This window comes from Mycoplasma sp. 4404, assembly GCF_034863325.1.
Lineage (GTDB): Bacteria > Bacillota_I > Bacilli_A > Mycoplasmatales > Metamycoplasmataceae > Mycoplasmopsis.
Map to the genome: position 1 here is coordinate 1 of NZ_JAYFFE010000001.1, position 115,343 is coordinate 115,343.

83 protein-coding genes, 7 tRNA genes, 1 pseudogene and 2 riboswitches (1 of these 93 running past the window's edge) are annotated in these 115,343 nt (G+C 28.9%); of the genes and pseudogenes, 70 read left to right on the plus strand and 21 right to left on the minus strand.

The genetic code is table 4. From position 1 onward, the window contains the following. Positions 1-95: 95 nt before the first annotated feature. Positions 96-1,478: a putative cysteine peptidase gene (locus tag VBN07_RS00005; RefSeq protein ID WP_323177306.1), complete on the minus strand. Its 1,383-nt coding sequence runs from the start codon at positions 1,476-1,478 to the stop codon at positions 96-98. A 231-nt stretch (positions 1,479-1,709) separates the two neighbouring features. Here VBN07_RS00005 and VBN07_RS00010 point away from each other — a divergent pair, with 231 nt between their 5' ends. Next, a complete protein-coding gene (locus VBN07_RS00010; protein WP_323177307.1) occupies positions 1,710-2,999 on the plus strand; it encodes an MFS transporter in 1,290 nt (429 codons plus the stop codon). Positions 3,000-3,389: 390 nt separating this feature from the next. Here the strand turns inward: VBN07_RS00010 and VBN07_RS00015 are convergent, their stop codons facing one another. The 3 genes from VBN07_RS00015 to VBN07_RS00025 all read right to left on the minus strand — a co-directional run bounded on the left by VBN07_RS00015 (position 3,390) and on the right by VBN07_RS00025 (position 6,914). Then, entirely contained in the window at positions 3,390-4,718 is a 1,329-nt protein-coding gene (locus tag VBN07_RS00015) for an AAA family ATPase (RefSeq protein ID WP_323177308.1), read from the minus strand. A gap of 328 nt (positions 4,719-5,046) precedes the next feature. Further along, positions 5,047-6,117 (minus strand): phosphatidate cytidylyltransferase, encoded by a 1,071-nt coding sequence (locus VBN07_RS00020; RefSeq protein WP_323177309.1) that lies wholly within the window; start codon positions 6,115-6,117, stop codon positions 5,047-5,049. Positions 6,118-6,128: 11 nt separating this feature from the next. After that, positions 6,129-6,914 carry a hypothetical protein gene (locus VBN07_RS00025; RefSeq protein ID WP_323177310.1) on the minus strand — a complete coding sequence of 262 codons (786 nt, stop codon included), beginning with the start codon at positions 6,912-6,914 and terminating at the stop codon, positions 6,129-6,131. Positions 6,915-6,965: 51 nt separating this feature from the next. On the opposite strand from VBN07_RS00025, the gene VBN07_RS00030 reads away from it, so the two are divergent. From VBN07_RS00030 to VBN07_RS00055, 6 genes are all read left to right on the plus strand, one after another. Then, on the plus strand, positions 6,966-7,712 hold the full coding sequence (locus tag VBN07_RS00030; protein ID WP_323177311.1) for a phosphotransferase: 747 nt from the start codon (positions 6,966-6,968) through the stop codon (positions 7,710-7,712). Between the two features lie 360 nt (positions 7,713-8,072). Continuing rightward, positions 8,073-12,488, plus strand: a complete 4,416-nt coding sequence (locus VBN07_RS00035) for a PolC-type DNA polymerase III (protein ID WP_323177312.1) — start codon at positions 8,073-8,075, stop codon at positions 12,486-12,488. Between the two features lie 105 nt (positions 12,489-12,593). Further along, positions 12,594-13,934 (plus strand): BMP family ABC transporter substrate-binding protein, encoded by a 1,341-nt coding sequence (locus VBN07_RS00040; protein WP_323177313.1) that lies wholly within the window; start codon positions 12,594-12,596, stop codon positions 13,932-13,934. A gap of 195 nt (positions 13,935-14,129) precedes the next feature. Beyond that, positions 14,130-16,382 carry an ATP-binding cassette domain-containing protein gene (locus tag VBN07_RS00045; protein WP_323177314.1) on the plus strand — a complete coding sequence of 751 codons (2,253 nt, stop codon included), beginning with the start codon at positions 14,130-14,132 and terminating at the stop codon, positions 16,380-16,382. Further along, positions 16,382-18,520 carry an ABC transporter permease gene (locus tag VBN07_RS00050; protein ID WP_323177315.1) on the plus strand — a complete coding sequence of 713 codons (2,139 nt, stop codon included), beginning with the start codon at positions 16,382-16,384 and terminating at the stop codon, positions 18,518-18,520. The genes VBN07_RS00045 and VBN07_RS00050 overlap by 1 nt, the downstream gene beginning before the upstream one ends. 2 nt (positions 18,521-18,522) lie before the next feature. Next, a complete protein-coding gene (locus VBN07_RS00055; protein ID WP_323177316.1) occupies positions 18,523-19,470 on the plus strand; it encodes an ABC transporter permease in 948 nt (315 codons plus the stop codon). A gap of 89 nt (positions 19,471-19,559) precedes the next feature. Here VBN07_RS00055 and VBN07_RS00060 read toward each other — a convergent pair whose 3' ends face one another. Next, positions 19,560-20,324, minus strand: a complete 765-nt coding sequence (locus VBN07_RS00060) for a hypothetical protein (RefSeq protein ID WP_323177317.1) — start codon at positions 20,322-20,324, stop codon at positions 19,560-19,562. Positions 20,325-20,729: 405 nt separating this feature from the next. Here VBN07_RS00060 and VBN07_RS00065 point away from each other — a divergent pair, with 405 nt between their 5' ends. The 19 genes and pseudogenes from VBN07_RS00065 to VBN07_RS00155 all read left to right on the plus strand — a co-directional run bounded on the left by VBN07_RS00065 (position 20,730) and on the right by VBN07_RS00155 (position 43,814). Further along, positions 20,730-21,968, plus strand: a complete 1,239-nt coding sequence (locus VBN07_RS00065; RefSeq protein ID WP_323177318.1) for a potassium channel family protein — start codon at positions 20,730-20,732, stop codon at positions 21,966-21,968. Then, on the plus strand, positions 21,961-22,788 hold the full coding sequence (locus VBN07_RS00070) for a deoxyribonuclease IV (protein WP_323177319.1): 828 nt from the start codon (positions 21,961-21,963) through the stop codon (positions 22,786-22,788). Before VBN07_RS00065 ends, VBN07_RS00070 begins: the two co-directional genes overlap by 8 nt. Before the next feature lie 126 nt (positions 22,789-22,914). Beyond that, positions 22,915-23,067 (plus strand): 50S ribosomal protein L33, encoded by a 153-nt coding sequence (gene rpmG / locus VBN07_RS00075; protein ID WP_257088959.1) that lies wholly within the window; start codon positions 22,915-22,917, stop codon positions 23,065-23,067. 109 nt (positions 23,068-23,176) lie between these two features. Beyond that, the gene (locus VBN07_RS00080) at positions 23,177-24,223 is read left to right on the plus strand and encodes a M24 family metallopeptidase (protein ID WP_257088957.1); all 1,047 of its coding nucleotides are present in this window, start codon (positions 23,177-23,179) and stop codon (positions 24,221-24,223) included. Next, positions 24,213-25,154: a prolyl aminopeptidase gene (gene pip / locus VBN07_RS00085; RefSeq protein ID WP_323177320.1), complete on the plus strand. Its 942-nt coding sequence runs from the start codon at positions 24,213-24,215 to the stop codon at positions 25,152-25,154. The genes VBN07_RS00080 and pip overlap by 11 nt, the downstream gene beginning before the upstream one ends. A 159-nt stretch (positions 25,155-25,313) precedes the next feature. Next, positions 25,314-25,388, plus strand: a tRNA-Asn gene (locus tag VBN07_RS00090). A gap of 5 nt (positions 25,389-25,393) precedes the next feature. After that, a tRNA-Glu gene (locus VBN07_RS00095) sits at positions 25,394-25,469 on the plus strand. 5 nt (positions 25,470-25,474) lie between these two features. Next, a tRNA-Val gene (locus tag VBN07_RS00100) sits at positions 25,475-25,550 on the plus strand. A gap of 2 nt (positions 25,551-25,552) precedes the next feature. Continuing rightward, a tRNA-Thr gene (locus tag VBN07_RS00105) sits at positions 25,553-25,628 on the plus strand. 42 nt (positions 25,629-25,670) lie between these two features. Next, positions 25,671-25,755 (plus strand) — tRNA-Leu (locus VBN07_RS00110). Between the two features lie 369 nt (positions 25,756-26,124). Further along, on the plus strand, positions 26,125-27,447 hold the full coding sequence (locus tag VBN07_RS00115) for an aldehyde dehydrogenase family protein (RefSeq protein ID WP_323177321.1): 1,323 nt from the start codon (positions 26,125-26,127) through the stop codon (positions 27,445-27,447). 108 nt (positions 27,448-27,555) lie between these two features. After that, the gene (locus tag VBN07_RS00120; RefSeq protein ID WP_323177322.1) at positions 27,556-28,533 is read left to right on the plus strand and encodes an ECF transporter S component; all 978 of its coding nucleotides are present in this window, start codon (positions 27,556-27,558) and stop codon (positions 28,531-28,533) included. After that, positions 28,533-31,031 carry an MAG1360 family OppF-related protein gene (locus VBN07_RS00125; protein WP_323177323.1) on the plus strand — a complete coding sequence of 833 codons (2,499 nt, stop codon included), beginning with the start codon at positions 28,533-28,535 and terminating at the stop codon, positions 31,029-31,031. Before VBN07_RS00120 ends, VBN07_RS00125 begins: the two co-directional genes overlap by 1 nt. Before the next feature lie 37 nt (positions 31,032-31,068). After that, positions 31,069-31,174: riboswitch (TPP riboswitch) on the plus strand. A gap of 34 nt (positions 31,175-31,208) precedes the next feature. Beyond that, entirely contained in the window at positions 31,209-32,393 is a 1,185-nt protein-coding gene (cypl, locus tag VBN07_RS00130; RefSeq protein ID WP_323177324.1) for an ABC transporter thiamine pyrophosphate-binding lipoprotein p37/Cypl, read from the plus strand. A 2-nt stretch (positions 32,394-32,395) separates the two neighbouring features. After that, on the plus strand, positions 32,396-33,154 hold the full coding sequence (locus VBN07_RS00135; protein WP_323177325.1) for an ATP-binding cassette domain-containing protein: 759 nt from the start codon (positions 32,396-32,398) through the stop codon (positions 33,152-33,154). Between the two features lie 58 nt (positions 33,155-33,212). After that, positions 33,213-34,820, plus strand: a complete 1,608-nt coding sequence (locus VBN07_RS00140; protein WP_323177326.1) for a hypothetical protein — start codon at positions 33,213-33,215, stop codon at positions 34,818-34,820. A gap of 222 nt (positions 34,821-35,042) precedes the next feature. Then, the gene (locus VBN07_RS00145) at positions 35,043-38,705 is read left to right on the plus strand and encodes a DNA-directed RNA polymerase subunit beta (RefSeq protein ID WP_323177327.1); all 3,663 of its coding nucleotides are present in this window, start codon (positions 35,043-35,045) and stop codon (positions 38,703-38,705) included. Continuing rightward, positions 38,698-42,652, plus strand: a pseudogene (locus VBN07_RS00150) (DNA-directed RNA polymerase subunit beta'); the annotation flags it as partial. The gene VBN07_RS00145 and the pseudogene VBN07_RS00150, both read left to right, overlap by 8 nt. A gap of 664 nt (positions 42,653-43,316) precedes the next feature. After that, complete coding sequence (locus VBN07_RS00155) at positions 43,317-43,814, plus strand: dUTP diphosphatase (protein ID WP_257088930.1); 498 nt, start codon at positions 43,317-43,319, stop codon at positions 43,812-43,814. A 24-nt stretch (positions 43,815-43,838) separates the two neighbouring features. Here the strand turns inward: VBN07_RS00155 and VBN07_RS00160 are convergent, their stop codons facing one another. Genes VBN07_RS00160 through VBN07_RS00175 form a run of 4 tightly spaced genes read right to left on the minus strand, consistent with a single transcriptional unit; the run spans position 43,839 to position 51,043 of the window. After that, complete coding sequence (locus tag VBN07_RS00160; protein ID WP_323177329.1) at positions 43,839-45,329, minus strand: APC family permease; 1,491 nt, start codon at positions 45,327-45,329, stop codon at positions 43,839-43,841. Positions 45,330-45,335: 6 nt separating this feature from the next. Further along, positions 45,336-47,981: an endopeptidase La gene (gene lon, locus VBN07_RS00165; RefSeq protein WP_323177330.1), complete on the minus strand. Its 2,646-nt coding sequence runs from the start codon at positions 47,979-47,981 to the stop codon at positions 45,336-45,338. 10 nt (positions 47,982-47,991) lie between these two features. Then, positions 47,992-50,319: a leucine--tRNA ligase gene (locus tag VBN07_RS00170; RefSeq protein ID WP_323177331.1), complete on the minus strand. Its 2,328-nt coding sequence runs from the start codon at positions 50,317-50,319 to the stop codon at positions 47,992-47,994. A 10-nt stretch (positions 50,320-50,329) separates the two neighbouring features. After that, on the minus strand, positions 50,330-51,043 hold the full coding sequence (locus tag VBN07_RS00175) for an MPN527 family putative ECF transporter permease subunit (protein WP_323177332.1): 714 nt from the start codon (positions 51,041-51,043) through the stop codon (positions 50,330-50,332). Between the two features lie 291 nt (positions 51,044-51,334). On the opposite strand from VBN07_RS00175, the gene nadE reads away from it, so the two are divergent. The 17 genes from nadE to VBN07_RS00260 all read left to right on the plus strand — a co-directional run bounded on the left by nadE (position 51,335) and on the right by VBN07_RS00260 (position 74,745). Next, positions 51,335-52,123, plus strand: coding sequence for an NAD(+) synthase (gene nadE / locus VBN07_RS00180; RefSeq protein ID WP_323177333.1), 789 nt, complete (start codon positions 51,335-51,337; stop codon positions 52,121-52,123). A gap of 12 nt (positions 52,124-52,135) precedes the next feature. Next, positions 52,136-52,864, plus strand: coding sequence for a YebC/PmpR family DNA-binding transcriptional regulator (locus VBN07_RS00185; RefSeq protein WP_257088921.1), 729 nt, complete (start codon positions 52,136-52,138; stop codon positions 52,862-52,864). Continuing rightward, entirely contained in the window at positions 52,864-54,006 is a 1,143-nt protein-coding gene (locus VBN07_RS00190) for a ZIP family metal transporter (RefSeq protein WP_323177334.1), read from the plus strand. The genes VBN07_RS00185 and VBN07_RS00190 overlap by 1 nt, the downstream gene beginning before the upstream one ends. A 140-nt stretch (positions 54,007-54,146) precedes the next feature. Continuing rightward, on the plus strand, positions 54,147-56,186 hold the full coding sequence (locus VBN07_RS00195; protein ID WP_323177335.1) for a DHH family phosphoesterase: 2,040 nt from the start codon (positions 54,147-54,149) through the stop codon (positions 56,184-56,186). Beyond that, positions 56,167-56,628 (plus strand): 50S ribosomal protein L9, encoded by a 462-nt coding sequence (rplI, locus tag VBN07_RS00200; RefSeq protein ID WP_323177336.1) that lies wholly within the window; start codon positions 56,167-56,169, stop codon positions 56,626-56,628. Before VBN07_RS00195 ends, rplI begins: the two co-directional genes overlap by 20 nt. After that, positions 56,615-58,102 carry a DnaB-like helicase C-terminal domain-containing protein gene (locus tag VBN07_RS00205; RefSeq protein ID WP_323177337.1) on the plus strand — a complete coding sequence of 496 codons (1,488 nt, stop codon included), beginning with the start codon at positions 56,615-56,617 and terminating at the stop codon, positions 58,100-58,102. The genes rplI and VBN07_RS00205 overlap by 14 nt, the downstream gene beginning before the upstream one ends. 51 nt (positions 58,103-58,153) lie before the next feature. Then, positions 58,154-59,395 carry a CNNM domain-containing protein gene (locus tag VBN07_RS00210; protein ID WP_323177338.1) on the plus strand — a complete coding sequence of 414 codons (1,242 nt, stop codon included), beginning with the start codon at positions 58,154-58,156 and terminating at the stop codon, positions 59,393-59,395. Positions 59,396-59,624: 229 nt separating this feature from the next. Next, a riboswitch (Lysine riboswitch) is annotated at positions 59,625-59,792 on the plus strand. A 97-nt stretch (positions 59,793-59,889) separates the two neighbouring features. Continuing rightward, a complete protein-coding gene (gene pepF / locus VBN07_RS00215) occupies positions 59,890-61,740 on the plus strand; it encodes an oligoendopeptidase F (RefSeq protein ID WP_323177339.1) in 1,851 nt (616 codons plus the stop codon). Between the two features lie 10 nt (positions 61,741-61,750). Beyond that, positions 61,751-65,620, plus strand: a complete 3,870-nt coding sequence (locus VBN07_RS00220; protein WP_323177340.1) for an OppA family ABC transporter substrate-binding lipoprotein — start codon at positions 61,751-61,753, stop codon at positions 65,618-65,620. A 14-nt stretch (positions 65,621-65,634) separates the two neighbouring features. Then, complete coding sequence (locus tag VBN07_RS00225; RefSeq protein ID WP_323177341.1) at positions 65,635-66,795, plus strand: ABC transporter permease; 1,161 nt, start codon at positions 65,635-65,637, stop codon at positions 66,793-66,795. A gap of 12 nt (positions 66,796-66,807) precedes the next feature. After that, positions 66,808-68,157: an ABC transporter permease gene (locus VBN07_RS00230; protein WP_323177342.1), complete on the plus strand. Its 1,350-nt coding sequence runs from the start codon at positions 66,808-66,810 to the stop codon at positions 68,155-68,157. An 11-nt stretch (positions 68,158-68,168) separates the two neighbouring features. Continuing rightward, positions 68,169-69,221: an ABC transporter ATP-binding protein gene (locus tag VBN07_RS00235; protein WP_323177343.1), complete on the plus strand. Its 1,053-nt coding sequence runs from the start codon at positions 68,169-68,171 to the stop codon at positions 69,219-69,221. Continuing rightward, entirely contained in the window at positions 69,214-71,592 is a 2,379-nt protein-coding gene (locus VBN07_RS00240; protein WP_323177344.1) for an ATP-binding cassette domain-containing protein, read from the plus strand. Before VBN07_RS00235 ends, VBN07_RS00240 begins: the two co-directional genes overlap by 8 nt. Beyond that, positions 71,592-72,071 carry a DUF3899 domain-containing protein gene (locus tag VBN07_RS00245; protein WP_323177345.1) on the plus strand — a complete coding sequence of 160 codons (480 nt, stop codon included), beginning with the start codon at positions 71,592-71,594 and terminating at the stop codon, positions 72,069-72,071. The genes VBN07_RS00240 and VBN07_RS00245 overlap by 1 nt, the downstream gene beginning before the upstream one ends. Positions 72,072-72,406: 335 nt before the next feature. Then, positions 72,407-72,490, plus strand: a tRNA-Leu gene (locus VBN07_RS00250). A 121-nt stretch (positions 72,491-72,611) separates the two neighbouring features. Then, the gene (gene holA / locus VBN07_RS00255; protein WP_323177346.1) at positions 72,612-73,565 is read left to right on the plus strand and encodes a DNA polymerase III subunit delta; all 954 of its coding nucleotides are present in this window, start codon (positions 72,612-72,614) and stop codon (positions 73,563-73,565) included. Then, the gene (locus VBN07_RS00260) at positions 73,516-74,745 is read left to right on the plus strand and encodes a hypothetical protein (protein WP_323177347.1); all 1,230 of its coding nucleotides are present in this window, start codon (positions 73,516-73,518) and stop codon (positions 74,743-74,745) included. Before holA ends, VBN07_RS00260 begins: the two co-directional genes overlap by 50 nt. A 1-nt stretch (position 74,746) precedes the next feature. Here the strand turns inward: VBN07_RS00260 and VBN07_RS00265 are convergent, their stop codons facing one another. Then, positions 74,747-75,682: a nucleotidyltransferase gene (locus tag VBN07_RS00265; protein WP_323177348.1), complete on the minus strand. Its 936-nt coding sequence runs from the start codon at positions 75,680-75,682 to the stop codon at positions 74,747-74,749. Between the two features lie 121 nt (positions 75,683-75,803). On the opposite strand from VBN07_RS00265, the gene VBN07_RS00270 reads away from it, so the two are divergent. From VBN07_RS00270 to rplA, 10 genes are all read left to right on the plus strand, one after another. Continuing rightward, positions 75,804-76,283 (plus strand): hypothetical protein, encoded by a 480-nt coding sequence (locus VBN07_RS00270; protein WP_323177349.1) that lies wholly within the window; start codon positions 75,804-75,806, stop codon positions 76,281-76,283. Positions 76,284-76,421: 138 nt separating this feature from the next. After that, positions 76,422-76,622, plus strand: a complete 201-nt coding sequence (gene rpmF / locus VBN07_RS00275; protein ID WP_257088893.1) for a 50S ribosomal protein L32 — start codon at positions 76,422-76,424, stop codon at positions 76,620-76,622. Between the two features lie 90 nt (positions 76,623-76,712). Beyond that, a complete protein-coding gene (gene ruvA / locus VBN07_RS00280) occupies positions 76,713-77,315 on the plus strand; it encodes a Holliday junction branch migration protein RuvA (protein ID WP_257088892.1) in 603 nt (200 codons plus the stop codon). Continuing rightward, the gene (gene ruvB / locus VBN07_RS00285) at positions 77,287-78,243 is read left to right on the plus strand and encodes a Holliday junction branch migration DNA helicase RuvB (RefSeq protein ID WP_323177350.1); all 957 of its coding nucleotides are present in this window, start codon (positions 77,287-77,289) and stop codon (positions 78,241-78,243) included. The genes ruvA and ruvB overlap by 29 nt, the downstream gene beginning before the upstream one ends. Before the next feature lie 65 nt (positions 78,244-78,308). After that, positions 78,309-80,906 carry a protein translocase subunit SecDF gene (gene secDF, locus VBN07_RS00290; protein ID WP_323177351.1) on the plus strand — a complete coding sequence of 866 codons (2,598 nt, stop codon included), beginning with the start codon at positions 78,309-78,311 and terminating at the stop codon, positions 80,904-80,906. A gap of 122 nt (positions 80,907-81,028) precedes the next feature. Next, positions 81,029-82,294 (plus strand): GTPase ObgE, encoded by a 1,266-nt coding sequence (obgE, locus tag VBN07_RS00295; protein WP_323177352.1) that lies wholly within the window; start codon positions 81,029-81,031, stop codon positions 82,292-82,294. A gap of 68 nt (positions 82,295-82,362) precedes the next feature. After that, the gene (gene tpiA, locus VBN07_RS00300) at positions 82,363-83,100 is read left to right on the plus strand and encodes a triose-phosphate isomerase (RefSeq protein ID WP_323177353.1); all 738 of its coding nucleotides are present in this window, start codon (positions 82,363-82,365) and stop codon (positions 83,098-83,100) included. 2 nt (positions 83,101-83,102) lie between these two features. Beyond that, the gene (locus VBN07_RS00305) at positions 83,103-84,128 is read left to right on the plus strand and encodes a hypothetical protein (RefSeq protein WP_323177354.1); all 1,026 of its coding nucleotides are present in this window, start codon (positions 83,103-83,105) and stop codon (positions 84,126-84,128) included. 165 nt (positions 84,129-84,293) lie between these two features. Next, positions 84,294-84,884, plus strand: coding sequence for a 50S ribosomal protein L11 (gene rplK, locus VBN07_RS00310; protein ID WP_323176510.1), 591 nt, complete (start codon positions 84,294-84,296; stop codon positions 84,882-84,884). Positions 84,885-84,886: 2 nt separating this feature from the next. Further along, the gene (gene rplA, locus VBN07_RS00315) at positions 84,887-85,582 is read left to right on the plus strand and encodes a 50S ribosomal protein L1 (protein WP_257088879.1); all 696 of its coding nucleotides are present in this window, start codon (positions 84,887-84,889) and stop codon (positions 85,580-85,582) included. A gap of 103 nt (positions 85,583-85,685) precedes the next feature. Here rplA and VBN07_RS00320 read toward each other — a convergent pair whose 3' ends face one another. From VBN07_RS00320 to VBN07_RS00330, 3 genes are read right to left on the minus strand one after another with little or no spacing between them, the layout of a single operon-like run. Then, complete coding sequence (locus VBN07_RS00320) at positions 85,686-86,099, minus strand: hypothetical protein (protein ID WP_323177355.1); 414 nt, start codon at positions 86,097-86,099, stop codon at positions 85,686-85,688. Next, on the minus strand, positions 86,080-86,586 hold the full coding sequence (locus tag VBN07_RS00325) for a hypothetical protein (RefSeq protein ID WP_323177356.1): 507 nt from the start codon (positions 86,584-86,586) through the stop codon (positions 86,080-86,082). The genes VBN07_RS00320 and VBN07_RS00325 overlap by 20 nt, the downstream gene beginning before the upstream one ends. Continuing rightward, the gene (locus VBN07_RS00330; protein ID WP_323177357.1) at positions 86,586-87,068 is read right to left on the minus strand and encodes a hypothetical protein; all 483 of its coding nucleotides are present in this window, start codon (positions 87,066-87,068) and stop codon (positions 86,586-86,588) included. Before VBN07_RS00330 ends, VBN07_RS00325 begins: the two co-directional genes overlap by 1 nt. 66 nt (positions 87,069-87,134) lie before the next feature. On the opposite strand from VBN07_RS00330, the gene VBN07_RS00335 reads away from it, so the two are divergent. Beyond that, positions 87,135-88,004, plus strand: coding sequence for a Cof-type HAD-IIB family hydrolase (locus tag VBN07_RS00335; protein WP_323177358.1), 870 nt, complete (start codon positions 87,135-87,137; stop codon positions 88,002-88,004). Positions 88,005-88,092: 88 nt separating this feature from the next. Here VBN07_RS00335 and rpsT read toward each other — a convergent pair whose 3' ends face one another. After that, positions 88,093-88,353: a 30S ribosomal protein S20 gene (rpsT, locus tag VBN07_RS00340; protein ID WP_257088867.1), complete on the minus strand. Its 261-nt coding sequence runs from the start codon at positions 88,351-88,353 to the stop codon at positions 88,093-88,095. A gap of 55 nt (positions 88,354-88,408) precedes the next feature. Beyond that, the gene (locus tag VBN07_RS00345) at positions 88,409-90,193 is read right to left on the minus strand and encodes a hypothetical protein (RefSeq protein WP_323177359.1); all 1,785 of its coding nucleotides are present in this window, start codon (positions 90,191-90,193) and stop codon (positions 88,409-88,411) included. 137 nt (positions 90,194-90,330) lie between these two features. On the opposite strand from VBN07_RS00345, the gene VBN07_RS00350 reads away from it, so the two are divergent. Further along, a complete protein-coding gene (locus VBN07_RS00350; RefSeq protein ID WP_323177360.1) occupies positions 90,331-91,848 on the plus strand; it encodes a phospholipase D-like domain-containing protein in 1,518 nt (505 codons plus the stop codon). 106 nt (positions 91,849-91,954) lie between these two features. Further along, a complete protein-coding gene (locus tag VBN07_RS00355) occupies positions 91,955-92,218 on the plus strand; it encodes an HPr family phosphocarrier protein (protein WP_257088861.1) in 264 nt (87 codons plus the stop codon). Positions 92,219-92,309: 91 nt separating this feature from the next. On the opposite strand, the gene VBN07_RS00360 is transcribed toward VBN07_RS00355, so the two are convergent. Continuing rightward, a tRNA-Leu gene (locus VBN07_RS00360) sits at positions 92,310-92,394 on the minus strand. A 104-nt stretch (positions 92,395-92,498) separates the two neighbouring features. Between VBN07_RS00360 and VBN07_RS00365 the strand changes: the two genes are divergently transcribed. The 13 genes from VBN07_RS00365 (at position 92,499) to VBN07_RS00425 (ending at position 109,861) form a co-directional block, all read left to right on the plus strand. After that, positions 92,499-93,578, plus strand: coding sequence for a M42 family peptidase (locus tag VBN07_RS00365; RefSeq protein ID WP_323177361.1), 1,080 nt, complete (start codon positions 92,499-92,501; stop codon positions 93,576-93,578). Positions 93,579-93,625: 47 nt separating this feature from the next. After that, positions 93,626-93,871, plus strand: coding sequence for a YneF family protein (locus VBN07_RS00370; protein ID WP_323177362.1), 246 nt, complete (start codon positions 93,626-93,628; stop codon positions 93,869-93,871). An 81-nt stretch (positions 93,872-93,952) separates the two neighbouring features. Further along, positions 93,953-95,650, plus strand: a complete 1,698-nt coding sequence (locus VBN07_RS00375; protein ID WP_323177363.1) for a potassium transporter TrkG — start codon at positions 93,953-93,955, stop codon at positions 95,648-95,650. 14 nt (positions 95,651-95,664) lie between these two features. Then, complete coding sequence (locus VBN07_RS00380) at positions 95,665-96,342, plus strand: TrkA family potassium uptake protein (RefSeq protein ID WP_323177364.1); 678 nt, start codon at positions 95,665-95,667, stop codon at positions 96,340-96,342. A gap of 311 nt (positions 96,343-96,653) precedes the next feature. After that, entirely contained in the window at positions 96,654-99,059 is a 2,406-nt protein-coding gene (locus tag VBN07_RS00385) for a P68 family surface lipoprotein (protein WP_323177365.1), read from the plus strand. 87 nt (positions 99,060-99,146) lie between these two features. Continuing rightward, positions 99,147-100,562: a hypothetical protein gene (locus VBN07_RS00390; RefSeq protein WP_323177366.1), complete on the plus strand. Its 1,416-nt coding sequence runs from the start codon at positions 99,147-99,149 to the stop codon at positions 100,560-100,562. A gap of 70 nt (positions 100,563-100,632) precedes the next feature. Then, on the plus strand, positions 100,633-102,711 hold the full coding sequence (locus VBN07_RS00395) for an ATP-binding cassette domain-containing protein (RefSeq protein ID WP_323177367.1): 2,079 nt from the start codon (positions 100,633-100,635) through the stop codon (positions 102,709-102,711). Then, positions 102,695-103,762, plus strand: a complete 1,068-nt coding sequence (locus VBN07_RS00400) for a sugar ABC transporter permease (RefSeq protein ID WP_323176521.1) — start codon at positions 102,695-102,697, stop codon at positions 103,760-103,762. The genes VBN07_RS00395 and VBN07_RS00400 overlap by 17 nt, the downstream gene beginning before the upstream one ends. After that, positions 103,719-104,708 (plus strand): carbohydrate ABC transporter permease, encoded by a 990-nt coding sequence (locus tag VBN07_RS00405; RefSeq protein ID WP_323176522.1) that lies wholly within the window; start codon positions 103,719-103,721, stop codon positions 104,706-104,708. The genes VBN07_RS00400 and VBN07_RS00405 overlap by 44 nt, the downstream gene beginning before the upstream one ends. A 3-nt stretch (positions 104,709-104,711) precedes the next feature. After that, positions 104,712-104,984: a hypothetical protein gene (locus VBN07_RS00410; protein WP_323177368.1), complete on the plus strand. Its 273-nt coding sequence runs from the start codon at positions 104,712-104,714 to the stop codon at positions 104,982-104,984. Positions 104,985-104,990: 6 nt separating this feature from the next. Further along, complete coding sequence (locus tag VBN07_RS00415; protein WP_323177369.1) at positions 104,991-107,033, plus strand: hypothetical protein; 2,043 nt, start codon at positions 104,991-104,993, stop codon at positions 107,031-107,033. Positions 107,034-107,208: 175 nt separating this feature from the next. After that, positions 107,209-109,011 carry a hypothetical protein gene (locus tag VBN07_RS00420; protein ID WP_323177370.1) on the plus strand — a complete coding sequence of 601 codons (1,803 nt, stop codon included), beginning with the start codon at positions 107,209-107,211 and terminating at the stop codon, positions 109,009-109,011. A 106-nt stretch (positions 109,012-109,117) separates the two neighbouring features. Continuing rightward, positions 109,118-109,861 (plus strand): hypothetical protein, encoded by a 744-nt coding sequence (locus VBN07_RS00425; RefSeq protein ID WP_323177371.1) that lies wholly within the window; start codon positions 109,118-109,120, stop codon positions 109,859-109,861. 42 nt (positions 109,862-109,903) lie between these two features. Here VBN07_RS00425 and VBN07_RS00430 read toward each other — a convergent pair whose 3' ends face one another. The 5 genes from VBN07_RS00430 to gap all read right to left on the minus strand — a co-directional run bounded on the left by VBN07_RS00430 (position 109,904) and on the right by gap (position 114,605). Then, the gene (locus tag VBN07_RS00430; protein ID WP_323177372.1) at positions 109,904-110,674 is read right to left on the minus strand and encodes a hypothetical protein; all 771 of its coding nucleotides are present in this window, start codon (positions 110,672-110,674) and stop codon (positions 109,904-109,906) included. Positions 110,675-110,749: 75 nt separating this feature from the next. After that, positions 110,750-112,105: an asparagine--tRNA ligase gene (gene asnS, locus VBN07_RS00435; RefSeq protein ID WP_323177373.1), complete on the minus strand. Its 1,356-nt coding sequence runs from the start codon at positions 112,103-112,105 to the stop codon at positions 110,750-110,752. Between the two features lie 13 nt (positions 112,106-112,118). Then, entirely contained in the window at positions 112,119-112,580 is a 462-nt protein-coding gene (locus VBN07_RS00440) for a YhcH/YjgK/YiaL family protein (protein WP_323177374.1), read from the minus strand. A 154-nt stretch (positions 112,581-112,734) separates the two neighbouring features. Beyond that, the gene (locus VBN07_RS00445; protein ID WP_323177375.1) at positions 112,735-113,505 is read right to left on the minus strand and encodes a hypothetical protein; all 771 of its coding nucleotides are present in this window, start codon (positions 113,503-113,505) and stop codon (positions 112,735-112,737) included. 98 nt (positions 113,506-113,603) lie between these two features. Then, positions 113,604-114,605: a type I glyceraldehyde-3-phosphate dehydrogenase gene (gene gap, locus VBN07_RS00450; protein ID WP_323177598.1), complete on the minus strand. Its 1,002-nt coding sequence runs from the start codon at positions 114,603-114,605 to the stop codon at positions 113,604-113,606. Between the two features lie 197 nt (positions 114,606-114,802). Here gap and VBN07_RS00455 point away from each other — a divergent pair, with 197 nt between their 5' ends. After that, positions 114,803-115,343, plus strand: partial view of a class I SAM-dependent methyltransferase gene (locus VBN07_RS00455; protein ID WP_323177376.1) — the 5' portion only. The gene runs 236 nt beyond the window's last position; 541 of the gene's 777 nt are visible here — the first part of the coding sequence; its start codon is at positions 114,803-114,805; its stop codon lies beyond the right edge, outside the window.

Below are 115,343 nucleotides of genomic sequence, written 5' to 3' on the forward strand. Positions count from 1 at the left end.
GTCTACAGCATAAATAGGTAAAGCGACCACAAGAGAAAATAAGAAAATTAAATATACACTTAAAGTTGAAAATTTTAATCAGTTTTTTCTTAACATTATTTTAAAGGTTCTTTCTTTAAAATTAAATTATTAATTTCTTCACCAGTATATAATTTATCTTTATATTTAAACAGTCTTGGTTGTTTCCTTGCATTTTTTGGTTTCAAACTTCCTATAGTGAAATAATAAGAACCTCAAGCACCATTATAGTATGAATATAAAATTGTATTTCTTTTTTCTTGTCCTCAACACATAGAACCTAAAAACATATCTGAATTATCATCATAACCATACATTAAATATGCATGGTCCGGTCAACCGTTGGAATAAGTGCAAGGTGCTATCCCTAAAATGACAGGTATACCTTTTTTAACATTTTCTCAAGCTCTATAGTATCCACCATACTTTCCGTAATTGTCTCATGAGCTTCTTTCATTTTTATTAAATCTATCAAAAGCAAGTCGGTAGTAATTAGGTGTTTTTAAATTTATTTGTCCATCAGCAAGTTGATATAAATGGTAGGTTAAAGATTTTTTATAGTCTTTATATTGAACATTATCTTCGTGATGATAAGAGTATTTATATTTAAACACTGGAGAAGTGTGCTCTCAATGTATGATATTATTTTGAGGAGCTTCTTTGATAAATTTATTATACTGGTCCTGTGTAAAAACAGTTCCATCAACAAATAAATGATTGTAGAGTAGTAATTGGCTCAATGCAACATATTCACATAAACCTCTTCTACCACGAGGAGCTCCTTCAGGTTTTAAATCTACGTATCCAGCAGATTCGTAATTGTTTCTTGTTGCAAATCATCATGCATATGGCACTGTGGAACTTACCTTAAAATGACCATCATAATTATAGTTAGTTCTATTCAAATCATAATCTACTCAAGGTTCGGTTTTTGTTTTGTATTTTGAGTATCTAATTTCTTTTTCCCGTTTCAATAATTGATTCTGTTTAAATTCTTCTATTTCACGTAGTTCATCTTCCTTATAGGTGCTTAATAAATCACTTTTTAAGATTTTACTTTCGTTATATAGACTTTTATATGTGTTTTCATCTTCTAATTTGAGCAATCCAAATCAACGATCATATATTATTTCTGAATTTAATCATTCATCTTTTATTGTTTCATAATGAATTTCGTTTGATGTATAAATATTTGCATTTACAACTGAAAACATTTCATCTGTAGCGATAAGTAAAAAGCTATTATTTTGAATGTCTTTTATTTCCTTAACAATTTTAAATTTTTGAGTTTTACCACTTAATCTAGATAAACGTGCAATTTCAGAATCTACTAAAAATTGCTTCATTTCATTTTCGTCTTTTTGTTTTGGATCAACATTATTATTTATAGATGCCGAAACAGTTGGTAGCGCTATAACTCCTGTAGTGAAGATGCTTAAAATTAATTTTGTATTTTTCATAATATATCTCCTTATTTTTATTATATTCTTTTTAAGTAAAATAAAACAAATTATTCAAAAATATTTAACTTATTTTTGATGCTTATTATAGAAATGTAACTAAAATGGTTTTAGTATTTGTTTTGCTTTTTTGAGCTTAAATTTCTTTGAATATCAGATACAAGATCCTTTTTTCATCCCTAATGCATAAATGAATGTATAATTAAATACCATACATTAATGAGGGGTATTATGTCACTATTTAGAAGCTTGAATGCTAACTTATGAAAATATATAAGTAGTATTTCATTATCATCAATCGGGTCAGAAGCATTTAAATTAACTTCTAGTTTATATATTTACAAAATAACTGGTGATTTCTGATTAGTTACATTGTTGTACTTATTAGTACAATTACCATCATTAATCATTTATGCAATCTCATCAAAACTTGTTAAGTTACTACCTGATAGAGTTGCTCTTCTTATTTGTGATATTGCTAGTTCAATATTGTTGATAATACCTTTAGGAACTTATTTTGCATTTATCAATAATTTATCTACACATACGTTTTCAATTATTTTAATTGTGACAAGTACACTTTTAGGAACTGTCCATTCCTATAGATTTATACACATTAAGAATATTCTTTACTTTTTAGCAAAAGATAAAAATGAGTTAAATAAATTCAACATCGGTAACTCATTTGCCATATCAATTGGATTAGTTTTATCTCCAATATTGTCACTTCTGCTTTATAAGTATTTACCCTTTTATTCTTTAGTTATTTTTAATATGTTAACTTACATATTATCTGGTTTACTTTATTGAAGTTTAAAAACTAAATCAGAAATGACTATTTTTGTGGATAAAGCAAAAGCAAATGATAAATCATATAAGATTTTAAGTTCTAAATTTAAGTTATTTTCATGAATATTCATATTATCTTCATCCTTAGTAATTGGAATATTCTTATTTCCTAAACAATCAGGAGTTATTCAATTTTTCAAATGAGTTGGTGATTATAAATATGAGGATTGAAGTTTTTATTTCTCAATGGTTTTAGCTCTATTAAGTCTAACTGGTGTGATTGTTGTTTTCTTATTAAACAAATACAAAGTAAAAATTGATCTTAGATGAATAATTTTCGGGATGTTTGCATTGAGCATCATTTGAATTTCATTATCATTCGTTTCAAATAAACAATTTATTTTAATTAGTTACTTTTCGATTAATGCGCTGCAACAATTGGTATTCAGTATGTTCTTACCAGGATTTTATAGCAAGTCATATCAATTATTTGAAAAAGATAAGTTCCACTTACAAAATGGGTTATCGATAGTGTTTAGAATTATAATGTCTTCATTATTAATAATTGCACTTACAGCAATTAACAATTTAGCTGGATACTCATGAACTTACATTGCATATTCAGTAATAGTTATAGTTTGTGGAGTAATTGCTATATTTTCATACACCAGAATTAATAAGTTGTATAAGCTCCCTACTATTAAGAAACTTGATAATTTATGAGTTTTATAATTAGACAGCTAAGCTGTCTTTTTTTATGGTTAAATGAGATAAATTGCATAAAATTTTAAGATTATTTAGAATAGTTAAATCCTGAATTTTGAATATTTATGAAATCAAAAATTATTCGACACAAATATCTTCCGATATAGTAAATTATACCTGGTCATATTTGATGTTAATTTAGTTTGTATTAATTATTCTTCACTTAATTATTTTATGAAATTCAATTTACTTTAATGAATAAAAAAATAAGTTGTTGATTATTGTGAGTAAATTCTCTTCATATTAAAAAAGAAATGAAGACTTATTACATACTCAAAGTATAGTTCTTCATTTCAAATTTAATTTGTATTAGAATATCTAAATGTCAATTTTAAACAATCAAGAAAGACAAACTTCTTAGTCAGTCATGAAGTTTATTATTTGTTCTTCAATTGCTTCGACTTGATTTTCTATATCCTTTTTTGTGGAGTTTCGTTTTATTCAATCGAGAGTAAATATAAAATTACTATTTCTATCAATTTTCTCTCTTTTAAAGTTCTTTAAAGTTATTGCTCCAGAATTTGTGTCTATGTATTCAACATTATCTTTTTTCACTATATCAAATAGCGCTCTTTCTAAGTCAGGTTTGTTTATAACGGATGATACATATTCTCTTTCTTCATCTCTAATCTGAATAATTCCTTCAGTATTTTCATCCCTATCTAAGTCGTAAAATAGACAAATTCTGTAATATCTAATTATTGATAAATCTCTAACTATATTTAGCATTTTATCAATTTGTTTCTTCCCATTGCAATCAATTATAGTATATGGCTTCTCTAAATCGTTTTTGCTTATAATGTCATTGATTATGCTATTGTCAATTAAACCTTCAATAAAGAAACATCTTGATGAAAATAGGAAATCAGCTAACCAGGCTGTTATTCTGGAATTGTTTTCAACTAAAGTTTCGGTAATTATATCTTTATCCAGAGTCACAATTGTAGATTCTTGTTTATTATCATCATATTCCGTAAAAAGAAGATATTCGATGTTGCAAGTTGATTCATTAATGAATTTCTTTCTATGTCCAGCAAATATTTTTTCTAAAAACAATGGGGAATGTGTTGTTACTATAACATCAAGCTTTTCTGAAATTTCTATAATCATATTTGCTATTTTGTGAACTAATTCTGGGTGCAAGAATTTTTCGACTTCATCGATTATTAATGTGAATTCCTTATTAGGCATTATTTGACCATCAGATATCATTTCATATAGCAATTTAATTAATGAATAATTCAAGCTACCGGAACTACCCATTTTTCTTTTGTTATTATTTAAAAATTCTAAAACCATAAAGTTGTATTCGAATTCTTGTTCCAAACCTCTCGTGTTAAAACAATTTTTAAAATATGATTCAAAAAATGGATCATGAATATCTTTCATTTTATCTCGAAATCTATCTGCATTTTTTTTGAATGAGTTAATTTTTTCATAATCTTCATCATTACTTATTCTTACTTTAAATGGTTTTGCAAATTGTGTGTTCAGAAAATCAAAAACCTTTTTATGTGGAGAAACTACTTCATTTTTTCCTGTGCCACCTGTATTTCCCTTAAGAATTCCTTCAAGGTCAATTTCAGCTTCAATGAATAAATTATTAGCATTTGTTTTTGGATATCTACTTTCTAAATATTTTGTTTTACCAGTTTTATTTTTTCCGAAAATAATTTTTAAACTCATAAGACTCCTTGTGTTTTTTATTATATATTTGAATTATATGTCCTTCAAGAATAGTTCATAGTTTTTTAATGATTTTTTTAATTTTATAGGATAAAGCTGATTCACTAGTGTTAAAGTTTGAGAAGTGACTAAATTTTAAAAGCAATATGTAGGTATCCAAATAAATTTTGCTAAGATTAAAGAAATTTAGGGAAGAAAAATACAAATGATATTTTTATGTATTAAGTGATAAAGAACTTAATTATAAAAAAGAATGAGCTATAGAAACTCATTCATTTAAAACGTTTAAACTATTAAAATGTTTAACTTATAGCTGTAGGCTAATTTACTATATTATCGCGAACATTGATAGCGTGATAAATAAAATAAATACAAAAGAGATTGAATCTAATCTATCTAAAATACCACCATGTTCTCTTAATATGTTTGAGAAATCCTTAATTTCATTTCTTCTTTTTATGAGTGAAAATGCTAAGTCACCACAGATTGCAAACATAGGTGCAAGGAAGATGAATAACATTAAATACACAAACATCATATTTAAGCTATTAGCCGCTGCATTTCATGGTGTAATCATTATGTGCATTAATGTTTGATTTTTGTCTGACGCTATTCCATAAGCTATCCCCATATATGCTAATGTAACTGCGATTGCAACAATAATTCCGACAATAGCACCTTCAATTGTCTTTTTAGGACTAATAGCTGGAGCAAGTTTTTGTTTGAAAAACTTGTGCCCTAAAAATCTTCCACCAAAGTATCCTCCAATGTCGCAAGACATTGCAATGAATACAATTAATAAAATAACTTCAATTGCATAAGTTTGTGCAAGTAGCACCATAAATGATTTTAAGAAGTATGTTAAGAATGAAAAGATGAAAAAGAATGATAAAGCTTTAATTGCTAAATATTTGAGATTAATGTTTTTAACAGTTAAAAATCTAATTAATACAAAAATTAATGTAATTGTTAAAGGTCATATTGCATCAAAGAAACTAAATGCACCATAAGTAGCATCTGTAAAGACTGAACCAATTTGTAATATATTTTTATTAACTAAACTACTTTCTGAGAGTGTTATCCGAGTTGTTAAGAACTTAAGGAAGTTTGGATAAGCAAACAGCAACCCAACTGCTAAAGCAGGTAAAACTCATTTAAATATTTTATGGTTTTGTAGATATGCTTTTGAAAGTTCATAATAAATTCAAAAAGCAAATCCTACAAAAATCAAAATAGACAATGTTCTTAAAAATCAAAAAACTCCATCATTAAATTTTTTATATAAATTAAAATCAAAAGAGAATTTTGATACTGTTAAAAATATAACAAGAACAAGTCCGATAATTAGAGCAGGAATAACTCTATTTATTCAAAAAGATTTTTGTTCTTCTTTTTTCATTATTTCCTTTCTTAATCTTCAAATTCTTGAAGAAATTGAAGATACATATGCAAGTACCCTTCAGCTACAATGAACTTTTCAATATTAAATAAATTTTTATCAAAATATCTAGATCAACCACCAGAAATTATTGAGTTTTCTGGTTTATCAAATGAAGATACATAACCTGATAATAAAGAGCTTAAACCATTTAACATAGCTGTTTTTGTAGTTGTTCCTACTTTAGTTTCAGGTACTCTTAATTCATTTTCAATTATTCCAGGAGCTACAAATGGCATATCAAAAAAGTCCACTATTCTAGCTATTGAAACACTTTTAAGAATTAAGTTTTCCATTTTTAAATTAACTCAATATGTTCCTAATAAGTTAATTGAATCTTTTTTATATTTAATTGAGTTTATAAGTAATGCTGATAAGATATCAAAACCAATAGAACCTTTGTGTTTTATTTTTTTATCAATTAAGTGTGACATCCTTTTAATAATTACTTTTTTCTCATCGTTTAAGTAAACTAAATCGTTAGACATAAAATCCAACTTACTTGCCATGGCGAAGATAATGGTTTTGCATAAATCCTCATCTGTATTAGTTGCAGCTACAAGGATTCTCGTGTCTTCAAGATCTTTAAGTATTTTAGCGAGCTCTTCGGTAAAAGCCAAGTAGTCAATAATTTTTGCCTTACCTTGTTTAATTTCATTTGTTCTTAAGTCAACTTTGTAATTAACTATTTTGATGAATGTGTTACCCAAATCCATAACAATATATTTTGATAATTTTTTCATAGTTATTAATTTCATTTTATAATTCTTAATTATATACTTTTAAAAAATAAAATTGTGGAGGTACATATGAAAAAACCGATAAATATTGGACATACAAATAAGACATATATGACTGAAAATTCAATCTATCAAGAAAAGGTTTTAAATAAATTCAATCATAAGTTAGATTACGCATTACTTGAGAAATTTGATTTTGTACCTCGTTTAATTAAAGAAACAGAAAATTCTGTTGAATGAGAGTATATTCAGACAAAACCGTTGGTGTTTACAGAAGATGTTTTAACTCAAATTGCGAATAATTTTAAGACATTACACGATTCAAAGCTACAGTTCCCTAAAACAAATGTAGCTTCAAGAGTAAAAGAGTATAGAAGAATTCTGAATGAAAGAGGAATAAAAATTGATGTTCTTAATGATTACTATAAGAGAATTAATTTAATATTAAAAAACTCTGAATCAAACAGACCATTACATAATGATTTATACTTAAACAATATTCTCCTAGACTCAAACGACAAAGTTTACTTTATCGATTGAGAGTATGGTTCAATGGGTGACAAGCATTTTGATTTAGCCTACTTTATCTGTGGTTCATACTTAAATAAAGAGCAAGAAGAGTTTTTCTTAAATGTTTATGACACATATTGAGAAGAATATTTAATTCAACAAAAAATATTAGTTTATTACTTAACAATTCTTTGAGTTAATGCTCAAGAAATAAAACCATTTGATGATGCAGGTTTAATTGTGAAATTAAAAGACACTGTTAAAGAATATGAATATAAAAAATCGACTAATACCTTTAGGAGATAGGGATAAAAGTTTCGATAAACAGAATAGATTGTTATATTAGCAATTATAAGAGTTTATTAAATTACTAATTTTTAAAACTAAGATAAGAAAAGTAGATAGTGGTTAAAAACTGTCTACTTTTCTTATCAGATTTTGCAATTCACGGCTTTTTACCATAATTCAATTTGCTAATTGTATTAAAACTATAATTTGAAATATAAAGAGTAATATGTTAATAAAACTGCATTTTTATGTGGTGTTTCATTAGTTTTGTAGGCCATTGTTTTTCTCTCAATATTTAAATTTTTAAAAGATAGTTAATAAAAAATACTATATATTAAATATAATAATATTTAATAACTTATACAAGGTGGTGAAGTAATGGAAGGATACAAAAATCAAAAATTTAATTTACTAGCTAACAAATTAAATTTACCTTATATCGCATCATTTTCGGATGCTAAAATAGATAGCAACAGCATTAAAGTTGTTAAAAATTCAAATACAAATGAAGAAAGATTAGAGGTTACTTTAACTCTTTTAACAATTCCATCGCTTGAAGATTTAAGAACTTTAACAGTTGCAGCTATAAAAGAAAGAGTTAATTTCAAATTTAAATACGATAATAACGAATATTTATCAAGTCCATTAGTTCTTAATTATTTAGAATATGTAGTTAAGAAAACTCTTCCAGATAATAGTGGGATTGCAAGAGCATTAAGATTTCAAAATGTTAATTATGATGAACAAACAGGAAAATATTTAGCACATATCTTTGATTATCAAAATACTCCTGAATTTCAAGAAGAACTTAAGGTAGTTAATAAGTATATGAAAGAACTTTTTGGTTTTGATGCATTTGAATTAACTGTTAAAGTCAATACATTTGATTTAAAAGAACAAATCAACAATAACATCCTTCAAAATTATGACAAAATCAAAAATCAATTTAGCGATCACGAGACAACCTCAACTTCATTTAAAAAAGGTTCAATCAGCTATGATAAAGGAAGTTGAGGAAGAAGGCGTTCACCATCTAGTTATACAAAATACACAATTCAGGAAGTTCACGAACTTCCTTATGAAGATGAAACTACAAATGTTTCTGTAACTGGTTATGTTTATAAAACTGATGTTAGAGACACTAATAAAGGGTTAAAAATTCATAACATTTCAATTACTGATTATAATGATGCTATTAGTACAGTTTTCTTCGAGAGAGAAAATACTAAAGATGTTTATGTTCCAAAAATTGGAGATACAGTTGAAGCTATGGGTAGAGTTTCTAATCCATATGGTTCAACTTACAATGGTGTAGACAAGTACAATAAACAAATCACAGTTAACTCTTTTAGCAAAGTTGATCCACTTACAGAAGAGCAAGAAGATTTAGCTTATGAAAAAAGAGTTGAGCTTAGCACAAGAACAAAAATGTCAACTATGGATGGACTTTTAAATGCTGAAGATATTGTTTCTATAGCTAAACAATATGGGCATTCAGCAGTTGCTATAGTTGATTCAAATGGTGTGCAAAGTTATCCGACTTTCGAAAAAGCTGCTAAAAAAGCTGGTATTAAACCAATTTATGGAGTTAGTTTTGATGTTATTTCAAAAAATCATAATTTCTTATTAAATTATTCGCCTGACAAAAATGCAGTTTTAGAGCAAACTGAATTTGTTGTGCTTGATATCGAAACAACACACTTATCAGCGCAAACAGGAGAATTAATTGAATTTGGTGCTCAAATTGTTAAAGAACATAATGCTTTTAATCATAAAGACTTACAGTTCTTTATTAAGGCACAAAAACCTCTTAGTGCTAAAACAATGAGCTTAACTAACATTACACAAAAAATGTTGGATGAAGAAGGAATTGAGTTAAATGAAGCTCTTGACAAAATTTATGATTTATTAAATAATAAAGTTTGTGTAGCTCATAATGCTAACTTTGACTTTAACTTTATTATCCAAAAGTTCATTGAGCAAGGTAAAAAAGTTCCAAACACATTCTTTGTAGACACACTTAACATTTCAAGATTGCTATTCCCTGAAAAACGTTCACATACGTTAGGTAACTACTGTTCATATTTACAAGTTAGTTATGATTCAGCAGTAGCTCACCGTGCTGACTATGATGCCGGTGTTCTTGCTAGTGCTTGAATTAAGTCGATTCAAATGTTAAAAGAGAAAGGTATTTTAACATTTGATGATTTATATAAAACTTATGAACCAAATGTTTACTCACATGTTAGATCAAATCAAATTTCTGTTCTTGCTAAAAACCAACAAGGAATTAAAGAAATTTCTAAATTAATCACACTTTCATTAACCGAAAGATTCTTTAAGTCTCCTAAATTATTTATGGAGGACATCAAGAAGACTGAAAACATTTTAATAGGGTCAGGTGGACTTAAAAGTAGATTTATAGACAATATTTTTTATTCATCAGATGTTGAAATTCAAAAGTCAGCGGAATTTGCTGATTACATTGAAATACCACATCCTAATGCACTAAAACATTACTTAGAACCACAGGAAAAATTTACTCAAGAAGAAATTTATGATGGTATTAAAAGAATGATTAATTGAGCAAATAAGCTTAACAAAATTCCTGTTGCAATTGGGGATGTTAGATATAAAAGTAAATTAGATAAGGAAGTCTTCAGATGCCTTGTTTATTCAAAAGGTATTGGTAACTCTTCACACTTCTTATTTGACCATAGAAAAGTTGAATTTGAAGGAAGAAACTTCTTATTACCTGATTTAGAGTTTTATACAACTGATCAAATGCTTGAGTCATTTAAATTCCTAAATGATGAGCAATTAATTAATGATTTAGTTATAGTGAATACAAACAAGATTGCTAATTTAATTGATTCAGAAATTAAAATTGTTCACGACAAACTTTACACACCTAAATTTGATGATTCAGCAGTTAAATTAAAAGAATTAGTTTATAAAACAGCGCATGAAAGGTATGGAGAAGTACTTCCTCAAATGATTGAAGAAAGACTTCAAAAGGAAATCACACCTATTCTGAAATATGGATTTGATGTTATTTACTGAATTTCGCATATCTTGGTTAAAAAATCATTGGAAAGTGGATATCTTGTAGGTAGCCGTGGAAGTGTTGGTTCATCTTTAGTTGCTACATTTGCAGGTATCACAGAAGTTAATCCATTACCAGCTCACTACATTTGTTCAAATTGTAAAAACTTTGTTTTAAATGAAGATTCTAATATAACTTCAGGATTTGACTTAGATGATAAAAATTGTGATAAATGTGGAACACTTATGAATAAAGATGGACACACCATTCCTTTCGAAACATTCTTAGGATTTGATGCTGATAAGGTTCCGGACATAGACTTAAACTTTGCTGGTGACTTCCAACCAATTATTCATAATGAAGTTAAGAAACTTTTTGGTGACAGTCATACTCTAAGAGCTGGAACTATTTCTACAATTCAAAGCAAAACTGCCTTTGGTTATGTTAAGAAAGCTAATGAAGAATATAACTTGGGTTATTCAAATGCTTTTGTTGATTATTTATCTTCAAAACTTGAAGACATTAAGCGTACAACAGGACAACACCCTGGAGGTATCTTAATTATTCCCAAAGAATTCGATGTTGAAGATTTTACACCTGTTAACTATCCTGCTGATGATACTTCAATCGATTGAAAAACAACTCACTTTGATTATAGAGCTATCCATGACAATGTCCTTAAGTTAGACTTGCTTGGACACATTGACCCAATGGCAATTAGAATGCTTGAAAAATTAACTGGTTTAGATGTTAAGAAAGACATACCTAAAAAAGATAAAAGAGTTATGTCGCTTTTCTCAACTACTAAAGAATTAAATATCACGCCTGAACAAATTGGTGGCGAACCAACAGGTGCTTTAGGTATCCCTGAATTTGGTACATCATTTGTTAGAAAGATGTTGATTGAAGCACAACCTGAATCATTTGCTGACTTAATTTCAATTTCAGGTCTTTCTCATGGGACTGATGTTTGAACAGGAAATGCTCAATCACTTATTAAAGATATGGGACTATCATTAAAAGATGTTATTTCCTGTCGTGATGATATGATGGAATACTTAATGAAGAAAAATATTGAGTCTAAATTAGCTTTCAAGGTTATGGAACAAGTACGTAAAGGTAAAGGTGTAACAGAAGAACAAGTTGCAATATTAAAGAAAAACAATGTACCATCTTGATACATTGATTCAATGCAAAAAATTAAATATATGTTCCCTAAAGCTCACGCTACTGCTTATGTTCTTATGGCTTGAAGAATTGCTTGATTTAAACTTTATAAGCCTTTAGAATACTATGCAACATTTTTCACAACTAGAGCAACTGAATTCGATTTACATGTAATGATGAACGACTTTAAGATTGAAAAAATTAATAAAAAAATTAAGGAAATAACCTTAATGAATGATAGAAAAGTTAAAGACGATCAGTTATTACAAACCTTAGAACTCGCAAGAGAAATGTATGCACGTGGATTAAGTATTTCAAACATCAGCTTAACTAAATCATTAGCAACTGAATGAGTAATAGATTATGAACATAATGCTCTTATACCTCCATTTACAGTTGTAGGTGGACTTGGAGAAGCTGTAGCAAATGAAATTGTTAATGCTAGAAATGAAAGTGAATTTGTTTCAAAAGAGGACTTTAGAAAACGTGGAAGAGTAAATCAAACTCTTTACAAGATATTGAATGAAGAATTTAAGGTTCTTGATGAGTTAAACGAAACAAATCAGTTGACACTATTTTAAAAATTAAAAAATAACTTTGATAAATAAAAGTTTTATAATATTAATGAGGATATTTTTATAGTATCCTCATTTTCTTTAAATAATTATTTAAACAAAAGGACAAAAATGAAAAAAATTAAATCATTATTATTAGCTGTTGCAGGGATCACAACAGCTATAGCACCAGTTGCTGCAATCTCTTGTGGAAGAACAGACAGAACAACTTCAGGAGTAAGAGCTAATATCACTCCAATTGCAGATATTACGAGAAATACAGCTTTAACAGCTGAAACTATTCAAGGCAAAACTCCACTTTCTGTTGTTGTTGTAACAGACTCTGGTCACGTAACTGACTTATCATTTAACCAATCATCATATGAAGGAATGATGAGATATGTTGATGACATTAAAGAGCTTACAGGTTCAGAACCTAAATTTGCTTACTCAGAACCAGAAAGTAATAGTTATGAAAATACTTACAATAGTTTATTAGGGAAATATAACATTTGAATTCTTTCAGGGTTCACACATGGAGATGCAATTAAAGCATACATCCAACAAAATAAGGATAGATTAATTAAGAACAATGTAAAAATCATAGGTACAGACTTCACAATAGATCCAAATGAACTTCAAGGTTATGGAGACTTTTATGGTTTAGATTTTAAAGTTGCTGAATCAGCATATATCGTTGGACAAGCAGTTGCTGAATTAATGGCAACAGAAGAGTCATATGCAAACAAAAGAAAAGTAACAGCATTTGGAGGTATGCCTTTCCATGGAGTTGTTGATTTTATTAAAGGTTACTACAGAGGTATTCTTGATATAAATAAAACTCAATCAGATGCTAATAAAAAAGTTAGACCAACACAAGGTAAAGGTCTTGCAAATGACTTTTCAAGTGTAGCACTTAATACTGCTTTTGAATCAGGTAAACCAATGGATAGTGCAATCGCAAATGCAATTGCTTCAAATCCAACAGTTATTTTACCAGTTGCTGGACCAGCGACAGGGTTCACATTAGATGAACTTGAGAAAAAAGCAAATACAGATCACATTGGTGTAATCGGAGTGGATACTGATCAAGCAAAATCAAGATCAAAAGACTCAGGAAAATTCTATACATCAATTACAAAAAATATTGCACAAGCTGTTTACGATACAATCCTATACATCACATATGGTATTGATAGCAAAAATATTTATAGTACAAAAACAGCAGAGAGATCATTCTCAATTAGAGGAAGTTTCAAACAAGGGTGAGTTGGTTATGCACAAAGTACACTCAAAGATGAAGCAATGAAAACAAAAATGAATCAATTATTAGCAAAATATGATGCTAAATTTAAAGAATTATCTGAAGAGGACATAGATTTTATTTCATCAGATAAATTAAATAAAACAGATTCTGCAACTTTATCACTTCCTGACTTAATTCAAGAATTAACTGGCGAAATGTTAAAATAATTTTTCAACAAACTTAATTTTTTAAAGGGTACCTAATTTTGGTATCCTTTTTATTTTTATACCTACCTCCTTGTAATAAAAGAGAAAACACTAAATCATAAAATTAAGAATAAAAAATATATAATTAAAATGTAAATAATAGACATTAAATTCTATTATTTATTTTTTTAATATATTAAAAACACAAGGAAAGATATGAAACAAAACTTTTATGCAATAGAGTTTGATAATATTTCTAAATCTTTCGGTTCTATTAAGGCTAACCAGAATATTAGCTTTAAAGTAGAAAAAGGTACAGTTCACGCTTTAATTGGTGAAAATGGTGCCGGAAAAAGTACTTTAATGTCTATATTATTCGGGTTGTATGAACCTGATGAAGGAATTATCAAAGTAAATGAAAAAGAAGTTTTAATCAAAGGTCCTAATGATGCTAATAGATTAGGTATTGGTATGGTGCACCAACACTTTAAACTTGTTGATGTATATACAAACCTTGAAAACATTGTTTTAGGAGCTGAGGATAGAAATAAATTTACTAGAGTTATTGATTTCAAACCTGCTATTGAAAAAATCAAAACAATTCAAGAAATGTTTGATTTGCATTTTGATTTAAACAGGTTAACTGGTAAAGAAACAGTTGCAACTCAACAAAAAGTTGAAATTATGAAAATGTTATATCGTGATTCAGATATTTTAATTTTTGATGAACCAACTGCTGTTTTAACAGACCAAGAAATTCAAGGTCTATTGAATACATTCAAATTATTCAGGGAACAAGGTAAAACAATTTTATTTATTTCTCACAAACTTGCCGAAATTAAGGAAGTTGCTGATAATGCGACAGTTTTAAGACACGGTAAGGTTGTAGGAAACTTCAAAGTAGCAGATGTTTCTATTGAGGAAATGGCTAACCGTATGGTTGGTGGTGATGTCGAAATTGTTAGAAATGAATATTCAGATACATCACAAAATGAAGTTGTTTTCAAATTAGATAACGTTTCTACAGATGGTGAAAAACCATTGAAAAATGTTAATTTAGAAATTAGAAGTGGTGAAATTGTTGCTATTGCCGGAGTTGAAGGTAATGGACAAACTGACTTAGAAAAAGTTGTTAGTGGAATGATAAAACCGACAACAGGTCAAGTTCTTTATAAAAAGACACCACTTGTTAAAGAAAGAATGCGATTAATCCAAAAATCAAAAACAAGAAAAAATATAATTATGTTATTGATTTCATTATTTGTATTCTTATACTCAGGTTTAGGTTTATTAGCTGCAGCTAATTACCAATCTGATTCAACAAAAGCTATTATGAATATCGGTGGAGGATTAGCGATTTCTTTCAGCATAATCCTTCTTATGTTGATTTTATTTTCAATATATGGACCAAAATTTAAAGAAAAAACTATTTTTGCAAAAACTAGTTTTCAAAAGCAAATGAGCAAAAGACAGCTGTTAGTTTTTAAAATACTATTCCTAGTATTAGGTTTAGTTTCTGGCTTCGCTGTGCTATTTGCTGCATTAGTGTTTACATCAACAAATACATCAATAGTAGTAGCATTAGCTTCTTCAATTATTGTATTATGTTTAAGCATTATCACTACTGTTTTATTGAAAGTGAATAAATTATTAAAGTTTGAAAATGAGCATGCTAAATTAATCAAACGTAATAAATTATTTGTTATTTTAATATCATTTGGTATTGCTTCTGCTTCAGCATTAGCAATCACATCATTAATTTCATTGTTAGCTACTGTTCCACTTGTAGCACTAGGACTAATGATTATGTTTAGTGTATTGATGTTTGCATTTATAGTGAGTGGATTACTTACATATTTCTACTTATCAGATACAAATGAGAAAAAAGTTATTAATGATGATTACTTTGTCATAAATGAATTATCAGTTTATGATATTTCAAAATTAGGTCTTTCATTCATACCGAGTGATAGACATAAACACGGTTTAGTTCTTGACTATAACATTAAAAATAATTCAATTTTACGTAGACTTTGAGATAAAAAATACAGCAAAGCTGGACTTTTAAACAATAGAGCTATGCAAAGAGAAACTGAAGACATTATTGAAAAATTTGATGTTCGTGGTGCAAGAAATGGATACTCAATGTCAAGATCTCTTTCAGGAGGGAATCAACAAAAATTCATTGTTGGTCGTGAAATGAACTCACCACATGATTTCATTTTAATATTACAACCAACACGTGGATTAGACGTTGGAGCTATCAAAAATATTCATGAAAGAATATTAAAAGAAAAAGCTGAAGGTAAAGCTATCTTATTAATCTCATATGAATTAGATGAAGTTTTATCATTGGCAGATAAAATTGCAGTTATTAACACTGGTGAAATTTTAGCTGTGAAACCTGCAAAAGAACTTACAAGAACAGAAATTGGAGTTTATATGGCTCACAAGAAAGGAGGTGAATAATGTTCACATTAACAGCAAATAAAATTAAAGAAAATTTAATGCTTGAAGATAAAAAATCATCTAGAAGAAAACTTTATTCATCTCTTTGAGCAGTTTTAATTGGTTTATTATTTGCTTCAGTAATTTACTGATTAAAAGGTATTGCTGATGGAACAGAAACAACAATTTTCACTTTTGTGCAAAATATTTTCGAGTTTGCTTTTAGTGAATATATTCTTAACGATACATTATTATTATTCATCTTCTTTGCACTAGCGAGTTTTTCTGTAGCAATTGGATTTAAATCTGGATTATTCAACATTGGTGTTTCAGGGCAGATGTTGCTACCTGGTGTATTATTCTTTGCTATTTTAGCTGGTACAAGAGTTGATTTAAAGAATTTATCATTAAGCTTTTTATTAGGAATGATGTTCATTAGTGTCATTGTCGGTGCTATGGTTGGTGCGATTCCGGGTATTTTAAAAGCATACTTTAATGTTCATGAAGTTATTTCAACAATTTTTCTTAACTGAATTGTTACATTTTTAGGTATTTGACTTTTCACATTCTCAAATGATGTATTTATACCTCAATCAGATCCTAATTATATAAATTGAATCGGTCTGGAACCAGGTACTACTGCTAAGTTAGTTTTCACTAACTTAAGTAGAGACTTAGGGATTGATGTTCAAAGATTATTTATTTACATTGGTATTACACTTGTTTGTGTAATTGCAGTAGCGATTTGATTTGTTTATTCAAAAACAACACTTGGGTACAAAATTAAAATGGTTGGGTTAAATAAAACAAACTCAAAATATGTTGGAATAAATGAAAAGGCAGTAACTGTTTGTGTAATGGCAATAGCAGGAGCTCTTGCTGGTTTAGGTGGGTTCTTCTACATTGTTGTATACACAAGACAAGTGGCTATTAAACCACAAGCTCCTTTAGCTATTGGTTTTGAATCCATAGCAATTGCTCTTGTTGCTCTTAATAATCCATTTGGTGTTCTTGCTACTGGTTTCCTATATGGAATGATACGAAGTGGACAAGCTTCATTCTCAGTTACAGAGATAGGACCAAAAGTATCAAAAGATTTCTTCCCAATTATCACAGGGATAATTATATTTATGTCAGCATTATCTATTATGTTCTATAAATTTAGACCAATGCGTTATGTATGAAAACAAATTATTCTAATGTGTCATAGAGAATACTGACAAAACTTTTCTATTTATCATAATTTAAGATCAAGATCTCATATTAAAAAATCTTGAAATAAAGCAAGAGCTTTATATGCAGAAAATTTAATTTCTTCGGATCCTGATATGACAAAAGAAGAAATTGATGAAAAATGCAAATCATATTATTCAGAATGACTATTACAATATCAACAAATGGTTAAAGAAACAAAAGCTCAAATTGCAGAATTATCTGTTAAATTAAAAGAATACAAAAAAACACAAAAACAAAAATTACAAGACACACTTTCAAGCTTTACATTTGCTAAATTCTATGAAAAACAAATAGATAAATTCTATGAATACTGATCAATAAATGAACATGTAAAAGAATTAGATGAAACTTCAAAAGCGTATTTATGAGCTTTATACTTAGCTAAAGAAAAAGCAAATGCTGATTGAAGATTATATGCTAAAAATGAGTATGATGGTCAGCTAAGAGTTAATAAATTAAAAATATCTGAAGAAACTGCGAATGAAGTTAAGAAGTTAGAATTTGAAATTCTAGAATTAAAATCAAAAATTTACAACACATCAATTAAGGATGAAATCAAGATTTTACGTAGATATTCAAAAGAAAAACTCCAAGTATTTGCAAGATATGAAAAGGCTTATGAAGCGAGAGTTGCGAGTTTAATTCTTACTTTAAAAGGTCAATCAGTCGAGTCAAAAATGACTATTTATGATGAAATTTCAAAAGAGAAATTTGCATTACAAAAAGCTAGAACTGATTTAGGTGTTGATGAGTATCAATCTTATGTTCAAAAATCAAAAGCTCTTAAACGTTCAAGAAAATTAGTTTATAGAGAAATTAGAGAGAAAATTTATAATGATTTTGTAAATAAATACATTACAAAACCATGAGACAATAGAGTTTTAAGAATTCAAGAATCAAAATCAATGGAAGGAGCTAAATAATTATGGAATTAATTGTTTCATATGCAGTATTCTTCTTTTGCATTCTTTTATTAGGTTCTATTTCAGGAATTTTCTCAGAAAGAGCAGGGATCGTCAACATTGCAATTAATGGTTTCATGATATTTGGGGCCATAATGTATGTTATGTTTAGTGTTATATTAACAGATTTTATTTTCCACAAAGAGCAAACATCAATGCTTTGACAAATTCCTTTAACATTATTATCTGTAGGTGCATCAGCATTATTTGCATTATTATTTGGTTTAGCTACAATTAAATTAAAATCAGACCAAACAATTTCAGGGTTTGCTATGGGATTATTAGCAACAGGTATTGCATGTATTTTAATGTTATTTATTCTTGATATACAAAAAGAAGGACAAACTGCAACTTATTATGGTAGATCTGAGTTAGCTTTAAGTTCATCTTTAGGTGAGTATCAAAATATAGTATCATTCAAAACATTCGCAACTCTAATCATCGCATTTGCTTCTTGATTTGCCTTAAGAAAAACTAAATGAGGTTTAAGATTTAGAGCAATTGGTGAAAACCCACAAGCAGCTGATGTTGCTGGTATCAATGTTAATAAAATTAAATGACAAGCAGTTATTTTAGCTGGAATGGTTGCAGGTTTAGCTGGAACATTTTATGCTCAAAGTTTCCAAGGACCTTTCTCAATTACAAAAGATGTTGAAGGTTTAGGATTCTTAGCATTGGCTATTATGATTGTGTCAAGATGAAGAATATCAATCGCTGTAGTTATATCACTTCTATTTTCAATTATGATTTCAGTATCATCATTTGGTGTAAGTTATATTAAAGCAGAGAAATATTCAGAATTAGTTAAAGCAGTACCATATGTGATTACTCTATTTGTTATGATATTTATATCAAAATCATCATCAGGTCCAGCTGCTGCTGGTATCCCATATGATAAATCAAAAAGATAGATCAATATCAAAAAATAAAATTGTAAAAATAGTGAACAGTTTAATTTGCTTGTTCACTATTTTTTTATTTCATATTTAGCTAATTAATATTATCTATCCTCCTCCTCCTCTTCTTCATCATATTCATATTCATATTCATCATCTAAATACTCTGTGTTTGCCTTGTCATTCTCTCCTGCTATAACTACCCTTATTTTCATTAAGTATAATGCTATTCATAAACCTTTTTCATATTTATATTTTTCTAACGCTTTATGAGGTGTTTTAAGTTTTCCAATTAGTTGTACATAAAACTTTTTATTATTAGCAACTATATGATCAGGTATTTTGACTGTTTCGATATTCGTGTCAATTCCTTTACTTGTATTTCACTCGTGATTTGAGACTCACTGATTATTATATTGTTCATTTTCACTTAATAGAACTTTCATATCAAAGAAATCAGTTAAGAACAATCTAATATCCTCAATATCCATTCCAGTTTCTTTAACAAATTGATTTAATTCATCTCTATTTAATCCACAACCATAGTCCACGGCTGGTCATTCAAGAGATACTTTAAGATTATGAGTAATTTTTGTTTTTGAAATGTCAAATGCAAGAAGGATTCCTGATTGATTATCATTTCTTTTTAAAAACTGTGGAAATCTATTGTGCTTACTATAATCATAATTTTTTGCAGGATTTACTAAATTAATAGTAACTGATTTAGAATCGCTTGGAAAAACATAAGTTTTATATTTATCATCATGTATTGGTATAGTTAGGTGTTGTATATTTTTCGTAGTCTCAACAAGAGCGGTGTAATTTATTTTTCCAAATCCAGTAATTGTTCCAGAGTTATTTGCATGCAAATATTCTTCGCCTGTGTCATTGGTTGATAGTCAAGTATCTTCGCTACTTAAAAATGCATTATAATCAATTTTTTTTAACTTTTGTTTTTAACGGTATTGCAGTTGCTGCGATTGCTGATACACCACCAACAGATGCTGTTGCTATTGTGGAAACCATAATATAGGAAAAAATATTTTTTTTAATTCATTTTTTAAACATAAGATAACCTTTCTAAAAAATATTATTTTCGATTTATTTAATATACCCTGCTTATATACCTTATCAAGATTATGTATCACTTTTTAATAAGAAAATATTTTATTTTTTTCACATTCGTGAAAACTTAAAAAAAGTTACTTGTATGTTTAAATATCCGGCTAACTAATATGTTTAAATTTGTAAAAAACTATATAAAATATTAAATTATGTTTAAGATAAGAAATTTAAGTAAAAATACGTGAAAAGGACTGGCTCATATTATTTGATCTAACTCAAATTATGATAATAATTTATCTCCATATTCTAAGAGAATTAAACTTTTTTCATACATTTATGCAGCTATAATAACATTTGCTTGTTTAGTTTCTTTCTTTTCACTGATTACAGTGAAAGAAGGACCTAATAAAGCTCATTTTGATCGTTTTTTAGTTGTTGTCCAAGTCGTCACATTCTTTATATTTATAGTAGATTACTTTCTACATTTTATTACTTACAAGTATTTATATACAGATGGAAAGACTAAAGTCTGAAAAATCGTACTTAAGTATATTTTTTCATTCAATGGAATTTGTATTTTATTCTGTATTTTAGCTTCACTCTATGCAATCAGTTTTCTTATGCCTACATCAGAGGAAATTGCATATAACAAAAATGAAACAGCAAAAGTTTTCCATTTATTTAAATCATTTAACGTATTTAAAATTATCCGTTTCTTCTTTGTTTTAACATTATTTGCACCATTCCAAATTATTATTAATGTGTTTAAAAAACAAAGACAGATATTAACTTACATTTTTATATTAATCCTTATTTTAATTTTCTTATTCGCTTTATTAATTTGAAACAATGAAAAAAACCACTTAAAACAATCTCAAATTCAATACATCATTGATCACAAATGAGATCAAACATTTAATTTAGAGTATTTCAAAGAAATTAATAATCAAGAATACATTCAAAGAATACAAGATGCAACAACATCTCATGATAAAGCTGTGGTTATATTTGATTATTTATCATCAGTAAGTTATGCAGATTTACCAAATGACAATATTATTGGTTATATGGATGGATTTTTAGGTCTAGAATCAGGTTACGTAACTACATTTGGTTCATCTTTATACTATGTAACAATTACACTAACAACAATTGGTTATGGTGATTTTACACCTCATGCATCTATAACAAGAGGAATTATTTCATTCTTATCATTAATGTCTGTTGCAATTATTGCTATTCCATCAGGTCTTATTGCCGGGGCATTTTTAGTAGAAATGCAAAAACATATTTCAACTACAGGTAACAAAAAATCAAGATTTGGATTTAGAAAAAAATCAGATGATGCTGATAATCAAACAAATCAATCAGAATCTGATGAACCTGCAACAACTTCAGTAGAAAACTCACAAAATACACAAGAAACTCGGAAGGAACAAAATGATTAAATTAGGATCACACATTGGATTTAAAGCCCCAAATTATTTATATGCATCAGGTCAGGAAGCTATCAGTTATGGCGCTAATACTTTTATGATTTATTTAGGAGCACCCCAAAACACAAACAGGGTTGATGTATCTAAATACAATTTAGAAAAATATGAAGAAGAGTTTTCTTCAATTATCCCTAAAGAAGATATTATTGTTCATGCACCATATATTGTTAATCCTGCCAATCCAGAAAAATCAACTTTTGCTAAAGATTTCTTAATTCAAGAAGTTCAAAGAATGGAAAAAGCAGGATTCAAATATTTAGTTCTACACCCTGGCGCAGCAGTTGGACACCCAACTGAAGAAGCGCTAGACACATTAATTGACACTTTAAATGAAATAATTAAAAATACAAATAATGTTGTTATTTGTATTGAAACAATGTCTGGAAAAGGTACTGAAATTGGTGTTGATTTTGAACAAATTGCTTATGTTCTTAAATGAGTTAACTCAGATAGAGTTCAAGTTTGTTTAGATACTTGTCATATGTGAGATGCAGGTTATGATCTTCAAGAATATGAAGAATTTAAAAAAGAATTGCTCAAATGAGATTTACTCAAGAGAGTTAAGGTTATCCATTTAAATGATTCGAAACATGAAATTGCTTCGCATAAAGATAGGCACGCAAATATTGGCAAAGGAGCAATTGGATATGAAACATTAAAACAATTTGTTCATGATCCTGATTTTGATAATATCCCAATTATCCTTGAAACACCAGTTCCAGAAACTGGACCAATTTATAAAGAAGAAATTGCTTGATTATTAGAAAAGTAATAATTTAAAGTTAATAAATAACACTTAATTATTGGACTTAAATACTTTTTGTATTTTTCAGTTATAGTTTATAATATATAAAAATATTTATAAATATTAATTTTCATTCAATGTAAAGGAGAAAAAATGGCTAGAGAAGGTTTCACATTAGTGTGTGTTGAATGTAAAATGGAAAACTACATTTCAAAGAAAAACAAAAAAACACACCCTGAAAAAATTGAGTTACTTAAATTTTGCGCAAAATGTAACGCTCACAAAACACACAGAGAAAAGAAATAGTCACATTTTTCTCTATAATAATTTCCAATCTAGCAGATGCTAGATTTTTATTTAAAATGCGTAAAAGTTTTATAATTATTAAATCATTAACAATCATTAGGAGGAAACTATGGATAGAAGAAGACTAGATCAAATGTTTGAACAAACAGGAGCTGAAGTTTTAATTTCAGAAGCGCCTCAAACAAGATTATGATATGCACACGTTCAAACATCAGATGGATATATTGCGATTGAAAAAGATAAAGCAACATTATTTGTTGATGGAAGATACATTGAATACGCAACAAAGCACGCTAAAAACGTTGATATTGTTTTAATCAAAGGAAACTCAATGAAAGAGTGATTTGATAAAAGAAACTTCAAGAAAATTGTGTTGGAAAAAAACTACTTAACAAAAGAAGTTCAAGACAGAATTGTATCAATGGTGCAACCTGAAGAAATTTCATGAGTTGATGCTCAAGATTTAAGAATTGTTAAATCAGCTGAAGAACTTAAATTAATGCAAAAAGTAATTGATATTTCTCTATCAGCACTTGAAGAATTTAAACAATGAGTTAAACCAGGTATTTCTGAAAAAGAAGCTGGAGCTTATTTAAATTATTTACTTAAGAAACACGGTGGAGATAAAGAAGGATTTGATGAAATAGTTGCAACAGCTTCATCGTCAGCCGAACCACACCACCATACAACTGATAAACTTCTAGAGGAAGGTGAATTACTTAAAGTTGACTTCGGTGCTAAATATAAGGGATATACAGCAGACATTACAAGAACATGAGTTTTAGGAGGAGAAGATAAAGTTAAAAATCCTAAAGCACTTGAAATCTTAAACATTGTTAAAGAAGCTGCTGCAGCAGGTAGAAAAGCTGTAAGACCTGGTATTAAAGCTTGTGAAGTTGATAAAGTATGTAGAGATTACATTGCTTCAAAAGGATATGCAGATTACTTCTTACATTCAACAGGACACGGATTAGGAATTGATGTTCACGAATGACCATCAGTTTCGCCTCATTCACAAACTGTTTTAGAACCTGGAATGATTATTACAGTTGAACCTGGAATTTACATTGAAGGTTTAGGTGGAGCTAGAATCGAAGATGATGTTCTAGTTACTGAAAATGGTCACTATGTATTTTCAAGACCAAATGAACAATAATAACAATAATTCACAAATAAATCATGATGGATATTTGCAAGTAGATTCTATCCATCAAATTTATTTCAGTGTTAGCGGTAATCCAGATGGATTACCTGTTTTTATAATACATGGTGGACCAGGTGGTCAAAGTTCACTTAAATCACTTGAATTCTTTGATCTAAATTTCTATAAAGTTATTATGTTCGATCAAAGAGGTTGTGGTAAATCAAAACCTAGATTTGAACTTCGGAAAAATAATACTAATCAATTAGTTGAAGATATAAGAAAACTCAAAGAGCACTTAAACATAGATAAAATAGTGCTATTCGGTGGCAGTTGAGGAACAACTTTATCTCTATCTTATGCAATTAAATATCCGGAAGATATATTACATTTGGTTTTACGTGGAATTTTCTTAGCTAGACAAGAAGATGTTGATTTTCTTTATGAAAAAGGTGCTTCATTTTTCTATCCAGAAAAACATAATGAATTTGCTTCCTATGTACAAAATGTAAATGGAAATAGCATTTTAGAAAAATACTATTCGCTATTAACTAGTGATGATTTAGAAAAAAAATATAAAGCAGGTAGGGCTTTTGCAAAATGAGAAGAATCAATTGTTTCCATAAATCCTAAATTATTTGAATCAACTGATGAAGATGATTATCAAATTTCACTAATGGAATCACATTATTTTGTAAATAAATCATTTTTACCATCGGATAACTATATATTAGAGAATGCACACAAAATAAAACACATTCCAACAGATATAGTTCACGGAAGAAATGATATTGATACAAGACCTATTGGTGCCTATTTACTATCTAAAGAATTAGACAATTGCAACTTGTATTTCATAGAACAAGCCGGGCACACACAGTGGGATATAAACAATAAAAATAAATTAATTCAAATATTTAATGAACTTAAAGAGGCGTATAAATAATTAAAAATCCAAGATGCATGTCTTGGATTTTTAATAATTTTTATTTGCTTTATTAAAATGTGTTATAATAGTTTCGAACCAAATAAATACCGAAATAAAAAATATAAAAATAATTTTGAAAAAATAATTTTTATGTATAATATATTAGCAAATCAAAATGCCGATTTAGCTCAGCGGTAGAGCAGCTGGCTGTTAACCAGTTGGTCGTTGGTTCAATCCCAATAATCGGCGCCATTTATGGTCTGTTGGTGAAGCGGTTAACACACATGGTTTTCATCCATGCATACACGGGTTCGATCCCCGTACAGACTGCCATTTTTGGAAGATTAGCTCAGCTGGGAGAGCGTCGCCCTTACAAGGCGAATGTCATGGGTTCGAGTCCCTTATCTTCCACCATTGCCGTCTTAGCTCAGTTGGTAGAGCAACTGACTTGTAATCAGTAGGTCGTAGGTTCGAGTCCTATAGACGGCACCAAGCATGGTGCTTTTTTTATGCCTTTCAGCAATAAAAATATGCGCGCGAATGGTGAAATTGGCAGACACGCTAGATTTAGGCTCTAGTGCCTTACGGTATGAGGGTTCGAGTCCCTCTTCGCGCACCATTAAAATATTGTTTTAATATAAAATAGTCGAATAAGTCATCACGCAACAAAATGTGTGATTTTTTTATTTCATTTAAATATGAGAATTAAAACACAATATGGTCACTATGATGGTTTTAATATTCATGTGATCGATGCGAAAAGAGGTATCAACTCAAAATCAGATCGTAGAGGTATAGTTTAAGAAGTAATTATCACAAATTATGATATTTAATTAGTAAGATTATTTTCTAAATAAACAAAATGAAAAATATTTGCTTTTCTAATTTAGTTCAACCACTTTACTGAAGTGACTTTTTAATTTTTTACATCTTGTACACTATGTAAAAGGTGTTTATTATGATCATAAAATAAAGTAAAATAATAGTTATGTATAAACACGAAATTAAGGAAATAAAATCAAATTTAAAAAAGCTTAAAGAAGAAATATTAAACAACAGAGAACTAATTTATGAGGCTCTCAAAAAAGATTTAAATAAAAATCCCTTAGAAGCTGAAGCTACTGAAGTAGGTCAAGTTTTAAATGAACTTAATTTATATATTAGAAAGCTAAAAAGATGATGAAAAAATAAAAGAGTAACAAACTCAATTCAGACTTTTTACAGCAAGACATACATAAAAAGTGAACCATACGGGAATGTTCTAATTGTATGTCCTTGAAATTATCCATTCAATTTATCTCTTGTTCCTGTTATTAATGCAATAGGAGCAGGTAATAATGTAATATTGAAATTATCTGAATTATGTCCTAACACGAATCAAGTTGTCAAAAAGATTTTAACAAGTGTTTTCAATAGTGCACAAGTTAAAATCTATGAAGGAGACAAGGAAATAGTTGAGCAAATTTACTCTGAAAATAAGATTGATTTTATTTTCTTTACAGGTTCAGAAAAAGTTGGACAAATTTATTACAAAAAAGCTGCTGAATTATTAATTCCATGTGTATTGGAATTGGGTGGAAAATCACCTCTTATTGTTGGATACACAGCAGATATGGAAGAAGCGGCTAACAAATTGGTTTTAGGAAAATTGCTTAATGCAGGTCAAACATGCATTGCACCCGATTATGTATTAGTGCATAAAGAGAAAAAAGAAGAGTTAATTCGGGAAATTAACAATTCATACCATTCCATTTTTAAAGAAAAAAATGCGATGAATGAGAATATTGCAAGAATTGTAAATAAGGAACATTATGATAGATTAGTTAAATTAGCACCACAAGCTAAAAGGAATGAAGAAACATTACAATTTGATTTAAATATCTTAGAATTATCAGATAACACAACTCAGAAAGTTATGTCTGAAGAAATTTTTGGACCATTGTTGCCTATTATTACTTTTAATGAGTTAGATGATGCAGTTAAATTTGTAAATTCAAAATCTGAACCATTAACAGCTTACTTGTTCACGAGAAATAGTTATGAAATTAATAAAGTAACTAATGAAATTAAAGCTGGATCAATAGTAATAAACGACATACTTTTACAACTACAAAATAGACGTTTAGCATTTGGAGGTAGAGGTAAAAGTGGAATTGGTAAGTATAGAGGTAAAGCTGGTTTTAATACATTCACACACAAAAAACCTATAATTTATAAAACACAAGTCTATAAAGAAAAGAGAACTTTAAAGATATTGCAAAATAAACCAAAAATACTCAAGCTACTTCAATTTTTCAATAAATGATATTAGACATTTAGACCTACTAGATAGGTCTTTTTTATTTATTAAATTAATAATTTAATAAATAGGAATTATTATAAAATTAATAATATGAAAACAAAGGTAACAGCTAAGCTTATGTCGTCATTATCGGAGTGAGGACTATTACGTAAATGAACTATTAAGAATATGGTTTTTATAGCCATCTTGATTGCTATATCAGTTAGCTTTACCGTTGTTGCAGCTCAGTTAATGCCTATTGTTAATATTCCATCATTCAAATTTTCATTTATAGGATTACCTGTAAAAATCACAGGTTTTGTTTTTGGACCTGTCATTGGAGTTTTTGTTGGTGTTGTGTCAGATTTATTATCGTTACTTTTTGTTCCACCTGTTGGTTATAACCCAATGTACACTCTAGCAACAGCTATTAATGGTCTTATTTCAGGTATTTTTGGACTTTACTTTGTGTCGTTTTTACAATATGCTTTCAGTAAGGAATATAGACTTGAAAGAATTTCAATTAAAATTACTTTATTAGCTCAAAAATATAGAAAGCTTTCTAAAAATGAAGCTACTATGGAAAAAGCTATTAAAGTTGGAGATAAGTTAATTAAACTTAATTCGAAAAGAGCATTCATTAGAGATGATAATTCAAAAGACATCTTAAAGAATGTTTATACCACTGCAGCAGTCTTTTTAATATCATTGGTAATTATTATAATAACTTACTATGTAGGTTTTTGAGTTCCAGATAAATATATTGAAAAAGGTTTAATTCCAAATCGTTGAGGATTACTTGCTTTAATGATCACAGGGATGTCGTTATTACTTATTTTCATAATTGTCGCAAGATTCAAAATGAGGGTTGAGCGTTTCTTAATATTTGTCCCGATCATAGTGTTCTCTGCCTTCTTGGAACTTATTAATATACCAATTTTATCTCTTGGGGATAATATGAGTTTAGGAAATGGAGAAACAAAAGATATTTTCTTATGAATAACCCAACATATTATTTCCAGTCCTGTTAAGATTTGATTTAACGTTTTTGTTATTTACTATTCATATTCAATCATTATTAAGTTGATTAAGAAAAATTCAAAATTAGGATACTAATGAAAAATAAAGATCTTCAATTAACAATTTCAAATATCTTTATAAAAAAGAGTGAGGAGCAAGATAAATGGCCTTACTCTTCTATTTCTATTCCTGAAATTAAAATCTATTCTAATTCAAAAACAGCCTTCTATATTTCTAAAGATAACAAAAATTTAACTTATAAAAAAGTTAGAAACTTTGAACTTAAGGACAAGAATTCATTTTTAACCCTATATAACTACAATAAATTAATTGATGAAGCAGATAGATACGATAATACTAATGATTTCACAAATAGAAAGAAAGATTTAGATTATATTAGTGACTATTTTGACCTTCTTGATATTAGTGATGACGATGATAACAACATTCCTTTAGTAGATATTTGACTTAGTTGTTTATCAGTTGTTAAGAATAAAGATAAGCTTTTAAAAGAACAAAAAGTTTATGAGCAATTTGCTCACCCACTAAAAAACCTAACATATGGACACATAAGTGATTTCATTAGTCACTTTAGCGAACTTTCAGATAACTTCAACGGTGACTTATCACACTTTTTCGATGCTGCTAAAGGAGCGCTTCTAAAAAAGGATAAAGAAAACAAAGATGTTCAATTAGGAAACATATTTTTCATTGCAAATGAGTTTAATAAAAACTTATTTAAAATCTTTATTGATTTATTTAAATTAGTTTCAAAAGAATTTATAGATGTCTTAAACAACGTTGAAAATAATGCATTAAGTGATAAAAAAACTAAAATTCAAGAAAGTGAATACAAACTTGAATTTATTGAAAAGATTAACAGCACAAGCATTGCAAAAGTAGAAAACGATCTCAAAATTAGAGACTTAAAGTTTGAGATTGCATTTTACAAAGAATATAAAGAACAACTCAAAGCTTATTCTCGGAAATACATTTTTTCAACTATTAAACAAATTAAAAAACAAATTAATGTTTTTGAAATTCAATCAAGAATTGCGGTCTTTAAAAGTCCTGAATATTTTGATTGTATAAAAGATATTTTAATTAAAAAACAAGAGCTAAAACTTTGAGAACAGAATTATTGAAATCTTAGATTCTTGAAGAAAGAAGATTTAGAACACCTTAAATCACAAATTGAGTCTGAAGTCAATATTTTCATCAATAAAAACTTTGGTGATATCAGAAATAAATATAAAAATACAACCGTAAGTAGGATTAAGAGTTTTATTTATAGGGAATTTGATATCAATATCAATAGATTTATTAGTAAATCAAAAAGTAATTTTGAGTTTATTAAAAATCAAATTAGTAGCAATAAAGCAATAATTAAAACTATTCAATCTAAACGTTTTAACTATATATCAAGTTATAAAAATGAAGTTATGGTTCATGATTTTAGTCAAACGATTCAACTTGCAAATGCTGAATTAGAGTGAGAAACAAATACTCAAGAAAGATTGTTTAAGAATCTTATTAAAAATAAAGACAGGAAGCTCCAAGAATTTAATGCAAGTTATAAAAAGATTGAAAAAATGTTAGACAAAACAGCATCTGAACTTTCTGTTGAATTTAAAAATGATAATTCGGAAAACTTAACAAAAGTATTAAATAGTTTTGCTAATATTAAATTTTTAATGAAAAACACTTGAGTTTCTAAGATGCTATCAGATTTAATTGATTTTTCTAAAACGACCACAGCACCTAAGTTTGAGTTTGTTAAAGATTTAAGTGCAATGTTTAAATTTGTTGAAACATTTGAAAACTCAGCAATTACACACCACAAGTATTTAGATAAATACAAGACTCTAGACACATTGGATAAAATCAAACTTAAAATTACAAAATTTGCATTGGATGAAATCAAGTTTTTATTCATCTCTGATGACATAAAAACAATTGCTCCTGAAGCTAGAAATGAATTCTATAGAGTTCTTTTCAAATTTGCTAATGCAAATAATATGAATATTATTATCATCACAGATGATCTTCAATTTATCAAAAATAATTGTGATTATGTTTACTTCTTTGATGATACTCAAGTTCTTGAGTGAGGAAGGGTTTCTAAAGTATTTAACAAAACAGTTTCGCCACTTGTTAAAATGCTTATTGAAGGCAAAATTCAATCACTTAACTCTCAAACAAACTCAAGTTATGTTGAGTCATTTGTTAAAAGAAACTCATTCTCAATTGATGATAATTTAGATCATTATGTTTACTGTACTCTTAAAGAATTTCAAACCTGAACTCATGTTATTCAAACAGTTAATGTAGAAAGTTCAATTGATTTAGGAGAAACTCAGACTCATACTTCATTAGTTAATCCAGATTTAGTAAGTGTATTTAATGAATCGCAAGCTTTACTTACATCGCATGGAGTAAGTGTTAGAGAGAAAAAAGACAATCCAATTTTGGAAGACTTAACTCTCTATAATGAACTTATTAATAATAAAAATTTAGCCTCAATTTCGAATACTGATGATGATGAAAATAATGAAGAATTAACCTTTAGTTATGACGAGGGAACAAAATTGTAAAAACAACTTTGTATTTTGATTTTTAAAGTAAAATATTAAGCAAGGACAGAGGTACTTGCTTTTATTTTTTAATCGCAGGTTGAGAAATACTCTTATTAGCTGAACTGGGTAATGCCAGCGTAGCGAGTCTTTCTTTTTCGATGTCCTTTCATTCAAAAGAAAGGATTTTTTATTTCTATGAAAATAAAATCAAAAAGCTTACTATTTGGTGCAAGTTTACTTGCCCTAACAACGTTACCAGCTGTTGCTGGTCAATGTTCTTCTGCAAGAGAAGATGAAAAAGTGACTACTTATACACTTTCTTTAATCAAACCTTATGGTATTGAAAATGCAGACACTTACAAAACTGAGTTAAATAATTTATTTAATTCAGAAATTCAAAAGATTGATAAATCAATCAAACTTAACATTAAGTTAGTTGAAGATGATTCATATAATGTTGCAAAAGATGAATTATTAAAAGGTGAAACTGATTTAGCTTTCATTAATTCAGGAACATTATTAAGCAAAAAAGATGAATTCATTTCAGAAAACTTATCAGTTGCACTTCAAACATTAACAAAGCAATTTAAAGGTGACATTAAAGATGCAACTTATTCAAAAGATTCAGGTGCATCTTTAATGAAGATTGCAGATGCTGAAAGCATATACTTCAAACAAAAAGACTGAGGTAATGGTTGAAATGAACCTAAGGGAGAATGAGCTGAAAGCTACTACCCTAGATTTTATTCAAATGAATTAGTACCATACCAAAGAGGATTAATTGCAATCGTTGCAACTCGTACTATGGCTGATGAAATTATTAAAGCTTGAAAAACTAAAGATTTAGAAAAATTTGTTTCATATGGAATAGGTATTGGTAAAAGTTCATCAGGAAGCAAATACCTATTACCAGAAGCATTATTTGCTAAAAACTTTAATACAGAAACAAACAAACCATTTGTTTCACTTGATCAATTAAGAGTTACATACTCAGATAAAATAAAGCAGGCTAAATTAACTGAAGCTTCAACACAAGCTAATGCTAATATTCACATTTTCTTTGATAATGAAGGTTCTTATTCATATACAAAATATAAAGATAGTAAAGAGTTTTCATACAAGGTTAATACAGAAGTTAGACCGGGTGAAGGGGGTCAACAACAAGATATTTACTTCTTGACTGTAACAGACCCATTACCATACAATGTAGGAGTTTATAGTTCAAGAGTTACTGACAAAGCTAAAAAAGCTATTAACTCAGTGTTTAAATCATTATCAGAACAAAATAAAGATATCTGAGGACCTAAAAATGGCTTCTATGGATACAAGTCAATTGATAATGAACAAACAGAATATTGAAATAAATTAAGTGAGATTTAAGAATGATAAAGTTTAAAGATGTAGTAATTAAATATAAAGATAATGGAAATTTTGATCTAAAAGATCTTAATTTTACTATTCCAAAAGGCCAATTAGTTGGTCTAATCGGAAAATCAGGAGCAGGAAAATCAACAATCCTTAAATCCTTTTATGACCTAGAAACCATAGCAAACGGTTCAGTCATTGTAGATGATTTAGATATTAAAAATTTAACGAAAAACCAAAAAAGAAAATATAAAAACCAAATCGAGTATGTTGATCCTGATGGTTTAAATTTAGTTAATTACTCAACTTTTGATAATCTGAAATTTAATTACAAGCACTACAAAAACTTTATTTATAAGTTCTTTAAATTTATTGATAAGGAAACAAGAGATAAAATTTGAAATCTTGCTGAAAGATTACAAATTTCTAACTTGCTCCTTGCACCAATAAATAAGTTATCTAGTGGTCAAAAACAAAGAGCTCAATTATTAATCAGTTTGATTAATGAACCAAAAATTTTACTAGGAGACGAGCTCACAAGTAATTTAGATAACCAAAATTCACATAATGTTATGAAACTTTTAAAAGAGTTTTCTAAAGATAGATATACGATTATCGCAATTCATGATTTAAATTTAGCAGTCCAATACTGTGATAAGTTAATATCGCTTAAAAGTGGAAAAGTGGATAAAGTATTTATTAAAGATGAATTTGATAAAAAACAAATAGAAAGTTATTTTGATGAACCAAACCAAGTTAAGAAAATATCAAAATAAGTCCCTTTTCAAAAAGTGAATATTAATATTAGTGGCATTTATTTTATTAATAATCTCAATGTATTATTTAGGTTTCTTTTCTCCGGTCTTGAATCCAGGTTGAAAAAGAGCTGCTAAAAATTTCACAAATATGTTTTCATTTGAGCCATATAACAAAAACTTAACTGAAAACTTATGAGAATTAAACTTTAAATACTTTATCCAGACAGTCAAAACAATAACTTGTGGTAGCATTTTAGGTTTTCTAGCAGCTTTATTTACAGGTTTTTTTGCTTCAACGAATATTCATAAACACAAATCAATACCTTTAATTATTAAAATAATTCTCTTATTGCTAAGAGCTTTCCCTGTAATTGTGTTTTTATTGTTATTTAGAATTTCCTTTGACACTTATTTAGCTGCATTTACTATTTATTTCTGATTTACTTGATTATGATTGCACAAGTACATTAATGATTTAATAGAAGCAGCTGATACTAAAAAATATTGAAATGATATTGCAAAAGGATCTTCAAAATTAAAGTCATTCTATACAAATATTGTATTAGTACTCAAAAATAAATTTTGAGTCAACTTCTTCTTATCTTATGAATCAAACATAAGATGAGTTTCAGTTTTAGGTATTGTTGGAATAAATGGATTAGGGTTCTTTTTCGGTGATTTAAGTAAATACCAAAAAAATATAGGGATAACCTTATTCTTTATATTCTTTTTTATATTAATCAACGAAGGATTATTATTCTTCTTTAATAAAGTTTTATTTGTTAAACCTAACATTACAATTAATTCAAAAGCAGACTTAAATAAATTCAAATATAACTGAAGAAAGTATGCTTTCTGATTTATTTTGGCTATTTACTTTGGGATATTTATTTGAAGTTTAACAGGCTTATTCCATAGTAAGGTAGACGTAAAAACATTCTCACTATTCTTTAAATCGCTATTTATTTGAGACTTCAGCGATGTTGTGAAAACTGACATTTATAAAGATTATTTATACATTTTTATGTGTGCTTATGTGGCTGTTGCTCTTGCATTTATTTTCGCAATAGCTTACTCATTTATATTGTCAGAGAACTTATTTAATTCATATCTTGTGTGATTTAACAAAACGATTTTGATAATTATCAAAATCATACCTGCAGTAATTTGATTTTATATGTTTAATCCACTGATGAAAAGTCAAGTTGCGATAACTTCAGCAATCTTAATTTCGTCATTTAGACATATGTGCAAGCAGTTTGCTGAATCAATTAACTCAATTGATAGAAGAAAAATTTCAAATATGCAAGCTCAGGGTAATTCGAAATGATTTATTTACAGAAACTTTATAATTCCACAAATTAAAAATCAAATAATTTCAACTAACTTATTTGAATATGAAAAATCATTTAGAAATGCAATTATTTATGGAGCATTTGCGAATATCAGTATTTATAAAACTATTAATAAATATCAAGAGACTCAAGAGTATTCAAAAATTGTTCCATTAATATTGCCTGCTTATGTGTTTTTAATTATGTTGGAACTTGCGTATTTAATCTTCAAAAACAAAGATAAACTCAAGTTTTATATCAATAGTTCAAAGTTTTGAAATTCATTCAAAAAGCAACAAAATTTTATTCAAAAATCGCAAGATTTACTATTCTTCAAAAAAGATTTTTAACAAAATTTTTTTAGGAAATTTTACAAAATAAATTTTTAAGCCTAGCACATAGGTTTAAAAATACTAAAAAATATCTTATGATTTCACTTAAAATGCTTTAAAATACACCTTTAAAAATTACATTTTTAATGTAAAATTTATATACCTTTTATATAAATTGTACATAGAGGTGTATTTTTTTATTCTTATTGAAGGTTTATCTGCAAGAAAGGAATGACAAATATGGAACAACACAATTACAAATTACGTAAATTTGGTCCAAAAACTTGAAGAAGAGATTACTCAGTCACAAAGACTACTCTTCCACTTTTTGATATTCTTGAAACAAGTAAAGAAAGTTTCGAACTTTTTATGAGCAAAAAGATCCAAGAATGTCTTTTAGAAATTTACCCTATTGAAGCTGCTAACAGAGAAGTTAAGCTTGAATACAAAAAGGGTTCTGTTAGATTAGAATTACCTTTCAAAAAAATCACTAGTGAAAGTGAAGAAATCAAAAAAGCTAAAGCGAAGGGAATGAACTTTAGTGCAAAAGTTTTCGTTACTTTAAAAAGTGAAGTTAAAAACTCAGGTGAAATTAAAGAAGATGAAGTTTTACTTGGGGAAATTCCATACATGACAAGTGGTGGAAGTTTTATTATCAACGGTTCTGAAAAAGTTATCGTTAGTCAGTTAATTCGTTCACCAGGAGCATACTTCGGATTAGGTGTGCGTAACAAACAATCTGATGACCTTTTCAACAAATTAGAAATCTTACCTAGAATTGGTTCTTGACTTGAAGTTTCTCACAAAGTTACATCATCAACATTAGATGCAGTTAAGATTAAAATTGACAAAAACAAAAATGTTAACTTAGCTACATTCTTAGGAGCATTTGGTTTTTCACAAAAAACAATTAGAGAGTTATTTGGTGAAAACAATGAATTACTTGATGAAACACTTAAGAAAGACAAACTTATCTTAAACTCAGAATTCACATCTGAAGAATTACTTGACGCGTGTCAAGAAGAACTTTTCAGAGGTTTAAGAAAAGGTGACCGTATTTCTGAAGAAGCTAAACGTTCATTATTACCAGGAATGCTTTTTGATAAGAAACGTTACAACTTATCTGTAACAGGTCGTCATATGTTGAATGAAAAACTTTCTTTAGTTGACAGAATTACAAATACATACTTAGCTAAAGATATTTACCTTAAAGGTGCAGATGAACCTGCATTTACAAAAGGAACATTTATCGACATCAGAAAAGCTAAAGAAATTCAAAACTTATTTAACGAAGGAAAAATTTCATACGAAAGAATTCCTGGAATTGATCCAGAAATTGTTTACCACCACGTTATTAAGAACAGCAAGGTGTTAGCAAAGAGAACACACATTGTTAAAGTTTGAGTTTACCCAACTAGAAAATGAATGGAAGAAAAACCGGAACAACCTGTTTTAGTAATCGGTAACGATCCAAAATCAGTTGAGCCACACTTATTAATTTCAGATATAGTTGCTGCAATTAACTACTACTTCAATTTAACAGATGGAATTGGTAAAGACGATGATCCAGATTCATTAACAAACAAACGTATCGTTTCAGTTGGTGAATTATTAGAAGGTCAATTATCAGTTGCTTTAACAAAACTTGAAAAAGCAACTCGTGAGCGTATGGGGGCTAAAGAAGCTGACAAGGTTACACCTAAAAACGTTACAAACAACAAACTTGTAACAAACCAAATGAAACAATTCTTTAACTCATCAAAACTTTCACAATTTATGGATCAAATTAACCCATTATCAGAAGTTTCAAACAAACGTCGTGTTACATCACTTGGACCTGGAGGTCTTAACCGTGATACAGCTCAATTCGAAGTTCGTGACGTTCACGCAACTCACTACGGAAGAATTTGTGCTATTGAAACACCTGAAGGACCAAACATCGGTCTTATCTTAAACTATGCAACATATGCAAAAGTTAATGATTTAGGGTTCTTAAAAACTCCATACTACAAAGTTAACAATGGGGTTGTAGATTACAACGACATTAGATATTTAACAGCTGCTGAAGAAATTGGATACTCATTTGCTCAATCATCAGTTCACGTTGATGAAGACAACAATATTACAGATGACTTATTAACAATTAGACGTGATTACAGCTATATCATTGGTAAACCACATGAAATTGATTTCATTGAGGTTTCATCAAAACAAATTGTTTCTATAGCTGCCGCTGCTATTCCATTCTTAGAAAACGATGATGCCAACCGTGCACTTATGGGATCAAACATGCAACGTCAAGCAGTTCCATTAATCCAAGCAGAAGCTCCATATGTTGGAACAGGTATTGAGGCAGATATTGCTAAATACTCATCATACAACTTAAGAGCTAAAGGTGATGGGGTTGTTGATTTTGTTGATGGATCAAAAATCCACGTAAAACACTTTAAAGAAGTAAAAGATCCTAAAACAGGAGAAATTACAACAAAAGAAAGCTTTGATAAATATACACTTAGAAACTTCGAAAGAAGTAACCAAGGTACATTAATTCAACAAAAACCAATTGTTGAAGTTGGACAAGAAATTAAAGCTGGCGACTTATTAGTTGATGGTTCTTCATTCAAAGATGGAGAAATGGCTCTTGGTAAAAACGTTCTTGTTGGATTTACAACTTGAAACGGATACAACTTTGAGGATGCTGTTATCATCAACGAAAGATTAGTTAAAGATGATGTTTATACATCAATTCACATTGAAGAACAAACAATTCAATTCAGATCATCACGTGCTGGTGACGATATCTTGACAAACGACATTCCAAACGTTTCTAAATACTCATTAAGAAACTTAGATGAAAACGGTATTGTTAAAGTTGGATCAGAAGTTTTAGCTGGTGACGTTTTAGTTGGTAGATTATCACCTAAAGGAGAAGAAAACCCATCTCAAGAAGAAAAACTTTTAATGGCTATTCTTCAACAACGTCCACAAACATCAAAAGATACATCTCTTAAAGTTAAAAACGGTCACAATGGTACTGTAATTCACGTTGAAGTTCTTTCTAGAGAAAAAGGTGATGTTTTAGAAGAAGGAATTGACAAGATTGTTAAGGTTTCTATTGCTCAAAAACGTAAAATCAAAGTCGGGGATAAGATGGCTGGTCGTCACGGAAACAAAGGGGTTATCTCAATCGTGCTTCCTGAAGAAGATATGCCATACTTAGAAGATGGAACACCACTTGACATTATGCTTAACCCTCAAGGGGTTCCTTCACGTATGAACATTGGTCAAGTTCTTGAGCTTCACTTAGGAATGGCTGCTAGAAAATTAAATGTTAAATTCGTTACTCCATCATTCGATGGTATTAAGAAGTCAGACATTGAAGCTTGTTTAGAAGAAGCTGGATTAAACAAGAGTGGAAAACAAATTTTAATCAACCCTATTACAGGTAGAAAATTTGATAAACCTATTTCTGTTGGTGTTATGTATATGCTTAAACTTAACCATATGGTTGATGACAAGATGCACGCTCGTTCAGTTGGTCCATACTCACTTATTACACAACAACCTCTTGGAGGTAAATCTCAAAACGGGGGACAAAGATTCGGGGAAATGGAAACATGAGCTATCGAATCCTATGGAGCAACAAACGTTCTTCAAGAAATCCTTACATATAAATCAGATGACATCGCCGGACGTAATGCGTTATATAGTGCATTAGTATCAGGGAAACAATTACCTACACCAGGTATTCCAGAATCATTTAACGTTCTTTCATATGAACTTAAAGGTCTTGGAATGAAACTTGAAACAACTGAAGTAGAAAACTACGACAATGATTACGATGATAGTGAACAATATCACTATGTAGATTCACATGAAACAGGGGGAGATTGATATGAATAATTCAAATTTCGATGCTAAATCAGTAGAAGATAAAATCAATAAAATTACTCTCTCACTTGCAACAGATGAAGACATTTTAAAATGATCTCACGGTGAAGTTACAAAACCTGAAACAATTAACTATAAATCATATAAACCAGAAAAAGATGGTTTATTTGATGAACTTATTTTTGGACCTACAACAGACTACAAATGTCCTGTTTGTGGTACAAAATACAAAAAAAGTGATGAAAACTCAGTATGTACTAGAACACCTGCTTGTGAAAAATACAAACCAGTTATTTTACCTAAAATAACACGTAGAAGCAGAATGGGACACATCAAATTACACAACCCTGTTGTCCACTTCTGATTCTTCAAAATCGATCACTCAATTATTGCTAAATTACTTGGACTTAGAGTTGCTGACTCTTCAAAACAAGTAACAAAAGCAGACTTAGAAAAATTAATTTACTACAAATCACACATCGTTTTAGAAGATGGTGGTTTAGAGTCATTAAAGAAAAACACAATCATTGACATTAACGAAGCTGCAAACATTTATGAAGCTGCATTAATGGAAATGTTAAAAATGTATGATAAAGATACAGATGAATACGAAGACATCGCTACAGCTTTAGATGAACTGAGAACATATGCTGAATCTAAAATTGGTAAAGACTTCGGTATTGACTTCTATCAATATAACGAAATCATTCACGAATATTCAGATGCTAAAATTGACACAGGTTCAAAAGCAATTGAATATTTATTAACTCACATCGATTTAGAAGAAGAAGCTAAAAAAGTTCAAGCTGAAATTGATTTAATTAACCAAGAAGCTGACGAGAATGGAAATCTTTCTTCAACAAAAGAACAAGAAAGAGGAAAACTTTACAAACGTTTAACGATCATCAACTCATTTATTAAATCAGGTCAACACCCAAAAAATATGTTGATTTACAACTTACCAGTTATTCCAGCCGACTTACGTCCATTAGTTCAACTTGATGGTGGAAGACACTCAACAAGTGATGTTAACGAACTTTACCGTCGTATCATTATCAGAAACAACCGTTTAGCTAAATGAAACGAAGCTGATGCTCCTATGTTAATTAAACAAAACGAGTATCGTATGATTCAAGAAGCTGTTGATGCTTTAATTGACAACAACAGAAAAAAACCTACACCAGTTACATCAAAAGATGGACACCCTCTTAAATCTATCTCTGATGCACTTGTTGGTAAAAAAGGTCGTTTCAGACAAAACCTTTTAGGAAAACGTGTTGACTATTCAGGTCGTTCAGTTATCGTTGTAGGACCAACTCTTAAAATGCACGAAGTTGGTATCCCAAGAGATATGGCTGCTAAATTATTCGAACCTTGAATTATCAAAGAATTATTAGAGAATGAAACTTCAATCACATCTGTTAAATCAGCTAAGAAAATGATTGACTCATTAAACCCAATCATCTGACCATATGTTGAAAAAGCTATTGATGGAAGACCGGTTCTTTTAAACCGTGCTCCTACATTGCACCGTTTATCAATTCAAGCATTCCAACCTGTTTTAATTAGAGGAAAAGCTATTAAATTACACCCATTAGTAACAACAGCGTTCAACGCCGACTTCGATGGGGACCAAATGGCTGTTCACGTTCCTATTTCAGATCAAGCTGTTAGAGAAGCTCGTGAATTAATGTTAGCTTCTAAAAACATCCTTGGACCAAAAGATGGAGAACCTATCATTAACCCTTCACAGGATATGATTTTAGGTCTTTACTATTTAACTATTGAAAAAGCAGGACAACCTAATGAAGGTAAAATCTTTGCTAACTATGAAGAAATGATGTTAGCTTATGAAAATGGTATTGTTAACTTACATACAAGAGTTGTGTTACCAGTTTCTGAATTAGATAAAAATTCAGTTAAATTACATACATCAAATCCTTACATTTTCTCAACAGTAGGTAAATTCATCTTAAACAAAGTATTCCCATCAGACTTTGAATTTATCTTTGGTAAATCAATAGTAAGAAAAGAAACAGTTAATGCAGATGGTTCAATTTCAGTTTCTGAAAAAGAAAGATTAGACACATCAGAAAATGCATTAGACAAATACACAATGCCTTATGGAACAAACTTTGCTGAATATCTTAAAGATATCCCTGTTAACTTGGGATTAAACAAAAAAGACATTGCAAAAATCGTTCTTAATGTGTACAAAAAATATGTTGCTGTTGTAACAATGGAAGACATTGCAGGTGTTATTGATTCTACAGATGTAAACAACTTTGAAGGTCGTTTCAATGACTGTGCTGCATTAATTGACTATGCAGGTGAACGTATTCCTACAATTCACGCAACAAATATTTCAAACTTCATTAAAGAAGAATTTGAAAGAATCAACTTCATCATTGGTACAGATGAAGAAACACACAAACTTAAGAGACAATGAAACATTAATGACTACACATTAGTGTTAGAAAGAGTTTGATTCAGATATACAAACTATGTTGCTTCTATTCTTGACAATATCAAAGAATTAGGGTTCAAATATTCAACAATATCAGGAACAACTATTTCAATGAATGATATTACAACATTAGATACAACAGCTCAAAAGATCAAAGAAGGAGAAGAATACACAGACCAATTAAAACAATTCTTCCTTGAAGGTTACTTAACAGACGATGAGCGTTACAGCTTAACAATTCAAAAATGATCACAAGTTAAAGAATCTATTGAAAAAGATCTTAAAGAAGTTACAAAATCAGATATTGATAACCCATTATTTATGATGTTCACTTCAGGGGCTCGTGGAAACTCATCTAACTTTACACAGTTAGCTGGTATGCGTGGACTTATGAGTAACAACACCAAAGTTCTTAAAGCCGATGCTGAAAACGACCGTGTTGTTCGTTCAACAATTGAAGTTCCTGTTAAATCATCATTCCTTAGTGGACTTAGTGCTTATGAATTCTATTCATCAACTCACGGGGCTCGTAAGGGACTTACAGATACAGCTCTTAACACAGCTAAATCAGGGTACTTAACACGTAGACTTGTTGACGTTGCTCAAAGTATTGTTGTTAAAGAAGTTGATTGTGGTTCAGACTTTGGATTTGTTGTAAAAGACATTAGAGATACAAAAACAAACACAGTTATTGAGTCATTACAAGAAAGAATCGAAGGAAGATTCACAAACAAACCAATTATTGATGCAAATGGTCATATTATTGTTGATGCAAACACATTAATTTCAGCAGAAATGGCTGACAAAATTGTTAACTTATACAACATTGACCAAGTTGAAATTCGTTCAGTATTATCTTGTCATACAAGAAATGGAGTTTGTGTTCACTGTTATGGAAAAGACCTTGCAACAAACCGTTTAGTTAACATCGGTGAAGCTGTTGGGGTTGTTGCTGCACAAAGTATCGGGGAACCTGGTACACAGCTTACAATGCGTACATTCCACACCGGAGGGGTTGCTGGGGTTGAAGATATTACAGGAGGATTTGGACGTCTTCTTGAACTTATCGATGCCTACGAAAAACCTTGAGGAAAACCTGCTGTTATCTCACCTGTAACTGGAACAGTTGTTTCAATTGCACCAGCTAGAGATAAAAACGGAAAAGAAAATGACATTATGCTTGTTGAAATTGAAACAACAAGACCAAATGGACAAAAAGAAATCGTTACAACATCAGGTAGAGTTTCTCAAAAATTACGTGTTAAAGTTGGACAAACACTTAGACCAGGGCAAAAAATCTTTGAAGGACCAATTATTATTAATGACCTTCTTGAAGTTGCTGACACACGTGCAGTTCAAAACTACTTATTAAAAGAAATTCAAAGACTTTACCGTTTACAAGGTATTACAATTTCAGATAAGTACATTGAAATCATTATTAGACAAATGCTTTCAAAAATTATGATTACAGACCCAGGAGATTCAAAATTCTTCACAGGAAGCTTAGTGGATACATTCATCTACCAAAAAGAAAACGGAAGATTAATTGCTCAAGGACTTAAACCAGCTTATGGTCAAGTTAAAATCCGTGGAGCAAAACAAACTCCTTTATTAAGTGACTCATTCTTATCAGCTGCATCATACCAAGAAACAGCTAAGATTCTTGTTAACTCATCAATCGCAGAAAGAGTTGATAATTTAGATGGTCTTAAAGAAAACATTATTTTAGGTCACAAAATTCCTGCTGGAACAAACTCAAATTACCAACTTAAAGGTAAATATGACATTCGTGACCCACGTTCTTACTTCACAAACAAAGTTATCTTAGATGATACACTTGAAGATGAAAATGGTAATGTATATATTTCAGAAGACTTTAACAAGTACACATCAGACTTATTAAAAGAATCTGAAAAAATGGGTGACTTAGACGAAGTTTTAAGTGACTTAGCACAAGAAAACGAAGAATTACAAAACTCATTTGAAGATTCATATGCATCTGATGATGATTATGAAGAAGACTTCGTAAACGAATAATTTGAAAATCAGAGATTCAGTTCTCTGATTTTTTATTTAACTTCTAAAAAACTAAAAGCATGGTCTGCAAGCTGTAAAAGTTTAAATATAGAAACATTTATTTGTAATATAATTACAATATGAATTTAATAAAGATATTTGAGATGCAAAAAGAATTGGATAATAAAATCAGAGAAAAAAGTTTAAGTCTTAATCCAACATTTAACAAAGAAGATTTTATAGTTCAAAAAACTTTAGCGCTTTTAATAGAAGCTGCTGAATATGTAAATGAAGTTCAAAGTTTTAAATATTGAAAATCACAAAAGAATGTAAATAAATTAGCTGTAACTGAAGAATTTGCTGATTTAATCCATTTCTTAGTTAATTTTGCTTATAAATTTGATGTCCTACCTGAAATAGAACCGAAAATAATTAACCAGGATATAAACATTCAATTCCAACATTTATTTATTTCATTAGCAAACATAATGAAAAAAGTTAATAAATCAAATATCGAACACGCGTTTCAAGTTGCATTGGGTTCATTTGTAATGTTAGGGTTTACATATGAAGATTTATATGATGCATATGTTCTTAAAAATCAAAAGAACTACGACCGTATTAAAAATAATTATTAAAAAATAACCAGCTACAGAAGTTGGTTATTTATTTTTTATAAAAATTAAATTATCAAATTGCTTATTGTGCTTAGCAACTCATTTATTGTAAATTTTGAATTTGTGTTTATATTTATTAAGAAGTTTTAGTGCAAAACCAACCCCAATAAATACTATATAAATAATAATTGATACTGTATTTTTAAATTCTCATTGACCACCCAAAATTCAAGGGAAGAATGTGATTAATAAGATAACTGACATTATACAAATATCAATAATGTAAATGGCTTTTTCTCAAACAGGTATTTTTGAAATTCTTTTCTTTGCAGCTAATCTGAATGCTATAAAGAACGTGATTAAGTCTTCAATTAATAATGCAATTGAGCTAGTTATAATTGTTGCTTTAAAGAACTCATCACTATATTCTTTATCTAAGAATATAGTAGGAACAAGTCATAATGTAATCATTGAAATCATTATTATAACTGTAGAAAAAACGATTGCGTTTTTAAATTCACCCTTTTTATTTTTATGATGCAATGAATTGAATAAGTAACCATCTTCAGAAAGAGGAACAAGTTTTCTAGCAGTCGCAACTGTTTGAAAAATCCTAAATCCTAAATCATTGCATAATAATCCAATAATGAAGATAGAGACTCCAAATGCACCTAATCCATAGGTGTAGATTTTTGAAATCTCGTTTGAACCATCTCCAGTAGTTACTTTTAATGAGTTTGGTAAGAATAAATAGAGTGAAAAGAATATTAGATAAAATCCAAATATGAAAGCTAATGATGTTAATAATATTTTTCTAAAACTCTTGAATTTAACATCTTTAGCCATAGCAGCAACATCTTCAGTTCCTGCAAAAGCATACATAAATAAAAGAACATCAGCGATAATTAATTGAGGTGTAACTTTTTTATATGTAGCTGAGTCAGGTAATGTAGCTTCCTTTGAAACAGCGACTAACATTACAAAGATGGCTAAGATAAGTATTATTCATTTAAATAATGAGGCAATGAAAATAATTTTCTTATTTGTTTTTAATCCAATTGTTGAAATAGCAATTATGGAAATGAATAGTAAGATCGAAATCCCTCTAACTATTCACATAACTAAGCTGTGTTGAGGAAATTCTTCTGGTTTAGGTAGTATGATTTCAACAACATCAGCTAGGAATAAAGGTGCAATCGCTGATAAAAGTGGTGTTTGAATAAATTGGTTTCATCCGATGAAGAAAACAAGATTTCTAAGACCGCGTTTCTTTGGTTTTGTTAATTTACCATCAACAACATCATCATCTAAATGTCTTGCGTAAGCATACGAACCACCGTAGTGATCATTGTATTGATTTGATAATCTAGAGAATACCAACATTATTCCAAAGCATATAAATGCTGAGAGTATCATTACAAGATACCCTCAGTAAGATATGTTCATAATTGTTGATATTGTAGTTATAAAACCTATACCAACGACAAAATTAATTGTAAAAAATGTAAAACTTTTCTGTGTGAACTGCTTTTGCATTTTTTATTATTTTGCTTTTATTTCGTTAGAAGGTTTTTGACCATTGAAAATTACATTGTAAATTTCATCATATGTTTTAACAGGTACATATGTTAAGTTTTCTTTAATTTCAAAAGGAATGTCTTTTAAGTTTTTGATATTGTTTTCAGGTATGAAAATCATTTCAAGTCCTTTTTGACTAGCTGCAAATGATTTTTCTTTTAATCCACCAATTTCAAGCACTTTTCCTCTTAATGTAATTTCACCAGTCATTCCAATTGTGTTAGGAACAGGTCTTTTTGAAAGAGCAGAAATAATTGCAGTTGTAAATGTTACACCAGCACTTGGTCCATCCTTAGGAACTGCTCCTTCAGGTACGTGAATATGAATTGTATTGTTTTCAAAATCAAACTCATCAACACCAAATTTTTCAGCGTTTGCTCTAACGAAAGTTAAAGCAATTTGAGCTGATTCTTGCATAACTTCTTTAAGTGAACCAGTTAACTTAATTTCTGATTTACCAGGGTATGTAGTTACCTCAATCGGCAATGTTGAACCACCAAATGATGTGTAAGCTAATCCTGTTACTAAACCTGGAACAACATCTTCTTCTTTTTCTTCTTGTTTGAATTTAATTACACCAAGTAATTCTTCAATTTTATCAAGTGTAATTACATATTCTTTTAATGATGGATCATCAAAAGTCTTAACAACTATTTTTCTAGCAATCTTATCTAATGTACGTTTAAGACCTCTGACTCCAGCTTCAAGTGTGTAATGTTGAATGATGTATTTAAGCACATCATCTGAAATTTGGAAGTATTTTTCAGCTAAAGTAGCTTGCTCAAGCACTTTTGGTATTAAGTGCTCTCTAGCAATGTTTAATTTCTCACTCAATGTGTATGAAGATAATTCAATAACTTCGACCCTGTCAATTAATGCAGGTGGTATGTTTTCATAGTAGTTAGCTGTAGCAATGAAAATACATTTTGATAAGTCGTATTCGTGTTCTAAGTAGTGATCTTGGAATCTTGTGTTTTGCTCTGGGTCTAAAACTTCAAGCATTGCACTTGCTGGATCACCTTTCATATCAGCTGCCATTTTATCAATCTCATCAAGAAGAACAACAGGGTTTGAAACTCCTGCGTACATCATTCCTTTGATGATTTTTCCAGGCATAGCTCCTACGTAAGTTCTTCTGTGTCCTCTAATTTCGCTTTCGTCGTGAACTCCTCCAAGTGAAACTTTAACGAATTTTCTATTTAAAGCACTTGCGATAGCTTTTGAAAGTGATGTTTTCCCTGTTCCCGGAGGACCGACAAGGGTTAAGATAGGAACATTGTTAAATGTATTTGTTTCTTCATTGTTTTGAAATAATGAAAGGTCAATTTCAAATTTATCATCAATCTTGATTTTGTTTTCATCAAGTTTTTTAACTTGGTTGTTTTTAATAATAACAGCTAAGTATTCAATAATTCTTTGCTTAATTTCATTTAGACCATAGTGGTGTTTATCTAAAACTTCTCTGACTCTGTTGATGTCTAATAATTCGTGTTGAACTTTTCTTCAAGGGAGTTTCTTAAGAGTATTAATGTATGATTTGATGATTGAAGCTTCAGGAGAAACAGGAACCATTTCTTCTGATTTTTTAGTTTCAGCATCAATAAGCTTAATAACACTTTCAGGGAAGATGTCTTTGAATTTTGAATTGATGATTTGTGCATATTCATCATCAGATGCAGTTGGGTTAAGTTCTTTAATTTGTTCTTGAAGAGCTTTTAATTTTTCTCTAAGTAAGAATTCTGTTTGTTGCTTACTTAATTTTTGTGTCATCTTACCTTTTAATTCTGTTTCTGCTTGAAGAATTTCATTAATTTTTGCAGTAGCTTGAATTAAGTAAGTTTGGTATCAAAATCTGTTGTATGGTTCTTTGAAAATTTCAAGTCTTTCTGGAACAACTACAGGTGAAATGTGGTTTAAGAAAGTAGCGATTAATGCACTTGCATAATCTTCAGAGAATCTATCAGTTCTACCTTCAAAGTATCTGTTTGTTAAATCAACAATACTTGTGAATGTAAAGTGTCTTCCTGATAAAGGTTCAGTTTTAAATAAGCCAATAAAATCAGAATCAGCAAATTGTTGTGGTTTATCTTCTTCAATGTCAATTCCGACACCTGCAAAAATTGAGAAAGTTTGCAAGTAGTCATAAACTTCCCTTAATTCTTTTTTAGATAATGTAGCAGGTAAGTCAACAAATGCTCCACCTTCTCCAGTTTCTGAGCCTATGAAACCTTTATATTCAACGTGTGATTGAACTCCTTCAGGAAGAGTTTCAAGCATTTTAAATCCATTAGGTAAATAGAATTGTGAAATTACTTTATAAACTACGATAAATGAATCTGTTGTAGCTTTGTAAATTACTTCAAGTGGTTTTACATAGTTACCATAAACAATTTCATCTGTTGATTCAGGTTTTGCATATAAAACAACTGCTCTTCCTGATTCTTTAAGTAATTCTTCACGGTTCTTTTTAAGATCTTCAACAAGAACTTTTTCTGTAACCTCAGTTTCCATAAAACCACCAGGAATTGAATAAAAATCTGGTGTTTCAAAGAATGTTATATAGCCTGATTTATCAGCTTTCGCTTTTTTAATATATTCATTAAAAGTCATCATTCTCCTTCTATTTGTCTTTTACAACAATGTTAACGATTTTTCCTGGTACAAAGATTTCTTTGACGATTTCTTTACCTTCTAATCATTTTGTTACTTGTTCTTTTGCTTTTTCTAAAACTTCTTCTTTTTGTGCTGTTTTTGAAACTGTTAATTCAGCTCTGACTTTTCCATTGACTGTAATTCCATAAGTTACTTCATCCATTTCTAATGCAGAATTATCTATAGCAAAGTCATATAGGTTTTTTGAGTCAAAGTATTTACTTGATAATTCTCAAACAACGTGTGGAATGAATGGTTCAAGAATGTTTAATAAAACGTAGAACATTTCTGTGATTAATTCAGGTTTAGTGATTGAATCATATTCATTCATAATTTCCATAGTTCAAGAAACTAAAGTGTTAAATGAGAATGAATTATCATCACTTTCAAATGTGTTCTTTTGTTTTTGCATTCCTTGGTAAAGTTTAAGTCTTGCAATTTTTTCTTGAGCACTTAAGGTTGATTTGTCAATGTTTTTAAAGTTTGAATTTACATCAATTTCAGAACTTCTATCGTAAATTCTATTGATGAATTTAAAACATCCAATAACACCTGAATCACTTCATTCAAGTTCTTTTTGAGGAGGAGCTGCAAATAAGATAAATAATCTAGTTGTATCAGCACCATAGGTGTTAATCATTTCTCCAGGTTCAACTGTATTACCTTTTGATTTAGACATCTTAGCACCATCTTTAAGCACCATACCTTGAGTTAATAAATTAGCAAATGGTTCTCTAAAGTTTACTAAACCTAAGTCAGATAATGCTTTGGTGAAGAATCTTGCATAAAGTAAGTGTAAGATAGCATGTTCAATTCCACCGATGTATAAGTCAACTGAATTTCAGTAATCTAAGTTTTCTTTCTTGAAAATAACTTCGTCACGTAAGTTTGATGGTGTAGTATATCTTAAGAAATATCAACTTGATTCAAAGAATGTGTCCAATGTATCAGTTTCTCTTGTTGCTTTTGAACCACAAAGATGACAAGTTGTATTCATTCATTCTTCATTAGTTAAAAGTGGATTACCTTGACCTGTGAACTTAACTTCTTCAGGTAATAAAACAGGTAATTGGTCAAGTGAAACAGGAACTGTTCCACATTTTTCACAGTGCACAAGAGGAATTGGTGTTCCTCAATATCTTTGTCTTGAGATACCTCAGTCACGTAAGTTGTATTTAACTTCTTTAGTTAATTTAGTTTCTTCAACTTGAACTAAATTATTGTCTAAAAAGTCTAAATGGTTAACTTCCATAAAAGTGGTGTGTGTTTGATTATTTGATGAAACAATTGTTGCATCTTTGTTTGGATTATTTGATGCAAAATCAGTAATGATAACTTGAACTAAGCTACCATCAAAAGGATTTTTAACAGTGTAAGGTGTTTTGATAAAAATTTTCTTTGAAAATTCTTTTTTAACAAAGTTTAAATTGATTTCTTCAAGTAAGTCTAAAGCTTCTTGATTAAAGTAGTTTGCTTCTTTTAAGGCGTCAACTAATTGATGTTTATTTGAGATAGCAACATAATCAATTTTTGAAATGTAATCTAAATTTGATTCATAGACATTAAGTGTGTTTTGAATGTTATCTGCAAATTCAAATGTTAATTTGTAATCTTCAGTTCTACCAATTCAATTTTTTTGCATCGTAAGAACTTGTTGAGGTCAGTGTGTTTCAAGAGATTTCAGGTCTTCAAGTAATTCATCAGCATACTCGGTAATTTTTAAGTAGTAAGTATCCATTTCTTTTTGAATAACTTGATTTCCACATCTTCAACATTTGTTATCTTCAACTTGTTCGTTAGCTAAAACTGTTTGGTCAAATTCACATCAGTTTAATGAGCTTTTCTTTTTGTAAATTAAACCTTTTTCTCAAAGTTTGATGAAAATGTATTGTTCTCATTTTGTGTATGAAGCATCACAAGTGATTGTTTCATAATCTCAAGCAAAAGAAATTCCCAATCTTTTAATTTCATCATCCATTGATGCAATATTTTGATATGTTCAGCTTTTTGGATGTGTTCCGTTTTTGATTGCTGCATTTTCAGCAGGTAAACCAAAAGCATCTCAACCAAATGGGTGAAGAACATTGAAACCTTTTCTTCTAAAGTATCTAGCTACAGCATCACCGATTGAGTAATTACGAACGTGTCCCATATGCAATTTCCCACTTGGGTAAGGGAACATACTTAAAACATATTTTTTAGGTAAACTAAAATCATCTTTTGGCTCAAAAGCATTAGTTTCTGCTCAGATTTTTCTTCACTTTGAATCAATTTCTTTAAAGTTAAATTTTGACATAAACACCTTTCTATGAATCACACTTATTCACTGTGAAATTATTTAGGATGTTATCTAAAAACTTAGTTTTAGATAAGGTAAAAATAAATATATAAATTATAAAATAATTTATTGCAATATTGCTCAAATTAAATGATAAATATAAAGCTACAGAACCTGCAAAGTAATTTGGGATACCAAAGAAGAAAATTTTGAATTTTTTATCATAGTTAGCAAGCAGTTCATTAAGCGAAACAGCATCTAGTTGCTTGAATAATTTGAAATAAATTAAGTTAAATAAAAACGTATTCAAAAATGTTATTATTGCAATTGTTACTAATGAACTTATTGCTAAGATTACAAGGATTGACAGTTCTTTTTTAAGCTTAGATTTTCATAATAATTTTCCAAATAAATAAGAACTGAAAACGAAGATACTTTGCATTAATAAAAGAATAAAGTTTCCTAGAAATGCAATGTCTAATGTAGTTGATTTAATTGTTATAAAAGGACTTATCAAAAAATTTGAAATAAGCATTATTAATGAATATTGAATATCGATAATAAAAGCAGTTAAAAAAGCTGAAATTAAAAGGAAATTGAAAGATAAAAATGAATTAAATGGAATAAAACTTCCGATAATACTAAAAACAATAGAAACAGCCAACATCAAGCCTGTGAAAGCTATTTTGAAAATAACATTCATATTTTTGTGATTTCAAACTAAAAATTGTTTTTTTAGCATTATTTTCCTCCTTTTTTACACTTTTTTTCTTTTGCATGATATAAAAATATATTCATAAATAATATCATTATTTCATCTTATTAGTAAAAAAATCCAAAAAAGAACAAATTATGAACTAGAGACTGAATTTGTTCATTTTGCATATGAACATAAAAGACAAGTGTGTTTAATTTTAAACAATTAAAAAGTAATATATTCAGTTTATTTTTTAGATTGTTATGGTAAAATTAAGTATATTTTTACAATTAATATTTTGATAAAAATATTCAATTTAGTTAATAAAGAGGCGATATGGGTAAGATTACATTTTACAAAGATAACAAACCATATTATGACAAAGAAAATGGATTAGCTTATGTTGAAGTTATTAAAGACTTTTTAGTAACAAAAGCAAAAGAAGCTAATTGCAATGGTTTTATTGTAGGTATCAGTGGAGGGATTGATTCTTCACTTGTGTATGCAATAGCAAAACAGCTTCCTTTAAAAGTTAAGGGAGTTGTGATGTCAGTCAATGGAATGTTACAAAGTGATTTAGAACATATTAAAAAACTTGAAGAAAAGTTTGATGATAAATTTGAGTACATTGATTTAACTGATGCTTTTAACGCTTTAAGTAAGCAAGTTAGTGTTAAAAATCAATTAGCAGTTGCTAACATTAAACCACGTTTAAGAATGACAACTTTATATGCTCTAGCTCAAGAAAATAATTTACTTGTGTTAGGAACAGATAATAAAGATGAAACATTCATTGGTTACTTCACAAAGTATGGTGATGGAGGAGTTGATTTACTTCCGATTTGTCATCTTACAAAAGGTGAAGTTAGATTTTTAGCTTCACTTATAAATGTACCAAGTGAAATTATTGACAAAGCACCATCAGCAGGATTATGAGAAAATCAAACTGATGAAGATGAATTAGGTTTCTCATATGCTCAACTTGATTTTTATTTAGATCACTTAAATGAATATGAACAAATCAAATCAGTATTACCAGAAGAAGTTATTAAGAAAATTGAATATAAACATAAAATCTCACAACACAAAAGAGATTCAATTTATAAACCAAATGATATAGATTAGGAGAAATAAATTATGGCAGGACATTCACACGCAGCGAATATAGCACATAGAAAAGGCGCACAAGATGCAGCAAGAGGAAAAATTTTTCAAAAATTATCTAAAGAAATTTTTGTTGCAGCAAGATTAGGAGCAGATCCTGATACTAACCCAGCTTTAAAATTAGCAATTGCTAAAGCTAAATCAAAAAATATGCCAAAAGACAACATTGAAAGAGCAATTGCTAAAGCAGCTGGAGATAAAAATGCAAACGCATTTATCGAAACTGTTTTTAACGCTACTGTAGGTGGAGGAGCAACATTTATCGTTGTTACATTATCAGACAACCTTAACAGAGTTAAATCAAATATTCAGTCATACTTTAACAAACAAAATGCTACATTAGGTAAAACAGGTCAAATTCCATATCCATTCAGAAAATTAGGAATCATTGAAATTGCTAAAGAATTAGTTAATGAAGATGATTTAATGGAAGTTGCACTTGAAAATGGTTCAGAAGATGTTGAAACATATGATGAATCATTTGTATTAACTACATTACCTGAAAACTTCACAGATTTAAAAAATGCAATTGAAGATAAATTCGGTCAAATTGACTTCATCCAATGTGAAGTAACATATGTACCAGATATGTATGTAGAATATGATCAAGAAAAGAAAGACAAATTATTAGAATTTGCAGACAAATTAAAAGAGGATGATGACGTTCAAGATGTTTACCATAACATCGAAACTGAAGAATAATGCAAATAATTAGAGATTTTTTCGAAACCCTCAAATTAAGCACAGGTAATGAAGGGTTATCTTACTTCATTCTAATACTTGTCACATTACTTTGCTTATTAGCTATACCAACTATTCTTTCATTCATTTTCCCACTTATTAAATTAAGTAAGAATGGTTGAAAAAATCTGTCATTTTATTTATACTCATTTTCAACAGGTTTTTTCTTAGTATTAGCTACATTTGGTTTTTTAAGAGAATCGCTTGAATTAGCGAATCAAGGTGCAATGACAGACAATGTAAACGTCTATGGGTATAGCATTTTAGTCGTAGTTGTCGGTCTTGCTGTAGGTATCTTATTTTCATTCACGCTTAAGTATGCAATTACTTATCAAATTAATAAAAAACTTAAAAAATCAAATAATAGAAAGTTAAACGCATTTGTTCACGACCACGATCACGGTGATGAACACGAGCACGATGATTTTGATTTCTCACACCCACATTCAGAACATTTTTACGAAGTTAAGAAATATAATAAAAATCAAAATATATTTTTAAGACAAAGTAAAAATTATAATAACTCAAAACACGTTCATTATCATCCTGATTACATCTTTTCAAATGATGAGTCAATTATTAAAGCTGAACAAGAAGCAATTAATTCAGCTTCAAATAAATTAAAAGTTATTGCTTTGTTACTACTTTTAACTCACAGAATTCCAGAAGGATTATTATTAGGATACAACTTAAATTTAGCAGCAAACGGTCACGAAAACTCACTTACTATGGCTTATTTTGCTTCTTTAGTTTTACACTTAATCCCTGAAGAAACAATCTTCTATTTCAGACTTAGAGAAGCAGGATACTCAAGAATTCAATCATTGTTATTATCATTTTTAGGACTTTCATTATTTTTACCATTTATGTTAATTGGTTGCTATGCAGGAGCAGCAATTGAAAAAAACTGAATACTAAAAGGAATGATGATGTCAGCAATCGCAGGAATTTTCATTTTCACTACTTTAATTGAATTTATTCCTGAGTTTTATCATTCACATATGTCGAAGAAAAAATGATATTTCATCCTTGCATTCTTATTTATTGGTGTAATCTTTGCTGCATTAATTCTTTCATTCCATACACACAATCACTCACATTAATTGTGAGTTTTTGTTTTATTTGTCATATTCCTGTAGATATTTTTAGTGTAATAAAACATATTGATAACAATTTCTGCAAAACTTATATAATTTAAATATTAAATATTTAAATTTTTACAACACAAACAAAAAGGATTTGAATGAAAACAAAATACAAAATAAGCTTACTTTCGTGTTTATGTGTAGTTTTTGTAATTCTGTTTATTTTGCTAACTGCAATTTTAGTAAAAAATAACGAAACAACTGCATTAACTTGAGAAATTGGTTTAGTTACTGTCGCAATGATTTTAGTTTTTGCATCACTAGCAATTACACTAGTTTGAATTACAAAGATTTTTGCAAGGTCAAGAAACATTGTTAAAAACTCTTTTGATTCATTTACTGAAGATATTATGTCAAGTAATAACATCGGATTTGTTATTTACAATGCTGAACATAAAATCATTTGAGCAAGTAACTTTATCAAAAACAAGTTTCACAAAGATTTTATTGATATTCACATTAAGATATTCTTTACAACAATTTCAGATAACAAAGAATTTTTAGAGCTTGATATGAATCAAACTAAAATTGAGTTTGAAAATAATAAAAACATTTATGAAGCTCAATTCTGACCATTATCAAACATCATAATTATTCGTGATATTACAACTGAAACTTTATTTAAAAATGAAGTTCATGATCAAAAAACTGTTATTGGTGAAATTGAAATTGATAACTACCAAATGTATCAATCAATCTTATCTGAAGAGCAACTTTACTTAGTTAATAAAACAATTATTGATACATTCAATGAATATTCAAAAGAATACAACTTAATTTATAGACAATATACAAATGGTAAGTTCATTGTTATTACGGACCAGGTTTCACTTTACAATATGTCTAAAGATAAGTTTTCTTTATTCACAAATATTCAAAAGAATGTTCCGGACACATCAATTGGTAAACTTTCGCTTAGTGTTGGGTTTGCTAGAGGATGAAGCTCGCTTAAAGAAAAATTAGAGCAAGCTAAAAAAGCTTTAGTTCAAGCTCAAAACCGTGGAGGAGACCAGGTTGCGATTTTTAGTGATACCGAGACTGCGATTTATTATGGCTCAAGTATCGAAATTGTGTCTAACAATAATATGACTAAAATTAAGAAAATTTCAGATGAGTTCCTTAAAAAACTCGATAGTGACCAAATTACAAAAGTTATTGTTTATGGACACAAATCAGCTGATATGGACTCATTAGGTTCATCATATGGAATTGCATATTTAGCTCATCAAAGAGGTAAGAAAGCTTACATATGTGCTGAATCATTTGATATGACTACAACATACTTTAGAAATGAACTTAGTTACAAAAACAATGTTTATGAAGATACAGATTTAAACTTAGAAAAAATTATAATAAGCGCAAATAAAGCATCAAAATTAACAGACTTAAACACATTAGTTGTGTTTGTAGATAATTCAGATCCAGGCCGTACAGATAATAAGGATGCTATTTTAAATGCAGACAGGGAAAATATTTTCGTATTTGACCACCACAGAGTTGGAAAGCAAATCGATTATTGTCCTGTTACAAATATTTATGTTGAAACAACAGCTTCTTCAGCTTCAGAAATTGTTACTGAAATTTTTATGCTCACAGATAGGGAATGAAAATTCTCGCCATTATGTGCTCAATTACTTTTAGGTGGTATTTTAGTTGATACAGTACAATTTACAAAATCAGTCTCAGCTAGAACATTCCAAGCAAGTGCTTGGTTGCAATCGAAAGGTGCAAATGTAGTTGAAGGAAGCGAAATTCTTAAAATTGATGAAACAACAAAAGAACAAATTAATACTATTTTAGAAAATGCACAAGAAGTTAAAAAAGGTTACTACTTAGCATATTCTCCAATCGAAGTTGAAGCTGACGTTATTTCAATGGCTGCTAATGAACTTCTTAAAACAAAAGGTAGAGTTGCTTCCTTCGTTATTGCAAGACTTAAGGGGACAAACTTATACAAACTTAGTGCTAGAGGTATAAATACAAATGTTCAGATTATTACTGAGCAAGTTGGTGGAGGTGGGCACTTTGGAACAGCTGCTGCTATTTCAAATGAGGAATTAGAAACATTTGTTAACAATGTGCACCACGCAATAACAACAACAGAAAGAGAGTTAAAAGATGAAAGTTATACTAATTAAAGATTGTAAAGATGGAAAAGCTAACACAGTTATCGAAGTATCAAATGGTTATGGTTCAAACTACTTAGTTAAAAACGGTTTCGGAGTTCCATACAATGAACAAACTGCAAGACAATTACAAAGAAGATTAGATGATTTATCAGCTGATGAACATGAAAAAAGAACAGCTGCTTTAAGACTTAAAGAGAAATTAGAAGAGTTAAGATTAGAATTTACTTTAGAAGCTAATATCGATGGAAATTCTAATTTAAATGTACACGGTTCAGTATCTACAAAAGATGTTGATAAAAAATTAACTTCATTAGGGTACAAGTTACCAAAACATTCAATACAAAAAGTGCATTTAGTTTCAGAAGGATTGCACGATGTTGAAATTGTTTTATACAAAGATATAAAAGCAACTTTAAGAGTGGAAATTAAAATTAAAAATGTTAAGAAATAATAGAAACAATCAAAACTCTTTATACAAGTGAGTTGAAACAATAATTCGTCCTTTAGCAAATACTTTGTGCAAAGAAGAAAAAATCGAAAGACAAGTTTTAAGTACAATAATTAATGATACTGAAAAACAATCTCTTGGTTTAGACTACCTTGTCCCTGAAGCATTTTTCAACCTTGAATACTCTACATTATTTAGATTTTTAAAAACTAGAAAAGCAAGTGAACCTAATCAAAATTACATTTTTGATTACAACACACTTTTAAACGAAATACCTAAATTCAAAGCTCAAAACCCAAGTCTTGAATGAGCTGCTTTATCAATTGAAACATTAAACAAAGTTGTTTCAACACTTTCTTCAGATGAAAACTTTTTACCAAATGTTGAAAAGTTAATTGAACTTCACAAAAGAAGACAAGCAGAAGCTTTCTTTAGTAATTATTTAGCTGTATTAGGGCAAAATCCTAAAATCACTTGAGAAGACATTGTTACTGATGTTGAAAACTTCATTATTAGCAGTAATAATTTATCAATCAAAAATAGTGAGTTTATTTCACTTGAAAGCGCTCTTGAGAAATACTTTAGTCGCCTTAAGAATGATGAAAATGAAGAAAAAGCTCTTCTTACAGAATTTAATGCAATTGATAAATATGTTAAAGGATTTAAACCTGGTCAGTTAATTATTTTAGCTGCTCGTCCAGGGGTTGGAAAAACCGCGCTTGCATTAAACATTGCAAGAAACATTATCGAAAAAGGAATGAAAGATGGTAAACCAAAAAATGTAGCTTTTATTTCTCTTGAGATGCCTACATCAGAACTTACAACTAGATATTTGGCGACTTCTACACTAATAGATATGTACAAATTGCAAAATATCAAACTCTTAAAAAACAATTATGAAGATTTAATGAAAATTCATCACGTTGTTTCAAGTATGCAAAGAACACCTGATGAAAATCAAATTTGATTTGATGATGATCCTAAATCAAAAATTAATGAAATCATTTTCAAAATTAAACATTTAATTAAAAACACAAACAAAGTTGACTTAATTGTAATTGACTATTTACAATTGATTTCAGGAGGAAATCAAGCAACAGGAAATAGACAAAACGAAGTTGCAATGATTTCACGTTCACTAAAAACACTTGCTCTAGAGCTTAAAATTCCAATTATTGCTCTATCACAGTTATCTAGAAGTGTTGAAAATCGTGAAGACAAGCGTCCACAATTAAGTGACCTTAGAGAATCCGGATCAATTGAGCAAGATGCTGACATTGTTATTTTCTTAAGTAGAAAGAAACTTAAAAAATCAGCACACAGCGATGATGACGAAGTTAAAAAATTCGAATCAATCCCTGTGACCCTATCAGTTGCTAAAAACCGTAATGGTGAACCTGGTCAAGCAACTTTAATTTATACAGGTAAATATGTACAATTTTTAGACGATATGACGAATGAAAGAGGTGGATTTTAATGGACTCCAGTTATTATAGGAACCACAAAAATAATTCTTTAGAGGTGTACTATGGATAGTAAAACAGTAATTACAATTGTTTTATGCATAGTTATGCTTATATTATTTATTTTAAGTAGTATCTTTAGTGGAAGTGAAACTGCTTACTCGACAGTTTCACCTGCTAAAGTTTATGAATTAGTTGAAAACGAACATAGATTTGGAAAGTTAATTGACAAGCAAGTTAAGAAATACAATCAAATTCTAAGTACCATTTTAATTGGTAATAACTTAGTTAACGTAGCTTCATCAGCTACAATGTCTTATGTTTTATCAAAATATCTTTCTGATAATGACTCACTTGTTGTTGTTATCTCAACAGTGGTAGTTACTCCAATCTTAGTATTATTTGGCGAAATAACACCTAAATTAATTGCTAAAAATAATCCAATTAGATACTTAAAAGTTTTCTGTTTATTCAATGAACTAATGTTCTGAATATTCTTCCCGATCACTTTCTTTATTAGCAAACTTAGCAAAAATGTTTATGTTACAAACTCAGAAAGTGACATTAAATCAATGCTAGCACTCGCTAATGAAGAAGGGGTGCTGCAAACCGGGGAAAGTATTTTAGCTCAAAATGCTTTAGATTTAGATTCAACAAAAGTTGCACAACACTACATTAGATTAAAAGATGTAACTTACATTTCTTATAAAGCTAGTGTAGCAGAAGCGATTGAAATATTCAAGGATACAAACTATTCAAGATTACCAATTGAAAAAGATGGACAACTTATTGGAATTGTTTTATTAAAAGATATATTCTCACTTAAAAAAGGTAAAGTGATTAATTATATGAAACAAGTTCCAAGCATTTCAGCTAACTCAATTCTTTCAAGTGCTCTTGAGAAGATGAGAGCAGCAAGAGCTCAAATGGCTTTTGTTGTTGAAAACAACAACTCTACAGATGTTTTAGGTATCATTACAATTGAAGACATCATTGAAGAAATCATTGGAGAAATCTATGATGAATACGATGATGATGAGCAAATTTATGAAATTTCACTTGAAAGAGCTAAAGCTCATTCAAACGTTAAAATGTCTGATCTAATTAAGCAACTTGAGATTGATGAAGAACTTATAAGCGATGATGAAAAAGCTATGGACTTAAAAACTTATTTATTAACTAATACAAATTCAACTAAACTACTTAAATCGACAAAATTCACTATCGAAGATGAAATTAGCTTCAAGGTTATTGAGTTAGTTAAAAATAAAAAATATTCAGCAATCATCGAAGTTAACAAATTATAAAAAGTAGCAGTAATGCTATTTTTTATTTATCCCTTACTCACATATATAAAAATATTTTAATTTTTAAAAATAAATCAATATTATGGTTTATAATAAAAAAATGAAAATGCAGAAAAACAGAATTATTAATATCACCAATATTCGTTGATTTCATATTAACGTTTAATTTGGTGTATTCTGTTAACAAAAACATAACAGATTACATTAAAACTGAAATCTGTTATGTAATAAATACTATAGAGGAGCTTTTAATAAAAGTAAATATTCTAGCAGGCATGCAAAAATGAATATTGAAAGGATATAAAAGCCGAAATATAGAGGTTGGCAAACTTCTATATTGGTAGAAAAGCATAAAAGATTTCTACTCTTTGGTTTAACCATTGGTGCTATAGATTTACATCCTTTTAATAACATTAATTTATTTTAAATTTTGTATTAAAGTTTTGTAGATTTATAGTTCTACAAAACTTTTTATTTAATTATTTGGAGTTATTATGAAAGCAAAACAATACAAAAAATATGAAGATGTACCTAAAAAATATCGTTGAGATTTAGAAGACATTTTACAAGGTAAAAAATTAGATGACTGAATCGATGAGTATGTAGCACTATACAAAGAAAGAATTAAAAATAAAGATTCAAAATATGACTCAATTGAAGCGTATTTAGAAGATTTAAAAGTTAGTGAGCAATTAACACTTATTAGTAACAAGGTTTCTAATTATTTAAGTAACAAGCAAAATGTTAATTTAATTGATCCTGAAATTATCAAAAAATCACAAGATGTTGAATTTTTAGATAATCAACTTGAAACTGAATTTGGTTCTGAAATTAATAGATTTTATGCAAACTTGGACAAAATGAAAGTTTGAAAAGATGATCCAAGATTAGCAGATTACAAAATGCAAATTGAAGAAACAATTGAACAACATAAACATAAATTAAGTGATGATGTTGAAGAATACATTTTGCAAACATCATATGGAGAACCTGATCCACACAACATTTTCTCAATTATTACTAATTCAGAATTAGATTATGGATATGTTGAGTTATCAGACAAAAAGAAAATTAAATTAAATAAAACAAATAGAAATCAATTACTTAAATCAGATAAAAAAGAAGTTAGAAAGCAAGCTTTTGAAAAGTTCTGAGATGCTTACTACAAACACAAAGATTCGTTAGCAGAAACTTTATTCCAACACTTTAAGAGCTTAACCGTAGCTGCAAAAGTTAGAAAATACCCATCAGCAGTTATGATGTTAACTAATTCAGATAAAGTTACCGATGAAATCTTACAAACATTATTTGATCAAGTTGCTTCAAACATTAAAGTATTAGCTAAATATTCAGAAGCATACAAAAAATTCTATAAAGCTAAATATAAGTCAAAAATGGAAAAATGAGATACATTAAGAGAACTTGTAAATGTTAAAACCTCATACACAGTTGAAGAAGCGGTTGATTTAGTTAATGAAGCTGTAAAACCGTTTGGCGAAGAATACGCAAACGAAGCTAACAAAGCATTAACAGAAAATTGAGTTGATTTTATGAGTGTCCAAAACAAACGTTCAGGAGCTTACAGTATCGGTGGAACTTATGGAATTGATAAGAAGTACATTTTAATGAACTTTGATGGTCAATTAGATTCAGTAGAAACTTTAGCTCACGAATTAGGTCACTCAATGCATTCATATTTTGCAACTAAATATCAACCATTACCACTTAGCTCATATCCAATTTTCTTGGCTGAAATTGCATCAATTTTCAACGAGTCAATGTTATATGACTACTTACTTAAAACATCTAAAAACGACTTATTTAAATTTGAAATCTTATCAAAAATTATTCAAGGGTTTATTGGTACAGTAGTAAGACAAGTTGAATGAGCTTCATATGAATACAACTTGTACAAAGGTATAGAAGAAGGAAGTGTTGCAGGAAGCTATGAAGCAATTTCAAAACTTTACCACGAAAATTCACTTAAATTTAAATACAAATCTAAAAAGGGTAAAAAAGCTAAATATGTAGCTAAAGAAAACTTGGGCTCAATTTATGTACCTCACTATTACTATGGTTTTTATGTATATAAATATGCAGTTGGACAATTAACAGCAAATTACTTCTTTGCTCAATATAAAGAAAAAGGTAAAGAAGAATTAGATAACTACATTGACAATTTCTTAAAAGCCGGTGGAAGTGATTATCCACTTGAAATTCTTAAAAAAGTTGGAGTTGATTTACTTGATAAAAACTTCTATAAACAAAGCTTTGATTACTTATCAGATTTAGTAAATCAATGAATTAAATTAGGAAACAAAATTTTCAAATTAGATAAAAAATAAGGAGGTATCCGTGAAAAAATACAAAAAATTATTATTAGGTGCTATATCCGGTTTGTCCATAATATCACCATTAGTAATTGCTTCGTGTTCGAATACAGGTGATAAACCGGAAAAACCACCTTTGAGCAGTGCAGAGAGAGCAAATTATCAAAGATTATCTGTCCAAGAAACAAATCTTGCTAATGAAGCTTGAGCAAAATATCAAGAGTATTATGCTAAAAAAGAAGCTCTTTATGCACAATTACACGATACTGAAACTGAATATAGAGCTGCTAAAAATGAAAATACAAATTCATTTAGAAAATTGGTTTCATTGCAAGCAGAAAGAAACTTTTATAGCTTAGTGTCTAGCTCAAATGATTTAGCTGGGTTAATTTTAGCAGTTGATAATTTACCTAAAAACAATGATGTTAACTTAGAAGTTTTAGATATATTAGGGAGCTACTCAAATAAATCTTATAAAGTTATTTTAGAAGAAGGTTCAACACCTAAATCAGAACAATATAACGCAACACTTTCTAATATTGAAAAATTAAAGCAAGAGTTAGAAAACCAAAATATTAATCTTGATATTAATAAAAAATCTTTTGCAGAAAAAACTGCTGAATATGAGAAGTTAGAAGATAAAGATTCAGAAGAGGCGCAAAAATTCAAATCATCAATTAGTCAGCTAGAACAAAATATTCAAGATTTAAACGAGCAAATTGGAGATATTAAATCTAAACAAGAAATTGCCAAACGTACATTAGATAAATTAACACAGTTAATTAATGAAGATGTCTTAATGGGTTCAAGTTTCGCAGAACAAAGACAACAAAAGCTAAACGAATTAACAGAACAAATAAAATCTGCAGGAGCTGAATACAACAAAACCAATGAAAAATTCAATGCTGCTGATAATGCCTACAGAGCAAAACTTGTCGAAATCGAAAGTCAATTCAATTCCCAATATGCAGAACAAATGAAAGTTGAATTAGAAAAATTCAATCTTCATAATAAATTAGCTAGAAATTATCAAGCTCAATTAATTGAAGATGATTTAGCTTCATATGGCCAAGATTATGTTGATGAAAATGCTGGTAAAAATAACTTTTTAACAAGTGAACAAGTTAAAAACATTCTTTATCCTAATATTGCATTCAATAAATCTAAAGTTAGTGATAGATTCTCTCAAAAACAAATTTATCAAGAAGTATATAACTCAGTTTATTCATCAAGCACATATCCGTGAGATGCAAGTGCTGGATATGGTAATCCAGTTGACCCATTACTTTGAACAACTTATTCATCTCTTATTTCCTTAGAAAGTTCAGGTAAGGCAAAATTTATTAACAATGAAAAATCATCACTTTCTGAAACTGGAATTACAAACAAGAAAACAGAGCTTATCTTACAACCTACATTACAAAGATTTAAATTAGATTTAGCTGATGCAATCATTCTATATGTTCAAAAAGAAGAAAACGGAACTAAATTAGTTGACCCAAATGGTAAGCCAATTTTAGAAGCTATTGTTTTTGATCAAGATGACGCTGGATTAGTTCCTGCGCCAACTGAACACGATGATGTGCTTAATGTAGATTACTACACAACAAGTATTGTTAAAAGAACTTCATCTAATCCACGTTCTATTAACTCAGCTAACTTCTTCGAAAAAGTTGGTTTAGCTCACAGAATGGAATTTAGAATTAGAAATGGTGTATTTTGAGTTGATTCAAACGGTAATAAAACACAATATCCTGTTGTTGCAGATGACTTTTACATTTCAATTCTAAGAACAAAAATGAATGACACACTATTTAGAAGGCAAAATGGTGGAAGCAAAACAGCAGATGATGATATTAGATCGATGTTATCTGAACCAAATAAACTTTTTGATGATAGACAACAATATACAAACTCTTATTTATTCGATTTATTTAATGTAAGCTTAGACAAAATATTAGATCGTTCAAATTCAGTTGTTAACAAAGATGGACACTCATATTTCGGGCTTGAACGTCTTAACGAAAACGCAACTGCATCATTTGTAAATATTTTAGATATGATTACTAAATCATATGAATTTGCTGCAGCTCCATCTGAATTTATTAAAGATAAAAACAGAAGAAATGATCAGGACATAACTCCACAAACTAAAGAAGATCAAGGTAATGAAGTCAAAATTAACAAAATTAGACAATCAGTTCAATCGATTGATGGACTTGCAAAAGATTCAGGTATCTACTGATATGGATTTTCACAGGACAAAACTTTATTTGCCGGAAAATACTATGGTTCTAAATTTAATTCAGACACATTAACTCAATCAACATTTAAAAATATGCATTATTGAGATTCAGAGTTTGTTAATAACCCAACAACAATTAATCAGTTCTCTTCAAGATTTCAAAACTATTTAGTTGATGCTGCAATTTTTGATGATTCATCATATAACCAATATTTATTTGGTCAAAAAGCATCATATCCATTCACAGCCTTAACTCAAAAAAGAAGAGATGCAGTGTTGCAAGATCCAAATGACTATGGACTTAACTCAGTTAAGTTATCAAATAAAGGTTCATTAACAAAAAACTTTATTTGATCACTTTTACCAAAAGAAGGTTCATCAACAACTTACTTTAATGATGCTTATTCATATGTAATGTGAAATATGTCAACTGCCGAAGCAATTTCTCAATCTTCTAAAAATGCAATTAAATCAGTATCTGTAGGTACAGGAGCTGAATTTAAAACAATTTTATCAGCTGCAATTGACTGAAACACAATAGGTATGATGCAAAGAAAACCACAACCTGCAGTTGGGTGAGTAAGTTACCTTGCGCCTGATAATGATATTAATTCAAACGCTTTAGATAACTCGACTACAAATAGTTTAAGAAGCAATAGTGATATTGTTAATGCATTTTTTGTAGTAGATTCACAAACAGGACAAAGAGTTGATTTCGGTGCAATTGGAAACTTAATTAATCCGAGCGATACTCAAAACATTAATACAACAGCTGATGATTCAGTTAAGAGTGTTGTTTATGAGCAACTTAAAGCAAGAATGAAAGACTTACTCGATAGAGTTTATGCTCAAAACCCTACTCTCCTAGGTAAAACAGTAGATATTAGTATCTTTTATAGATTCTTCAACTATCCAACTTTAGCAGTTAATGCACTTGATTTACTTATTAAAGCTTGAAATGGTTTAGATCCTAGATTAAACATTAAATTAATCAAACCAATAGATAAAGACGAGTGAAGAGGATTCTGAACTACAACACCATCTCCGGTAGACTTAATGGGATGAGGATACGACTACAACGGAATTGGTTCAGGTATTACAGGAATCGCACAAAGAGCTCATATAACTACTGCAATGCTTGCAATTTTAGCTGACCCTGAATATGCACAAAAAATGCAAGCTTTATATCCTCAGCTTTATAAAGCGGCACAAAGACTTGGTGAATTTATCAAAATCGATGGAAATAAATTATCAATTACACCAGAGCAAGTTACATTTAATTTAACAAACAGTCAAGTTCAACATCTTTCAAACATTATGGGTATGTACAAATGGGATGGTGAAAAATTAATCAGAATGGATGAATCAGATAACTTAAGTTCATATACATCTTGAGATAACTTAAATGCAAACTTCTGATTAGATTACACACAAAATCCAGATCCAGTTACTGGTGAAATGGTCTCAAAATTAGATTTAGTTCATTTAGCACAAGAAATTGGGAACTTTGTTGGAGCAGTACCAAGTGCATTCTCATATATGAGTACATCAATACTTGCTAAAACACTCAAAAACCCTAACTATTTAATTCCTGAATTTGAAACAGAAATTCCATATTGAGTAGATATTAGAACAGTTAATGGAAAATAATTGAAAGGAGAAAAATGCTTAAATACTTATTTAAACGTATAGGCTTTGCTATCGTTACTTTGTTTATCATTATAATGGTAGTTTACCTTATGGTTGCTCATTTTTCAGATAACCCATTTGCTAAAAAAGCACTTGAGCAAGCTGGTGAAAATAATTCTTCAGCAGTTAATGCAGGTGAGATGAAAAGGTTGTTTGAAAACTCAGTTAAGTACCATTTAATACCTGATAATTTGATTTATGAGAATGTTAAAACAGAATGATTTAATATGAAACTAAATCCGGTTATCAGATTTGGTTACTGAGTTGGAGATTTATTTAGCAACCCATCAAACCCATTCGGATATCCATTCAATAATTCACTTTTAGAAAATGCAGACGTTAAAACAATTCCTGAATATTTCTTTAAGTACCTTAAATACTCTATTATCATCACATTACCTGCTTTCTTAATTTCTTCTCTTATCGGAATTACTTTAGGAATAGTTTCAGGATACAAACGTGGAACAGTTGCTGATGCATCAATTAACTTCTTTGCACTTGTCTTTATAGCGCTTCCATCATTTGTTATCGCACCTATTATTATTTCAATCTTGTTCTCAATGAACTTTCCACCAAATTTCATTAACTTTAATAACCCTGCTGAAGTTGAAGCCTATGGTGTAGGCAAAATGATATTAAGTTGACTTCCACCAATATTAGTTATCGTGCTTGGTTCACTATCAGGGTACATTACTTACACAAGAAACCAAGTTATTACAGTTCTTACATCAAACTACATTTTAATTGCTAAATCTAAAGGTTTAAGCAAAAGAGAAATTTTCTTTAAATATGTTTTAAGAAATATTTCAATCCCACTTGCTGCAATTTTAATTCCATCTTACATTCCTCTTTTAAGTGGTGGAATTGTTATTGAAACTTACTGAGGAGTACCTGGTACATCACAAGTTATTACGCAAGCATTCCCTAATGGTGAAATTAACATCATTATGTTCTCAACAGTGTTCTTCACATCACTTAGTTTATTTACAACAATACTTGTAGATATATCATTTGCTTTCTTAGATCCTAGAATTAAATACTCTGCATCTAACCCATATAGTGTTACAAGATTTATAAGAAACTACTTCTTAAGAAATAAACAATTTAAAGAAAATGAAAAATTAAAACAATCATAGAAAGGAGCGAATATGAACGCAAGAGAATTTGAAAAAAAATATAAATTATCTTTAGATAGCATTCGTCCAGCAATTTCACAATTTGCTCCTAAAGATGATAGTTCGCTTAATTCAATCGCTGGTAAACCTAAAAAACTTTTAGTTGAAATAATTAAGCGTTTCTTTACAAACTGAGTTGCAGTTGCCGCATTATTTGTATTTATAACTATCTTAGTAATTTCAATTTTTGTAACTGAAACTGCAAAGTATTCAGCTACAAAACCACTTTATAATTCAGTTGGAATTTGAACAATTGACCCACAAACAATGCAAGTTGGCAAATACATTGATTCATCAACAAGTAACATCATAGGGCTACCACCAATGAGCAGTCCTTGATATCCTGCTCAAGGTCACATTGATAACTATGAGACATTAATTAATACTTGAGCAAGTAGAGATTATTATGGTGGAGTTTTATGAAGAGACTTTATTTACTTTGGTGAAAATAATCCTGCTAATGCAATTAAAATTGTTGATATCTCAGATTCAACAAACAAAGTTTTAGTTAATGCTTACGTGTTCAACAAAGTTCAAAATATTGGTATTGCTTTAGAAAAATCACAAATTGACCCATCAGTTTCAGCTGAAAAAGCTAGAGAATACATTCAGGCTATCTTAAATCACAATCCACAATTTTCATTATCTACTTACTTAGGAACAAACCAAGCTGGAGTTGATATATGAACACAGTCTTGAGTTGGAACTTGAGAAGCAATTAAATTAGCTTTAATAGTTGCTACAATTCAAACAATTATTGGGGTTGCGATTGGTGCTTATTTAGGTTTCCATGTAGGAACTTGAATTGACACAACAATAATGAGACTTATTGATATTTTTATGGCACCACCAACAATGATTTGATTATTAATCTTTGCTGCTACATTTGGTACATCAAACTTAACTTTAGGAATAGCACTTGTATTTATTGGTTGAGTTAGATCGGTTGGAAGTACAAGAATGTTCATAATTACTGTTAAAGATCAAGAATACATTACAGCTTCACAATCAATCGGTGCATCAAAAGCTAGATTAATTTACAAACATGCATTGCCTGCAATCATTGGAAAAATTTCAACAAGCTTCGTTGCATCTATTCCATCAATTATTATGCAAATTTCATCACTTGCATTCTTAGGATTCTTTAAATCAGATAGTGCTAACTTAGGAACGATTTTATCTAACGCAGCATCACAAGCAGGAGATAACGCATTTATCTTAATCTTACCTGCATCAATCTTATTATTAATTTCAGTTTCACTTCACTTTGTTGCATTAGGAGTTCACGATGCTCTTGATCCAAAAGTTATTAAAACAAGATAGGAGGTAAATTTATGGAAAACAAAGATTTATTATTAGATGTTAAAAACCTTAAAGTCTCATTTAAATTAAGAAGAAATAAATTTATTACTATCGTACGTGGTGTTGATTTAAAAATCAAAAAAGGTGAAATCATAGGTATTGTAGGTGAATCTGGTTCAGGGAAATCAGTTACATCCAAATCATTACTCAACATAAATGAGAACTCATTTATTACAGCTGATAAAATGGAAATTGATGGAATTAACTTACTCAGTAGCGAAAAAGATAAATTCTGAGAGACAATTAGAGGACATAAAATCGGTTATATTCCTCAAGACCCACTTACATCACTTAACCCAACTAGAAAAATTGGTAAACAATTATTAGATGCACTTAACAAAAATCCTGAATGAAAAAAATCAACATACTTAGAAAAAAGAGAATACTTAATTTCGCTACTTAAGCGTTTTGGAATTCGTCAAGCTGAAGCTGTTTTTGATATGTATCCACACACACTTAGTGGTGGTATGAAACAACGTGTTGTTATTACAATGGTTGTTGCACTTAAACCAAGTTTAATTATTGCTGATGAACCTACAACAGCACTTGACCCTACAGTTCAAGCTTCCGTGTTATCATTATTTGAAAATATTAGACAAGAATTCAATATTACAATTATCTTAATCTCACACAACATTTCAGTTGTTGCTAAATTCTGTGACTACATTTATGTAATGTACGCAGGAAAAATAGTTGAGAAAGGAACAAAAAAGGATGTTTTCACAGAACCAAAACACCCTTACACGTGAGCTTTAATTTCAGCTATTCCTGAAAATAGAGAAGATAGATTATATTCAATCAGTGGAACGCCACCTGATATGAATAACTTACCTTTAGGAGATGCATTTGCACCAAGAAACCAATATGCATTAGAAATTGATTTTCTTAAAGAACCTCCTTTATTCGAAGTTTCACCAACACATTGAGCAGCTACTTGATTATTGCATCCAGATGCTCCAAAAGTTGAATTATCAAAAGAATTACAAGCTAGATTAGAAAGTTTTAAGAAGGTGTTTAATGAGTAAAAAAACAATATTAGAAATTATTAATCTTAAAAAATACTTTGTTAACAAAAACAATGTTAACAAAGCTGTTGATGATGTTTCTTTTGATTTAAAAGAAGGTGAAATAGTAGGTCTCATAGGTGAATCAGGTTCAGGTAAGACAACGATCGGACGTTCATTATTACGTTTATATAATGACTACAACGGTTTTGTTAGATTAGATGGAAAAATCATTTCAGGAAAAAGAATTTCTAAAAAACGTAAGAAATTTATGCACAAAAACATCCAAATGATTTTCCAAGACCCAATGGCATCGCTTAATGGACAAAATACAATTTTCAGTATTTTAAAAGAACCATTAATTGTTAATGGAATAATTAAAAATAAAATTAAAAACATTAAAAAAGATTGAAAAGATGTCACAAATAACTTCAGATACACATTTTTAGAACGAGAGTTATTGTTAAGACTCGAAAACTTAAAAATAATTAACAAACTTCACATCCCATTAATTAAAAAATGAGAAAAGTTATCTGAAAACATTCAATTTGATATTGAAAACAATATTGATGATCAATTTAACTCATATTTTGCATATTTAGAAGAGAGAACAAAAATTAACTCTCAAGTTATTAACAACCTTTATAAAAATAATGAGAAGTTAATTCAATTATTTGAGCAAAAAGAATCTGACTTTAGACATAGAAAAATCGACTTAGATGAAATTGATCTTGAGGAAGCTAAACTTAAATACAAAAAAGTTAAACAGCTTGCAAGTTTTAGCCCAGAGTACTTTGAAGTAAAAGATTTATACAATGACCAAAAAGCCTACTACAAAGAGCAAAAAGTGAATTTCAAGGATACTGTGTCAATTTCAAAAACATCAATTAAAAACTTTTTAGCAGAAGTTAAAAACGAATACACAATGCACAAAAATGATGCAAGAAGCACAACATTTTTAGACTTATATTTTCACGAATACAAACTTTATTTAATTAACTATAGCTTATATAGACAGTTAAAACAAAATTATCGTTTGCTTAAATTTTTATCATTTGAAGATTTAGTTGAGCTCTCAGATGAGTTTAGAGCTTACTCACAGGACTTTTATACAAAATTAAATGTGGATACAAGATTTAAATCATCAATCAAAGAACTTCAAAACATAGTTTCAAAAGAATACAATTTTGATCTTTCAAAATTCATTCAAAGATCACAGCATTTAGGTTCTAAGTTACGTCAAAACTATAAAGAAGCTAAAAAAACAAAAAATAAAACATTCTTTAGAATGTTTGTAGACTTCTTTAAAGATCCTCAAGATGTAAGTGATCAAATCGAAGTTGCAAAAGAAGAGCTTAAACAAAAACAAGAAGTGTTTAATTTTGAACTTGCAAAATACTTACAAGAATACTCAAATAGAATTTATGACATTAGAGCAGAAATTGATGAAGCATTAAAATTCCAACAAGAGTTAAGAAGTAAAGATAATGTGATTTTCGAAAACTTCAAGAAAAATCACGCTAACTTTATCAAGTTTTACAAAGAAAACTTAATTGAACCACTACTCAAAGAACCTAAAGCATCTAGAAATAATGCTTTAATTAAACAAAGACAAATTGATTTAAATATCTATAAAACAAATGTTTCAGATAGATTAAATGGAATTGAATCGTTCAAAATTGAAACAAAATATTTAAATGCAAACTTAAGTGATATTAGATTGCTTATGGGAATTTCAAGTTTAGATATGTGACTTCAAAACAGATGATGTGCTAATTTTGTTAAATTCTTAATTGCTCCATATCGTTTCTTAAGAGTAGGTAACTTATATGTAAGAAATATAATTTACAAATCTTTAGAAGATGTTGGGTTGCTAAAACAATTTGCTTACCGTTATCCACACGAGTTTAGTGGTGGTCAAAGACAAAGAATAGTTATAGCAAGAGCATTAATTACAGAACCTAAAGTAATTGTTGCAGATGAACCGATTGCTTCACTTGATATTTCTATCCAAGCTCAAGTTGTGAACCTTTTAAAAGATTTATGTAAACAAAAAAATATTGCTATGATTTTTATAGCACACGATTTATCAATGATTGAATATGTCGCTGACAGAGTTCAGATCATGCATTTAGGTAAAATTGTTGAATCAGGGCAAACTGAAGAAATCTATGCAAAACCAATTCACCCTTATACACTTAATTTATTCAAAGCAATACCTAAAATTTCAAATGCTAATGAAAAATTCCAAGATGTTAAGTTTGAATTATCATATTTAGATGAACAACAATTCCCTAATATTGCAACAATTCATACAGTTGAGAAAAATAAACATTATATTTATGCAACTGATGAACAAGCTAAAAAATGAAAAGAAGGTAAATACAATTAATGAAAAAGTTAATATATAGAAGTTTAAATAAATTAAAATTTGAATTTGTAACACTTAGATTTTATTTAATATCACTAGCTTTTCTAGTTATATACTTTGTGATAGTTGGTGCATATTTAGGAAAAAATAATGCATTATTAGTTGAGGAAAAATACCATTACAACATACTCATAAACGGTTTTTCAATTCCAGCTTATGTTACTTGTTTAGTGGCTTTATTATGTATTATTTTCAAACTTGGTTTTTTAGAAAAAAGTATTGAAAAATTCAAGATGTCTTGAACTAATCTACAAGATGCTAAAGAACAAAGAAGACTAAAGTCTATGTCTAATGAAGAAAAGAGAGCTTATCTTCATACAAAGGAAAAAACTAAAAAAAGACAAATAGACAAACCTACACCATCTAAGTTTCCGTTTGTATTTAACTTTTCAATTTATTTACTTTTATCAATTATCTTCACAATTATTATTTATGCCTAATAATCCTTGCACATAGCTTTAAACCTATGTGCATTTTTATACCCTTTTACTAAATGAATATTTTCAAAAAGTCAAATTTCTTATATTAATGCATTATGCTTATTATAAGTAGGTAAAATGTTAATTATCTTTTTCATTGATTTTTACAAAAGAGAAAAATGATAATAAATTCTTATTGTTAGTTCAATCCTGAATTATAAAATACCTTAAGTAAGAAGTTTTGTTTTTGCAATTCTTATTATTTATCACTTTCTTGTTTAATAGCAAATTTAACAAACTGATTATTCAGTTTGTTTTATTTTTAGATGATTAAAAATTGATATAATAAATAATATGCCTTAGTGGTGGAATGGCAGACACCGTGGACTCAAAATCCACTGGAGAAATCCGTGCAGGTTCGAATCCTGTCTAAGGCACCAACTTAATGCACTTTGTGCTATTTTTTTATACCTTTTTAGTACTAATACAGTAATAAAGAGCTAATAGAATATTTGAATATCTTTGTATAATAATTTTAATATTTGAATTTAAAGGAATGATATGAATTTATATTATGGAACTGATTTAGAATACATTAAGTCAATAATTAAATCTGAGGAAAAAGCTGTTCTTGAAAGAGATATTTTTATTTTTGACAACAACTCATATTTAAGCTCGTTTGATACATTGAATGAGATTTTGTTAAGCAATGGTTTATTTTCTTCTAGAAAACTAATCATCCTCGAGAATATTAGTTTTAGCAAACCTGCAAAATCTAAAGATAATTCTAAAAATGAGTATTTATTAAGTTTATTAAAATCAGTTGATTCAAATATTAGTGTTTATTTAATTTACAAAACAGAAATAATAAATAAAAGAGTTATAAGCGACGATGCATTAAAACTATGCAAAAAACCTAAAAAAATAGCTGCATTGTTGCCTACACAGCTTGCAGACTATGTTATAAGTGAATTTGCGAAAAATAATATTGCTATAGATAAAACAACTGCATTGGTATTTTTACAAAAATTACCTAATGACTGAAAAATTATTAATAATGAAATTAATAAGTTGTGCTTATTAAACAAAACGATTACAGAAGATATAATTGAGCAAACCATTGCGTCTTACCCATCAGATGATCCTTTTGAATTTTCTAATGCTATTTCAAGAGATGATTTTCAAGCTATGTATAAGATCTTTGAACAAAAGAAAAACGAAAACACACCTGTTATATTGTTGTTCGCAAACTTTGTTTCAACGTTTACATTAGTAAATAGAATTTACTGATATCAAAGTTTAGGACTTAATATCTCTGAAATTTCACAAGCTTTAAATATGAATGAAAAAAGAGTTTTTGTTCACGTGATGATTTTAAAAAGATTTGGTTTTGATAGAGTGCAAAAAATAATTGAACAATTATCTAAAACAGATAAATTATTAAAAACTTCAGGAGTTGATTCATATGATATTTTCGAAATGTTTATGATCCAAAATTTCGCTAAAAATAAATAAAACATTTATTTACTTGGATTCTCAAATTGTTAAATCACAAAATATTGAAGTTATCCAAAATTACTATGAGCAAGTGCTAAAAGTGATTACTTCAAACATTGATGAAAAATTTGTTATTGTTTTACCTGATTTATATTCTTTATATAACTTTGATTTATTATCATCAAAAACAAATACTGAGCAAATTTTCTTACAGAAAATAGATAAATTGAAAAGTTTTGTTTCTAACTTAAAGAAATTAAATGTTGAAATTCAAGGAATTATTAAGTTTGATAATATAACTTCGTTTGCAGAATTATTGAGCAGACATAATGGTTTCGATGTTCAAAAAAAATTGAATAATGAAACATCACCAGATGAGACAAAGTATGTTGATTTATTGAACACACAAATGATGGATTTAGAATCTCTTGCAAATTCAAATAATCAGTTACATAAAGATTTTGAAAAAATTTATAAGTGACTTGAAATTGAATATGAAATTTCTAGTGTTGTCATTTCAGGTTTATTTGATTTTCTTAATGATAAGCAAAATAATATTCATAAACCTCATATTCAATTAATCAAAAAAGCAATTGATAATTTAGCTGTAACCGTAACTCAGATTACTTTATATGAAAAGTACTACGACAAAGCTTTAAAAGTATGTAAACTATTCAAAAATTATGATGTATTTACTAAGTTGGATACACATAAAGTGAGAAACATTGGAGACTATGATAAAGTTGTTTTTGCTAAAAACAATTTAAACTTCATATTCGATCCTAATTCATTCATCAATAAGTTTAATGATGTCTTAATTTACAAAACAGAATCATTATCAAACGTTTTAAATTTATTGTTAATATCACCTAAATTATTTGGATATCAAATTCCATTTAAGTCATTCAATAACAATGAAAATAATTTAAATTCAGTTATTAATTGAGAAGATAGATTTTTTGATTTATTCAACTCTTCAATTTTCAAAAGATACAAGATTCTAAAATACAATCCAAAACTTAAAAAGATTTCTGTCTCAACATTTAAGACTAAAAAGTTAATTTGAAAAAAAATTATGTGCAACAATGTTACACATAATGTAATTATTAATAAAACAAATGGTTATGTAAGAATTAAATTCTTATTTAAAAAATTTAATAAGAAGAAATTAGAACCTTGAGGGCTTTATATTTATTAAATTAATCTTTTTTAATATTCAATAATATACTAAGGTATGCTCTTTTTATTCTGCTTGCTGTGTACCTTTTCGATACACATGCATCAATAAATGAGTAATAATCATCATTTAAATTAACTTGTTTTTTAAATAAATTTTCCATACCCTCATCAATCATTTTAATTGAAGCTAATTGTTGAGGTGTTTTTTTATTTACTATTTTCTTAAACTTTTTATAAGTACTTGCAATATCATTTTTTGACTTATAAACTAGTCTCATAGGTGTGAACGCAGAAATGTCTTCATTGTTTTTAATCATACTTCTAATTTTTGAAGCACTTGCAAAATTAGACATAGTTTTATCTGAATGAAATGGAATTGTTCTTTGAATTGAAATTGCTTTAATATCTAAATTTGAATTAACAATTTCTTTAACATACTCTATTCCTAAAATATCATTAGGTAAAGTTATGCTGACTCCTATTAAATCAGATAAAGCTTGAGAAGCCGCTCTAGGAAATCCTGTTCCATTTTGTTTTAAATAGAACTTAATTTTCTTATTGTATTCATCAATATTATCTTTTATAGTTGTTGCGATTTTATAAAACAAATCAATATCATTTGTTTCAGAACCAAAAACTAAGTATTTTATTTTATGTTTAGCAAGCTGTTTTACAGCATTTGATGCAAAAATATGAGCTGCTTGAATTGATTTTTGATCATCAAGCCTAATAACTTTATTAACTCCATATTTTTTTGCTATTTTAGCTCTTTGTCAGAATGATGCAATAGGGAATTCTCCACGTTGAGTGTATTTGTTTGTCATTCCAACAATAATATAAGCATTAGGAATATTTTCTTTAATTCAATTTATTTGATAAATATGACCGTTGTGAAATGGGTTGTATTCAGCCACAATTCCAACAATGTTCTTTTTTCTTGCAATAAAACTTTTCATGAATAAAATTATTATAATATAAATATATGAGTTTTAGAATGCTAATAAATATAACTGATTACATATGATTTAAAAAATACTTGGTTACTAAATATGTTTAGTAACCTGAAAGGAACATATTATGTTAAGTATTATTAAAGATCTCAAACCGAAATTAGCTAAATTCAACATAGCAATTTTAGTTATTTCTATATTTGTGCTTATTTCAAGTTTTTCATACTTTGCATTTTTAATGGCACTTACAAATTACAAAAAATCGACTACTTCATTAAATGCTGTAATTTCACTTTTAGATTTGGGTGCACTTATGTCTCAATGATGATTAGTAACATTGATACTTATATTTGGAATTCTTAATGTAATTTGCATAGTATTTATGTTAGATATTAGAAAATCTATTTTTGCATTAATTGCAAATGGAAAATTAGATTCAAAATATGCATCACTATTTAGAAAAAATATGATTTTACAAATTATAGGTTTCTTATGTGCAGTAATCCTTCCAATCGTTACATCAGTGCTATTGAAAAAAGAATTAATCACACTTGATCAAGTGGTTAAAAAATTAGATTCTTCAACAGAAGTTTCACTTATCAAATAATTAAAAGTAGCTTTGCTACTTATTTTTTTACATTATAAAATATCACTAAAAAATCTAAAAATGGACTATTATTTTTTACCTTTTATACTATAATATAAAAGCTTTTAGACTAGTCAAAATATTAAAAAGGAGGTAACAATGGCCATTGTTCCAAAACGTAAAACGTCAAAACAACGTAAACACAAAAGAAACAGTCATTCAGCATTAGAATTACCTAACCTTGTAAATTGCAAGCAATGTTCAAACAAAATTGAACAACATGTTGTATGTAAATTCTGTGGATTTTATAAAGGTAAAAAAGTACAAGGGTACAAAGCTTTATTAGATCGTAACAACTAATAATTTAATTAAATTTATAAACTAGAACAGGTAACTGTTCTTTTTTTGTTCCTTTTTGAGAGTTTTTACTAAATAAGTGGAGGACAAAAAATGAAATTATATTCAATCGGAGAAATAGTTTATAAAAACAAATCAAACATTATTTTAGAATCAAAAGGAGATGGATACATAGTAACTGTTGCTGACGACAAAAGATGAGAAGTTGGACAAAAGACGAAACTATATTTATTTGAATACAGAACAGATTATATGACACACACTTATGGGTTCAAAGAATTTAAAGAAAGGTTATTATTTATCGACCTTATTGGTATAGAAAAAGTAGGGGCTAAAATTGCAATGAGCATTCTTGAAAAAGGATGAGAATATGTAGCTCGATTAATCGTTGATCATAAAGCTGAAGAATTAGCATCAATTCCATTTGTTACTGAAAGAATGGCAAACTTAATTTGTTTTGAATTAGGTAACAAATGAGCAAAAATATTAACAAATGGAGATGCTAAAAAAGCTGAAAAATTACAACTGAAAGATGAGTTATATAAATCATTATTAGTTTTAGGATTTACCAAAGGTCAAATTGAAAGTGCAGTTAAAAATGTTAAATTAAATCAATCGCTCGAAGATATGGTGGAAGAAAGCATTAAATTTATAGCAACTCAAAAAGATGAAGACAATAGATTTAAGACCGCATAGTTTTGAAAAATTCATTGGTCAAGATAAATTAAAACAAACACTTTTAGCTATGATACAGAGTTCTAAAGTTCAAAATAAACCTTTAGATCACATTTTATTTTATGGAATGCCTGGTATGGGTAAAACAACTTTAGCAACTATCATAGCTAACCAAAAAGGTAGCAAAATTCACTTTGTACAAGGAACAAACATTGAAAAGAAAGCTGATTTAATTAGTGTTTTATCAGTTGTAAATGAAAATGATATTGTGTTTATTGATGAAATTCACAGCATTAATAAAAATGTTGTTGAATTTCTTTATGCTGCAATGGAAGATTTTGTTTTTGACTTAATCATAGGTGTGGATGGAAATTCTAGACCGATTAGAATGAAATTAAAACCATTCACTTTGATTGGAGCAACTACAAAATTCAATGAAATTTCACAACCTCTTAAAGATAGGTTTGGTTACATTGGAAGATTAGTTAATTACACATTAAAAGATATTTGCAAAATCTTAAAAATCACTTGTTCAAAGTTAAATTTAAATTTAGATGACGAACTAATTAAGTACATTGCTTCCTATTCAAGAAATACACCTAGGTTAGCAAATCACTTAATTTATAGAGTTTTAGACTTTGCACTTTCTTCAGAAAAAGGTGAAATTACAAAGCAAATTATTAAGAAAACTTTTAAATATCTTGACCTATATGAATATGGTTTAACAAAGGATCATATTGAATATCTTCAAATTTTAAAAGATGGATTTGAAGAAAAATCGGTTTCATTAGACACTATTGTCGGTTTAACCTTACATAACAAATACGATATAGTCAATGAAATAGAACCAATCTTATTGCTCTTAAAATTAGTGCAAAAAACTTCTAGAGGAAGAAAAATAACATCTTTAGGAATAGATTATTTACTAAGACAAAACCTGTCAATTTAGTTTTAATTTCTTTTTATCTTATAGATAAAAAATAAAGCATATTTTTGGTAGAATTAATACTAATTATGAAATTAAGAAGCAGAATATCAGAATTTTTTAAGTTAAGCAATTGGAAGAGAATTGTGATAAGCACTATCACAATTATTTCAACAATCTTAGCTATCGTTTTTGGTAGTTTATTTTACATTGGTAAAAATGTAAATAAATCTATTGAGTATGGTGGAGGAATTGAAGTTTTAGTCCAAGTTCAAAAAGATAAGAAGAACGCAGACAATCAACTTACAAATCTTGTTAACACATCGTTATATAACAGGCTTAATAGTACCGGTTTAAATGGAATTACAGTTAGTTCTGAAGGTGATGGAAAAATAAGAATCACTAAATCAGGTCAATTAACCGATTCAGAGAGAATTCTTTTCCAAAATGAAATTGTTGATAAACCATTATTAACAATTACTGATGGACAGTTAAGACCATTATTCTATGAAGGTTCATTTAAAGTTGGTGAGCCTATTGGAGTGGATGGCTCTCCTACAGATATACCTGCTTCAAAATGAATTCCACCATTTTTACAAGATTCTGCAACATCACAAGCAAATACATCAAATGGTAAAAACTCAGTTAGTCTAAAACTTAGACCAGATAGTCAAGTTGAATGAACAAAAGCAACTGAATATGTTTCAAGTCAACAAGACAAACGTGTTTTAATGTGATTAAATATTGAAAAATTATTATCAATTGCACAAAATGAGTTTCCTGAAGATTGAGATCAATCAGGACATAATTTATGAAACTTTATTCACGTTACAAACCAAGCTTACTCAATTGATAATTCAACCGGTTACCCTAGAAGAGTTGAAAATGCTTTAAAAGAGTTTGAATTTAATGCAAATGCTTATATGATTTCAAACGCTTCAGTTAATGAGCCATTAAATGGTGAAAGCGTACAAATCTCAGGTAATTTCTCAGCTCAAGAAGCACAACACTTAGCTAACCAAATTAACTTTGGTTTAAGTGATTATGAGTTAGAAGTATTGTCAAATGTTTATGTGCAACCTGATTTAAATAATTCATCATTTAACTATGCAATGATTGCCGGAATTGTTATCTTCAGTTTAATTTCAATATTTATGTTAGTTAACTATGGATTACTTGGTGCATTATCAACAATCTCAATTGCTCTTTATATTTTCTTAACATTACTAATCTTCACAGTATTAAGAGGAGAATATTCACCGGCTACATTAGCTGCCTTAATTATTGGAATTGGTATTAGTGTCGATGCAAACGTTATTACTTTTGAAAGACTAAAACGGCAAGTTTACACTGGAGACTCGCTGAAGAAGTCCTTCAGGAATGCTAATAAGCTAAGTATGTCATCAATTATCGATGCAAACGTTACAACTTTAATTGTTGGATTTATCCTATTCTACTTTGGCACAAAAGATGTGAAAGGATTTAGTATTACACTTGTATTATCTGTTTTATGTACATTGTTAATTATGTTAGTCTTTTCAAGATTTTTAGCGTCAATGTTAGTTGGAACAGGTATGTTCGATAACAAACTTTATATGTTAGGCATCAGAAAAAGATACATTAACCATAAAACTAAACTTGGTGCAATGATCGAAAACTTTGATTACTTGAAACAATCAAAATGATTTGCACTTGGTTCTGCGATATTTGTTCTTATTGGATTGATTGTGTTCATTTCACTTTCAGCATCTGAACACAATATTTGAGGAGGATTTAATAAATCACTTGAATTTGCTGGAGGAACAAATATAACTGTTCAACCATCAATTGGCTCTGCTATTACATTAGAAGATGCTGAATCTATTAAAAAAGTACTTGCAGATAATGCTGCAAAATATAATATTGAAAATGTTGACCAAATAGTTTCATTCTCAAAAGCAAGTGCTTCAGGAAATGAATATGTTGTAATGATTAAAACAAGTCAATCATTATCAGCAGATGTTGTTGAAAAAATTAGAGCTGATATTTTAAGTAATAATGCAAACGTTGAAATTATTAGTTACACAATTTCAACAAGTGAAGCTAACAAATTAGTATTAAATGCAGTTTTAGCTACTGTAATCAGCTTTGTTGGAATTATTGTTTACTTATTATTCAGAATGAGTTGAACTTACTCAATTGCAGCAATTATTGGTTTAGTTCACGACTTCTTAATGGTTATTGCTTTCATTGTAATTACAAGATTACAAGTTTCAACAATCATAGTTGCTGCTATGTTATCAATTTTAGGTTTAAGTATCAATGATACTGTTGTTACATTTGATAAGATACGTGAAACAATTAAAACCAAATTCAATGGAAAAATTCTTAAAAAAGATGATATCAAGTCAATTGTTAACCACTCAATTGCACAAACATTCAAGAGAAGTTTATATACATCAGGAACAACAATTCTAGCTATTTTAGTTCTATTATGCTTTAACAATGCTACAAATATGTCATTTAACATCGTTATGTTATTTGGAATTTCAATTGGAGTTTACTCATCAATCTTCATTTGTTCTTGAGTATGAGCAATGTTAGAAGGGCACAAACAAAGAAAAATTCAAAAGAGAATTGATACAGGTTACTGAAACATTAACCGTCCAGATGAGCAAACATTCGCTGGAGTAAATGATTATCTTTAAAATTTCAAACTCACAAACGTGAGTTTGTTTTTTAACAAAAACAAATGCATTTGCATAACTTAATTATATTTTTAGAATATAATTACATTAATTTAAATTAATTACCATAAAGGAGGAAAAATATGGCCAAATTTATAGATGAAGTTTATGTATCAATTCAAGCTGGACGTGGTGGAAATGGTATGGTTTCATTCCGTAGAGAAGCACACGTTGATAAAGGTGGTCCAGACGGTGGAGATGGAGGAAGAGGAGGAAATGTTTACTTTGTAGGTGACTTAGGTAAAAATACTCTTTTAACTTTCTACCAAAACAAACGTATTGTTGCAAAAGATGGAGTTAAAGGTGGTCCTAAAAATCTTTATGGAGCCAATGCAGAAGACACATACGTTAAGGTACCTGTTGGGACATTGGTTTATGATGGTAAACGTTTAGTTGCTGATATTATTGAAGCACATAAGCCATATTTAATAGCTTCTGGTGGTAAAGGTGGTAGAGGTAACACTAAATTCAAAACAGCTAAAAATACAGCTCCAAGAATTTCTGAAAATGGATTACCTGGAGAAAAATTTGAAGCACACATTGTGTTAAAAATTCTTTCAGATGTTGGTGTTGTAGGTAAGCCATCAGCAGGTAAATCAACATTCTTAAATGCTGTTTCAAATGCAAAAGCTAAAGTTGCTGAATACGAATTCACAACTCTTGTGCCACAATTAGGAATGGTTAAATATTTTGACGATTCATTTACAGTTGCTGACTTGCCTGGATTAATCAAAGGCGCTGCATTAGGTAAAGGTTTAGGAATTCAATTCTTAAAACACATTGAACGTTGCAGAGTTATAGCTCACATTATTGACTTTGGTTCAGAAGAAAAAAATCCTGTTGAAGATTATGGAGTTATTAACAATGAACTTAAGTCATACAATTTAAAATTAGAGCAAAAGCCACAATTAGTAATTGCTAACAAAGAAGATTTACCAGCTTTCAAAGCTCACTTAAAAGAATTCAAAGCTAAATATCCGGATGTTGAAGTTGTTTCAATTTCTGCAATCAAACGTGAAAACTTAGAAGAAGTTAAAGCTAAATTATGAGACTTAATTATCAATAACAAAGCTCAACCAATTGAAGAAAAAGAAGAAGAGGAAAAAGTTATTGAGTATGAACCTGATTTTGTTGTTACAAATCCATATCACGGATACTACGAAGTTTCAGGTAAAAAAGTTGAAGAATTATACAACCGTATTCCAATCAATACATTTGACAACCTTGTTAGATTTAATAATATCTTAAAGAAAATGGGTGTTTGAGAAGAGTTAATTAGAAAAGGTGTTAAATATGGCGACACTGTTTCTATTTACGGTTTCCAATTTGAATGAACAGATGAAGAGTAATCAATAATTTAATTATTGATTTCTTTTTATTTTCTTTAAATAAAATAAAATAAATAAAAGAGGTAAATATGAAAGACTTTTTAATAATCGGAAACTGAAAAATGAATAAAACTTATACTCAAACATTGAGTTATTTAGATGATTTAGTTTTATCGCTCAAGGAATTAAATATTCCTAAAAGCATTAAAGTTGGAATTGCAGCACCTTATCCAAGTTTACCTGCATTCACAAGTGCTATAAGTAAATTTGTACTACCAGTTGCTCAAAATATGTCTATTCATCAATTCGGTGCATTCACAGGTGAAGTTAGTGCTCTTATGCTGAATGATTTAAACGTTAGATACGTTATTTTAGGACACAACGAAAGAAGATTACATCACTTTGAAACTAATGAAAGAGTTAATGTTAAAGCTAAAATTGCTATTGAACACGGGATTACACCTTTAATCTGTGTTGGTGAAAGTTTAGAAGATTATCAAAACAATAAAACTAAAGAAATTATTAAGCAACAAGTTTTAGAAACAACTAAAGGTCTTGATTTAGATAAATTCATCATTGCTTATGAGCCGATTTGAGCTACAGGAACAGGTCATTCAGCTACTCCTGAATTTGCAAATGAAATTTGTGGGTTCATTTCGCAATTGCTAGATAACAAAGTTATTGTTCAATATGGAGGAAGTGTTACAAGTCAAAATATTGAACAATTATGCGCACAACCAAATATCAATGGATTTTTAGTTGGTAAGGCATCATTGCAATTAGATAACTTTATCGAAGTAATTAAGCATACTTTAAAAACTAGGTAAAAATGAATAAGAAAATAGAAATATACATTGACTTCGAAGCAATAGATAGAAGACACGCTCTTATTTATGATGAATTAAAGACATCTAAGTTTCATTCAATTCCGTTTGCATACACAATTGGGAAATATCCAAATAATGAAAAAAACCAAGAAATGCAAATAAAAACAAATGTTATTAACTTTAGAAATTACGATAAAAAAGAATACTTCAAAAAATTCAGAATTAAATTGTTAGCTGATATAGCTAAATTAAATGGAATGAAAGTCAAAGATTTAACTGTTTATAATATTAATGAGAAGTTTGTGTTTTATGGCTGAAATCCCGTTTTAGAAAATACAATCATAAAAACAGTTTTAGGCAACCAAACAATTTGCCATAATGCAAATATTTTTAAGGATAAATTTACATCTAAACAAGAAATTTCATTAAAGTGAATGTCTAAAGGTTACGAAGATAAAAGCTACTTTAAAAATACAATAGAAATTCTTAAGAAAAAATCAATTCGCAAGATTACTGATGAGTCAGATCCTGGCCTAATTGCCTCTTTAGTTGGTTTCGCTCTTTTTGAAGCACAATATAAGAAAAAGAATAAGAATTTTCTTAATAATGCAGAAATCACAACAATATTAAACGAATTAAGAATTTATAATTCAGATGATATTCACAGAATTGATTTTATTTACAAAAATCCAAAAACTCTTAATCATAGGATAAAAGCTAAAAATGTAATAACAACTGAATTAAAATCAGTTGATAAAAAAAGAATGCAGATACTAAATAAAATTAATTTATTTAGACAAATTGATAACATTGTAATACTTGATAAAATTTCTAAATCAATTGCAAATGAGGACTTATTAGAAATTCTCAAGAAAAACTTAAGATGACTTGAGAAAGCAATTGAATTAGTTAATGAAGCAGAATTTAATGGAGAAAACATTAAAAAATATTTAGAACGTCTATCAGATGATTATGAAAATCTTTCTAAAAAATCACAGAATCTAAGAGATAAAATTAAAAACATTTAAGCCATACACATAGTGCTAAAAGTCTAAAAATCAATCACATTAAAATCATTATCAAAAATGATTTTTTTTATTATAATAAAAAAGCAATATACACAATATTGCCAAATTAATGTGGGAGATATAAGAAATATCGCTTGACCACCATATCGAAAGGATACAGAGTTTATGGCAAAAAAAGAAATTCAACGTATTGCTAAGTTGCAATTCCCTGCTGGTAAAGCTAAACCAGGTCCAGCTCTTGCTGGAGTTGGTGTTAACATGCCAGAATTTACAAAAGCTTTTAACGATGCTACAAGAGATAGAGGGGACGAACCAGTTCCAGTACAAATTACAGTTTACAAAGACAAATCATTCGAATTCAAATTATTCACAGCTCCTGCTTCATACAAAATTAAGCAAGCTGCAAAAATTCAATCAGGTGCTTCAAACGCTAAAACAACAATCGTTGCTACAATCTCAAAAGACCAATTAAGAGAAATCGCTGAATATAAATTACCTGACTTAAACACAGATGATGTTTACGCTGCTATGGCTACAATTGCTGGTACAGCTAAACAAATGGGTGTTTTAGTTGAAGGATACGACGACATTTTTAAAGCTAAAAAAGAAGCTGCTGCTGCAGCTAAAGCAGAAGCAAAAGCTGAAGCTAGAGAAGCTGAATTAAACAAAGAAGCTGAAGAACTTGTTGCAACAAAAGGTGAAAGAATCGAAGTTAACGTTATTTCACACGAACACAACGAAGAAGGAGCAGAATAATTATGGCTAAAAGAGTTTCTAAAAATTTAAAAGCTGCTAGAGCTGCATTTGACAGAACAGTTGCTTACGATTTAGCTGAAGCTATTGAGCTTGCTAAAAAAACTTCTTACGCAAAATTTGACGCTTCAATCGATTTAGCTTTTAACTTAAACTTAGACGTTCGTAAAGCAGACCAACAATTACGTGGAGCTGTATTACTTCCAAACGGAACAGGTAAATCAATCAGAGTTTTAGTAGCTACAAACAATGTTGAAAAACAAAAAGCTGCACAAGAAGCTGGTGCAGATATTGTTGTTGATGCACAAGCATTAGAACAAAGAATTAAAGAAGATCAATTTGATTTCGATGTTATGGTAGCTGACCCAGCTATGATGCCTTTATTAGGAAAATATGGTAAAAAATTAGGGCCTAAAGGTCTTATGCCAAACCCTAAAACAGGTACAGTTACTCCAACACCTGAAAAAGCTGTTGAAGAACTTAAAAAAGGTAAAGCTAACTACCGTACAGACAAAGCTGGTATTGTACACTCATTAATCGGAAAAGCAAGTATGTCAACTGAAGCATTAGTAGAAAATGCACAAACATTAATCTCATTAATTAAAAGATTAAAACCTGCAGCTGTTAAAGGGACATATATGTTAAACTTAACAGTTTCAGCATCAATGGGACCAAGTGTTAAAATTAAAATTGAAAAATAGTTAATTTATAAGTCATAGGGGAACCTATGATTTTTTTATTCCTATGTGTAAGGGAAATAAAAAAATGAATGAAACTTTTTTAATTCAGTTTCATTCATCCATTTTATTCAATAATTTGCTTAATAACTTCGATATCATTATCAGTTATTTGAGTTTGTTCTTTAAACTCTTTTAAGAATTCAACATTTCTTGAAATCTTATCTTTATATTCGTTTGTCTTGTTTGTTATAGCCAAGAAGCTTTGAATTGATACGAGCATTGTTATGATAACAGAGAATAAAGCAATCGCAACAAACAAGTCCATTGTTTTATCAGGCAAGATATTAAATCTAATTGAATATAAGTTTAGAACAATAATTGAAGCAGACAAGAAAATAGAAATAACGTTTAATAATGTAAATAAAGTTTTGCTTGTAATGTATTTAAAATAAACTCTATTTTTGGCCTTATCAATATCATTAATGCTGTTGATTTGTAATTTATTTTTCTTTTGTGATTTAGTTTTGTTTTTGTCCATTATTAACCTCTTTTTCAATGTCGCTTGATTTATATCTGTCTATTTCTAATATGCTCATTGTTCTTTTAAATAATGTAAAGTTTGCTTCTTTATTATTTAAATCCTTATATATGTGTAATTTAGATTTGTATAAAAGGTGCTCAAGTTGAATTGCTTTAATTTTAGATTGGTAAAAGATTGCTTTTTTATTAATAACAAAGAATGATAATATACCTGAAGTAAAAGTGATTATTGCATTAACAATTGTTAACAAGATAATGTAGTTACTATTTGAGTTTAAAAAACTTATGTACGGATTAGTCATACCGTCAGGATAATAAGAAGATGCTCCTGCAAGGAATAAAATTGCTATCACACCGTTTAAAAGTGTAAACAAGATTATTGATGCATTTAGTAAATAATATAGAACTGAATACACAATAAGCTTAAGTTTTGTTTCTCTATAAAGCTTGAAATAAGCATTCAATGTAATGTTTTTCTTTTTCATTATTTCTTACCTCCTGATGGTGAGGTAATTTCATCCTGAATAACTTCTAAGATTACTAATTTCTTGAATGATTTAGCTTCAGTGTACATATAGTCAATGAACTTAATTAAGTTGTCTTCTGAAATTAAACCATTAGCATACTTAATTTCAAGATATTCCAAGCTTTCATAAACTTTCTTATAAGTTGAGATCTTAGTATTGCTGCGATAAATAGCTATTCCAATGTTTAAGAAGAATAGAATAATCATAAACACACAAAGTAAGATAACTGAAATGTATGATGAGTTTCTTTGTAATTCAACATTTCCATTTGTTTTTCCATGTGACACAATGATTGAAAGTGCAATTGCAGCTATGATAATTGATGAAATATTAAGCAGTGCAATTATGATAGAAAAACTGATATCAATAATTTTGTAAGTAAGCAGTTTTTTCTTATCATGCTTAAGTCTTTTGTTTAAATATTTAATAATATCTTTCATGAAATATATTTTAATTGAAAATATTATTTTTAGCTATATTTTGATAGTTTAATTTATAATATTCGCATGAATAAATCATTTGCAGTTTTTAGTGATGTGGATGGAACAATTTACGGATTTCCACATAAAAAATTATCAGAAAAAGTAAAAGAACAAGTTTTAGATTTATCATCTAAAAATATTCCATTTGTAATCAACACAGGTAATCCTGTTTTAGAAAAAATCAAACGTTTAGCTAGAGAACTTAATTCAAGATATTTATCTTGTTCAAGTGGTGCGATTATTTATGATATGCAAGAAGAAAAACCATTGCACATTGAAATAATTGATCCTAATGAAGCTAAAAAGGTTTGAGATTTAGCACTCAAAGCTGATGTTACATTATATTATGCAGGTGTTAATCAATTCTACTTATACAATGTTCACGATGATATCTATGAGTTTTTAACATCATTTAATGAATATGATAAGTGAATTACAGATGGAACTATTCCTGCTGATTTACACAGAATTGAAGCTTATGGAACGAAAGAACAATTAGAAAAATTTGTTGATTTATATAATCAATCAGATATTAAATTAGACTTAGTTAATGTTGATTATTTATATATCGAAATGTCTAATCCTGGTGTAAATAAGGGTTCAGGTATGAAATGATTATGTGAAAACGTTTTCAATGCTGATTTAGCTGATGTCATGACAATTGGAGATAGTCCAAATGACATTCCAATGTTTAAATTATCAGGATATTCATATGCAATGGATAATTCTGACCAATACACAAAATCATTTGCAAAATATTACACATCAGATGTGCTTCAAGATGGATTAGCTGAAGCTATTGTTGATTATTTATATCGTGGAGATTATGAACTTAAAAGAGCTGTTTCTCAAATGGGAAATATTGCAAAAACAAATAAGAAAATTATGTACTAAAAAACTTTTATAACTTGCACAATATTGTAAAAGTGAAAAAGAGAAATAAAAAAGCGGACATTAGTCCGTTTTTTTTATGATGTTTAAACTATTTGTTTTTGTTTACAAATTCATCTAAACGTGAACGTTTTCTAGCACCTTTATTTGGGTGGAAAACACCTTTAGAAACAGCTTTAGCAATTGTTTTGTGAGCAAATGCAACTAATTCAGCAGCTTTTGCATCTTTAGCTAAAACAGCTTCTCTAGCTTTACGTATAGCTGTTTTAACTCTTGATTTCATAGCTGCGTTTTTAACACGAGCTTTTTCCATCTTAGCTATACTTTTAACTTTAGATTTAATGTTAGCCATAAATCCTCCCTTTTTCTAAATATAAGTGAAAAATCTTTTCTATTATACTATATTTTTAGCTTTTGAATTTTTGGTTATATGCAATTCCGATTTTTGAAGATAAGTTGTCATCTACACCATTTATCTTAGTGTGTGTGACTTTTTCGTTTGGATCATTTTCAATTTGATAAATGTATAATGCACTATTATCTACTTCATTGTCATCTGTAATGAAGTAATTTCTTTTAACTAACTCATATTCAAATCTTGTTGGAGGAGTATAGTTAACAAAGTCGAAGTTATTAAGTTGTAAGTATTTTTCATTCATTATTTCAACAAATTTACTATTAGCAAAATCGATGTGATTTACTATAAACTCAATCTTTTTCTTAAATTCATCTTCATCATTCATATCGACTGCATTTTCAGGATCTTCATTATTTAAATCTTGAATCAACCTTACAAAAACATTTTTAGTTTCTTGAATACTAAATAATTCTTCAACTTTTGCTTTATATGAACTAAGTGTATTGATATCAATTAATGTAGCTTTATAAAGCTCGTGTAGTTGGCTCTTGAAATCATTATATTTATTTAAATCTGTATAGTAGTCTCTGAACACTAAATCAATATATTCATCATACATTTTAAGTGAATAATTATTTAGACCTTCTTGAATATCATTTTTAAATTGTTTTGTGAATCTATATAACTCACCCATATTTGAATAAATTGATGAATTTAATGTTTCATAAAGTTCATCAAGAGTTCCTTGTGATGTGTTTTTAGCAACTACCAATCCATCTATAAGTAAGATGTTTTGTGCAATTTTAAATGATTGTACTGTTCCGTTTTCAACATCTTCATAGTTGTTATCTGAGAAGTAAGCATCCAGCGCATCACCATTATACATAACAGCTGAGTCAGCTTCTGGATACTGTGGATTAATTAATTTATTCAAGATACCTTGACCATCACCATCATATGTGATGTACTTGCTATCATTTGGATTTTTTCCAGTACCTTTTTGAACAAGTGAATAGAAGTTATCGATAAACTTTGTGTAGTTATCTTTAGTAACATCGTTATTTGTGTTTAAGACTACACCGGTAGGTTTAAAGTCATAAAATGAGCCATATAACATATTAGCTCTAACAGCATCTGTAATAGTTAAGTTAGAATATCCATTATTAAACAATGTATTTAATTGGTTATATAAACTAAGTGAACCGAACTCTTCAAGGTTTGTTCCGTTAGCTTGTAATTCTGTTTTATTTTTATCTAACAATTCTTTTGTGATTGGTTGTACACCGTTAGTTTGTTTTTGTTTCTTTGTGTTAAATGCAACTACTGCATCTTGCATAAAGTATGGAACAAAGTATTCTCATAAGTGTCTTGGTTCCTCATATTTTTTACCTGATTGATCTGTTTTTAGATCTTCATCATAACTTGCTAAATGTTCAAACACAATAGGTGTGTAAATAGTTTGCAAGATGTTTTTAAGCAACTCCTTATCAGGCTTCTCTGATAAATTTAACAACTTTTTAAAATCAATTGGTGCTAATAGGTCTTTTTTGATTAAATTAACTGCTTGGAAATCGCTTCCAATTCCAGCAATTGCTTTTGAGTTTACAAGCGCAACTGTGAATTCGTTAATTTCATCAAATGTTTTGTAAGAGAAGTTTTCTTGAATTTTATCCCTATTCTCATTTGAGATATAAGACTTGTAATTAAAGAAGGATGGTTTAAATCTGTTACTCATTTTTACACCGACTAAAGTAAAGGTGAAAATTGAGATTAAAGCAATTATAATAATTGCTGATCAAGCTTTGAGTTTTCTAAGTAAATTCTGCTGTTTCATAAATCCTTTTTGTCTTAATTTTAATTATTTAAAATAATGTTTATTTTATACCAAAACCAAATTTATTTTTGTGATTAAAATATTTTTTAAGTGCTATTTTTTAGGACAAAAAGAATAAAATGATATAAAATTAAATCATGATTACTAAAAATAACTTAAAGTGATTAATTTCATTTATCATTGCATTTTTCATTGTTACATTAACTGTTGTTTTTGTATCGTTTTTAGTGCTTAATATTTACAAAGAAGTTTCATATTTTTTCATTTTCTTGTTCTATGTAATTAATGTGACTTTTGTCTTTGTTATTTACAGTCAAAAGAAGCAACATGAGTCCAAATTTTCTTGAATTTATTTAACGATGTTATTACCAATAATCGGACATGTTATTTTTATTGTTTATGGTTTCCATTGAAAAAATAAAAATGAAATTAAGGTTAATAAGAATCCGATGTACTGTTTAAAACAATATGTTCCGTTGTTTATGAAAAATCAAAATCAATTAAGTTATAAAAGTAATAATTTAACAGAGCTTACAAATCTTAATAATAATGTTATTCTGCCTGCGAACATTGAATTCTATGAAGAAGGATATAGATTCTATGATCACTTATTTAATGGAATCAATGATGCAAAAAAAACAATCTACATCATTACATACATAATTAAAAAATCAGAAATCTCAGAGCACTTCTTAAGCTTACTACTTAAAAAAGCTAATGAAGGTGTGAAAATTAAATGACTTGTTGACGATTTTGGAGCTATGCCATCACAAAAAAGAAAGTTATCTAAATTATCTAAACATCCAAACATTGAGTTTGCCTATATCGGAAAAATTTATTATCCATTTATTAATGCAAGTAGTTTCTCAAGAAACCATGAGAAGTTCATTATTATAGATAACAAGATGGTTTTCTCAGGTGGAAACAACATTTCAGATGAATATTCATCAATGTCCAAAAAATATGGACACTGAATTGATCTTAACTATAAGATTACAGGTCCATATATAAATACATATATAATTCATTTTATTAAGTTTTGAAAAATAATAACTAATAAAAATATTGAAATTAGAAGTTCATTATTTATTGATACTAGTGATCAAGAATATGAAAATAATTCGTTTTTAATTTTAGAATCACCTAATTTTGACTATTCAGAATCAGAATTTTTATGACTAAAATTAATTGCAACTGCTAAAAAGTCAATTCGTATTTGCACACCATATTTTTCAGTTACTAATGCACTGAAAAAACAATTGATTTTAGCATTGAGAAATAATGTGAAAATCACAATTTACTTCCCAGGGTTGCCAGATAAGAAGCTGGTTTATAAAATCAGTTTATCTCAACTTGAAGAATTAATCCCATATGGCTTAGAGGTAAAAATTTATGATGACCATTTTTTACACACTAAAGCAGGGATAGTTGATGACAAAATTGCTTGAGTTGGAACAACTAACTGAGACAGTAGAAGTATGTTTTCACAATATGAAACAATGGATGTTTTTGAAGGAAAATCAGTCCAGAAACTAATTCAGATTTTTGATGAATATGATAAAAAATCTGAAAATATGAAAAAAAACTGTAAAAATAAGAAAAAAAGTAATCTATTTAAGAAATTTGTTTTTGATATAACTAAACCATTGATATAATAAGAGTATATTTTGGTTAGATAAACTACTTTTTTTAATTTTATTTTTGTTAAATTTTTAAATAGCATTTTATTAAAATCAATTACAAAGGAACAAAGGAGAAAACATGAAAGAATTCACAGCTAAAATTATTGACCCAATTGGTTTACATGCTAGACCAGCAACTTTAATTGTTTCAACAGCTACAAAATTCAAATCAGATTCTAAATTAATTTACAATGGACGTGAAGCTAATTTAAAATCAATCATGAACATTATGGCTTTAGGAATTAAACACGGAGCTGAAATTACAGTTAAAGTGCTCGGAGAAGATGAAGAAGCAGCAGTAAAAGCTATTGAAGCTGCTTTAAAAAATCATGGTTTAATTTAATTGTTCTGAAAATCGCTACAATAATGGCGATTTTTCTTTTTTTACTTTTGTACAAAAAGAAAATAAAAAAAAGACACTTTTTAGTGTCATATGGTGCGCGAGACAGGACTTGAACCTGCATGGGTCGCCCCACTAGAGCCTTAATCTAGCGTGTCTGCCAATTTCACCACTCACGCAATTAGTAAAAATATTATAAAACAAAATTAAAAAAATTTATAAAGATTTATATAATTTAAATTAACTTTATTTTAAAGCTATTTTTACAAATCAGAAGGTGTTTATGAACAACAAAGAACAATTTAAAAACCAATTAATTAAATACTTAGAAATCGAAGCTATGTCAAGATACGAAGAACCTGTAGCAGATGAATTAAGAAAAAATATTTCATCAGTTTATCAAATTTCAAGAGATAAATTAGGTTCAATCATTTTTCACAAACCATCTAAAAATCCATCTGCTCCAAAAGTTATGATTGCAGCACATATGGATGAAGTAGGTTACATTGTAAGAAGAATTGAAAAAACAGGACAATTATTATTAAGTCCAATTGGTGGAATTTGAGCTTCAACAGTCATTGGAACAAAAGCTAAATTAATCACACCAAACAAAGAATATTTAGGTGTATTCGGACACACAAGTATTCACATTATGGAAAATTCTAAAGTTTCAAAAGCTATGACTAATAATGAACTTTATGCTGATTTCGGATTTAAAAATGAACAAGAAGCGATAGCAGCAGGAGTAACAATTGGTGATAGAGTTCAAATGAGTGGAGAAACTATTTTATTTGATAATCCTGATTTAATTGGTGGAAAAGCAATGGACAATAGAGCAGGTGTAACTGTTTTAGAATTTATTGCAAACGAAGTTGCTGATTTAGATCTAGATGTTGATTTATATTTAGTTGGAACAGTTCAAGAAGAAGTTGGAACAAGAGGAGCAAGAAGTTCAGTTGCACTTGTTAATCCAGATGTTGCAATAGCACTTGATACAACTTCTTCACATGATACACCAGATGTAATTCCAGGAACAACAGAATTATTTAAAGGTGCTGCTCTTAGAATTAAAGATGGTGGAACATTAATGGATACAAAATTAGTTAAATTCTTTGAAGAAGTCGCTGCTAAATATAAAATTCCAGCTTACAAATTTGTTGCAATGGGTGGAGGTACAGACGCTCATGAGCTTCAATTTGCAAAAGGTGGAGCTGCAACTTTAACAATTTCACTTCCACAAAGATATTTACATAGCCCTATTGGTGTTTGCTCAATTTCTGATTTAATAGCTGCTAAAGATTTATTGGTTAACTTTTTAAAAGATTTTAAAAAGACAAACTATGATAAAATAAAATATATTTAATTTAATTATTAAAACTCATTACAAAATTTATTTTAAGGAGAATAATTATGGTTGAAATGCAAACTGGAGCATTTGTTGGGATGATTATTGCTGTTGTAATATTTGTAGTTATTGCAGCTGCTTTAGTAACATTCTTTATTGCTAAAAGAATGTTTGAAAAACAACTTAGAGAAAACCCACCTATCAATGAAAAAATGATTAGAGTAATGTTCAAACAAATGGGTAGAACAGCATCAGAAACACAAATTCGTCAAATTATGAAATCAATGAATGCTGAAAAAAATAAAAAATAATTTAATAAATTCATTTTAATAATGAATTTTTTTAATTTAATATAATTAAATTACATTTAATAATGTAAGTTTGGAGGAATTTTGAGTAAGACTTCTTATAGTATCAAGTTAAGGATTCAGAACTCGAGATTAGCAAAATTAATTAGAAAGTTTTGATATTGAAAAAACAACATATCAAAACTTAAGTATTTATTATTTATTTACTTATTGATTATTCTAGTTTCCAGTTTGATTTTGTTCTCACCAATAGCACAAAATCCTGAAGCTGCACGTGTTAAATACATTGATGCATTTTTCACAACAGCTAGTGCATTTAGTGATACCGGTCTGGTGACTGTTGATACATTCAGCCAGTGAAATGATTTAGGTCAAGCAATTATTGCTATCTTGATTTTAGCTGGTGGAATTGGTATTTTTGCACTTAAGTTTTTTGCCATTAACTACTTATTTGGTAAAAAAACATCCACCCTTGCTGAAATTAAAATTATGCAAACTGAACGGGGTGTATCTGATGTAACACAGACTACAAAATTAATTATTTCATCAGTTAAATTTATTTTTATTTGTATTTGTTTATTCAGTGTTATTCTTACATTTTATTTCTATTTCACAACACCAAAACATACAGAGGGAATGAAACAAATTTTAACTGATGGTTCATTCAAAAATCCTCAAGGTAATTTTGTTCTTTCTTTAAAATATGGAATTTTCCATACTATATCAGCAATCAATAATGCTGGTTTTGATATTATATCAAGCTCTTCACTTATGCCGTATTATCAAAATTACTTCTTACAAATTTGCTTTATTATCTTACTTATTATTGGTGGATTAGGTTATCCGGCTCTTCATGACATTGTGTCTTATATAAAACACAAACTTAGAAGAAAGGATACACAATTTAAATTTTCAATATTCACCAAAGTTTCACTTACAACTTATGTAATTGTGTTTCTAATTGGATTTGGAATTTCCTTAGGATTTGAACTTTCATCTTCAAATCCATATTCATTGTGAAATCAATATCACTTACCTGTGGGTGTTGGTAATGAAACTCACAAAGCTTACATTGAATGATTCTCAAAAGGTGCAAATGTGCAAGATTTAGAATTAGAAAAATTCTCAAACCTTAAGCAATACATTGAAAAAGGCCAATTATACGGAAATACATTTGATAAATTCTTTGCAGTATTCTTCACATCTCTTTCAACAAGAAGTGCTGGATTTGCTACTGTAAATATGAAACATTTTACACACGGTTCAACCTTTGTGTTTATCTTTATGATGATAATCGGTTCAGCTCCTGCATCAACCGGTGGAGGTATAAGAACCACAACTTTAGCTCTTATAATTTTAGGTCTATATAGAATTTTATTTGGTAGACCAAGAGTTAGAGTGTTCAAAAGAGCTATTAACCAAGACACTGTTAATATGTCTGCAAAAATATTAACAATTGCAACAATTATTATTCTTATTGCTTCAATGATTCTATTCAGTTCATTCCAAGATTATGGTGGAAAAATCGAAAACTCATTCTTGCAAGACCCTAATGAAGGATTCTCAATGGAAAATTTAATTTTCGAAGTAGCAAGTGCCTTTGGAACAACTGGTTTATCATCAGGAATTACAAAAAACTTAAATATAGTTTCAAAATTAACATTAATTATTGTTATGTTCATTGGGCAATTTGGAATTAGTTCAACACTTAATGTTTGAAAACGTAAAAAAGATTTTAGTCGTACCTATGAATATGTTGAAGCTGACATTATCATTGGTTAATGATTGGAGAAAATATGAAACTCAAATATGAAAATGAAATAGTAGTTATCGGAACAGGAAGATTCGGTCAAGCTGTTATCGATCAATTAATTAAACTTAAAAAAGACGTTGTTATTTTAGATAAAGATGATGAAAATGCGAAACTTTACGCAGATGAAGTTGACAAAATTATCATTGGTGATGCAGCTGATACAAGAACACTTCAAGCTATTGGTATTGACCAAATGGAAACCGTTGTTGTTGCTGTATCAGACAACATCGAAATTGTTGCTGCACTTTTAGAACTTAAAGTAAAAAACATTATTGCAAGAGCATCAACAAAACGTCATGCAAGAGTTTTAAAGCAAATTGGTGTTAACGTGATTATTCGTCCTGAGTTTGAATCAGGTACAAGAACAGCATTAATTGCAGCTAACAAAAACTTTATTAGATATAGTGAAACACTTCAAGAAATTGGAGGAAACTTTGTTGTTGGTTCAACAAAAATTAAGAACCAAAACTTATTTAACAAACAAGTTAAAGAAATTGGTTTAAATGAAAAGGGTATCACTATTGTTTTGATTCAATCAGCTGATAAGGTTTTCAAACGTGCAACAGGGGATGTTACATTACATAAAGATGACAATATTACAATCATCGGTGAGATAGGTGATGTAACAACTGCACTTGAATGATTTAATAAAGTAGACTAAAATTTCAATTCCACGTGTAAGTTATCCACATGTGGAATTATTTTTTTCTTAATTTTTCACAAAATGTGAAAAAAATAAGTAATTTTTGAAAATATTTATAAATAAATTTATTTATTTATTTATAATAAATACGAAATCTAATATACAGAAATTAAATTGACTTTTTTTCAATTTTAGAAATTAGAAATTTTCACATTCATATTCGTAAAAAATATTTGTGTATATTGATTTCTAATAGAATCTCATAACAAAAATATCTAAACAAAACAATTTAAATTTATTCAAATTTTTATTTCAATATAGGAGATAAAATGACAAAATTCAAAAAATTATTGATTAACGGAGCAGCTTTATTAGCTCTTACAGCTCCAGTTATTTCAATCTCTTGTGGTAAGGAAGGCAGTGTAAGCGCATCTGGTGAAACATTTACTCAAGAAGAAAAAGATGGAGCAGAAATTAATGGTTCAACATTAGGTGACAGAATTTTAAACAATGAAGCACCTAACATGTCATCAGCTGAACCTTACACAATTACAGTTGGTGACAAAATTCTTATTGGTCACACATTCTCAGATGGTGGTGTTCAACAAAAAGCTTTAGCAGCTTTAGTTGAAAAATACAATACAGAAGTTGCGCCAAAACTTAAAGGTTCATTACCAGTAGGACTAAAACGTTTAGGTTCAGGATACTCAGCTGGTAAAGATATTGTTACAAAAGGTCTTTCATCAAGACAAAACTCAGACTTTATGAACCTTATCTTAAACTATAGTACAGTTGCTTCAGAGTTAGCAAAAGCAAAAATGCTTTTAAGCTTTAATGATAACTTAAAATCAGCAAGTACAGATTTATCACAATTCTCAGAAAAATTCATTACTTCTAACTTCCAAACAGAGCATATTGATTTACCATCAACATGAATTTTACCTGCGTTTAAATCAACAACAATTTTCGCAATTAACGCACCGGTTCTTTCATACATTCTTGATACTTTAGTAGAAAAAGGTATGGAAGTTGCAGAAGATTTCCAAGAAGAATACAACAACATTAAAGCAAAAGGTCAAGGAGACCGTGAAGGTGTTAAGAAAATCTGAGGAGAACCTGTTGCAAACGTTGAAACAATTGTTAACGAATACAAAGGAACAGGTGGTAATGTTAAAAAATTAAGTAAAGCAATCTTTAACTCATATGCTGAATTACTTGATTTTGCAGCTATGGCACAAAAATTATTTGTAAACTCAGCTGCAACAAATTCAACATTACACGTATTTGGAGTAGACGACTATACAGCTTTATACAACCAAGCTTTATATAGTGCTTTACTTAAAGATCAAGTCGATGCAGCTAAATCAGCTGGAACAACATTGACTCAAGAAGATGCCCTTAAACAAGCTTCAGCAGCAATGATTGAATCAGTATCAAGAAATGCTGGAAAATTATCTATTAACTATGATGTTCTTAGTAAACAAAGTACATCAGCTTATGTAAAAACACAAGAAATCTTTAACAAAACAAAAGCTGCTATTGAAACAGGAGGATTAAAAATCTATCCTGGTGGTCAATATTCATCAAATGACCAAACAAAACACTACATGGCGTTTTCAATCGGTTCAACAGCTGGATATTCACACAACTATGTTTCAGGTGAATCATCAGATTTAATTAACAGCCTTAACAAAGGTGCGTCAGTTACAATCGATGAAAAAGGAAGCTCATTAAAACTTTCTGAAAACAAGAAAACTCCAGGATTAGTTTTATTATCAAAATTAGAATCTGGAAAATTAGCATTCGGAAAATACAAAAATGCAATCCACAGTGCATCAGAAGCAACATTCCCTAATGGTAAAAATGCTAATTATGAACTTCAATTTGTTAATGCAGCTGAAGAAACAACATTTACTAATGCATTAACAGATCAAGCATTACCAAAAGCATCATTAATTATAATTAACAAAGATGGTAGCGACCAAATTATTGAAAAAGCTAAAGCACAAAACGTTCCAGTTGCTGAATTGAAAAAGAAAAATGGCACAAAATACTATGGTATTTTACTTTTAGATTCAGTTGATAACAAATCACTTAAAAACACTGACGAAGCTCTTGTTGCTAAATTAACTGCAATGGGATACACAATTAAAGTAGCTACAGCTCTTGAATTATTAGGTAAAGAGGAATTAATTTCTCAACCAGTTCCACTTAGATGAACTTCTGAAGATCCATATAATGTTGTTTATGTACAAGGACCATCAATGATCGGTGTTCATACAACTGAAGCAGGTGATCTTGCAACAAAATTATTTGTAAACTGATTAATGACATCAGAAACTACATATGAAAGATTCACAATTCAAGGTAACAGTGGAGCAGAAGAAGTTATTGCAGAAAACTTAACACCACGTGACATGTTCCAAAGTGCTATGGGATACATCCTTCCTTACAAAGGATTTGAAAAGAATACAGATTTCCCTACAAAAGGAAAACTTAACCCATACTTAAAAACAGCATTCGAATTATTCTCAAACGTTGCTAAGTCAACAGATGCAGATGAAGTTCCATATGTAACATTTGAAGAACCAGGGTCAATTTTTGCTGATTCATTCAGAAGTGGAGTCCAAGGAGCATGAGACTCATTACAAGCAGGAATCGATTCAAACAAAGCAGATCCTTCACATGCAAAACCAACATTTGAGGACTTTATTAGAAACGCTACAGTTAAATAACAAAAATTCTCATACATTAAAAAACAAATGAAAATATAGTTTTAATTATGTTAAAACTATATTTTTGCTTTTAAATTAAGGAGAAACATGAAGCTAAAAAATAAATTAATACCTTTAGTATTAGGTTCAGCATTATCATTAACACCAATTGCAATGAGTGTTTCATGTGGTTACGAAAATAAAGCTACTGTTGTTAAAGTTCAAGAGGGTACTAACATAGTGGATGTAGAAGTGGGTGGTCCTGTTCGAACTGCTTTAAAATTTGAAAAAAATAAATTTACTAAAACAGCACAAGTTGTTCCGGCATTTGAATCTATAGATTCAAGAGTTGAATTCGCTAAAGCTGTTGATGCTATTAAAGATGTTATTGGTGCTGATCTTAATAACGAGATGACTTCTGGTTTCAGCATTAACCCTGAAATAGTTGAACAATCACAATATTTAATTCCTTCTAATTCAGCTGTATCATATGAAGAGTCATTTATTAATATAGAATATACATACTTTATTAATGATATAAATGCAGGCAAAAAATATGAAGTTATTGTAAAAATAGATAAAAAAAATCCATATTCAATGGGATTAAATACAAAAAGTGATTATTTCAAACAAGATTTACCAAATAGAGAAACTTTATTACAAAATATGACATCTATTCCTGTATTAATTAACTTTAATTTCGAAGTTTCAATTAAATTAGATGGTCAATTATGAAAAGTGCCTAAATTTAGCACTGTAGCACAAGCTAGCGGTTTAAACGTTTCTTCTACAATTACACCTAAATTGTCTGATTTCGAAGTACAACCATCTTATTCAAAAATGAAAAAATTATCTATCGATTGAAACAACAAACTCATTGATATGAACTCATTTAGAGCTAAAGTTATTAGCGTATCAGATGGTGATACAGCAACTGTTGTAGCATTAGAAGACAAGAAAATGATTAACACTTCTATAACAAAAGGATCAAAATACACAATTAGATATTCAGGAATTGACACACCAGAAAAAGCTGTATCAAGTACTTTATCTTGTCCATTCGAATATGGATTTGCATTATTATCATCAAAATTTGGAAAACAAATCTTATTTAATGAAGATCCAAATTCAGAATTCTATAATGTTAAAAATGAAGTTAAAATCGGATTCACATCTGGTTCTGACTCATATGGTAGATTAACTGCAGATATATTCTTTGGTGAGGATTTTGGATATTCATATAACGCAGAGATTACAAGAGAAGGATTAACATTACCATATGATTCATTTGCTAACTGAAAAGCAAATTACAATGAACCAAAAACTTCTCCAAACTACGTAAACAGCATTTATCCAGAAATTGCATTAGCATTTAACCATGCTCGTGAAAACAAATTAGGATTTTTCCACTACTTTGAACAGGCAGAACAAATTGAAAAATATGTTTATATAGCAAAAAGAAATAGTAAATGACAAGCATTTGAGGAACTTTACAAAATCTTACAAAAAAATAATGAGGCTTAGAATTAATAAAATTAACAATATTGATTTAAGCAATTTTAGTTTTTAAATTTTCTTATTAAGAAAGGATAAAATGAAACAAAAAGAAAATACAACATTTTCATCAGCTCACGAAGCAGATATTCGTAAAATTAATCAATATGTTTCAGAATTAGAAGCAACTGATGTTGATTCTATTCCTGCTATTGAATTAAAAAACTTAAACATTGACTTCGGTGAAACATTAGCTGTTGATAATGTTAGTTTTAGAATTCCAGAAGGAAAATTAGTTACATTACTTGGTCCATCTGGTTCAGGTAAAACAACAACTCTTAATGCTATTGCAGGTTTATTAACAGTTACATCAGGAAAAATTCTTTTCAGAGGTAAAGATGTTACTGACTTCACACCTCAAAACAGAAAAATCGGGTTTGTTTTCCAAAACTATGCTTTATACCCACACATGAGTGTTTACCACAATATTGCATTCCCATTAAGAAATGACTCAGAATGACAAAGAAAATTCTATTTAGAAAAAGAAGAAGCTAAAAATGGAATTCGTTCTATTTACTTAAGAAAATTAGGAGCTTCTGAAGCAGAAATTGAACACTTAAATAAAGCATTCAAAAACTATAAATTAGTTAAAACTGAAATTTCACGTCAAGTTAGTGAAGCATACTCAAGAATCAGTAACAAACTTGAAAAAGCACATACTGATTATTCAGTTTCAGTAGTTCACGAAAATGCAGAAATTTCAGTATTAACAAAGAATGTTATTAAAACTAACAAAAAAACAAAACAAGATTCAGCGACAAAAATCCAAGACATTAAATACAAGTTCGCTCATGATAAAGCTAATGGGTTAATTAATGAAAATGAATTAAAACAATCAGAATTCTTAGCTTCATATGACAAGAGCATTCTTAAATTCTCAAAACCAAAATCAGAAGAAGAGTATCAAGAAAGAATTAATAGTTTACAAGATTTCACAGCTGAGTTAGTTCAACTTGATTTAAGTGAATTAGTCTTAAAAGACAGAATAGCAATTATTAAATTAGAACAAAAAGCTATTAAATTATTAACTCGTTACAAATTCTTATTAAAACAAAAAGAAATCATTGCTAGATACCAAGTAGAAAAAGCTGAAAAGAAAGCTGCATACTTAAACGCTAAAGCAGAATATAACAAAACAATTAAAGAAGATGAAGAATACTTAGGATTAGTTTCTGATGAAAAGAGATTACCAAAAGTAGCTGAAGAACACTTCTACAGTATTGTTGAAGAACTTGAAGACAAATATTCTGTTAAAGAAGCAATGAAAAGAGAAAGAAAAACTATTGGTTTTGCTTTATTATCAGATGAAGACAGAGAACAAATTAGAGAATTATCTAAGAAAGTTATCAGTCTTAAAAAAGCTATTCACAACGAAGTTATGGAAGTTGCTAAACGTGTAGAAATTGTTCACATCTTACAAAAGAAACCTACTCGTTTATCAGGGGGTCAACAACAACGTGTTTCTATTGCACGTGCTATTGTTAAAAAACCTCAAATTCTTTTAATGGACGAGCCACTTTCAAACTTAGATGCTAAATTACGTATCTCAACTCGTCAATGAATTAGAGAAATCCAACAATCATTAGGTATTACAACAGTTTTCGTTACACACGACCAAGAGGAAGCTATGTCTATTTCAGACATTATCGTATGTATGTCAACTGCTAGAGTTCAACAAATGGGTACACCAATGGAACTTTACTCAAAACCAAGAAACCAATTCGTTGCAAGATTCCTTGGTATGCCAGAAATGGGATTATTCAAATCAGAAGTTAAAGATGGTGTAGTTACAATGGCTGACGTAAAACTTCCAGAAATCAAACTTCACGACAATAAAGACAACATCACATTAAACATTGGTGTTCGTTCAGAAGATTTCATTATTAAATCAAAAGAACAAGGTTCTATGTTCAAAGGTAAAGTAGTAGTGGTAGAAAACTTCGGAAAAGAAAGTAAATTAGTTGTTTTAGTTGAAGGAGTAGGAAGAATTAACTTCTTATTAGACAACAACTACTCATTTGCTAAAAATGATGAAATTTACTTCGATGTACCATTGAAGAAATTACACATTTTCGATGCTTTATCTGAAGAGAGAATAGAATATGATATCAAGAAATAAGTTTCATAGTTTTATACAAGAAAATTTTCCTTTCTTGTTTAATTGATCTATAAAAAAACAAGCGAAAAGAAAATCTACTTTATCACACACAATTTTAGATAAGAAAACACCGTTCTGAATTCCGATGTTATTCTTATTACCAGGTGTTATATTGTTATCATTATTCACAATTACACCTTTATTCATTAACATTTATGAATCATTAACAACAGAAACAGGGTCATTAACAGGACAAAACTATGCAAGTGTTTTCACAAACCAATACTTTGCTGTTGGGGTTAGAAACTCATTTATCTATGGTTTATTTGTTCTTCCATTTGTTATGATGATTGCCTTAGTAGTATCATCAGTTATTGCTAAGCTTTACAGAAAGTGAGCTAGAGGATTTTGACAAACAGTATTCTTCATGCCTTATGTTACAAATGCTGTTGCTGTTTCTTTAGCATTCATTCAATTATTCAGTACATATGGACTTGTTAACCAATTAATCGGAAAAAATATTCCATGATTAACAACAGGTGATCCTTACACATTCAACGCTCTTGTAGCTATGATTATTAATGGTATTTGAAGTGGTCTTGCTTTCAATATCTTAATCTTCACAACAGCTATGTTGGGTGTTGATAAAAACTTATACCGTTCAGCATCAATTGATGGAACAGGTGAAGTTAAACAATTTTTCGCAATTACATTACCATCAATTAAAAGTACAATTAACTTCTTAATTACATTAGGAATTATTGGTGGTCTTAAAGTATTCCCATTAGCATTATTTGAAAACAAACCAAATAACGCTTTAAACAACGGGGGTTCATCTCTTATGATGTTCGTGTACTACGCTACATCTACAGGTGACAGACGTTTAGCAGGAGCAGCAAGTATCTCGCTATTCGTGATCGGGGTAATATTCTCATCAATGATCCGTGGAGGATTCTTCTTGATGCAGTTAACATTAAATAACTTAGGAGAAAGAAATGTTTGAGTTAAAGTTATGAATACACAAGCGCATGATGCAAAAGAAATTGCGCAAAAATCAAGAGAAGTCAGCTAGTCAAGTTAAAGAGACTTCATTTTCAAAAGTTCTTACCTCATCAGCATTAAAATTATTCTTACTTGCATTATTTGGAGTTATTATCCTATTCCCATTCTTCTACATGATCTCAATTTCATTAATGAACGATGGTGAATCTCAATCATTAAAACAACAATTTAAATTCTTACCTTCATTTGCAGAAGGAAAAACATACATAGAAGGGCACCTTGTTATTGCTTCATGATCTGAAGTTGTAGCTAACACTTATAAGAGAGCATTCTCAACAGGTTATGGTAAGGCCTTTGTATTCACAATGTTCAACGTTATTATTTCAGTTGTACTTAAGGTCTTTGTTACATTCTTAATGGGATATGCATTCTCACTAAGAAACTGACGTGGAAAAGGACTTGTGTGATTTATTGCCCTTGCTTTACTTGTGTTACCAGAAGTTGCCTTATTATCAGGACAATACTTAATTGTTCTTAAAACAAAACTTTACAAAACTTACATTACATTCTTATTAGCAGTTGCGTTCCCATTCACAGCAAGTATTTTCAATACAGTTATGTATAAAAATGCTTTCGAAGCAATCCCTGGAAGAATTAAAGAAGTTTCACTTGTTGATGGTGCTGGAGGAATGAAATACTTATTCAAAGTTGCATTCCCAATGGTTATGCCAACAACATTAACAATCGTTATTCTTACATCTCTTGCTTCATGAAACTCATACTTATGACCAGCTCTTATTTCTACAATTGGTGGTCAAGACTTACAAGTTATGTCAGTGTGATTATTCAAAGCCGGATTCGATCCAAGTGATCCAGAATCAGGGGCAAACACAATGCAAAACGTTAAATTAGCTGCATCACTTCTTTCAATTATTCCTGTGTTCTTATTCTTCTTAATCTTTAGAAAACGTATTATGGCATCAATCAGTAGACAAGGTTCAACAATTAAAGGATAGTATATGAAAAACGTTAGAACAAAAGTTGTTATTTGAGCAATATTAACAGTGGTTGCATTAGGTGCAATTATTGGTTTATCAATTTTAATTAATAATGTTCAATCATTACTTGATATTAACAAAACTACCTTAGATGCTAAAATTTTACAATCATATCAATATACAAAAGCTTATTCAATAGGAGGTTTAGCATTTTCATGCTTATTATTCTTGATGGGTTCAGTCATAACATATGCCGGAATTAAATCTTGAAGATATTCTGAAATGCTAGGATAGTTATTTATGAAAAAATTATTCTCTAAAAAAGCTTTCTCATTTTTACTAGGAACAGCTGCAGTTGTAACAATGCCACTTACAGCAGTCTCATGTTTATATGAAGATGATGTTACTGTAAAATTTGCTAAAAACTATGATGTCAATAACTCATTTGTAAAAAGAACACAAGAGAGAATTAAAGATGCTGATGTTATAGCTAAATTTAAAGAATGAGAACAAAAACCTGGTTTAATTCAATTCTTTAAAGAACTTGATAACAGTAATGTTATGACTTATACATTCACATACTGAGATTTCTTATTCAAAAATTCATTCGATATTAAAAACGATGATGTAAAAATTGTTGCTGATAAGTTATATACAATTAGCGAAAACCACAAATCAATTTCAGTAGATGAAAAAGTATTTTCAGAAACATTAAAAGATGCAAATAATGATGCAAAAGATAAGGCACGTACATTAGTTGGTAGCGTTGCAACATTACTTAATGACTATTACGCTTCAAAAGATACAAATACAAAACACCCTACTGAAAAAGTTGAAGATTTCGAAAAAGTTGCAATTCAAAAATTAACTGCTAAACAGTTAGAAGATGCAGGTTACTCAGAAAAACAAATTGCAATCGTTTCAAAAATTGATTCATTAATGAAAGTTGTTTTCTTCAACGAAGATCCTACTAAATTCATTTCATTAGAAGATGTTAAAGAAGCTCTTAAAATTTACTTTAAAAATTCTCCATTTATGGATGCTATTATTGAAGATGAAACAAGAGATTCAAATAGCAGAATTCTTAAACAAAATGCAGCTGATAGAAGTTACACAATCAATTTCTCAGTAGTTAACAAAACTAATTCAGGTATTTCTTCATCACTTTTCCAATCATTCTTTAAAACAATTCAAGGTTCATTGTTAAACTTTGATTATGATTCAACAATTTCTAAAGAACGTGATATGGTTTCTAATATTGTTAACTTATTAATACAAAAATCACAATCATTCACAATTAAAAGAGATAAAGATGGAAACATTATGACTCAATCATTAATGGGAGTTGGAGGAGGGTTTTCGCCTTTATACTTCATTGATGGATTAAACCCAGATACAAATGAACCATCAGATGATTTCAAGATCTTTAAACAAATTTCAATTGATAACATTAATAAGATAACATCTCATAATATTACAGAGTTCAATCAAACAGCTCTTACACCTGAAGAGGCATCTGAATTTAGTGCTGACCCACTTAAATTCTTCCAAACACACAAATATTTAGCTTGATTTGGTACAGAACCTCTTACAGCATACGGATACTTCACATCATTACAAGGTCAATATCAAAATGCTAGAATGAAATTAGAAGTATCAACAACTAAAGCCAAAGATAGAGAAGTATTCCAAGCATATCTTGATCACTGTCAACCAATTTATGACAAAATGATGAGAGATATTGCAAGATTAAAAGAAATTGAGCTTCAAAAAATTGCTTTATTAAAAGCAAATAATGGTGTTGAAAATGAAGAAACTAAAGCTATTGATAAAGAAATTGATGCAATTATGACTCATCAATACAAGTTACCTAGAAGAGCAACAAACTTAGAAGCAACAATAGATGTAACTTTACAAGAAGGTTATGAACAATCATTCAAAAAGTTATTACAAGGAAAAGCTAAAGTTGGTACAAACGTTCAATCATTTGCAGAATTATTTGCAAAAATTGGATTTACATTAGGTATCACAAACATCCAAGTAATTCGTGGAAATTCACCAGAACTTGAAAATAGTTACTGATTAGAATTCCAAAATAGAAAAACAGGTGAATGATACTTCTTAGATGTATTTAAACTTTACACAGAATTCTATTACACAAGCAATGAATATGTAACTGAAGGTGAAGGGGAAAATGCGACTAAGAAATTAGTTAACAGTATTGGTTCAAGAAAAGATATTTCAAACTTATCAGTTGAATACATTAATAGTCAAATTCAAACTTCATTACCAACAGGATACACAGTATCAGCTGAGTATCTTCCATATGCAAATATTAAATAAGAATTCAAAAAAGTTGAAAAACAAAGGCAAAATCTTAAAAAGGTTTTGCTTTTTTAATTTTCACAAAATGTGAAAAAAATTAATTAAATTTGAATTTAACCTTAACAAATTTCGTAAATTTATTACAATTAAAAATATGTAAAGTTCATATTAAATTAAGTTAAGGAGGCACGATATGCAAACTAAATTTAAATTACTTTTAACTTCACTTATTTCAATACCGACAGTCACCACCGTTGCTGTTTCATGTAATTCAACAGAATCAGATAAACCAGCAACTCCAGATGATGGACAAAACCCATCTAATCCAGAACAACCTACACCATCATTATCAGTTCAACCTCTCAGTGTTTCAGTTTCATTAGATAATACAAAAGAAACATTAACAAACTATGTAGAATCATTAGATCAAAACAACACAAAAGAAGTTGAATTTGATTTAACATTAGATGATGATGGTAATGTTTTTGTTAAAAAAGGAACTGTTAAAGAATTTGTCTTCAGATTCGATAGAAGAAAACACGACTTATATAGAAATGAAACTGATGCTAACAATAAAAGATTAAGAACAAAGAAAATTAGATGTAGATTTAACAAAAAAGATAAAAAGGTTACTCTTCGTTTCTGAGATAAACTACACAACAAAGGTGGAGAACAAGTCTTCTTATTTGGAGAAGAAACAACTACAACTCCTGAACAACCAACTACTCCACCAAATAACCCAGGTACTCAAAATCCTTCTGTAGAACCAACAAATCCACAACCAAACAATCCTAATCCAGGAAACAAGAATCCTAACCCTCAAGCAGATTCTGAAACTCAACCAGAACCTGTTAATCCAGAAGAACCTGAAGGATACATTATTAATAGTGAAAAAAGAACAGTATATGTTAGACCACCTTTTGGAGCACAATTTAAACTCAAAAATGACAATACATACTTCACAACAATTTTCGCTCACTTAGATTCTCCAGGTGTTGCTAAAAATGCTAAAGATGAAAAATCAATAAATACAGACTACTTCAATATTGAAACAGCAAATGGTAAACCAAAATCAGCAGGTGCTCAAGAAGTCTCTGAATTTTTAGGATTACCAAATGTAGCAAGACATTTTGAATCAATTTCACAAGATAATAGTTTTGTTATTTTTGGTGGTGATACAAACATTAGTGCTGATTTCTTCAGTATTCAAAATCTTTATCCAGAAAGCTATAAATTTACAATTACTAATTTAGGTGAAGATGACAATAAGGCTCACTACACTTCATTAGGTAGAACAAATGGTGTATATTCACAACCATATGATAAAATGTTCTTTAAGAACAAGAATAAACAATATTTAGAAACATTGACACAAGTTAATGCGCCTGAATTAGCATTTAAATTTGATATTTGAAGTTCATTTAGAAACAATGTGCTTGCGTCTGAAGATATGAACTTAAATTACTACACAAGTAATAAACCTAAAGAACCAATTAGAGCTAGATTATCAGATCATGCTCCTGTGTGAACTGATGTTAAAGTTAAAAATAATGTTACTTTACCACATTCAAACCATTCTATAGATTTACATAGAAAAGATGCTAATGCACTTCGTATAGCTCACTGAAATGTGTTAAACTATGGAACATCTGATGATTATGAAACATTCCTAAGTACTAGAGATTTCAAATATATAGCAATCTCAAAAATTATTAAAGCATTAGGATTTGACATAGTTGGTTTAACTGAAATTAACTACGACAGGGCAGATAAAGTTCAAGCTATATTAGACGAATTAAATAAAGATGGTTCAAATTGAAAAATGATTGCTCAAGATAGAAATGAAGCTGTATATCCTGAAGATAGTAAATGAGCTAAATATGACTCACAAAAAGAACAAGTTGTAATTATCTATGATGCAAATATTTTTGATGCTACAAGTTTTAAAAACAACAAAATTGGAGATTCATTCAAAGCTGAAATTCCATTAATATAATGATTATATAATTTTGAAAAATAGCTAGATTAATCTAGTTATTTTTATTTTAATTTTAATAATGTAAAATTATTAAAATAAATATCAATAAACTAAAAGGAGTCTTATGTCAAGTGTATTTTTTTGATTAGCAGTTGCATTTAGTAGTACAGGACTATTGCTATTTGCATCTATTGCTATTACTTATGGAAACTTCATTAATCATGCAAAAATGAATGCAGTACATTTTCAAAATAATGAAAAATTCTTTAATTCTTACAAAATTGATGAAAGAATGAATAAATATTGAAACTTTCATTACATTATGTTAATTGTTTTAATTTCGCTGCAATTTATGTTTAATGTATTTGCAATTTGTCTTGCATCAGTATATTTTTTAAAAGATTTTTTAGGAACAAATACTGACAAAGGTATTACTAGAATAACAAACTTACTTATTATCATTGTTTTAATCTTAATGAATGGATACTTCTCATATTTATTATTTAAAAACTTCATTGTAGTAGCTCGTGTATGACATAAAACAATGAGAGGTTGAGAAATTATTGATATAACAGAAGAACATAAAAATCTTGCAGATTATTTCTATTCAAAAATTTCAACTAAAGAATTTCCTAAAAAAATGAAATTAGACAAATTAATAATCAAAAACAGAGCAACAACACTCTCATATAGACTTCCAAATTTCACAAAATTATATAAAAATGCAATCTTACCTAAGTGATTTAAGGAAGGTAAGGTTCTATACTATGCATTATTTGACACTCAATATGTAAATGTTGATTCAATGCACGTTGATGATACAAATGTTGTAGAATCACTTTATCAATTAATTAAAAAGTTTTATTAATTAAAAAAATCAACTAGAATTTTCTATCTAGTTGATTTTCATTTACTTTTGATTTAATTCTTTTCAAGTTCTAACATATGAATCATTTTCATTAACTAAAAATTCTTCGATATCTTCAAAATTGAATACAAAATATGTAATATCGCTGTAGGTTTCTTTGTTTCATTTTCATAATTTAGGACCAAACAACTCTCTTACACCTTTAACAGCTAATCCTATAACACCATTATTCATAAATTTATTGAAGTCACTATTTGCACCAATATGTTTAAGTTCAAAGTCAGTTGAGCTTCCATTATTGTCATATGCTTTAGTGAATAGTTTTGCATTTTCTTTTCATTGTATTTTGCTATTTTTAATTTGTTTAAGTAATTTAACAAATTTTACATATTGTATAGAATACATAACAATATGAAAAATGAACATTAATGTGATTATTATGCAGCTGGATGATATTATTAATGTATATAAAGCAGATGTATCAAATGAAACACTAATACTTAATTCTCTAGCTGCATATACTATATCCATAATAGAAAAGACAATCGAAATAAAAATTCAAGCAGAAAGCATAATAAATGGTATAGTGATATATTTAAAAATCTTTTTAGCTCCATCTAAATACTTTTTATTGACAACTTTATTTTCTTCGCTTCATTTTTGAATTTGGACTTGTTTATATGAATTTGTTAATCTTACAGTTTTTTGAATGAAAGAATGTGCAAAAGTTAGTATTACAATTAAAATTGCAAAAAATACGGCTAATATGAGTAAGTGAGCTCAAATTGGCAAATCGTTAAATATTAATTTCATTAAACTCCTTTATTTAATTATTATATTATTTACACGTCTTTTTAAAAATAAAAACACTCATAAAGAGTGTTTAAATTACATTTTGATGCTTCCGTTTGATCTTGGGTATGGAATTGTTTCTCTAATGTTTTCTGTACCAGTCACATACATAACTAATCTTTCAAATCCAATTCCAAATCCAGAAGTTAACATATGCCCAAATCTACGTAAGTCTAAGTATCATTGTAAGTCTTCTTGATCAATACCTAATTCTTTTACACGTGTAACTAATTTATCATAATCAGATTCACGTTCAGAACCACCAATCATTTCTCCTACACCAGGTACTAATAAGTCAAATGCAGCAACTGTTTTATTATCTTCATTTTGTTTCATATAGAATGCTTTGAAATCTTTAGGGAAGTTAATTACTGCAACAGGTGCTTTATAAAGTTTATCTGTTAAGTATTTTTCGTGCTCTGAAGCTAAATCTAAACCGAAGTAAATATCTTTGTTTTCAAATGTATCTGCAACTTTTTTAAGTTCTTCGATTGCTTCTTTATAATCAATGATTTTTAAAGGTGTTTCAACAAAGTGCTCTAATCTTTTGATTAAACCATTGTTTGTTACTTTATCTAAATATTCAATTTCAGTTTTATTTTTAGCTAATGTGTTTCTTACAACGACTTTAAGCATATCGTCTGCTAAATGAATAACATCAAATAAGTTGTAGAATGCAACTTCAGGTTCAATCATTCAGAATTCTGCTAAGTGTCTTTTTGTGTTTGAGTTTTCTGCTCTAAATGTAGGTGCAAAAGTATAAATTTTGTTCATTCCAATTGCGTAACTTTCACCGTGTAATTGTCCAGTAACACCTAATGTAGCTTTCTTAGATTTTCCAAAGAATGGATCTTTTGATTCGTTATCTGAAACTATGAATGTTTCTCCGGCTCCCTCTCCATCGTTACTTGTAATAATTGGAGAAGCCATTAAGAAGAATTCTTTTGAAATGAAGTACTTGTGAATTTCGTGAGCTAATGTTGATCTAACAAGCATAATTGCTTTAATTAAGTTTGTTCTGTGTCTTAAGTGTGGAATTTCTCTTAATGTTTCAAGGTTTATTTCTTGGTTTTGAATTGGATAATCTTCATCAACTTTTTTTACTGTAACTTCTGTAGCTACTAATTCAATTGGTTGAGGCGCATTTGGTGTTGCGTGCAATGAACCTTTAATAATGATTGCTGAACCAGGTTTAGTTTGGTCTAATAAGTCAAAATCAAAAGCTTCGCCTTTGAAGACAACTTGCAAGTTTGAAATAGTTGAACCATCGTTTACTTCAATGAAACGAATTTTTTTGTTTCCTCTGTTTGATGAAACTCATCCTTTAATAGTTACATCAGTTCAACCATCAAAAAACTCAGGTCTTAATAATATTTTTTTAATTGAGTACATAAATTTCTCCTAATTAATTATTTGTCTTAATTTTAATTATTATCTTGTCTTTTGGACTATTTTTGTCTAATAAATCAAACATATGTGTTTCATTCTCAAAGAAAAGAACAAACTCATTTTTGTTTAACATTAATTTATTATCGTATGAATTCATTTGAACGAATTTAACATCATTATCTTTATTTTCATTCAAAATTTCATTGTTTACATTATTTGGATTTAAATCATAATAAACAACTTCTTTTGTATCAAGTAAATTAATATGAATATCAATAGTGTTATTATGAATTTCACCAAATAAATGGTTATAAAATGGTGTGTAATTAAGTTTCACTATTCTAATATTTTCATCAATATTAGTTACACCATATGGTAAATTATCAAAATCATATGAATTAATTAAATTCATTGCTTTACTTAAACTACTATTGCCATAATCATATTTACCTACGTTGACAAACTTGTCATATATCATTTAACCCTCCTAATAATATAATATTTTAATATTATATTATTTTTTACAACTTATGAACTTAAAGAAAATAAAAAGTATTTTCAGTTAATTTGATAATAAGAAAAACTACTTTTAAGCTAGTGAGTAAGCTTTAAAAGTAGTTTTATAGTTTAATTTATAAGAAATTTTGAGTTTCAAATAATGCTCTATATACTTTAACATAAACTTGCTTATCTTCTGATTTGAGCCAAACTCCAATTGAATTGAAGTTTAATAAGAAGTATGTTAATTTTTCGATGTCAGCTCTATTTTTCATTTTTCTTGAAGCTATATTAATAGGAAAAATTGAACTAAATGATTCGGCTTTACCATAGAACATAATAGGTTTTCAAATAATTAATCTAGAGTTTTTATCATTAAATTTGAATAAGTTTATGTCAGATATTTGTGGTTCAGTTAATTCAACCCCTTCAAACATTTCTACATTATGACTAAATCTAACTTTCTTAGCTTTTTTGAATTCATCATTTAACCTTTTCTTGAACACAAAAAAGTAAGGAATAATAAACAATGAAAAGAATTGTAAATAACTAATTGGTATAACAACTATCGGGAATAATGTTTTATATATTTCATTGAAACGATCATTGCCAGGTAGCAAAAATAGTTCTAAAAATAAAACCACATATAAAGCTACATGAACGAAAAATAGGACTATTGCAGGAATAATAACCTTGTTTTGGATAGTTTTCAATAGATAATCTTTACCTTCAAGGTATTTTATGTTTACAACTTTGTTTTGTTTATTTCAAATTTTAAGTTGTTCAATTTTTGCATTAGTTAATTTTAGAAGTGATTTGTAGAATAAGAGACCAGATTTTTCGAAAATAACAAATCAACCTAAGATAACTTGAATTATAGAAATTGCGATTAATGTAAAAGGCATATTTTTTCCTTAATATGATTAATATATTATTAATTATATTAAGTTTTTGAGATGAGTAACACAAAAAAACACAGCTGTTTTAGCTGTGTCATTGATTATTATAATTTAGCAAAGTGTTCTACTGTTCTAACTAATTGTGAAACGTATGACATTTCGTTGTCATATCATGAAATAACTTTGTAAAGTCTTCCATTTTCTGTTTCTAAAACGTCTGTTAATTGAGCATCAAAGATTGAACCATATGTAGCACCAACGATATCTGAAGACACTAATGGAGCTTCTGTATATAATAATGTTTCACTTGCTGCTGCTTTAACAGCTGCGTTTAATTCTTCAACTGTTGGTCGCTTGTCTAAAACAACTGTTAAGTCGACTACTGAACCTGTAATTGTAGGAACTCTAAGAGCTGAACCGCTTAAAACACCTGTAGCTTCTGGAACTACTAATCCAATAGCTTTTGCTGCTCCTGTAGATGTAGGAACAATGTTTTGTGCTGCTGCACGTGCTCTTCTTAAGTCCTTGTGAGGAGCATCTTGTAATCTTTGGTCAGCTGTGTAAGCGTGAACTGTTGTCATGAAACCACTTTTAATTCCAAAGTTGTCAACTAAAACTTTAACAACTGGAGCTAAACAGTTTGTTGTACATGAAGCAGCTGAGATTAATTTATCTTCGCTTGTTAAGATGTTGTGGTTTACGTTGTAAACGATTGTTTTAACATCTTTATCTGATGGAGCTGAAACAACAACTTTTTTAGCACCTGCTTTTAAGTGTTTTTCTGCACCTTCACGTTTTGTGAAGAATCCTGTTGATTCAACAACAAGGTCAATTCCTAATTCTGCTCAAGGTAAGTTTTCAGGGTCTCTTTCTGATAAAACTTTAATTTCATTTCCATTAACAACAATAGCACCTTCTTTAACTTCAACATCAACTGGTAATGTGTGGTATGCTGTATCGTATTTTAATAAGTGAGCTAATGTAGCTGGGTCTGTTAAGTCGTTAACAGCAACAACTTGCATATCTTTTGAGTTTGTTTGTAATAATCTACGTAAGAATAATCTTCCGATTCTTCCAAATCCGTTAATAGCAACTTTTTTCATAATTTTGCTTCCTTTCTATATCTAAACTAAACTTTTGATAATTTATAAAGCTATTTATAAATTGCTTATATATTATACTTTTTTTAAAAAAGTGTATTTATTTAATTTTATAAATTAAATATTAGTTTTTTATCTTTATACAGCTTATGAATTAGTCTAAAAATTAAGTGTGATAATCTAACTTTTAATATAATTGCTTTATGAAAAATTCACAAACTATTACTATGTCAGTTAATGAGTTAACTTCAGTTTATGATACTGATAGTTCACTTAAACATTACTTTGAAGCTATTGAAAATGTTGGTATTTTAAATGCTGAAAAATATTGACTAAAAAACCTAAATATTTCTAAAACTGCAAACATTGCAGATTTAGGAACAGGTACTGGACGCTTTATATTTGGAGCACTTGATTTAGGATTTTTAAACCTTGACGGCTATGATATTAGTAAAAATTCAATTAAAAAAGCTAAAGAATATTTAACTGAAAATCATTCAAACAAAACTAACATAAATGTGAATTTTTATGAAGTTGATTTATCAAATTATAAATATCAAAAGCAATACGATTTTATGATCTTCACATTCAATTCACTAATGTGCATTCCTTATAGAATTAATAAAATTAATGCATTAAAAAATGCTTATACTGCACTAAAACCTAATGGATACATAGTTTTTAGTGCTCACGAAGCTAAAGGTGATATTAATAGAGAAAAATTAATTAGACAGCAAGAAAAAG